General features: G+C 65.8%; 110 protein-coding genes and 1 pseudogene (1 of these 111 only partly in view). 46 read left to right on the forward strand and 65 right to left on the reverse strand.

What is annotated here, in order from left to right; genetic code table 11:
• The first annotated feature begins 19 nt into the window (after positions 1-19).
• Positions 20-1,324, forward strand: coding sequence for an NAD(P)/FAD-dependent oxidoreductase (locus NYR58_RS03930; protein ID WP_261519177.1), 1,305 nt, complete (start codon positions 20-22; stop codon positions 1,322-1,324).
• Between the two features lie 181 nt (positions 1,325-1,505).
• On the opposite strand, the gene NYR58_RS03935 is transcribed toward NYR58_RS03930, so the two are convergent.
• The 3 genes from NYR58_RS03935 to NYR58_RS03945 are packed head-to-tail and all read right to left on the reverse strand — an operon-like array spanning position 1,506 to position 3,046.
• A complete protein-coding gene (locus NYR58_RS03935) occupies positions 1,506-1,964 on the reverse strand; it encodes a GNAT family N-acetyltransferase (RefSeq protein ID WP_261519178.1) in 459 nt (152 codons plus the stop codon).
• Between the two features lie 11 nt (positions 1,965-1,975).
• Positions 1,976-2,446, reverse strand: coding sequence for a hypothetical protein (locus NYR58_RS03940; protein WP_261519179.1), 471 nt, complete (start codon positions 2,444-2,446; stop codon positions 1,976-1,978).
• A gap of 18 nt (positions 2,447-2,464) precedes the next feature.
• Positions 2,465-3,046, reverse strand: coding sequence for a TetR/AcrR family transcriptional regulator (locus NYR58_RS03945; RefSeq protein ID WP_261519180.1), 582 nt, complete (start codon positions 3,044-3,046; stop codon positions 2,465-2,467).
• A 150-nt stretch (positions 3,047-3,196) separates the two neighbouring features.
• Here NYR58_RS03945 and NYR58_RS03950 point away from each other — a divergent pair, with 150 nt between their 5' ends.
• Both NYR58_RS03950 and NYR58_RS03955 read left to right on the forward strand, forming a co-directional pair.
• A complete protein-coding gene (locus tag NYR58_RS03950; RefSeq protein WP_261519181.1) occupies positions 3,197-4,153 on the forward strand; it encodes an alpha/beta fold hydrolase in 957 nt (318 codons plus the stop codon).
• A 135-nt stretch (positions 4,154-4,288) separates the two neighbouring features.
• On the forward strand, positions 4,289-5,059 hold the full coding sequence (locus NYR58_RS03955) for an SDR family oxidoreductase (protein WP_261519182.1): 771 nt from the start codon (positions 4,289-4,291) through the stop codon (positions 5,057-5,059).
• A gap of 259 nt (positions 5,060-5,318) precedes the next feature.
• On the opposite strand, the gene ccoS is transcribed toward NYR58_RS03955, so the two are convergent.
• The 9 genes from ccoS to NYR58_RS04000 all read right to left on the reverse strand — a co-directional run bounded on the left by ccoS (position 5,319) and on the right by NYR58_RS04000 (position 13,165).
• Positions 5,319-5,492: a cbb3-type cytochrome oxidase assembly protein CcoS gene (gene ccoS / locus NYR58_RS03960; RefSeq protein WP_261519183.1), complete on the reverse strand. Its 174-nt coding sequence runs from the start codon at positions 5,490-5,492 to the stop codon at positions 5,319-5,321.
• On the reverse strand, positions 5,489-7,735 hold the full coding sequence (locus NYR58_RS03965; protein ID WP_261519184.1) for a heavy metal translocating P-type ATPase: 2,247 nt from the start codon (positions 7,733-7,735) through the stop codon (positions 5,489-5,491). The genes ccoS and NYR58_RS03965 overlap by 4 nt, the downstream gene beginning before the upstream one ends.
• Positions 7,732-8,520 carry a DUF2189 domain-containing protein gene (locus tag NYR58_RS03970; protein ID WP_378074564.1) on the reverse strand — a complete coding sequence of 263 codons (789 nt, stop codon included), beginning with the start codon at positions 8,518-8,520 and terminating at the stop codon, positions 7,732-7,734. The genes NYR58_RS03965 and NYR58_RS03970 overlap by 4 nt, the downstream gene beginning before the upstream one ends.
• 214 nt (positions 8,521-8,734) lie before the next feature.
• A complete protein-coding gene (gene ccoP / locus NYR58_RS03975; RefSeq protein WP_261519185.1) occupies positions 8,735-9,631 on the reverse strand; it encodes a cytochrome-c oxidase, cbb3-type subunit III in 897 nt (298 codons plus the stop codon).
• Complete coding sequence (locus NYR58_RS03980; protein ID WP_378074562.1) at positions 9,622-9,798, reverse strand: cbb3-type cytochrome c oxidase subunit 3; 177 nt, start codon at positions 9,796-9,798, stop codon at positions 9,622-9,624. The genes ccoP and NYR58_RS03980 overlap by 10 nt, the downstream gene beginning before the upstream one ends.
• A complete protein-coding gene (ccoO, locus tag NYR58_RS03985) occupies positions 9,795-10,538 on the reverse strand; it encodes a cytochrome-c oxidase, cbb3-type subunit II (RefSeq protein ID WP_261519186.1) in 744 nt (247 codons plus the stop codon). Before ccoO ends, NYR58_RS03980 begins: the two co-directional genes overlap by 4 nt.
• 4 nt (positions 10,539-10,542) lie before the next feature.
• Entirely contained in the window at positions 10,543-12,177 is a 1,635-nt protein-coding gene (gene ccoN / locus NYR58_RS03990) for a cytochrome-c oxidase, cbb3-type subunit I (RefSeq protein ID WP_378074561.1), read from the reverse strand.
• 4 nt (positions 12,178-12,181) lie between these two features.
• A complete protein-coding gene (locus NYR58_RS03995; protein WP_261519187.1) occupies positions 12,182-12,664 on the reverse strand; it encodes an RrF2 family transcriptional regulator in 483 nt (160 codons plus the stop codon).
• A gap of 45 nt (positions 12,665-12,709) precedes the next feature.
• Positions 12,710-13,165, reverse strand: coding sequence for a group III truncated hemoglobin (locus NYR58_RS04000; protein ID WP_261519188.1), 456 nt, complete (start codon positions 13,163-13,165; stop codon positions 12,710-12,712).
• A 152-nt stretch (positions 13,166-13,317) separates the two neighbouring features.
• Between NYR58_RS04000 and NYR58_RS04005 the strand changes: the two genes are divergently transcribed.
• The gene (locus tag NYR58_RS04005; protein WP_261519189.1) at positions 13,318-13,548 is read left to right on the forward strand and encodes a DUF1858 domain-containing protein; all 231 of its coding nucleotides are present in this window, start codon (positions 13,318-13,320) and stop codon (positions 13,546-13,548) included.
• A 7-nt stretch (positions 13,549-13,555) separates the two neighbouring features.
• Here NYR58_RS04005 and NYR58_RS04010 read toward each other — a convergent pair whose 3' ends face one another.
• Entirely contained in the window at positions 13,556-14,257 is a 702-nt protein-coding gene (locus NYR58_RS04010) for a Crp/Fnr family transcriptional regulator (protein WP_261519190.1), read from the reverse strand.
• A 114-nt stretch (positions 14,258-14,371) separates the two neighbouring features.
• On the opposite strand from NYR58_RS04010, the gene NYR58_RS04015 reads away from it, so the two are divergent.
• Both NYR58_RS04015 and NYR58_RS04020 read left to right on the forward strand, forming a co-directional pair.
• Positions 14,372-14,812, forward strand: coding sequence for a pseudoazurin (locus tag NYR58_RS04015; protein ID WP_261519191.1), 441 nt, complete (start codon positions 14,372-14,374; stop codon positions 14,810-14,812).
• A 104-nt stretch (positions 14,813-14,916) separates the two neighbouring features.
• Positions 14,917-16,098 carry an NnrS family protein gene (locus NYR58_RS04020; protein WP_261519192.1) on the forward strand — a complete coding sequence of 394 codons (1,182 nt, stop codon included), beginning with the start codon at positions 14,917-14,919 and terminating at the stop codon, positions 16,096-16,098.
• A gap of 50 nt (positions 16,099-16,148) precedes the next feature.
• Here NYR58_RS04020 and nirK read toward each other — a convergent pair whose 3' ends face one another.
• The 4 genes and pseudogenes from nirK to NYR58_RS04040 form a co-directional block, all read right to left on the reverse strand.
• The gene (nirK, locus tag NYR58_RS04025; protein WP_261519193.1) at positions 16,149-17,252 is read right to left on the reverse strand and encodes a copper-containing nitrite reductase; all 1,104 of its coding nucleotides are present in this window, start codon (positions 17,250-17,252) and stop codon (positions 16,149-16,151) included.
• 40 nt (positions 17,253-17,292) lie between these two features.
• Positions 17,293-17,628 (reverse strand): amidohydrolase family protein, encoded by a 336-nt coding sequence (locus tag NYR58_RS04030; protein WP_261519194.1) that lies wholly within the window; start codon positions 17,626-17,628, stop codon positions 17,293-17,295.
• 57 nt (positions 17,629-17,685) lie between these two features.
• On the reverse strand, positions 17,686-18,051 hold the full coding sequence (locus tag NYR58_RS04035) for a RidA family protein (RefSeq protein ID WP_261519195.1): 366 nt from the start codon (positions 18,049-18,051) through the stop codon (positions 17,686-17,688).
• A 185-nt stretch (positions 18,052-18,236) separates the two neighbouring features.
• Positions 18,237-18,380 (reverse strand): annotated as a pseudogene (locus NYR58_RS04040) (carbohydrate ABC transporter permease); the annotation flags it as partial.
• Positions 18,381-18,616: 236 nt separating this feature from the next.
• On the opposite strand from NYR58_RS04040, the gene NYR58_RS04045 reads away from it, so the two are divergent.
• The 4 genes from NYR58_RS04045 to NYR58_RS04060 all read left to right on the forward strand — a co-directional run bounded on the left by NYR58_RS04045 (position 18,617) and on the right by NYR58_RS04060 (position 21,974).
• Positions 18,617-19,375, forward strand: coding sequence for an SDR family oxidoreductase (locus NYR58_RS04045; RefSeq protein ID WP_261519440.1), 759 nt, complete (start codon positions 18,617-18,619; stop codon positions 19,373-19,375).
• A gap of 15 nt (positions 19,376-19,390) precedes the next feature.
• Positions 19,391-19,579: a hypothetical protein gene (locus NYR58_RS04050; RefSeq protein ID WP_261519196.1), complete on the forward strand. Its 189-nt coding sequence runs from the start codon at positions 19,391-19,393 to the stop codon at positions 19,577-19,579.
• A complete protein-coding gene (locus NYR58_RS04055; protein ID WP_261519197.1) occupies positions 19,576-20,502 on the forward strand; it encodes a MurR/RpiR family transcriptional regulator in 927 nt (308 codons plus the stop codon). The genes NYR58_RS04050 and NYR58_RS04055 overlap by 4 nt, the downstream gene beginning before the upstream one ends.
• Positions 20,503-20,654: 152 nt before the next feature.
• Complete coding sequence (locus NYR58_RS04060) at positions 20,655-21,974, forward strand: NAD(P)H-dependent oxidoreductase (RefSeq protein WP_261519198.1); 1,320 nt, start codon at positions 20,655-20,657, stop codon at positions 21,972-21,974.
• A gap of 4 nt (positions 21,975-21,978) precedes the next feature.
• Here the strand turns inward: NYR58_RS04060 and proC are convergent, their stop codons facing one another.
• The 3 genes from proC to NYR58_RS04075 are packed head-to-tail and all read right to left on the reverse strand — an operon-like array spanning position 21,979 to position 25,119.
• The gene (proC, locus tag NYR58_RS04065) at positions 21,979-22,788 is read right to left on the reverse strand and encodes a pyrroline-5-carboxylate reductase (RefSeq protein ID WP_261519199.1); all 810 of its coding nucleotides are present in this window, start codon (positions 22,786-22,788) and stop codon (positions 21,979-21,981) included.
• Between the two features lie 59 nt (positions 22,789-22,847).
• On the reverse strand, positions 22,848-24,152 hold the full coding sequence (locus NYR58_RS04070) for an O-antigen ligase family protein (protein WP_261519200.1): 1,305 nt from the start codon (positions 24,150-24,152) through the stop codon (positions 22,848-22,850).
• Positions 24,121-25,119 (reverse strand): glycosyltransferase family 2 protein, encoded by a 999-nt coding sequence (locus tag NYR58_RS04075; protein WP_261519201.1) that lies wholly within the window; start codon positions 25,117-25,119, stop codon positions 24,121-24,123. The genes NYR58_RS04070 and NYR58_RS04075 overlap by 32 nt, the downstream gene beginning before the upstream one ends.
• A 156-nt stretch (positions 25,120-25,275) precedes the next feature.
• On the opposite strand from NYR58_RS04075, the gene NYR58_RS04080 reads away from it, so the two are divergent.
• Genes NYR58_RS04080 through NYR58_RS04090 form a run of 3 tightly spaced genes read left to right on the forward strand, consistent with a single transcriptional unit; the run spans position 25,276 to position 28,090 of the window.
• Positions 25,276-26,442 carry a glycosyltransferase gene (locus NYR58_RS04080; protein WP_261519202.1) on the forward strand — a complete coding sequence of 389 codons (1,167 nt, stop codon included), beginning with the start codon at positions 25,276-25,278 and terminating at the stop codon, positions 26,440-26,442.
• Positions 26,442-27,221, forward strand: a complete 780-nt coding sequence (locus tag NYR58_RS04085; RefSeq protein WP_261519203.1) for a WecB/TagA/CpsF family glycosyltransferase — start codon at positions 26,442-26,444, stop codon at positions 27,219-27,221. The genes NYR58_RS04080 and NYR58_RS04085 overlap by 1 nt, the downstream gene beginning before the upstream one ends.
• Positions 27,218-28,090: a DUF6492 family protein gene (locus NYR58_RS04090; RefSeq protein ID WP_261519204.1), complete on the forward strand. Its 873-nt coding sequence runs from the start codon at positions 27,218-27,220 to the stop codon at positions 28,088-28,090. Before NYR58_RS04085 ends, NYR58_RS04090 begins: the two co-directional genes overlap by 4 nt.
• Here NYR58_RS04090 and NYR58_RS04095 read toward each other — a convergent pair whose 3' ends face one another.
• Positions 28,091-29,386, reverse strand: coding sequence for a lipopolysaccharide biosynthesis protein (locus NYR58_RS04095; protein WP_378074560.1), 1,296 nt, complete (start codon positions 29,384-29,386; stop codon positions 28,091-28,093).
• Between the two features lie 259 nt (positions 29,387-29,645).
• Here NYR58_RS04095 and NYR58_RS04100 point away from each other — a divergent pair, with 259 nt between their 5' ends.
• Both NYR58_RS04100 and folD read left to right on the forward strand, forming a co-directional pair.
• On the forward strand, positions 29,646-31,445 hold the full coding sequence (locus NYR58_RS04100; RefSeq protein WP_261519206.1) for a GumC family protein: 1,800 nt from the start codon (positions 29,646-29,648) through the stop codon (positions 31,443-31,445).
• A 123-nt stretch (positions 31,446-31,568) separates the two neighbouring features.
• Positions 31,569-32,465: a bifunctional methylenetetrahydrofolate dehydrogenase/methenyltetrahydrofolate cyclohydrolase FolD gene (gene folD, locus NYR58_RS04105; RefSeq protein ID WP_261519207.1), complete on the forward strand. Its 897-nt coding sequence runs from the start codon at positions 31,569-31,571 to the stop codon at positions 32,463-32,465.
• A gap of 162 nt (positions 32,466-32,627) precedes the next feature.
• Here the strand turns inward: folD and NYR58_RS04110 are convergent, their stop codons facing one another.
• Genes NYR58_RS04110 through NYR58_RS04120 form a run of 3 tightly spaced genes read right to left on the reverse strand, consistent with a single transcriptional unit; the run spans position 32,628 to position 34,064 of the window.
• The gene (locus tag NYR58_RS04110; RefSeq protein WP_261519208.1) at positions 32,628-33,134 is read right to left on the reverse strand and encodes an Hsp20/alpha crystallin family protein; all 507 of its coding nucleotides are present in this window, start codon (positions 33,132-33,134) and stop codon (positions 32,628-32,630) included.
• A 60-nt stretch (positions 33,135-33,194) separates the two neighbouring features.
• Positions 33,195-33,593, reverse strand: a complete 399-nt coding sequence (locus NYR58_RS04115) for an Hsp20/alpha crystallin family protein (protein WP_261519209.1) — start codon at positions 33,591-33,593, stop codon at positions 33,195-33,197.
• A 30-nt stretch (positions 33,594-33,623) separates the two neighbouring features.
• Positions 33,624-34,064, reverse strand: coding sequence for an Hsp20/alpha crystallin family protein (locus NYR58_RS04120; RefSeq protein ID WP_261519210.1), 441 nt, complete (start codon positions 34,062-34,064; stop codon positions 33,624-33,626).
• 458 nt (positions 34,065-34,522) lie between these two features.
• Here NYR58_RS04120 and ftsH point away from each other — a divergent pair, with 458 nt between their 5' ends.
• On the forward strand, positions 34,523-36,379 hold the full coding sequence (gene ftsH, locus NYR58_RS04125) for an ATP-dependent zinc metalloprotease FtsH (protein WP_261519211.1): 1,857 nt from the start codon (positions 34,523-34,525) through the stop codon (positions 36,377-36,379).
• Positions 36,380-36,426: 47 nt separating this feature from the next.
• On the opposite strand, the gene thiI is transcribed toward ftsH, so the two are convergent.
• Positions 36,427-37,905, reverse strand: coding sequence for a tRNA uracil 4-sulfurtransferase ThiI (thiI, locus tag NYR58_RS04130; RefSeq protein WP_261519212.1), 1,479 nt, complete (start codon positions 37,903-37,905; stop codon positions 36,427-36,429).
• A gap of 261 nt (positions 37,906-38,166) precedes the next feature.
• Between thiI and NYR58_RS04135 the strand changes: the two genes are divergently transcribed.
• Positions 38,167-38,982 (forward strand): IclR family transcriptional regulator, encoded by an 816-nt coding sequence (locus tag NYR58_RS04135; protein WP_261519213.1) that lies wholly within the window; start codon positions 38,167-38,169, stop codon positions 38,980-38,982.
• On the opposite strand, the gene NYR58_RS04140 is transcribed toward NYR58_RS04135, so the two are convergent.
• From NYR58_RS04140 to NYR58_RS04245, 22 genes are all read right to left on the reverse strand, one after another.
• Positions 38,973-39,572, reverse strand: coding sequence for a pentapeptide repeat-containing protein (locus tag NYR58_RS04140; protein WP_261519214.1), 600 nt, complete (start codon positions 39,570-39,572; stop codon positions 38,973-38,975). The genes NYR58_RS04135 and NYR58_RS04140 overlap by 10 nt on opposite strands.
• Complete coding sequence (locus NYR58_RS04145; RefSeq protein WP_261519215.1) at positions 39,572-40,039, reverse strand: flavodoxin domain-containing protein; 468 nt, start codon at positions 40,037-40,039, stop codon at positions 39,572-39,574. The genes NYR58_RS04140 and NYR58_RS04145 overlap by 1 nt, the downstream gene beginning before the upstream one ends.
• Positions 40,036-41,289, reverse strand: coding sequence for an FAD-dependent oxidoreductase (locus NYR58_RS04150; RefSeq protein WP_261519216.1), 1,254 nt, complete (start codon positions 41,287-41,289; stop codon positions 40,036-40,038). Before NYR58_RS04150 ends, NYR58_RS04145 begins: the two co-directional genes overlap by 4 nt.
• Positions 41,286-42,779 carry an aldehyde dehydrogenase gene (locus NYR58_RS04155; RefSeq protein ID WP_315903320.1) on the reverse strand — a complete coding sequence of 498 codons (1,494 nt, stop codon included), beginning with the start codon at positions 42,777-42,779 and terminating at the stop codon, positions 41,286-41,288. Before NYR58_RS04155 ends, NYR58_RS04150 begins: the two co-directional genes overlap by 4 nt.
• 12 nt (positions 42,780-42,791) lie before the next feature.
• Entirely contained in the window at positions 42,792-43,613 is an 822-nt protein-coding gene (locus NYR58_RS04160) for an aspartate dehydrogenase (protein ID WP_261519217.1), read from the reverse strand.
• Between the two features lie 9 nt (positions 43,614-43,622).
• Positions 43,623-45,290: a thiamine pyrophosphate-binding protein gene (locus NYR58_RS04165; protein ID WP_261519218.1), complete on the reverse strand. Its 1,668-nt coding sequence runs from the start codon at positions 45,288-45,290 to the stop codon at positions 43,623-43,625.
• Between the two features lie 9 nt (positions 45,291-45,299).
• Positions 45,300-46,088: an SDR family oxidoreductase gene (locus NYR58_RS04170; protein WP_261519219.1), complete on the reverse strand. Its 789-nt coding sequence runs from the start codon at positions 46,086-46,088 to the stop codon at positions 45,300-45,302.
• Positions 46,088-47,014, reverse strand: a complete 927-nt coding sequence (locus tag NYR58_RS04175; protein ID WP_261519220.1) for a VOC family protein — start codon at positions 47,012-47,014, stop codon at positions 46,088-46,090. Before NYR58_RS04175 ends, NYR58_RS04170 begins: the two co-directional genes overlap by 1 nt.
• A gap of 20 nt (positions 47,015-47,034) precedes the next feature.
• On the reverse strand, positions 47,035-47,847 hold the full coding sequence (locus NYR58_RS04180) for an alpha/beta fold hydrolase (RefSeq protein WP_261519221.1): 813 nt from the start codon (positions 47,845-47,847) through the stop codon (positions 47,035-47,037).
• Between the two features lie 7 nt (positions 47,848-47,854).
• Positions 47,855-48,592, reverse strand: a complete 738-nt coding sequence (locus NYR58_RS04185) for an SDR family oxidoreductase (RefSeq protein WP_261519222.1) — start codon at positions 48,590-48,592, stop codon at positions 47,855-47,857.
• Entirely contained in the window at positions 48,592-49,629 is a 1,038-nt protein-coding gene (locus NYR58_RS04190; protein WP_261519223.1) for an aromatic ring-hydroxylating oxygenase subunit alpha, read from the reverse strand. Before NYR58_RS04190 ends, NYR58_RS04185 begins: the two co-directional genes overlap by 1 nt.
• A 52-nt stretch (positions 49,630-49,681) precedes the next feature.
• Positions 49,682-50,449: an ABC transporter permease gene (locus tag NYR58_RS04195; protein ID WP_261519224.1), complete on the reverse strand. Its 768-nt coding sequence runs from the start codon at positions 50,447-50,449 to the stop codon at positions 49,682-49,684.
• A 68-nt stretch (positions 50,450-50,517) separates the two neighbouring features.
• On the reverse strand, positions 50,518-51,492 hold the full coding sequence (locus tag NYR58_RS04200; protein ID WP_261519225.1) for an ABC transporter substrate-binding protein: 975 nt from the start codon (positions 51,490-51,492) through the stop codon (positions 50,518-50,520).
• Between the two features lie 27 nt (positions 51,493-51,519).
• The gene (locus NYR58_RS04205) at positions 51,520-52,290 is read right to left on the reverse strand and encodes an ABC transporter ATP-binding protein (protein WP_261519226.1); all 771 of its coding nucleotides are present in this window, start codon (positions 52,288-52,290) and stop codon (positions 51,520-51,522) included.
• A complete protein-coding gene (locus tag NYR58_RS04210; RefSeq protein WP_261519227.1) occupies positions 52,280-52,582 on the reverse strand; it encodes a recombinase-like helix-turn-helix domain-containing protein in 303 nt (100 codons plus the stop codon). The genes NYR58_RS04205 and NYR58_RS04210 overlap by 11 nt, the downstream gene beginning before the upstream one ends.
• 238 nt (positions 52,583-52,820) lie before the next feature.
• Positions 52,821-53,966, reverse strand: a complete 1,146-nt coding sequence (locus NYR58_RS04215) for an iron-containing alcohol dehydrogenase (protein WP_261519228.1) — start codon at positions 53,964-53,966, stop codon at positions 52,821-52,823.
• Positions 53,963-55,351, reverse strand: a complete 1,389-nt coding sequence (locus NYR58_RS04220) for an aldehyde dehydrogenase family protein (protein WP_261519229.1) — start codon at positions 55,349-55,351, stop codon at positions 53,963-53,965. Before NYR58_RS04220 ends, NYR58_RS04215 begins: the two co-directional genes overlap by 4 nt.
• A 1-nt stretch (position 55,352) precedes the next feature.
• Positions 55,353-56,720, reverse strand: a complete 1,368-nt coding sequence (locus tag NYR58_RS04225; RefSeq protein ID WP_261519230.1) for a glutamine synthetase family protein — start codon at positions 56,718-56,720, stop codon at positions 55,353-55,355.
• Positions 56,721-56,800: 80 nt separating this feature from the next.
• Positions 56,801-57,850 carry a TRAP transporter substrate-binding protein gene (locus NYR58_RS04230; protein WP_261519231.1) on the reverse strand — a complete coding sequence of 350 codons (1,050 nt, stop codon included), beginning with the start codon at positions 57,848-57,850 and terminating at the stop codon, positions 56,801-56,803.
• Between the two features lie 71 nt (positions 57,851-57,921).
• A complete protein-coding gene (locus NYR58_RS04235) occupies positions 57,922-59,244 on the reverse strand; it encodes a TRAP transporter large permease (protein ID WP_261519232.1) in 1,323 nt (440 codons plus the stop codon).
• The gene (locus tag NYR58_RS04240; RefSeq protein ID WP_261519233.1) at positions 59,241-59,750 is read right to left on the reverse strand and encodes a TRAP transporter small permease subunit; all 510 of its coding nucleotides are present in this window, start codon (positions 59,748-59,750) and stop codon (positions 59,241-59,243) included. The genes NYR58_RS04235 and NYR58_RS04240 overlap by 4 nt, the downstream gene beginning before the upstream one ends.
• 54 nt (positions 59,751-59,804) lie before the next feature.
• Positions 59,805-60,599: an N-formylglutamate amidohydrolase gene (locus tag NYR58_RS04245; protein ID WP_261519234.1), complete on the reverse strand. Its 795-nt coding sequence runs from the start codon at positions 60,597-60,599 to the stop codon at positions 59,805-59,807.
• Positions 60,600-60,751: 152 nt separating this feature from the next.
• Here NYR58_RS04245 and NYR58_RS04250 point away from each other — a divergent pair, with 152 nt between their 5' ends.
• The 4 genes from NYR58_RS04250 to NYR58_RS04265 all read left to right on the forward strand — a co-directional run bounded on the left by NYR58_RS04250 (position 60,752) and on the right by NYR58_RS04265 (position 63,263).
• Complete coding sequence (locus NYR58_RS04250) at positions 60,752-61,627, forward strand: MurR/RpiR family transcriptional regulator (protein ID WP_261519235.1); 876 nt, start codon at positions 60,752-60,754, stop codon at positions 61,625-61,627.
• A gap of 68 nt (positions 61,628-61,695) precedes the next feature.
• Complete coding sequence (locus NYR58_RS04255; protein WP_261519236.1) at positions 61,696-62,103, forward strand: hypothetical protein; 408 nt, start codon at positions 61,696-61,698, stop codon at positions 62,101-62,103.
• Between the two features lie 60 nt (positions 62,104-62,163).
• On the forward strand, positions 62,164-62,649 hold the full coding sequence (locus tag NYR58_RS04260; RefSeq protein ID WP_261519237.1) for a copper chaperone PCu(A)C: 486 nt from the start codon (positions 62,164-62,166) through the stop codon (positions 62,647-62,649).
• Positions 62,649-63,263, forward strand: coding sequence for an SCO family protein (locus NYR58_RS04265; RefSeq protein WP_261519238.1), 615 nt, complete (start codon positions 62,649-62,651; stop codon positions 63,261-63,263). The genes NYR58_RS04260 and NYR58_RS04265 overlap by 1 nt, the downstream gene beginning before the upstream one ends.
• Before the next feature lie 23 nt (positions 63,264-63,286).
• Here the strand turns inward: NYR58_RS04265 and NYR58_RS04270 are convergent, their stop codons facing one another.
• Complete coding sequence (locus tag NYR58_RS04270; protein WP_261519239.1) at positions 63,287-64,177, reverse strand: NAD(P)-dependent oxidoreductase; 891 nt, start codon at positions 64,175-64,177, stop codon at positions 63,287-63,289.
• Between the two features lie 51 nt (positions 64,178-64,228).
• Complete coding sequence (locus tag NYR58_RS04275) at positions 64,229-64,903, reverse strand: GntR family transcriptional regulator (RefSeq protein WP_261519240.1); 675 nt, start codon at positions 64,901-64,903, stop codon at positions 64,229-64,231.
• A 178-nt stretch (positions 64,904-65,081) separates the two neighbouring features.
• Between NYR58_RS04275 and NYR58_RS04280 the strand changes: the two genes are divergently transcribed.
• The 6 genes from NYR58_RS04280 to NYR58_RS04305 all read left to right on the forward strand — a co-directional run bounded on the left by NYR58_RS04280 (position 65,082) and on the right by NYR58_RS04305 (position 71,925).
• Positions 65,082-66,101 carry a TRAP transporter substrate-binding protein gene (locus NYR58_RS04280; RefSeq protein WP_261519241.1) on the forward strand — a complete coding sequence of 340 codons (1,020 nt, stop codon included), beginning with the start codon at positions 65,082-65,084 and terminating at the stop codon, positions 66,099-66,101.
• Between the two features lie 65 nt (positions 66,102-66,166).
• Complete coding sequence (locus NYR58_RS04285) at positions 66,167-66,748, forward strand: TRAP transporter small permease subunit (protein WP_261519242.1); 582 nt, start codon at positions 66,167-66,169, stop codon at positions 66,746-66,748.
• Positions 66,749-66,781: 33 nt separating this feature from the next.
• The gene (locus tag NYR58_RS04290) at positions 66,782-68,377 is read left to right on the forward strand and encodes a TRAP transporter large permease (protein ID WP_261519243.1); all 1,596 of its coding nucleotides are present in this window, start codon (positions 66,782-66,784) and stop codon (positions 68,375-68,377) included.
• 113 nt (positions 68,378-68,490) lie between these two features.
• Entirely contained in the window at positions 68,491-70,002 is a 1,512-nt protein-coding gene (locus tag NYR58_RS04295) for a UxaA family hydrolase (protein ID WP_261519244.1), read from the forward strand.
• A 50-nt stretch (positions 70,003-70,052) separates the two neighbouring features.
• Positions 70,053-70,946 (forward strand): NAD(P)-dependent oxidoreductase, encoded by an 894-nt coding sequence (locus NYR58_RS04300; protein WP_261519245.1) that lies wholly within the window; start codon positions 70,053-70,055, stop codon positions 70,944-70,946.
• Between the two features lie 31 nt (positions 70,947-70,977).
• Entirely contained in the window at positions 70,978-71,925 is a 948-nt protein-coding gene (locus NYR58_RS04305; RefSeq protein WP_261519246.1) for a DMT family transporter, read from the forward strand.
• A gap of 112 nt (positions 71,926-72,037) precedes the next feature.
• Here NYR58_RS04305 and NYR58_RS04310 read toward each other — a convergent pair whose 3' ends face one another.
• The 4 genes from NYR58_RS04310 to NYR58_RS04325 form a co-directional block, all read right to left on the reverse strand.
• Positions 72,038-73,033 (reverse strand): sugar-binding protein, encoded by a 996-nt coding sequence (locus NYR58_RS04310; RefSeq protein ID WP_261519247.1) that lies wholly within the window; start codon positions 73,031-73,033, stop codon positions 72,038-72,040.
• A 41-nt stretch (positions 73,034-73,074) separates the two neighbouring features.
• Complete coding sequence (locus NYR58_RS04315; RefSeq protein WP_261519248.1) at positions 73,075-74,082, reverse strand: ABC transporter permease; 1,008 nt, start codon at positions 74,080-74,082, stop codon at positions 73,075-73,077.
• Positions 74,079-74,819 carry an ATP-binding cassette domain-containing protein gene (locus tag NYR58_RS04320; protein WP_261519249.1) on the reverse strand — a complete coding sequence of 247 codons (741 nt, stop codon included), beginning with the start codon at positions 74,817-74,819 and terminating at the stop codon, positions 74,079-74,081. Before NYR58_RS04320 ends, NYR58_RS04315 begins: the two co-directional genes overlap by 4 nt.
• A gap of 136 nt (positions 74,820-74,955) precedes the next feature.
• Positions 74,956-75,846, reverse strand: coding sequence for a LysR family transcriptional regulator (locus NYR58_RS04325; RefSeq protein ID WP_261519250.1), 891 nt, complete (start codon positions 75,844-75,846; stop codon positions 74,956-74,958).
• Positions 75,847-75,981: 135 nt separating this feature from the next.
• On the opposite strand from NYR58_RS04325, the gene NYR58_RS04330 reads away from it, so the two are divergent.
• A complete protein-coding gene (locus tag NYR58_RS04330) occupies positions 75,982-76,932 on the forward strand; it encodes a DMT family transporter (RefSeq protein ID WP_261519251.1) in 951 nt (316 codons plus the stop codon).
• Between the two features lie 40 nt (positions 76,933-76,972).
• Positions 76,973-77,611, forward strand: coding sequence for an NAD(P)-dependent oxidoreductase (locus NYR58_RS04335; protein WP_261519252.1), 639 nt, complete (start codon positions 76,973-76,975; stop codon positions 77,609-77,611).
• Positions 77,612-77,622: 11 nt separating this feature from the next.
• Here the strand turns inward: NYR58_RS04335 and NYR58_RS04340 are convergent, their stop codons facing one another.
• The 4 genes from NYR58_RS04340 to NYR58_RS04355 form a co-directional block, all read right to left on the reverse strand.
• A complete protein-coding gene (locus NYR58_RS04340; RefSeq protein WP_261519253.1) occupies positions 77,623-78,963 on the reverse strand; it encodes an HlyD family type I secretion periplasmic adaptor subunit in 1,341 nt (446 codons plus the stop codon).
• Between the two features lie 11 nt (positions 78,964-78,974).
• Positions 78,975-81,203, reverse strand: coding sequence for a type I secretion system permease/ATPase (locus NYR58_RS04345; RefSeq protein ID WP_261519254.1), 2,229 nt, complete (start codon positions 81,201-81,203; stop codon positions 78,975-78,977).
• A gap of 21 nt (positions 81,204-81,224) precedes the next feature.
• On the reverse strand, positions 81,225-83,213 hold the full coding sequence (locus NYR58_RS04350) for a hypothetical protein (RefSeq protein ID WP_261519255.1): 1,989 nt from the start codon (positions 83,211-83,213) through the stop codon (positions 81,225-81,227).
• A gap of 108 nt (positions 83,214-83,321) precedes the next feature.
• Positions 83,322-85,079, reverse strand: coding sequence for a hypothetical protein (locus NYR58_RS04355; protein WP_261519256.1), 1,758 nt, complete (start codon positions 85,077-85,079; stop codon positions 83,322-83,324).
• A 616-nt stretch (positions 85,080-85,695) separates the two neighbouring features.
• On the opposite strand from NYR58_RS04355, the gene NYR58_RS04360 reads away from it, so the two are divergent.
• Entirely contained in the window at positions 85,696-86,541 is an 846-nt protein-coding gene (locus NYR58_RS04360) for a response regulator transcription factor (protein ID WP_261519257.1), read from the forward strand.
• Between the two features lie 12 nt (positions 86,542-86,553).
• A complete protein-coding gene (locus NYR58_RS04365) occupies positions 86,554-87,039 on the forward strand; it encodes a hypothetical protein (protein ID WP_261519258.1) in 486 nt (161 codons plus the stop codon).
• Positions 87,040-87,079: 40 nt separating this feature from the next.
• On the opposite strand, the gene NYR58_RS04370 is transcribed toward NYR58_RS04365, so the two are convergent.
• The gene (locus NYR58_RS04370) at positions 87,080-87,697 is read right to left on the reverse strand and encodes a transglutaminase-like cysteine peptidase (protein WP_261519259.1); all 618 of its coding nucleotides are present in this window, start codon (positions 87,695-87,697) and stop codon (positions 87,080-87,082) included.
• A gap of 162 nt (positions 87,698-87,859) precedes the next feature.
• Between NYR58_RS04370 and NYR58_RS04375 the strand changes: the two genes are divergently transcribed.
• Positions 87,860-88,417, forward strand: coding sequence for a hypothetical protein (locus NYR58_RS04375; RefSeq protein ID WP_261519260.1), 558 nt, complete (start codon positions 87,860-87,862; stop codon positions 88,415-88,417).
• 38 nt (positions 88,418-88,455) lie between these two features.
• Here NYR58_RS04375 and NYR58_RS04380 read toward each other — a convergent pair whose 3' ends face one another.
• Entirely contained in the window at positions 88,456-88,893 is a 438-nt protein-coding gene (locus NYR58_RS04380) for an Lrp/AsnC family transcriptional regulator (protein WP_261519261.1), read from the reverse strand.
• Positions 88,894-89,026: 133 nt separating this feature from the next.
• Between NYR58_RS04380 and rocF the strand changes: the two genes are divergently transcribed.
• From rocF to panC, 6 genes are all read left to right on the forward strand, one after another.
• Complete coding sequence (gene rocF, locus NYR58_RS04385; protein WP_261519262.1) at positions 89,027-89,947, forward strand: arginase; 921 nt, start codon at positions 89,027-89,029, stop codon at positions 89,945-89,947.
• Positions 89,947-91,032 (forward strand): ornithine cyclodeaminase, encoded by a 1,086-nt coding sequence (locus tag NYR58_RS04390; protein ID WP_261519263.1) that lies wholly within the window; start codon positions 89,947-89,949, stop codon positions 91,030-91,032. The genes rocF and NYR58_RS04390 overlap by 1 nt, the downstream gene beginning before the upstream one ends.
• Before the next feature lie 120 nt (positions 91,033-91,152).
• Positions 91,153-92,106, forward strand: a complete 954-nt coding sequence (gene bhcB, locus NYR58_RS04395) for a beta-hydroxyaspartate dehydratase BhcB (protein ID WP_261519264.1) — start codon at positions 91,153-91,155, stop codon at positions 92,104-92,106.
• Positions 92,107-92,194: 88 nt separating this feature from the next.
• Positions 92,195-93,313 (forward strand): polysaccharide deacetylase family protein, encoded by a 1,119-nt coding sequence (locus tag NYR58_RS04400; RefSeq protein ID WP_261519265.1) that lies wholly within the window; start codon positions 92,195-92,197, stop codon positions 93,311-93,313.
• A gap of 176 nt (positions 93,314-93,489) precedes the next feature.
• Positions 93,490-94,323 (forward strand): 3-methyl-2-oxobutanoate hydroxymethyltransferase, encoded by an 834-nt coding sequence (gene panB / locus NYR58_RS04405; RefSeq protein WP_261519266.1) that lies wholly within the window; start codon positions 93,490-93,492, stop codon positions 94,321-94,323.
• The gene (panC, locus tag NYR58_RS04410) at positions 94,320-95,180 is read left to right on the forward strand and encodes a pantoate--beta-alanine ligase (protein WP_261519267.1); all 861 of its coding nucleotides are present in this window, start codon (positions 94,320-94,322) and stop codon (positions 95,178-95,180) included. The genes panB and panC overlap by 4 nt, the downstream gene beginning before the upstream one ends.
• Before the next feature lie 7 nt (positions 95,181-95,187).
• On the opposite strand, the gene recQ is transcribed toward panC, so the two are convergent.
• Positions 95,188-96,990 (reverse strand): DNA helicase RecQ, encoded by a 1,803-nt coding sequence (gene recQ / locus NYR58_RS04415; protein ID WP_261519442.1) that lies wholly within the window; start codon positions 96,988-96,990, stop codon positions 95,188-95,190.
• A 282-nt stretch (positions 96,991-97,272) separates the two neighbouring features.
• Here recQ and NYR58_RS04420 point away from each other — a divergent pair, with 282 nt between their 5' ends.
• From NYR58_RS04420 to NYR58_RS04430, 3 genes are read left to right on the forward strand one after another with little or no spacing between them, the layout of a single operon-like run.
• Entirely contained in the window at positions 97,273-97,845 is a 573-nt protein-coding gene (locus NYR58_RS04420; protein ID WP_261519268.1) for a hypothetical protein, read from the forward strand.
• 15 nt (positions 97,846-97,860) lie between these two features.
• Positions 97,861-98,400 carry a hypothetical protein gene (locus NYR58_RS04425; protein ID WP_261519269.1) on the forward strand — a complete coding sequence of 180 codons (540 nt, stop codon included), beginning with the start codon at positions 97,861-97,863 and terminating at the stop codon, positions 98,398-98,400.
• Positions 98,401-98,444: 44 nt separating this feature from the next.
• Positions 98,445-99,086 (forward strand): LysE family translocator, encoded by a 642-nt coding sequence (locus NYR58_RS04430; RefSeq protein WP_261519270.1) that lies wholly within the window; start codon positions 98,445-98,447, stop codon positions 99,084-99,086.
• A 63-nt stretch (positions 99,087-99,149) separates the two neighbouring features.
• Here NYR58_RS04430 and rlmN read toward each other — a convergent pair whose 3' ends face one another.
• The 5 genes from rlmN to NYR58_RS04455 form a co-directional block, all read right to left on the reverse strand.
• The gene (gene rlmN, locus NYR58_RS04435) at positions 99,150-100,379 is read right to left on the reverse strand and encodes a 23S rRNA (adenine(2503)-C(2))-methyltransferase RlmN (protein ID WP_261519271.1); all 1,230 of its coding nucleotides are present in this window, start codon (positions 100,377-100,379) and stop codon (positions 99,150-99,152) included.
• A 79-nt stretch (positions 100,380-100,458) separates the two neighbouring features.
• A complete protein-coding gene (locus NYR58_RS04440; protein ID WP_261519272.1) occupies positions 100,459-101,562 on the reverse strand; it encodes an ABC transporter ATP-binding protein in 1,104 nt (367 codons plus the stop codon).
• A 146-nt stretch (positions 101,563-101,708) separates the two neighbouring features.
• A complete protein-coding gene (locus NYR58_RS04445; RefSeq protein ID WP_261519273.1) occupies positions 101,709-102,845 on the reverse strand; it encodes a carbohydrate ABC transporter permease in 1,137 nt (378 codons plus the stop codon).
• Positions 102,842-103,804 (reverse strand): carbohydrate ABC transporter permease, encoded by a 963-nt coding sequence (locus tag NYR58_RS04450; RefSeq protein ID WP_261519443.1) that lies wholly within the window; start codon positions 103,802-103,804, stop codon positions 102,842-102,844. Before NYR58_RS04450 ends, NYR58_RS04445 begins: the two co-directional genes overlap by 4 nt.
• A 345-nt stretch (positions 103,805-104,149) precedes the next feature.
• Positions 104,150-105,505, reverse strand: coding sequence for an ABC transporter substrate-binding protein (locus NYR58_RS04455; RefSeq protein ID WP_261519274.1), 1,356 nt, complete (start codon positions 105,503-105,505; stop codon positions 104,150-104,152).
• A gap of 306 nt (positions 105,506-105,811) precedes the next feature.
• Between NYR58_RS04455 and NYR58_RS04460 the strand changes: the two genes are divergently transcribed.
• The 5 genes from NYR58_RS04460 to NYR58_RS04480 form a co-directional block, all read left to right on the forward strand.
• Entirely contained in the window at positions 105,812-106,900 is a 1,089-nt protein-coding gene (locus NYR58_RS04460) for a substrate-binding domain-containing protein (RefSeq protein ID WP_261519275.1), read from the forward strand.
• 47 nt (positions 106,901-106,947) lie between these two features.
• On the forward strand, positions 106,948-108,306 hold the full coding sequence (locus NYR58_RS04465) for a GH1 family beta-glucosidase (protein WP_261519276.1): 1,359 nt from the start codon (positions 106,948-106,950) through the stop codon (positions 108,304-108,306).
• Between the two features lie 148 nt (positions 108,307-108,454).
• Positions 108,455-109,114 carry a DUF599 domain-containing protein gene (locus tag NYR58_RS04470; protein ID WP_261519277.1) on the forward strand — a complete coding sequence of 220 codons (660 nt, stop codon included), beginning with the start codon at positions 108,455-108,457 and terminating at the stop codon, positions 109,112-109,114.
• A gap of 102 nt (positions 109,115-109,216) precedes the next feature.
• A complete protein-coding gene (locus NYR58_RS04475) occupies positions 109,217-110,644 on the forward strand; it encodes a mannose-1-phosphate guanylyltransferase/mannose-6-phosphate isomerase (protein WP_261519278.1) in 1,428 nt (475 codons plus the stop codon).
• A gap of 648 nt (positions 110,645-111,292) precedes the next feature.
• Positions 111,293-111,720 carry the beginning of a metal ABC transporter solute-binding protein, Zn/Mn family gene (locus NYR58_RS04480; protein ID WP_261519279.1) on the forward strand. Its footprint extends 547 nt past the window's final position, so the window shows 428 of its 975 coding nt (coding positions 1-428); the start codon lies at positions 111,293-111,295; its stop codon lies beyond the right edge, outside the window.

The following is a 111,720-nucleotide window of genomic DNA, read 5'->3' on the forward strand; positions in this document are numbered from 1 at the left end:
TCGGCGGCTGCCTGTTCAGTTGGGGCCGGCAGCCTGGAACGCCATCCTAGGGCCGCAAGGGGCGACCCGACGACTAGGCGCTGATCGAACCGCCGATTTCGTGGTCGTTGGGGCCGGCTTTGCCGGGCTGTCGGCGGCACGCAGGCTGACCCAATTGCAGCCCGGCGCGCGCATCGTGGTGCTTGAGGCCGGACGCTTGGCCGAGGGCGCTGCCGGGCGCAATTCGGGCTTCATGATCGACCTGCCGCACAATCTGAATTCGGACGACTATACCGGATCGGGTGACGACCAGGCGATGATCGGTCTCAACCGGCAGGCCATCGCCTTTGCCCGCACGGCGGTCGAGGAGTATAGGATCGACCGCAACTACTTCGATCCCATAGGCAAGGTGAACGGTGCCGCCAGTCCAGCGGCGCACGCCCGCAACAAGCGCCATGCACAATATCTCGCCTCACTCGGGGAGAAGAGCGAAATGCTCGATCCCCTGCAGATGTATGAATTGACGGGATCGCGCCACTACATCTCCGGCCTCTATACGCCTGGCACCGTGATGCTGCAGCCCGCTGGCTATATCCGGGGTCTCGGTGCTGGACTGGTCGCCCAGGGTGTCGAAATCTATGAAGGCAGCCCTGTGATTGGCTTCGAGCGCCAGGATGACGGGTGGCGCGTCAGAACGCCGGGCGGCAGCGTCGTCACGCCGCGTGTGATCCTGACAGTAAACGGCCATCTGGAGAGTTTTGGCATCGCTCGGGGACGGCTGATGCACCTGTTCCTTTATGCGGTGATGACGCCCGAATTGAATGGCGCAGCGCTGGCCAGACTGGGGGGAAGGCCCCGTTGGGGGATCACGCCATCCGACCCCATGGGCACCACCGTGCGCCGGATCGGCAGCGGCCAGGGGGGCAATCGTATCATCACGCGTACCTGCGCCACGCTGCGACCGAACGCGGTGCCGACCCGGAAAGACTTGAACAGGGCAGCGAAGGTGATGCAGCGCAAGTTCGATCAGCGTTTTCCGCAACTGGCGGGAATGCAGATGGAGTATGCATGGGCGGGCCTTCTATGCCTTACTCTCAATGGTGTCGCGGTGATGCGTGAGATCGAGAAAGGTGTCTACGCCGGCTGTGTCTGCAATGGATTGGGCACCACTCGCGGCACGTTGACGGGAATTGGTGCCGCCGAGCTTGCCTGCGGCGAGGAGAGCGCGATAACGCGACATTTCACTGCTGAGGCGCCGCCCAGGCGCCTTCCGCCGAAACCCTTCCAGAAGATCGGCGCAAATGCAATCCTGCGCTGGAAGGAATGGCGCGCGCGCGACGAGTAACCCGGGCAAGGGACAGCAGCCTTCTGATTTGCTGTCGCAGCGGCTGCGCTGCCGTTGGCACTGGCGCCCTTCGCCGGGGCCGCTCTACGGGAGCGTCGTCGGGAACGAACAGGCTGTTGGCAGGCTGGCCCCGCTGACGGTGTGTGTCCGCAGTGCACGGATCGGTTCGGGTGCCGAGCGGTCATGCCCTGTCGCCATTGGACGGGCCGTCCAGCACCATGTTCCAGACCAAGACCGGCCGACCGGCGAACATGATCTCCCGCTCACTCTCGACGGTGAACCCGTAGCGTTCGTAGAGCCGCCGCGCTCCTTCGTTGACCTTGAAGCAGGCGAGCGTGAGCGGGCGCCCGAACCTCGCCTCCACATGGCGCAGCAGCGCCGTTCCATGACCGCGCCCTTGATGTCGAGGATCGACGAACAGATTGGAGATGTGCCGCCCGTTAAGGTCGACAAACCCGACGATCGTGCCGCCGAGGCAGGCGACCAGACGCAGTTCGACATCCTCCAGCGGCGCATCCGGCTGAAAGAAATGCCGGGCGTGGGGAAGATGGGGTCCATACGAGGACATCGCGGCGCTGGAAGCGATCGCCTGGCAGGGCGGCCGATCTTCCTCCGTGAAGGGACGGAACCGCAGAGTCATCGTTCCGCCGTTCATGCCGACCGATCCGGGCTGGCTATCGGCATGGCGACGAGGATGCGTCGCTCACCGTCTTCTTGATGGTGAATTTCCCGCCCCGGACCGTCGGGCACGAGACCCTCTTCGGCGATGCGGTCCATGATGGCACCATAGACCGAAAGGATGGCCGGGAAATCGCAGGCTTCCCCGCGGGCCTGTGCAACCAGGGCCGTGATTGCCGGCAACTGCCTGATGCCAGCTACCGGCTTGGAGGGCACAGGCAGGCAGACCTCGACAGGGCCATCCCGCGCGTCGTCGACATCCCCATGGTAGAGGACGACCGGCGCAGCATCGGGCGCCATCCCGGCAGCCGCGGCCTCTCGCCCGAGCATGGCGATGCTCTCCTCGATGAATGCGTCAAGCCCGGCGACCGTCACGCGTCCGATCCGGCTCAATACCGTCTGCGCCGGGAAATGCCGCAGTTGCGTTGTCGCGATCGTTTCCATGAAGAGGTCTCCCGGGGTTCATCTCTGTTCTGCTTCAGCCGCAAGCAGACGCGCAAAGGCTGCTTCGGCCTTGCGGCGGGCATCGGGGTCATCGAGGAGGCGCAGAGCGTGGCTGTAGGAAAGGACGATCCCCTGCAGGCAGAACGCCCGCAATGCCGCTTCTTCCCGCTGCCAGCCGATGGCACGGAACTCGTCTTCGACGACGCGCATCCATGCAGCCTGGCCCGATCTCAGCCGGTCGCGGATGGGGCCTGGCTGGTCGTCGAATTCGATACAGGCCGCTGTGATCGGGCAGCCGCCGCTCACATGTTCTCCCTCTACCCAGGCAAGCCACCCCGAGAAGACGCATTCAAGGCGCTTCCGCCCCGCGGGCAGTGCCGCCGCCGGCTCCCAGACGATGCGGCGGAAGCGTGCAAGAAGATCGTCGACGAGTGCGCGCGTCAGCGCCTCCTTGTCCACGAAATGCCGAACGACCCCGCTCTTTGACAGGCCGGCAGCATCGGCCAGGTCTTGCAGGCTCACGGCGGCGAAGCCGCGGATGCTCGTGCGGTCCGCCGCGACATCAAGAATGTGCTTTCGCGTAGCTTCGCCCTTACGCATCTCCCGCTCCTCTTCTTGACATTAGAGAACGATCGTGCACTTTTCAATGGAAAAGAGACCAATCGTTCACTTCTTGCCCGGATGGGCGCGCGTGCGCAGATGCGGGTCGCGTGCCGGGCATCAGGTGGCGCAAAGCGGGAGAGCGGCGTGATGAAAGTCGTCGACACCTCGTCCGGCGCCTTCAGCATTCGCGACGAGGGGCAGGGACCTGCCGTGCTGTTGCTGCATGGCTGGCCGGAGACGGCCCATTCCTGGCGGCATCAGTTCGCGCCGCTCGTTGCGGCGGGCTTCCGTGTCGTCGCGCCCAACCAGCGGGGCTATGACGGCTCTTTCGCACCGGACGCGATCGAGGCCTATTCCATCTTCCATCTGGTCGGCGATGCGATCGCGATCCTTGATGCGCTGAAGATCGAAAAGGCTGTCGCAGTGGGCCACGACTGGGGGGCGCCGGTGGCCTGGACTTCAGCCTTGATGCGCCCGGATCGCATCGCGGCCGTTGTGGGCATGAGCGTGCCATATGCGTCACGCGGGCCGAAGCCGCCGCTTGAGGCCATGCGGGAGGCGGGCGCCGGGAACCATTACATGCTCCATTTCCAGGAGCCGGGCCGGACCGAGGCCGAGCTTGAGCGGAACGTGAGCCGAACGATGAGGAGGATCCTCTACAGCGTCTCGGGCTCGCTTCCGGACGGTGCGACCTGGAGACCTTTCGTGCCGGAGGGCGGCGGCTTTCTCGACACGACCTTCGAGCCCGATGCCCTTCCGCAATGGCTGTCCGACGAGGATCTGGATATCTACATTGCAGCGTTCGAGCGGAGCGGATTTCGCAGGCCACTCAACTGGTACCGCAACATCGATCGCAACTGGGAGCTTTCCGCCGCCCTTGCCGGACTTCGCATCCGGCAGCCGTCGCTCTTCGTCATCGGCGCCCGGGATCCGCTTCTTGCGACCATGGGGCCCGCGGTGGAGGCGCTGCCGAGAATCCTGCCTGATCTTCGCGGGCGGCACGTCATCGAACGTGCAGGCCATTGGGTGCAGCAGGAAGCGCCGGAGGCGGTCAACCGGCTGCTTCTGGAGTTTCTCGGTGGCCTGCCGGGGCATCGCGGTTGACCGACGGCGCTTCGTGGCTGCGCCATATCGGGCCGTCGGCGTTTGCTTGCGGCGGATTGATGCCGGTCAAGTCGTCTGCCGAACGGCCTTGCTAGGCTTCTTTCCGTCAGAAAAACCAAGCAAGGGAGCACGGCAATGGGCATGGTTTCCGGAAAGACTGCCATCGTGACCGGATCGGGTGCGGGCATCGGGCGCGCCGCGGCGCTGAGGTTTGCGGCCGAAGGCGCGAAAGTCGTCGTCTGCGACGTCGATGTCGAAGGCGGCAAAGAAACAGCCGCCGCAATCGAACGGCAGGGCGGCAAGGCGATCTTCATCGAGGCCGACGTCTCCCGCGTGCAGGATGTCGATGCGCTGATTACCAGGACCGTGGAGGCATTCGGCCGGCTCGACTGCGCGTGCAACAACGCCGGCATCGAGGGAAGGATCGCGCCCATCGTCGAACAGCCGATCGACAATTTCGACCGCATCATGGCCGTCAATCTGCGCGGCACCTTCCTTTGCTTGCAGGCCGAGATCAGACAGATGTTGAAGAATGGCGGCGGAGCGATCGTCAATCTCGCATCGGTCGCCGGCCTGATCGGCTTTCCCGGGCTCGCCCCCTATGTGGCCTCCAAGCATGGGGTCAACGGGCTCACCAAGAACGCCGCGCTGGAGTATGGCAAGCAGGGCATCCGCGTGAACGCCGTCTGCCCCGGCGGCGTCGATACCCGCATGCTGGACTCGCTGGCTCGGCAGTCGACCGGCGGCGAGAAGACGACCCGTGAGATGATGGAGCCGCTGCATCCCATCGGCCGCATCGGCACGCCCGAGGAAATCGCCGAGCTGATCGTGTGGCTGTGTTCCGACCACGCATCTTTCGTCACCGGTGCGAACATCCCCATCGACGGTGGCTTTGTCGCGCAATAGAACGCAATGTTTCAGGCGTCTGTTCTTCACGGAACGAGGCAAGCTAACCTCGGTGACTTGCCTCGCACATGCCTGGACGCCGTGGTGTGGTGTGCGATCACGCGGCCTTTACGGCGATCTTCTTCTGGTCTTCTTCGCCTCCGCGGACTTGGGAAGCGTTGCCGTGAGGATACCCTTTGCGAAGCTGCCCGTGGCGGACCGCCTGCAGGAGATGTTCCCCGCCGATGTGTGCGGCGCGGTTCACCGTGCTTCCTCGCGTCTATCCTTCATGTCTTTCGCGGAGGGGGCGGTCGTCTTCGGCATCGAGCAGGATGCGTTCGGCCGCACCGTCGAGGTCCTCGTACTGGCCGCGGCGCAACGACCATAGAAAGGCGAGAAGCGCGGTTATTCCCATCAGAAGCGCGATCGGGATCAGCCAGACCAGATAGCTCATGACATCGCCTCCGCCAGCTTGGGAGTGGAACCGGAGGGCGTACGCCAGTCCGCACCGTCCGCGGGCATTCTCAGGGCATTCGCCACCACGAGGATGGATGACAGCGACATGGCGACCGCCGCCAGGAGCGGCGTTACCTGACCGGCAAGGGCGAGCGGCACGACCAGCACATTGTAGACGATCGCCAGACCGAGATTCTGCCGGATGAGCCGGGCGGCGCGGTGCGCGATGCCGAGAGCTTTCGGCACAGCGCCGAGCGCTCCGTTCAAGAACACCAGATCGGCGGCGTTGCGGCCGACCTCGGCCGCCGTTCCCGGTGCCATCGACACATGCGCTGCGGCCAGGGCCGGGGCGTCGTTCAGCCCGTCGCCGACCATCAGCGCCTTGCGGCCAAGGCGGCGAAGCTCCTCCAGCCTGCGCACCTTGTCGGCCGGCAGGAGGGCCGAGGTGAAGTCGGTGATGCCAACCTGCTGCGCCACGGCGGTAACGGCCTGTTCGCCGTCGCCCGAAAGGATCTCCATGGAAACATTGCGCGACCTCAGGTGATCGACGGCGGCTTTCGCGTCGGCGCGCGGCGCATCGGCAAAGGCGAACATCCCGGCGGGAGCGCCCTGGCGGGACAGCGCGCTCATCGTCTTGCCGCCGGGGGCGGACCCGCCGCCCAAAGCCCAGGAGGGACGCCCGAGGCGATAGCGGATTCCGTACACCTCGCCCTCGATGCCGAGCCCCGCATGCTCGACGACGTTGCGCGCCGCGAGCGGTTGCGGCGCGCCCTTCAGGCTGGCAATGGCGCGCGCGGCCGGGTGGTGCGAACGCGCCGCCAGCGCAACGGCGGCCGCCAGGTCGCGGCCGGTCGCCGTATGGCCGGCAAGGCGCAGTTCGCCCCGTGTCAGCGTGCCGGTCTTGTCGAAGACCACGGTATCGACCTGCGCCAGGCGTTCGAGGGCGCTGCCTTCCTTGAGCGCGATGCCCTGTTCGAACAGGCGGCGGGCCGCCACCACCTGCACCATGGGAACGGCCAGCCCCAGCGCGCAGGGGCAGGTGATGATGAGAACCGACACCGCAACGGTGAGCGAACGGTGCCAGTCGCCCGTAGCCGCCATCCAGCTCGCAAAGGCGGCGAAGGCCAGCGTGTGAATGACCGGCGCATACAGGCCGGCTGCACGGTCTGCGATGCGGCGATAGCGGGAACGGCTGCCCTCTGCGGCCTCCATCATGCGCACCATCTCCGCCAGAAAGGAATCCTCGGCCTTGTGCGTCACCCGGATCGTCAGCGCGCCGCTCAGATTCAGCATCCCGGCACTCACCGCCTCGCCGGGACGCGCGGCCACGGGCTCTGCCTCTCCCGTCACGATCGCGGCATCGAGCTCGGCCGTTCCCTCCTGCACGATGCCGTCGAGCGGGATGCGCTCGCCGGCGGCAACGATGACGGTTTCTCCCGGCGCGATGTCGCGCAGCTCCCTGTAGCTCCGCTCCCCGGAAGGGGAGAGGACCGTCGCGCCGCGCGGCATGATGCGCGCAAGACCGACGATGGCAGTGCGCGCTCTGCGGCGCATCATGTGATCGAGCGTGCGCCCGATCAGCAGGAAGAAGGTGAGGGAGACCACGGCGTCGAAATAGGCGTGCGGCTCGTTGCGCAGCGTGTCGTGAAGGCTCAACCCCAGTGTCGCGAGAATGCCTATGGAGATCGGCACGTCCATGTTGGTCCGTCCGCGCCTGAGCGCCGACCACGCGGATCGGAAGAAGATGCGCCCCGAATAGCCGATGGCGGGCAGCGCCAGAAGGGCCGAGATCATGTGGAAGGCATGGCGCGTCCCGGCGTCCGCGCCCGACCACACGGACACCGACAGCAGCATGATGTTCATGGCGGCAAAACCCGCCACGGCCGTGGCACGCAGCAGCCGGGTGAACTCGGGATCCTCCTCCTTCTCCTGGAAGGAAAACAGCGTCGCTTCATATCCCGCATCGCGCAGCGCCTTGAAGAAGGGCGGCACGGGCCCATCCCTCCGCCACTGGACGGCAACGCGGCGTGTGGAAAGGTTGAGTCTCGCCGCGCTTACGCCCGGCAGGGCCAGAAGCGCCTTCTCGATTGCGGCGATGCAGGCGCCGCAATGGGCCGAGGGCACGGAAAGATGTGTCTGCAGCAGCGTCGGCGAGATGGCGTGGCTGGCAAGACGCACCTCCTCGTCGCCGGGTGCGCCTGCCGGCGGTGCGGCGTCCGCCGGGGGGCAGCAGCCCGTCATCCCACGCGATCCCGCGCCACGGCTTCATAGGCGTGCCAGGTCGCATGGCCCAGAAGCGGGAAGATGACGACAAGGCCGAGGAGGCCCGTTGCGAGGGAGACGAGGAACAGCGCCAGAACAATGGTCCCCCACATCAGCATCACGGGAAGGTTGTTCCACACCAGCGCCATGCTGAGGCCCATCGCCGTCAGGGCATCGGTTCGCTGATCGACCAGCATGGGAATGGAGAAGACACCGATTGCGAAGGAAAAGGCAGCGAAGAGACCGCCGACGACGGTGCCCGTGACGAGCATCGCCCAGCCGGTGGGCGTGGTGAAGAGCATGGGCATGATCTGGTCGAGGCCGGGAAACGGCCGCAGGCCGAAGAACAGCGCATAGATGAGCACCGCCGCGCGCATCCAGAAGACCATCAGAAGCGCCAGGATCAACCCGACGAAGAAGATCTGCCCGCCCGAGCGCACGGGAACGAAGAGAACGTGTCGGAGGCTCAGCGCCTCGCCGCTCGCCAGCCGGCGGCTCTTTTCGTAGGTGCCGATGGCGATCAGCGGCCCGACGATCATGAAGCCGGAAAGGGCGGGAAACAGGATGTGATCCCAACCGGCCGCGAACATGACGGCGATCACCAGTACCGAAAGCGCCAGGACACCCAGCCCGTAGACGAGGCTGAGCGCGGGCCTTCTTGCGAAATCGTGCCAGCCCGCCCTCAGCCATTCAAAGGCCGTGCCGACCGCCAGCCCGCGGTCGCGGACCACCATCATGCCGCCAGTCTGCGATTGGTTGGCCATAGTTCGTCTCTCCCGAAGGTTCAGCAGGCGGACTTCGCCGCGCGGTATTGTCCTTGCCGGGCGTCGTCCGGCAGTTTGAGATGATCGACGCATTCGCTCCTCGAGGCGAGGGCAACATAGAGCAGGTGGGCATTGGCCCCGAGGAAAAGGAGCAGACCGCCGGCCACCCCCGCAATCACCAGGAGCCTGCCCCTGCCTTTTCGCTCCGCCGGGCTCATTGCTGCCTGTTCTCCCGGCCTGCAAGGATCTCGGTCACATAGAGCGTCAGCATCTTGCGCTCGGTCTCGCCCAGCCGGCCCTCCCAATGGGGCATGTGCCCCTGGCGGCCGTTCCAGACGGTGCGGACAAGCGTCTGCCGGTCGCTGCCGACAAGCCATGCATCGTCCATCAGGTCGGGCGCGCCCACCGCCTGGTCGCCGCGCCCTTCCGCTCCGTGGCAGGCGGCGCAATTGTCGGCAAAGAGGCGGCGGCCCTCCTCGATGCCTTCCGCATCCTGCGGCCCCAGATCGGCGATCCCTTCGGCATTGCTGCGGATGTAGGAAACGATGGCGGAAATGGCTGCGGCGTCGAGGATGCCGTCGCGCCCGAAGGCGGGCATCTGTGCAAAGCGGGTCTCTGGGTGGGTGGAGTTGATGCCCACGCGCAGCGTCTCGGCCACGGTCTGCGGGTCTCCGCCCCACAGCCATGTACCATCGGCGAGGCTTGGAAAGCCTGGGCTCCCCGCGGCATCGAGGCCATGGCAGGCGGCGCAATTGTCACCGAACAGCGTCTTGCCCGCTTCCGCCACGATCTGCATCAGTTCGGGGCGCGCGCTGATCTCGTCGAAGTCAAGCTGCGCGATCTCCTGCGTCCAGGTCGCGCGTTGGGCGTTTGCCTCGCGCACCGATTCTTCGACCACCTGCCGCTGGTCGAGCCCCAAGAGCCCCCGCGTGTAGGTGCTGCCGAGCGGCCAGGCGGGCATCAGGATCCAATAGACGACGGAGAAGAGCGTCGTCACGACAAGGAAGAAGATGACCGCCCGCGGCACACGGTTGTCCAGCTCCTTGATGCCGTCCCACTCGTGTCCGGTGGTGTGTATGCCCGTGATCGGGTCGCGTTCTCCTACCGCCATGGCTTGTCATCCTTGTCGAGAAGTATGCTCTTCTTCGCACGGGCGAAGCGCGCCTTGTTTGCAGGCCAGAACGTATAGACGAGCACGCCCGCCGACAGCGCGATGAGATAGAAGAGCCCCCAGCTCTTGGCGAAGGCCACGAGGCTCTGGTGGTCGAGGTCTATCATTCGGCTTCTCCCGCTGCGGCGATGTCCGCATTTTCCTGTGCTGCGTCGGTGAGGCGGCCGAGAACCTGCAGATAGGCCACAAGCGCGTCCATCTCCGTCAGGCGGCCACGCTCGCCGTCGAAGGCGCGGATATTGGTTTCCGCTCCGTAGCGCTCGGCGACGCCATCGGCCATCTCGCTGTCGGGAAAGGCCTGGGCGAAGGCATCCCGCGCCGCGTTCTCCACCATCTCGTCGGTGTAGGGCACGCCGAGACGACGCAGCGCGGTCAGATGTTGCGGAAGATCATCCGTCCGCAGGTCATTGCGGGCCAGCCACGCATAGGCGGGCATCTTGGACTCGGGCACGACGGCACGCGGGTCGATCAAGTGCGCGACGTGCCACTCGTCCGAATATTTGCCGCCGATGCGGGCAAGGTCGGGACCGGTGCGTTTGGAGCCCCACAGCATCGGATGATCGTATTGCGACTCGACCGCCAGCGAGTAGGGGCCGTAGCGCTCCACCTCGTCGCGCAGGGTGCGGATCATCTGGCTATGGCAGGCGTAGCAGCCTTCGCGGATGTAGATGTTGCGGCCGGCAAGCTCGAGCGGCGTGTAGACGCGCATGTCCTCTACCTTCTCCACCGTTTCGTCGATGGTGAAGAGCGGGGCGATCTCCACGATGCCGCCGATGCTGGCGACCCCGACGATGGCCAGCACGAAACCAATGGCCGAGCGTTCCAGTTTCTTGTGTGTTTCCGACATGTTGCTACTCCCCCGGCACGAACGAACGGGCCGCACCAAGCCTGGCGCTGGCCGGCAGTGGCTCGTGGCGGATCGTCATGTAGATGTTGTAGGCGCCCACCGCCGCGCCGACGAAGAAGAAGAGGCCGCCGACGGTGCGTGCGATGTAGTAGGGGTGCATCGCGACCAGCGACTCGATGAAGGAGTAGGTCAGCGTGCCGCTGTCATTGTAGGTGCGCCACATCAGGCCCTGGACGATGCCCGAGTTCCACATCGCGAAGACGTAGATCAGCGTGCCGATCACCGCGCACCAGAAATGCACCTCCACGAGGGTGGCAGAATAGATTCGGTCGCGTTTCCACATGGCGGGCGCCAGTGTGTAGAGCGCGCCGAAGGTGATCATCGCCACCCAGCCGAGCGCGCCGGCATGGACATGGCCCACCGTCCAGTCCGTGTAGTGGGACAGCGAGTTGACGGCCCGGATCGCCAGGAAGGACCCCTCGAAGGTGGACAGGCCGTAGAAGACGGCGGCCACCATCATGAAGCGCAGCGTGGCATCGTCCCGCACCTTGTGCCAGGCGCCGTTGAGCGTGAGCAGCGCGTTGCCCGCCGAAGCCCAGGACGGCACCAGAAGCACCACGGAAAAGGTCATGCCCAGCGTCTGCACCCATTGGGGCAGAGCGGTGTAGTGCAGGTGATGGGAACCCGCCCACATGTAGATGAAGGTGATGCCCCAGAAGCTGATGATCGACAGCCGGTAGGAATAGATCGGCCGCTCCGCGCGCTTGGGCAGATAGTAATACATCATGCCGAGGAAGCCGGCCGTGAGGAAGAAGGCGACGGCATTGTGGCCATACCACCACTGTGTCATTGCATCCTGCACACCGGCGAAGACGGAATAGGCCTTCGCGCTGCCGAGGCTTACCGGCAGGGCAAGGTTGTTGACGATGTGCAGCATGGCCACCACGAGGATGAAGGCCATGTAGTACCAGTTGGCCACATAGATGTGCGGCTCCTTGCGGCGGGCCAGCGTGCGGATGTAGAGCAGGAAATAGGCGACCCACACGATCACCAGCCAGATGTCGGCATACCACTCCGGCTCGGCATATTCCTTCGACTGCGTGATGCCGAGGAAGTAGCCGGAAACGGCCAGCAGGCAGAACAGGTTGTAGCCGAGCAGAACGAACCAGGGACTCACCTGATCCGGCAGGCGGGCGCGCGAGGTGCGCTGCACGACATGCAGCGAGGTGGTGATGAGCGCGTTGCCGCCGAAGCCGAAGATGACGCCCGTGGTATGGGCCGGGCGCAGGCGCCCGAAACTCGCCCAGGCGGCATCGAAGGTAAGCTCCGGCCACGCCAGAAGGGCGGATACCCACACGCCGACGAACATGCCGAAGATGGCCCACACCATGGTCAGCACGATGCCGACCCGGATGGGATCGTCGTAATATTCGGAGAGCCTTTCCTCGCCCGGTTCGGGCCGGTCCATCTGCCGCAGGATGGCAATGGCGACGACGGCGCCGAAAGCCGCGATGAGCAGGCCATGATAGGCCAGCACGTCATGGCGCCCGGCAAGTCCGAGCGCCGCTCCGAGCAATGTCACGATGAGAGCGAGAACGAGGCCGATCTGTCGTTCCGTGGTGGTGAGCTGTGCAATCAATTTGTCATCCCCTGCCTGATTCTGCGTGCTGCAGCGCGTTGCCAGGTGCCGGCGGCTCCGTTTGAAGCAGCAGGCCGAGCTCGGCTTTGTTCTGGATCAAATCTGCCAGAGAATACCCATCGAAAACCGCGAGATATGCGTCGAGCGCCTGGCGCACGACGCCCCTCAGCCGGCATGCCGGCGAGAGAAGGCAGGCCCCTCCATCCTGCCTGAAACATTCGACCAGCGCGAAATCGTCCTCGCTGGCGCGGACGATGCTGCCGATGTTGATGGCGGCGGCGTCTCGGGCAAGCGCGATGCCGCCGGAACGTCCGCGCGTCGTGACGATCACACCCATCCGGCGCAGCTTCAGCGCCACCTTCAGAAGATGATTGCGCGAAAGCCCATACTGCTCGGCCACCTGCTGGACGGTGACCGGCTTGCCATCCTTGAGCGCCAGCATGATGAGCATGCGCAGGGCATAGTCGGTGTGGAGCGTCATGCGCATGGCTGTTTCCTCGGGCGCATGGCCGTTCGCAGACGGAGCTTGCCGCTAGGCATCGGGCTTTCCCCCTTCGGTCCCGGGCCGGGCGGGCAGGCGGAAGAACATCGCAAGCTGCAGGCTGTGGGCGATCCGCTCGGCGCGCTCTATGAAGATGGCAGCAATCCCGGGATTGCAGCGTTGCCTCACCGTCTCGCGGAACAGGCCGAGCCAGATGGCAAAGTCCGTCGGGCGCACCTCCTTCAGCTTCAGATGCGCCGGCACGGGCCGCCCATGGTAGGTGCCGGTCTTCAGGATGACCGAGCACCAGAAGTCCGTCATCTTCTCCAGATGCGGCTCCCAGTCGCCGGCGACGTGGCGGGCGAAGATCGGTCCCAGGCGCTCATCGGCGCGCACGCGGGAATAGAAGTCGCGGACGATCCCGCCGATGAACTCTCTGTCGACGCCTCCGGCTTCGATCGCTTTCTCGGGTTCCGGCCGGGCCGGCACAATGCGAAGATGGTTCATCGATCTTCATATAAGTGGCATAATTGATACCACTTATAATAGCCGCTTGGCGCGCCGCTCTCAACGGATGAGATGTCGCACCTGGCCGCTTGGGGCGGCATTCGCGCCTTCTTCTTTGTGATTGCACAACGATCCGGCCCGGCCAGCCGGCGATGATTGGCAGGAAGGAGGAGACGGTGAGAGAGCGGCGACCAGATCCCGAGATGACGCTGGAGGAAGTCATGACGGCCTGGCCGGCTTGCGTTTCCGTCATCCTTCGTCATCGCATGTTGTGCGTCGGCTGCCCGATCACCCCGTTCCACACCATTGCCGATGCCTGCCGCGCCCACGGGGTGGACGAGGCGGCCTTTCTGGAGGCCCTTCAGGCCGCGATCGCGGCCTGAAGGTCGCTCAGCCGTCTTCGCGGCTTTCCGCCTTCAGCACCAGGCGGTGGGGGTCTCGCACGATCACCCGCTTGCGTCCGCTTCTGACGATTTCCTGCTCTTCCCAGGCGCTCAAGAGGCGGCTGACAGTGTGCAGGGTCGCGCCCGTCATCTCCGCAATGTCCTGGCGCGTGATGGGAAAGTCGATCTCGATGCCTTCGTCCGTCTGGCGGCCGGTCTGGCGCACGAGGCGCAGCAGCGCGTGTGCCACGCGCTGCTCCACCTGTTCGGTGGACATCTCGACCACCCGTGTGTGCGCGTCCTGCAGCCGGTTGCCCACCGTCTTGTAGGTGTTGACGCCGATAAGGGGAAAGCGAGCCGACAGTTCGGGCCACAGCGCGCTCGGCCAGGCCAGAACCACGCAGTCGACAGCGGCAATCGCCGTTGCGGGATAGGTGGTGCGGCCAAGGGCGGCGGCGATGCCGAACACTTCGCCTTCGCTGATGTAGCGCACGATCACCTGCTCGCCCTCCGGCGTGGTGCGCACCACGCGCACATAGCCGTCGAGCAGGACGAAGAACGAATGCGCTTCCGCCTCCTGCTCGAAGATGGCTGCCTCCCGCGCAAACCGCAGGGAACGGGCCGATGAGAGCACCTGCGCGAGCTCTTCCCTTTGCAGACCTTCAAAGGGCGGCAGACCGGCAATCAGCGATGTATCGAGTTTCGGCACGTCCTATCCCGTCGTTTCGACAATCTCCCGCCACTTTGCGCGAGCGCAAGTTTCCGGCCCGCGGGCGGCGCTAGACAGGATGCACCACGCGGAACCGTTAGGAAAGGAATCGTAATGAAAAAGACACTTCTCGCCGCCGCCTGTGTCTTGCTCGTCACGGCCGGGGCTGCAAACGCCGAGGAGCACGTGATCGAGATGCTCAACAAGGGTGAAAAGGGAACCATGGTCTTCGTGCCGGATCGCATCCGCGCCGCACCGGGCGACACGCTGCGCTTCGTGGCTGCCGACAAGGGGCACAATGCCGAGACGATCAAAGGCATGGTTCCCGAAGGGGCCAGCGGCTTCAAGGGAAAGATCAACGAGGAGGTGACGGTGGTGCTGGAGAAGGAGGGCGTCTACGGCATCAAATGCGCGCCGCACTACGGCATGGGCATGGTGGCGCTCGTCATCGTCGGCGAGCCGGTCAACATGGGCGATGCCGCTCGGGTGAAGCATCCCGGCAAGGCGGGCAAGGTCTTCGCCTCCCTGTTCGAGCAGGCCGTCGCATCGAATTGAGGGGGGCCGCGAAAATCTTCGCGGCGATGTGATGGTCGAGGCCGGGCGGGCACGATGCCGTGCCGCCCGGCCATTCGTGTTTCTCATCCTTCGGAGTTCGTTTCATGGCTGTTCCCAGGCTTCGGGCGTTTCACGGCCCTGCCATCCTCTCCTATGGCTTTCGGCCCTTCTTCCTGCTGGGAGCCCTTCACGCGGGCTTTTCCATTCCCGCATGGGTGCTGGTTCATGGCGGTGTGCTGGATTTGCACACGGGCTTCCTGCCGGTGGATTGGCATGTTCACGAAATGCTGTTCGGGTATCTCGCGGCGGTGCTCGCCGGGTTTCTCCTGACCGCGGTGCCCAACTGGACGGGCCGCCTGCCCGTGCAGGGCGGCCCGCTTCTCGCGCTCGTCGTGCTGTGGCTTTCCGGGCGTGTCGCCATTCTCTTTTCCGGCATGCTGGGCTGGGTTCTGACGGCGCTTGTCGATTGCGCGTTCCTCGCCGCCCTCGGGCTTGCGGTGGGCCGGGAGATCGTGGCGGGCAGAAACTGGCGCAACCTGAAGGTTCTGTTGCCGGTGAGCGTTCTCTTCGTGGCGAACCTGGCCTTTCACCTGGAAGTGCAGTTCCATGGCGTCTCCGACATCAGCCGGCGTCTCGGGCTTGCCGCCGCCATCACCCTGATCATGCTGATCGGAGGCCGCATCATTCCCTCCTTCACGCGCAACTGGCTGGTGCGGGAAAACCCCGGCCGCCTGCCCGCGCCCTTCGGGCGGTACGATGGCCTGTCGATTGTCGTGTCCGTTCTGGCGCTGGCGGTGTGGTCAGCCGCACCTGAGCGTGTTCTTTCGGCCGTCCTTCTGGGATCTGCGGCCGTGCTGCAGGCGATCCGCCTTGCGCGCTGGGCCGGAGATCGCGCCGTGCGCGACGGGCTCGTTTTCGTTCTCCACCTTGCCTATGGCTTCGTTCCCCTCGGTCTTGCGCTTGCCGCGGCAAGCGCGGTGGCGCCGGGCGCGGTTCCCGTGGCCGCGGGGACGCACGCGCTGGGCAGCGGAGCGATCGGAGCGATGACGTTGGCGGTCATGGTGCGCGCCACGCTGGGCCATACCGGCCGCGCGCTCGTGGCGGGGCCGGCGGCAATCGTCCTTTTCGGTGCCGTCTTCGCTTCCGCCGTGTTGCGCATTCTGGCGGCGTTCGACGCGCAACCGATGTTGATCGATCTTGCAGGCGCCGCCTGGGCGCTGGCCTTTCTCGGCTTTGCCGCCGTCTTTGCGCGGGCCTTAACGAGGCCTCGCCTTGCAGCGCGGTAAAACGAAGGCGGCCCGGCGTGCTGCCGGGCCGCCTTCCGGCCGGTCCCCACTCAGTTGGTGACGATGGGACGCGGTGCGTCCACCTGCTTCATCAGGTCGTCGTTCCACTCTCCTTCGACCATGATGTGCGCCGCCGCCCCAAGCTCCACCGCCTCGATGAGATTGTGATTGACATAGGCGTAGAGGCCGGGCTGCAGGAAGGTGTACGTCGCGGCGCCGGCCGAGCCGCCGCGGATGAACCACGTCTCCAGATCCCTGGCTGGCGGATTGGCAAACTTGCCTTCTTCCCACACATAGTCGCCATGGCCGCCGATCAGATGGGGCCTGCTGTCGCGGTTTGCCTGCGCGTGGACGATCATGACCGTTTCACCCACTTTCGCGCGTAGCGCGTTGTCGCCCGTCAGCGCGCCCCTGGCGCCGTTGAACACCACATGGGTGGGGGTGAGGCCGCGCATCACCTCAACCGTGTCGGCATAGGCGTCTCCCGCCGAGTCGTAGCGCCTGAATTTGCCCTCGGCATCGCGGGGGACATAGAAGTCGTTCTCGCCGATGTAGAAAATGCGGTCGTAACGGACCGGCTCGCCCTTTTCGTTCTTCAGTCCATCGCGCGGCAGCACCATGATGGCGCCGCTCATGCCCGAAACCACGTGCCACGGGGTCATCGCGCCACCGGGTGCGCAGTGATAGACGAAGACGCCGGTGCGTGTCGCCTTGAAGCGCAGCGTCGTCTGCTCGCCGGGGTTGATGAGCGTCAGCTCGCCGCCGCCCATGCCGCCGGTGGCGGCGTGAAAGTCGATGTTGTGGGCAAGGCTGTTGGTCTCGGGATTGACCAGAGTGAGCTCCACATAGTCGCCCTCGTGCACCACCATCATGGGGCCCGGCACCGAACCGTCGAAGGTCATGGCGTGAAAGGTCGTGCCCTCCTCGTCGATGACGATCTCCTTCTCCTGAATGGTCATCGTGAAGGCGACGACCTTCGGGCCGCCGGTGGCCACCTGCTCGTGGGCGTGCACGAAGGGCGGCGCCACCAGGGCCACCTTCTCGCGGGGCAGGGCATCCGCCTCGTCCGCCCAACCGGGCGTGGCCGCGACAGGCAGTGCGCTCAGCATGGCGGCGGTGGCCGCACCCAACAGTGCTTGGCGTCGCGTAAACATCTCGTTCTCCTTGTGACTGTCGGTTGTCGATGGAGAAACGCTACAAACGCGACAAGGGAAGTTCTTTGCTCTTACGCAAGTTTTCCTGCGTCTTTCTTCCGGCGGCCGGTGCGTGTGGCGCGGTGCGAAGACACGGCCAGACGCTGTTCTTGCAATAGACGGGATCAGGCCTGGCGGCGACCTTGTGCCGCTTCGCCAGCGCCGAAGTGGCAGCGCACGAAATCGGCGTGGGTGGCGTGCCGGCCCAACGGACATGGATATGCAGATCGATGAGCCCCGGAGTGACGAGGCAACCCGACGCATCCACCAGACGGGCGGCACGGTCAGGCGGAATGTCGCCGTCGATGGCGGCAACCCGCCCGTCGGCGAACGCCACGCCGCCTCGCTTCTCGGGTCCCTGCCGTCAGTGGTTTCATGCCCCTTGTGCCCTTTTCTAAAGCGGCTTGTACGCGACGGCCTCGATCTCGACCTTGATGTCGATCATCAGCCGTGACTCGACCGTCGTGCGGGCCGGCGGGTTCTTGGGAAAATGCCTGGCGTAGACGGTGTTGAAGATACCGAAGTCGCGGGCGTCCTCAAGCCACACGGTGGTCTTGACCACATCGTCCATGGTGCAGCCGGCCAGCGCCAGCGCCGCCTTGACGTTGGCGAGCACCTGCTCGGTCTGCTCGGCGATGCCGCCCTTGACCACCTGGCCGTCGCTGTTAACCGGCACCTGGCCCGAAACATAGACGAAATCGCCTGCGCGCACGGCGGGCGACAACGGAACATGGGATGTGCCGAAGCATTGCTTGGGCATTTGCGGTACTCCTTTTCCTGATCGGGTTACTTGACGGCACCAATCGCCAGCCCGCGCACCAGACAGCGCTGCAGCCAGGCAAAGACGATGGCGAAATAGCTTTGCAGCATCAGGACCGTGAAGGTCGCGGCGAAGGCGCCATAGACGAACACCACGGAATTGACATTGTCGAGCAGGCCCAGCCGGCTCGGCCACCATGTGGGCCGTAGAACCTCCTGCGCGGGCTTCAGCGCGGTGATGACCGTCACGGCGAAGGGAAACAGGATGAGCACGACGAGCGGTGACAAGAACAGCCACGCGGCAAGCGTGCGCTTGAGCTTTCTGGTCATCGCCGCTCGCTCCTCATGGCATGGCGATTGCATTCTGACTGGCGATCACCGCGATGGGCCCGCGGTGCCCTGTCCGTAACTTTTTTACAGATTTTTGGAACAGGCAAGCGATTTCGCGGATTCATGTTGCTAGATTACGAAACTTCCGCAAGGTTGCAACGGCGGTGCGACCCTGCGGCGGGTTGCGGGAGGAAGGTTGTGGAGCCGACGAGGATGGAAAGGGAGAGGCGCGCGCGATGATGGGGCTGGAAGGGCGCAGGGTGGTCATCACCGGGGCAGCGGGCGGTATCGGCCGTGCGCTGGTGGCTGCCTTCGCCGGGTGCGGTGCATCCGTCGTCGCCTGCGATGTGGCGGGAGCGGCTCTCGACGACCCGGCAATCGCGGAAGTGCACCGTTTCGACCTGCTCGACGATGCCGCTGTGGCACACGCCGCCGAGGCAATTGCGGCGAACGGCGCGCCCGCCGTCGTCGTCTCCAATGCCGGCTGGACGCGCGCCGAAACGCTGGATCAGGTGACGGGCGAGGCGCTTTCGCACGAACTCGATCTCAATCTGCGCAGCGCCGCCCTGCTTTCGCGGCATCTGCTGCCCGCCCTGCGCAACCGACCGCAGGCAGCGGCCTTCGTGTTCATCGCCTCGATCAATGCGCTGGCGCATTTCGGCAATCCTGCCTATGCCGCCGCCAAGGCCGGACTTCTGGCCTGGATGCGCGCCATCGCCGTCGAGGAGGGGCGCAACAATATCCGCGCCAATGCCATCGCGCCCGGCTCGGTGCGCACGCCCGCCTGGGACCACCGGCTGAAACGCGATCCCGGTGTTGCGGATGCCGTCGCCCGCCTCTATCCCCTCGGCCGCATGGTGGACCCGCACGAGGTGGCACAGGCGGCCGTGTTCCTCGCATCGCCCCTTGCCAGCGGGGTTACCGGCGCCGTGCTGCCGGTCGATGGCGGCGTCACGGCGGGGAACCTGCCCTTTCTGGAACAGATCGCCGGCTGAAGGAGGGGGAATTTCATGGCCGATGTTCGGATGATCGCCGGGTTGGAGGAACTCTCGGGCGGCGGCCTGCTGATCGGCGGCGGCGCTCGCGTCGTCTGCCGCGATCGGATCCTGCCCAGGCCGGGCAAGGAGATGCGCCTGTCTGTGCCAGTGGAAGCGGTGCATCTCTTCGACCCGCAGAGTGGCGACAGGCTGGGCCCATGAGTGTCGCTGGCGAAAGCAGCCAGGAGCGCGCGCAGCGCACCGTCGACATCATCGCGCGCCTCAAGGACAGGCTCGAGCGCGGGCGCGAGGCCGAACGGCGGCTGGTGGAAAGCATCCTGTCCGATCTGCAGTTTGCCGCGCATGCCTCGATTGCCCAGATCGCCGATCGGGCGGGCGTGAGCCAGCCGACCATCACGCGCCTGGCGCGTGCCATGGGCTTTCCCGGCACGCGGGAGATGCGCTTTCATCTGGCGCAGGCGCTGGCCATCGGAGGGGCCTATCTGCGCACGCCCGCGAACGTGCCGGGCGACGAGGGGCTTGCGCTGTCGGGCCGCGTCATTGCCAAGGTCGCCGGCGGGGCGCACGCCGCACTGGAGCTGATGACCGCCGCCCTTGCCGATGTCGATCTGGAGCGCATGGCCCGCCAGATCGCCCGCGCCAGCCAGATCCTGGTCTATGGCACCGGCGGCGGCTCGTCCATGGCGGCGGTGGAGCTGCAGAACCGTCTGTTCCGCCTCGGCCTGCACGTCACCGCCCACACCGACCCGCAGCTTCAGCGCATGAGCGCCTCGGTGCTGTCGCCCGGCACACTCGTCATCGGCTTCTCCATTTCCGGTCAGGCCGGCTCGGTGATCGATGCGGTGAGGATCGCGCGCCAATACGGCGCCCGTGCCCTGGTGGTCACCATGGCCGGCTCCCCCCTCGCCAACGCGGCCGAGTGGGTGTTGCCCTTCACCTTCAAGGAGGATGGAAACCTTCTGAAACCGTCGTCCAGCCGCTATGCCCTGCTCGCCGCCGTCGACATCCTCGCCATGGCGACCGCCGAGACCATCGGCCCGCGCGTTCTGGAATCCCTGCGCCGCGTGCGCCACAGCCTGGCCAGCCAGAACATTCGCGATCCCAATCTTCCCATCGGAGACTGAAGCCCAAGAGATGTGGGGCCGCCCCGGGACCGGCCCTTGCGCAGCCGACACGCCATCTGCCTTCAAGTTTTCTGCGAAATCGGCTTGCTGGTTGACAAAGCCCCCCCTGCAAGCCTCTATCTCCGCCCGTCGCTAGTACCGGAAAGCCGCTCATGACCAACGTCGCCCCCACTGGCCTTGCCCGCGATCTCGCCCGCCGCGCCGAGGAGGGACGGCCGGTGCGCATCGGCATCATCGGCTGTGGCGAAATGGGCACCGACATCGTCACCCAGGTCGCGCTCATGCGCGGCATCGAGGTCGCGGCCATTGCCGACCGGCGCTTCGTGAACGCGGAGGCGGCGATCCGAATTGCCGGAAGGGCGCCGGAGAGCGCAATGCGTGCCCATTCCAGCGGCGCCATGGCCGACGCCATCCGCTCGGGCCGCACGGCCATTGTGGGCGATGCCATGCAGCTCATGGCGTGCGAGGATATAGACGTCATCGTCGATGCGACGGGAAAGCCCGCTGCCGGCGCCGAGTTCGGCATGGCCGCCATCGAGGCCGGAAAGCATCTCGTCATGATGAATGTGGAGGCGGACGTCACCATCGGCGCCTATCTGCGCCGCGAGGCCGACAGGCGGGGCGTGGTCTACTCGCTGGGGGCGGGCGACGAGCCCTCCTCCTGCATGGAGCTGATCGAGTTCGTCACCGCCATGGGCCACGACGTGGTGGCGGCGGGCAAGGGAAAGAACAATCCCTTCAATCCCGAGGCGACGCCGGATGACTACCGGGAGGAGGCGGCCCGCCGCAACATGAACCCGCGCATGCTGGTGGAGTTCGTCGACGGGTCGAAGACCATGGTGGAGATGGCGGCCATTGCCAATGCGACAGGCCTCGTGCCCGACAAGCCGGGCATGCATGGTCCGGCCGCCACGCTGGAGGATCTGCCGCGCGTGCTCTGCCCCGTGGAAGATGGTGGCGTGCTGTCGAAGAAGGGCTGCGTCGACTTCACGATCGGCAAGGGGGTTGCGCCCGGCGTCTTCGTCGTTGCCGACATGGCCCATCCGCGGCTGCATGAGCGCATGGCCGATCTCAAGCTGGGCGAGGGGCCCTACTTCACCTTCTACCGGCCGCACCATCTCACCAGTCTGGAGGTGCCGCTCACCTGTGCGCGTGTGGTGCTGTATGGCAAGGCCGACATGGTGCCGCTGGACAGGCCCGTGGCCGAGGTGTGCGCGGTGGCCAAACGCGACCTCTCGCCGGGCGAGAAGCTCGACGCCATCGGCGAATACACCTATCGTTCGTGGATCATGACGGTGGAGGACGCACGCGCCGCCAATGCCATACCCTGCGGTTTGCTGGAGGGCGGCACGGTGACGGCTGCGGTGAAGAAGGGCGCGCTTCTCACCTACGACAATGCGGCGCCGGTGCCCGGCACCCGGCTGATGGAGCTGAGGCGCCTGCAGGACGAGATGGTGCTGGAAGGCCGATAGCCGATCACTTGCCCAGCTCGACGGATCGCCGCCTGGCCGCCTCCACCGCGTCGACCAGCAGCGTCTTCAGGCGCTCCTCGCCCATCAATATGTCGAGCGCGGCGGCCGTGGTGCCTCCGGGGCTCGTCACCTGCTCGCGCAGCCTGCCTGGCGCCTCGCCGCTTTCCCGGGCCAGGCATGCCGCGCCGTAGACGGTCTGCATGGCAAGCAGGCGCGCTGTCTCGCCGGGCAGGCCGGCCTTCTCGCCGGCCGCCGTCAAGCACTCGATGAAGTGGAACACGTAGGCCGGGCCGGAGCCGGAGACGGCTGTCACGGCGTCCATCAGCGTTTCGTCGTCGATGCTCGTCACAGCGCCGCTTGCGGTCAGAAGCGTTTCCACGAAGGTTTTCGTCTCGCCGCGCACATTGCGGTTGGCAAACAGCACCATCATGCCCTTGCCGATGGCTGCGGGTGTGTTGGGCATGCAGCGGATGATGGCGGCATCGGCGCCCAGAAGCTCCTCGAAGGTGGCGACGGCGGTTCCTGCCGCCACGCTGACATAGGCGGCGCTGCCCGCCATGCCGCGATAGGCCGGCACGACGTTGCGGATCACCTGCGGCTTTACCGCAAATATCACGAGATCCGCCGTGACCTCGCCAAGCTCGCCGGCCTCCCCCGCCACCTTCACGCCATGCGTGGCGGCGCGGGCGCGCAGCTCGGGGTTCGGCTCCACAACCGTCACGTCTGCCGGTGCCAGCCTGCCGGCTGCCAGCCAGCCCTTCAACATGGCATAACCCATGTTGCCGCAGCCGACGAGTATCACCTTTCTGCCCATGATTGCCTCCTTGGTGTCCGTTTCCAGCAATGGCGCCACCGGCGCGCGGATGCAACCGCTCAAACGTGTCCCGTCACGGGGAAGCGCGCCGTGAGCCGCAGCCCGAGCAGCGAGAAGACCAGGAAAAGCCAGACCGGATCGACGCGGCGGAAAAAGAAGCTTTCAAAGAGGGCGTTGATGAGCGCGAAGGCGGCGATCATCAGGAAGAAGTCGGCCAGCAGGACGTTTTCTCTGAGCGGCGGGGTGCGCAGAAAGTCGCGCAATGGCGCCACGACGAAAGCGACGATGGCGATGGCAAGCGCGGGCAGGCCCATGGCGATGGCAAGGTCGAGATAGCTGTTGTGGCCGTGCACGATGCCGCGGATGTCCCAATCGCGGTCGAAGGGCTGGTCGGCCAGAAGGACGGTATCGCTGTTCCAGAAACCTTCGAGGCCGTAGCCCGCCCAGGGCCGTTGCGCCAGCATCTCGCCCATGAAGGCCCACAGCGTTGTGCGTCCCGTATAGGTGACATCCGGCAGGAAGGCGTCGTGAAGGTCGCCCAGCGGCCCGATGAAAACGACGCCGAGCGTGACCAGTCCCATCAGGCAGAGCGTGAGCGCAACAAGAAGCGGAGCCAGAAAGCGCATGCCGCAAATTCCGGGCAACAGCACCATGATCGCCACCAGCGGCATCACGGACATCGTCGCCTTCGAGCCGGCATTGACCATAAACACAAGCGCCAGCACGAAGATAAGGCCGCCGCCGAAGCGCCAGCCGCGCCGCCACAGATAGATGCCGGCGAAGCAAAGCGTGGCCATGACGGGAGAGGCGATGTTCTTGTGCGCGAAGCTGCCGCGCCACAGCCCCGCGTGCTGTGCTTCCGGTCCTTCCGCCCCGTGGATGGCCACCTCGGGCAGGGCCAACACCCCATAGTAGCAAAGGCCGAGCACGATCACCGCCATGGTGGCAAGCATGGTGGAGAAGCCCGCCGCGTCGCGCGGCAGGGTGAGCGCCGCCGCCATGATGAAGAGGCCGGTCATGGTGTAGATCCCAGCGCGCAGCGCGTCCGGCGGGGAGGGAGCCTGAAGGACCGAAAGGCCCATGAGCGCGAGAAGCGCCAGCCACCAGGGGCTGAGCAATGTCGTTGCCACGCGCCTGTCCACCAGCGTGAAGAGGCCGAACAGGGCTACGGCTCCAAGGAACCCGAAACCGAGCTGATTGACGAGGTCGCCGCCTTCATCGGGCTGCGGCCCGGCGGGCTCGAACGGATGGAAGGAGACGATGGTCACCGTCGCGAGCACGGTGGCAAGCAGCGTGCACAGGCGCACCACCGGCCAGCCGGCCCGCGCGCCTTCAGTTCTTGTCGGGTTCGCGATACTGCTCATTGGCATAGCCGAATTCCGCGAGCACGCGGCCGAGCCCGACATAGACCGGATACATGGCGGCGGAGAGGGAGCCGGTGGCGGCAAGCCTGCGCAGCCCGCGCAGCGGGGAAAGCGCCAGAAGCGCAAGGCTTTTTGCGACAACGCGCGCCCCACCCAGCCTCTCGCCGGCGCGCTTCTTCCTCTCCACCAGCGTGGAGATGACGCCGTTGCGCAGGCTGCGCGCGCGGATCCAGTCAGGCTCCAGCCGTCTGGGCGGCACGGTTTCGCGCACCGGCGCCTCGGCGCACCACGCCAGGCGAAAGCCCCTTGCCGCCGCCCGGCTCAGAAAGTCGGAGTCGCCGCCACCCATGAAGTTGAAGGCGAGGTCCAGAAAGGGGCGTTCCATGGCTTCGAGCACGTGGCGGCCGAGGAGCAGATTGCCGGAGGAATAGAGCGCCGGCACAGGGCCGGTGCGCGCATAGGGCGGGCGGAAGACCGGGTGGTTCTTCAGGCTGTTTCTGCCGCCATCGGCGAAGACCGGCTCCTGCGGCCCGCCGACGATGTCCGCTTCGAGCCGCCGTGCCGCCAGGCACATGGTCTCCAGCCAGGAGGGCGGCGCCACCTCGTCGTCGTCGATCACGAGGAGGTGGCGAAAATCGGGAAAGGTGCGCAGCGCCGTCTCCCATCCCGCGTTGTAGGCGGCGCAATTGCCGCGCTGATGGGCGAGGATGACGAGGCCGCAAGGTGCCCCCGCCTCGATCAGCGGTGCCGCCGCCTTCGCGCCTGCGCACTCCCGCGTCTCATTTTCGATGACGATTGCGGCGAAGCGGCGGCGGGTCTCCTGCGCGGCAAGGGAGCGCAGGGTTTCCAGAAGCTGGCCGGGGCGCTTGAAGGTGGGCACCGTCACGACGCATTCGACGGTCTCGGCGTCAAGCCCTGGCGTGCGGGTGAACAGGTGAACCGCTTCGCTGTCGAGATGTCGTGCCAAGAAAATGCCCCGCCGGCTGTCCGCTCCCACCCCTTATGCCCACCGGCGATTAAGCCTCCGTTAAACACCTTGGCGCCGCCCGTGGCGCACGGGCCCTGGCTCTTAATCAATGTTTCATTGCCTTTCGGGTAAGCCTGCCGCAACAGGAAGGTACCCATGCACCTGGTCTTTGCGACCTCCATCGTTCCCTGCGGCGCGCCGCAGACGGGCTATGAGATCGCCAACGCGGCGATACTGGACGCCTTGGCGCGCGCCGGCGTGCGCGTCACGGTGCTGGGTTTTGCCTGGCCGGGCGCGGCGCCTGCAAATCCGGAAAACACCGTGGTTCTCGGTCATGTGGATGTCACCACGGATGGCGCCCCGGCGATGCGGAAGCTGCGCTGGCTGGCCAGGGCGCTGTTGGGCGGGTTCACCTTTTCCTCCGCCAAGCTGCGCGTGATCGGGCACGGAGAGCTGCAGACGGCCTTGGCCGCACTGGAGCCCGTGGACGGCGTGATCTTCAATTCCGTGCAGTTTGCAGGGGCCTTTGCGTGGGCCTTTTCCGGCCTTCCCTTCCTCTATATCGCGCACAATGTCGAGCACCGCTCGGCAGAGGAGAACGCGGCCGCCAGCCCGCCGCTTCTGCGTCTGCTCTACCGGCGCGAGGCGCGTCTTCTCAAGGCGCTGGAGGCGCGGCTTTGCGCCGATGCGCGCTTCGTCTTCACCCTGGCGGAGGAGGATCGGGCGCTGCTCGGCGTTGCCGACGATGCACGCTCGGCGACACTGCCGCTGGTCGTCGGCGTGGCGGCGGCGCCGGATCGCGAACGCAAGCCCGTGTTCGATGCCGCCCTCATCGGCACCTGGACCTGGGCGCCGAACCGCATCGGCCTCGAATGGTTTCTCGACAAGGTGGTGCCGCGCCTGCCTGCCGGGTTCAGCATTGCCGTTGCCGGGCGCGTGCCCGCCGGGCTGGCGGAAGCCCATCCGCGCGTGCGCTTCGTGGGCCGGGTGCCGGAGGCGGCCGCCTTCATCCGCCAGGCGCGGGTGGTGCCGCTCGTCAGCCGCGCCGGCACGGGCGTACAGCTCAAGACGATCGAGACCTTCGAGCTCGGTCTGCCTTCGGTCGCCACCAGCCATTCGCTGCGCGGCATTGCCAGCATCCCGGAGAACTGCCGGCGTGCCGACGCGCCTGAAGCCTTTGCCGAAGCGCTTCAGGACATGGCGGCGGGCGGTGTGCCGGACCTTGACGGGCGCACCTTCCACCGCGCCCAGCGCGATGCGCTGGACCGTCAATTGCGGCGCGGCCTTGCCGTTTTCGGCAACGCGTGCGCGGAGGCTGCCTGATGGATGCGCAGGCCACCATGGCCGGCTTCGCGCCGACGGGACGGCGCATTCTGGGCACGCGCGTCGCCGCGCTCGGCTGGGAGGAGGCCATCGCGCTTCTGCGCCGGCTGATTGCCGAGAAGCGGTTCACGCCGATTGCCTTCCTCAACGCAAACAACGCGAACATTGCGGCGCGCGAACCCGCTTTTGCCGCCGCCCTTGAAGATTTCCTCGTCCTGCCGGACGGTATCGGCGTCGACATCGCGGCCAAGCTGCTCTACGGTGCCTCCTTCCCCGCCAACCTCAACGGCACAGACCTCGTGCCCGCCCTCTTCATGGCGGAGAAGAGACCGCTGCGGATCGGCCTGATCGGCACCAGGCGCGAGAATGCCGAGGCAGCCACGGCGCGGCTTGCCGCACTTGCTCCGCAGCACACCTTCATCTTCATCCATGACGGTTTCTTCACGCAGGAGGAGGAGCCGGCGATCCTTCAGGAGATCGAGAGCCAGGCGCTCGATGTGCTGCTGGTTGCCATGGGGGTGCCGCGCCAAGAGCTGTGGATTGCCCGCAACATCACCAGCCGCCACTGCGTCATGCCGATCGCGGTGGGCGCGCTGCTCGATTTCCTCAGCGGCGCCGTGCCGCGCGCGCCGCGCTGGATGCGCCGCCTGCGGATGGAGTGGGTGTTCCGCCTTGCGCTCGAGCCGCAGCGGCTTTGGCGGCGATATGTGCTGGGCAATCCGATTTTCCTGACCCGGGTGATGATGCAGCGGCTGAAGGAAGGGAGCGGTCGCGAATGAGCGGGCCGAGCGCTGCCCTCGTCACGCCGAGCTATGCCGGCGATTTCGAGCGTTGCCGCCTACTTTGCGAGACGGTCGATCGTTTCGTCTCCGGTGCACGCAGACACTATCTGCTGGTGGCCGGCCACGACGTCGCCCGCTTTCGGGCGCTGGAGGGCGGGCGGCGCGAGGTGATCGACGAGCGCGATCTTCTGCCCGGCTGGCTTCGCAGCCTGCCGGATCCGTCGAGCCTCTTTCGCCGGCGCATCTGGCTCAGCACGCGCACACCGCCGCTGCGCGGCTGGCACGTGCAGCAGCTTCGCCGCATCGCCATTGCACGCAAGGCGCCGGAAGATACGTTCGTCTATTGCGATTCCGACGTGGTTTTCCTGAAGCCCTTCGACCTGTCGGCCTTCTGGCGCGGCGACTGCCTGCGGCTGTATCGCCGCGACGGCGCGCTGCCGGCGGGCGAGGGGAGCGAGCACCGGCAGTGGGCGTTGAATGCAGCCCGCGCCTTGGGTCTGCCGGCAGATGTGGGCCCGGCCCACGACTACATCTCCACCGTCATCGCCTGGCGCCGCGATGCCGTTCTTTCCATGATCGACCATATCGAGCGGCTTCATGGCCGCCACTGGGTGGAGGTGCTTGCGGCCCCGCGCCGCTTTTCCGAATGCATCCTCTATGGCCGCTATGTGGACGAGGTGACGGGGGGGCGCGGGCATTTCCACGACGATGAACAGCTCTGCCGGGTCTACTGGTCGGGGCCGCGCATGGGAAAGGAGGAGCTTCGTGCCTTTGCCGCCTCCATGACACCCGGGCAGGTGGCCATCGGCGTTCAGTCCTTCACCGGTACCGATCTTGCGGCCCTGCGCAGCCTCGTGCGCGGATAGCTACACCCTCTTGGGCGGCATGGCGAGCGCCGTGTAAGTGAGCGCGAGCGATGCCAGGTAGAGTGCCGCAAAGACCCCGTTGAGCGCGATCATGACGTCGCCGGGCGCGGTGTAGGCGCCCAGGACATGGGCCAGCAGCACCGCCTTGGCTCCAGCCAGCAGCACCAGATTGACGGCGCGCACCGCCGTCTGCCCGCGGGCAAACAACAGCTCCGCCTGATATTCAACCAGATTGCGCAGCCCCGGAACGAGCAGGGCCAGGATCACCAGCGGGGCGGCTTCCGCGACATTGGAGCCCAGGATTGTCGGGAAGATGCGGAGAATGACGGCAAGTGCCAGAAGCGCCAGTGTCGAGACGGCGAAGATGGCCACCTCGATGCCGAGGCGGCGGCTCCATCGGGAGAGCAGATCCGGCGCCTGCATCATCTTCTGCACCAGTAGCATGGAGAAGGTTCGCACGGGAATGGCCGTGAGATCGACCAGCCGCATGACAATGGCGTAGAGACCGGCAAGGTGAGGGCCGCCGAGTGCCAGGACCAGAAGCTTGTCGAGCTCCATCTGCAGGTAGAAAAGCACCTCGGCACCCGCGACATAAACGGCATCGGCAAGCCGCTTCGCATACAGCGCCGGCGTGAATCTCAACCGCCGGTGGGGATAGAAGAAGGCGATGGCAAGCATCAGCGACAGGGCATTGGCGGCCAGATAGAACAGCGTCCAGCTCAGGAGGCCAGGCGGGGCGAACAATGCGAAGGCGACCGCCGCGAGCGCCCGGACCGCCGTGCCGAGGATGACGAGCAGCGCGCCGCGGCCGAAGCGGCCGAGCCCGTTGTTGACGACGATGACGGCCTCTGCCGGCCGCCATAAAAGCGCCTCCGCCGCCACCACAAGCAGGAAAGGGGCAAGCGGCATGTCGCTGCTGAAGAACAGCAGATAGATGCCGAAACTGGCTGCGCCCAGCACCGGCAGGGAGAGAGCGCTCATCACGAGAAAGCCCGCCGTATAGGCGCCGAGCAGGCGCGGCTTTACCGTCGCGATGCGATAGAGGGGGGCGAGGAAGCCGAAGGCAAGCAGTCGCGAAAGCATGACGCCCGCCGCCGAGGCGGTGGCAAACAGGCCGAACTCGGCGATGGAAAGCGCGTTGGCCAGAACGACGAAATAGGCGAGCGAGAAGACGAGCCGACCTGCCGAGCCGCTGATCGCCGCAAGATAGTCGCGCAGAACGCGCTGCCTGCCTTCGATGTAGGCACGAATGGAAATGGCCGTATCCCCGTCTACCGCTCCTTGCATCGGGCTCATACCACCGAAAGCTTAATCCGCCGTTCCTGCCTGGTGTTAACCTTTCCTTTTCCCTGTCTGTTTAGGCTGGCTTAAAGATGAGCGCGGGCCCTGGCGCCCGCGTCGCAAGCATAAGCGCGGCCAGCTATTGATGTTCAGTCCCGACGGGTTCTTGAAAAACCGGCATGTCCCGTCCGCCTCTTCCAACGGGGGGAGGGCACGGGCCAGCAATGCGCTGCTCTCCGACTGGCAGGCAAGGTCCCGGGCCGCGCCGGAAAGCGTGGGGGACGAGCCGCCGGGCTTCTGGCGGCGGGCGAAGGAGCGCCTGTTTGCGCGCGGACCCCGAAAGGAGACGGAGCGGCAGGCTCCCGCAGAGGCACCCCCGCCTGCCGCGCCCATGCGGGCCGGCGCGCGTGTCGCGCTGCCGCCCGGCGGGCCCGTCTGGCAACCCCTGATCGACCCGATGGCGATCCTTTCGGGCATCCTGCGGGCGAAACGCCTCATCGTGCTCACCACCGTGGCCGGGGCGATACTCGGCGTGCTTGTCGCGCTTGCGACCCCCAAGCAGTACTACGCCGCCACGGACCTGCTGTTCGACCCGCGCGACCTGCAGCTCATCGAGCGTGATCTGACGCGCGGCACCCTTCCCTCCGATGCAACCCTGGCGCTGATCGAGAACCAGGTTGCCATCATCAGGTCGCGCAATGTCCTCGACAAGGTCGTGGAACGGCTGAATCTGACGGAAGACCCGGAGTTCAATGGCGAAGGCGGCACGCTTTTGGGAACGTTGACCAATTGGCGCGCGCTCCTTCCCTTTGGCGGCGGCGAGGAGGGGCCGGCAAGCCGGCAGGCGCTGACGGTTCAGAACCTGGCCGAAAGCCTCCACGTGGAACGCCTGAGCCGCACCTTCGTCATCTCCATCGGCATCACCACGCAGGACCCCGGGAAATCGGCGCGCATCGCCAACACGACGGCGCAGGTGTTCCTGGACACCACGGCGGCGATGGCGGCCGGCCGCGCCGGCAAGGCCAACAGCGAGATCACGGCGCAGCTCGATACGCTGCGCGCCGAGGTGGAAAGGGCCGAGCAGGCGGTGGCCGATTTCAAGGCCCGCAACGATATCATCGACGCGCAGGGACGGCTGATCTCCGAAGACGAGATCGTGCGGCTCAACGACCAGCTTTCCACCGCGCGCGCCCGAACGGCAGAGCTCAGCGCCCGCGTTGCCTCGGCGCGCGCGCTGGATGTCAACCGGGTGCTGGGCGGTGCCCTGCCCGAGCAGGTCGACTCGCCGGTGATGACCGAGCTGCTTGCCCAGTATGCGCGCCTGAAGCAGCAGGCCGATCGCGCGGCGGCGCAACTTGGCCCCCGCCACCCGGACAATCAGGCCGTGCAGGCCGAGCTTGCGGGCCTGCGCGCGGCAATCGGCGAAGAGCTGCGACGCGTCGTCGCCTCTCTTCAGGTGGAACTGGAGCGGGCGGTCGAGCTGGAACAGGATCTGGCCGGCCGGCTGGCGCGGCTCAAGGTGCAGAAGGGCGAGCTGGAGAACGAGCGCGTCAGGCTGCGCGAGCTGCAGCGCGAGGCAGAGGCTCACCGCGCCGTCTACGAAGCCTTCCTCCTGCGGGCGCGCGAGACGGGCGAGCAGCGCGATCTCAACAGCACCAACATCAGCATCATCTCCACCGCCTATCCGCCGCTTCAGCCGACGGGCCTCAGCCGAGCCGCCATCGCAATCGCGGGCACGCTCCTGGGTTTTCTCGCCGGCGTCTTTCTGGGCGGCGGAACGGCCGCGTTGGGCAGCCTGCGCGAGAACCTTTCCGACAGGCGCGAAGCCGCGCAAGGGCGTGCGGCGCCGGTGGATGAGAACGGTCCCCAGCCGCCCGACAGCCCCAGCACCGGCATGGCGGCGCCTGCCGCACCGGCTGAGGCCGTGGTGCTGCACGGAGCGCGTGTTTCGCCACCCCCCGCGGATCGGTGGCAGTCGCGGGAGGAGGCCATCGAGCAGATCCGCCACCGCCTGCGGATCGTCCGCGAGGAGGTGGACATGCTGACCAGGGAGCGCGCGCGCCGCGCCGGATAGATCCTTCCCTTTTCACTCTCGTCTTCCACTTGCGTCAAATGGCGGCGCAACTGCGCGGTTGCGCCGCGCGCGCGTGCGGCATATGGCAGGGGCGGAAGAACCACCACGGGGAGAAGGCGTTTCATGGCGGAGATCATCGACGGCAAGGCGGTGGCAGCCGAGGTTGTGGAGGAGGTGACGCGGCATGCGCGGGAGCTGATCGCCGCAGGCACGACCCCCGGTCTTGCCGTCATCATCGTCGGCGAGGATCCGGCAAGCCAGGTCTATGTCGCCTCGAAGTCGAAGAAGGCGAAGGAGTGCGGTTTCCATTCCGTCCAGCACACGCTGCCGGCCGAGACCTCCGAGGAGGAGCTGGTAGCGCTCGTCGAAACGCTCAACCGCGACCCCGCCATCCACGGCATTCTCGTTCAGCTTCCGCTGCCCGGACATATCGATTCCGGCCGCATCATCCAGACCATCGCGCCGGAAAAGGATGTCGACGGCTTCCACTTCATCAATGTCGGCAAGCTGGGTACCGGCGAGGTGGAAACGGCCTTCGTTCCCTGCACCCCGGCGGGTTCCATGCTCCTTCTGGAGCGCGTGCGCGGAAAGGATCTTTCCGGTCTCAACGCCGTTGTCATCGGACGATCCAACATCGTCGGCAAGCCGATGGCCAATCTGCTGCTGGCGGCCAATGCCACCGTGACGATCGCCCACAGCCGCACGAAGGACCTGCCGGCGCTGGCGCGCACGGCCGACATTCTGGTGGCGGCGGTCGGCCGGCCCGAGATGGTGCGCGGGGACTGGATCAAGAAGGGCGCCACCGTCATCGACGTGGGCATCAACCGCATTGCGGCTCCCGAAAGGGGCGAGGGCAAGACGCGGCTCGTCGGCGATGTCGCCTTCGAGGAGGCCAGGGCGGTGGCCGGCGCCATCACGCCGGTGCCGGGCGGCGTGGGGCCCATGACCATCGCCATGCTGATGGCCAACACGCTGGTTTCGGCCTGCCGTGCCGCCGGGCGCACGCCGCCCGCCCTTTGAGTTTCACCCATGGCCGGGCTTCCGCTCTACCGCACGACGATGAAAAGCTCGGCACCGTCACGATAGAGATTGAGCGCGATCGCCGGCCCCGCGCTGGGCTTGCCGGTGGTGGTGTAGATGGAAAAACGCGGAGCCGGCAGCGCCGCTGCCGGCTCCGTCGCCTCACACCGTCTTGACCTCGATCCGGCGCACCTTCTGTTGCGCTTCCGGTGTCTTGGGCAGTGTGATCGTCAGAACACCGCTCTTGAATCGCGCATCGGCCTTTTCCGGGTCGACACCCGCCGGCAGGGGAATGCTGCGATAGAAGGAGCCATAGCTGCGCTCGGAGAGGTAGTAGCCCTTCTTCTTCTCCTCGCGCTCGTTCTTCTTCTCGCCGCGGATGGTGAGGACATCATCGGTCAGGCTTACCTCGATGTCCTTCTCGTCCATGCCCGGCAGTTCGACCGACACTTCCACCTCCTTCTCGGTCTCGGATATGTCGGTGCGCGGGTTGGCGGCTGTCAGAAAGCCGTTGGCGCCGGCATAGGAGCGCTCGAATCGGTTCCAGAAGTCCTCGAAAACGCGGTTGATGTCCCGCTGAAGGCTCAGGAGCGGATTGTCGGCCTCCGCCTGCCGCTGCGAAAGCGAACTCCGCTCCCGGCCCCAGGGGATGAGATCCCTGATCTGCATTGCAAGCCTCCTTTCCTTCCGTCTCTTCGTCTCTTGAACACGCTGCGGTGCCGGGCCGGCTCACGCCGCCTTGACACCGATCTTGTGGGTCTTCGCGGTCTCGGCCTTCGGCATTTTCAAGGTGAGGACGCCGTTCTTGTGGGTGGCTTCGATGTGCTCGCGGTCGATTTCCTCCGACAGCGTAAAGGAGCGCTCGAAGTCGCCTTGACCGTATTCGGCATAGACCTTTCGGTATCCCTCGTGGCTCTCCTCCGGCACGCGGCCGCGTATGGTCAGGACGCGCCGTTCCAGCGTCACGTCCACATCCTGCGGGGCAACGCCGGGCATGTCGGCGACGAGCACCACGTGGTCGGCGGTCTCAAAGATGTCGATGTCCGGCCGGTAGATCGCTGCAGGACGGGTCGTCTCGCCCGTCTGTGCAAGCTGCCGCCTGGCGGCGGTCGTCATTTCCTGAGCCATGACTGCACCTCCTTCCTTCCGGTGATCGGCTTACTGGCTGCTGATCGCGATTCTGCGCGGGCGGTCGGCCTCGGGGCGTTGCATCTCCACCTCCAGCACGCCGTTGCGGAATCTCGCCTGCACATGATCCGGATCGACGCGATAGGGCAGCGAGATCGTGCGGGAGAATGTGCCGTAGGCCCGTTCGCGCCGGTGCCAGCTTGCCTGCTCCGCCTCGGCCGCCGGTTTGCGCTCACCGCGGATGGTCAGCGTGTCCTCGCGGATTGTCAGATCCACGTCCTCGGGCGTCAGACCCGGCAGCTCCGCCGTGACGACCACGCTGTTGTCACCGATCCAGAGGTTGACCGGCGGCGAGAGCCGGCTGGCCGAAACTTCGGCCACGTCGTCGAACAGCCGGTTCATGTCTTCCCGTAACCGTCGCATCTCGGCGAAGGGGTCCCAGCCGAGACGGTCGAACTGTGTCATCAGCATTGCCTCTACCTCCTTCCTTCCTCGCCTTTGCGCAGGCGCATGAAGCTGCCTTCGCGCATGCACATGCATGCACGGCGCGCAAGCGTTGCGATCTGCGGGACATCGTGTCGTGCCGAAAGGGCTGCCGGGCCGCAGGCAAGGGCGGGGTGGACTCAAGCCCGGCTCGGGAAGGACGCAGAGCACGGCATCCGCCATGCGGTGCGACAATCAATGGCTAGGCGCACATCCTTGCGTCGCGAAGCGACGTGCGGCGCCCGCCCCGTCGGGCCGGACACGCCATTTCTTGCCTCGGGACCCGTCGCCGGCATCCCGCGCCATTGGATTTGGTGCCGGTCGTGGCGGCTTTCAAGTCCGGCGCATCGGCGCCGGCAACATTGAAACGGCCAGCATCGCCCCTATATCTGCTGCGGCTTTGCTGCAGCGTGTTCTTCGGCCGATCGTCAGGCGGAACGGCAGTCATGGACCGTAAGACCCAGATAAACATTTGGTATGTCGTGCTCGCCGTCTTCGGGGTGATCCTGCTGCGCGACCTGTGGGTGCAGGTGCAGACGGTCGAGCCGATCCCCTACAGCCAGTTCGAGCGGTATCTCGACGAAGGGCGCGTGCGCGACGTCGTTGTCGGCCGCGACTACATCAGGGGAACCTTCACCCAGCCGCAGAACGGCAAGACACAGTTCGTGACGACACCCGTCGATCCCGCGCTCGCGGACCGGCTCAGCGGCAAGGCGGTGGAGTTTACCGGCGCGGTCGAGAACACCTGGCTTGGCACGCTGCTTTCCTGGGTGGTTCCGGTTCTGCTCTTCTTTGCGCTCTGGATGTTCGTGATCCGCCGTTTCGCGGAGAAGCAGGGCTTTGGCGGCCTGATGCAGATCGGCAAGAGCAAGGCAAAGGTCTATGTCGAACGCGACACCGGCGTGACGTTCGACGATGTGGCGGGCGTCGACGAGGCCAAGGAAGAGCTGCGGGAGCTTGTCGCCTTCCTGAAGAATCCCGCCGACTATGGGCGGCTTGGCGGGCGGATGCCCAAGGGCATCCTGCTTGTCGGGCCGCCTGGCACGGGCAAGACGCTGCTTGCCAAGGCGGTGGCCGGCGAGGCGGGCGTCCCCTTCTTCTCGATCTCCGGTTCGGAGTTCGTGGAGATGTTCGTCGGTGTCGGCGCGGCCCGCGTGCGCGATCTTTTCGAGCAGGCGAGGGGCAAGGCCCCCGCCATCATCTTCATCGACGAGCTGGATGCGCTGGGCCGTGCCCGCGGCATCGGACCGTTGGGCGGAGGGCACGACGAGAAGGAGCAGACGTTGAACCAGCTTCTGGTCGAGCTGGACGGCTTCGATTCCTCCACCGGCCTCGTGCTGCTGGCGGCTACCAACCGGCCGGAAATCCTCGATCCGGCGCTGTTGCGCGCCGGGCGCTTCGACCGGCAGGTGCTCGTCGACCGCCCGGACAGGGCAGGACGTATCCAGATCCTCAAGGTGCATATGAAGAAGGCGAAGCTGGCCGCCGGCGTGGATGCGGAGAAGGTGGCGGCGCTGACGCCCGGCTTCACCGGCGCCGATCTTGCCAATCTCGTCAACGAGGCGGCTCTGCTCGCCACCCGCCGCGGCGCCCCGGCGGTGACGATGGAGGACTTCAACAACGCCGTCGAGCGCATCGTGGCGGGGCTGGAAAAGCGCAACCGGCTGCTCAACCCGCGCGAGCGCGAGATCGTCGCCTATCACGAAATGGGCCATGCGCTGGTGGCGCTGGCGCTGCCAGGGGTGGATCCCGTGCACAAGGTTTCGATCATTCCGCGCGGCATCGGCGCGCTCGGCTACACCATCCAGAGGCCCACCGAAGATCGCTTCCTGATGACGCGCGAGGAACTGGAGAACAAGATGGCGGTGCTGCTGGGCGGCCGCGCAGCGGAGTGGATCGTCTTCGGGCACCTGTCCACGGGCGCGGCCGACGATCTGGCCAAGGTCACGGATATCGCACGGGCCATGGTCACGCGTTACGGCATGTCGGAGAAGCTTGGCCATGTGGCGCTGGAGAAGGACCAGCGCTCCTTCCTCTCGCCCAACCCGATGAGCGAGGGGCCGCGCGAGCGGGCCTTCTCCGACGAGACGGCGGCAGCGGTGGACGAGGAGGTGCGCAGGATCGTCGATGACGCCTTCGAACGCACCGTGGCGCTGCTTGAGGAGCGGCGCGACCTTCTCGACAGGACGGCGCGCCGGCTTCTGGAGAAGGAGACGCTGGACGAGGCGGAGCTCCAGGCGTTGACACGCGAACCGCCCCTGGCAACGGAAGCGGCGCACAGGGCGGAGGCTCCCGGAAGTTGAAAAAGGCTCTCCCGTGGAGAAACAGGCGCGCGCGCCGCCAGCCTGCCTCAGGCGTGCAGCGCCGCCTCCATCTCGGCCTCCTGCCGCTTGCGGATGGCACCGATCCCGCCGCGCAGCGCATAGGCCTGGTAGCCATGTTGCTGCATGATCTCGGCCAGATACGCCGACTGGGTTCCAAACGGACAGTAGAGGACGTAGCAGCGCCGCTTGTCGAAACGGCGAAGGTTGCGCACGATGTCCTCCGGCGCCCGGTTGACGGCGCCTGGCAGGTGCCAGTGCCTGTAGTGGGCCGGCGGCTGGCAGTCGATCAGCTGGGCATCTTCGGGGATGTCATCCACGAAAAGATAGTCCGATCGCAGTTCGTCTCCCGTCACCTCCGCAAGGTCGATGCGGCGCATGCCGGCGAGCGTGCGTTCGAGAACGCCGGGATCCATCGCCGCCTCCTGCGCGCCCACCTTCCGGGCCGTGCTTTGGACGGCCGGAGATGGTCCCGACAGGGCGCAGTATTCGGGAATTTTCTCTGACAGCAGTGCCGTTCCGATCCTGTGAGCCTGGGCCATGATCTCGCTCTTGTCGAGGCCCAGAAGGGGCCGCAGGACGATCATCTCGGCGGCCGGCTCGATGGCCTTCAGGTTTGCCAGCGTCTGCGAGGAGACCTGGCTGATCGCCTCCCCCGTTATGATGGCTTCGGCCCTGCACCTGCCGGCGGCGCTTGCGGCGGCGCGGTACATCAGCCGCTTGAGCACCACCTGCCACAGGCGCGGCTCGACACGGGCCTTCAGCTCGTCGACCACGTCGGCGAAATCGACCACGAACAGCCATGGCCGCGTGCCGAAGGCCCAGAGGTCGGTCAAGACCTTCGCCACCTGAATGACCTGGCGCTCATAGGCGCCTCCGGCCAGATTGCAGAACAGGAAGTCGACGGCAATGCCGCGGCGCATCATCCGCCAGGCCGCAACAGCCGAATCGAAGCCGCCGGAAAGCAGCGCCAGCGCCCGCCCGCTGGTGCCGAGCGGCAGGCCGCCCGCCCCCTGGTCGCGCTCGGTGAAGAAATAGGCCCGCCCGTCGAGAATCTCGACATGCACCGTGATCTCGGGGTTCTCGAGATCGACCGTGGCGTTCGCATTGAGCACTGCGCCCAGGCAGCGTTCGACATCGACGGAGCTGAAGTCGTGGTTGCCCCGGCGGCGTGCGCGCACGGCATAGCGGCGCCCTTCCACGAGCGGCCTGAACCTTTCTACGGTGCGCGCCATTTCCGCCGGATCGGCACTGCACCGCGCCGCGATGCGCGAGAAGTTCGCAAGGCCGAACACGCGCGCAAGCGCGGCGCGCGCAGGTGTTTCCTCGGATGCGAAGACGAAAAGCCGGTCATGCGCCTGCACGGTGCGGGCACGCACCCCGGACCGGGCGAGCGCTGCACGGATGTTCTTCTGGAGGGTGCGCGAAAAATGCGTGCGGGTACCGCGCGACTTGGTGGCAAAATCCGCGGAGAACCGTGCGATGAAGGCGCAGTGCGACAAGTTCATCCTCCTGTTCCGGCGTGCGCCGGCGCCGCCGGTCTTCATGGCGGCCGCTACCAAGGGCGCCCATCGGCCTTTCCGGCTCAGGCGCGCGACCGCGGGCTCGAAAACACACTCTTCGCTTCCGCGCAAGAGCGCATCAGGGCCCAGCATATCCAAAACGGCGGCGCCCAGAAGAAGGGGATTGGCGCAATAGGGAACCGCCCGGTTTCCATATTGTTCAAAATATACTAGAGCGTTCAAATAAGCACGAGGCAGGAGGTGTTCATGCAGGTAGAGGAAGCGCGGGAGGCCGCGCCGAACTATGTTGTTCCCCCGGTCGTCCGGGCGATCGCCCTCCTGCGCCACGTGGCCGCCGGAAACCGCTGCCGCAACATCAGCCGCACCGCCAAGGCGCTCAACATCAACCGCACGACGCTTATCCGGCTGCTGGCGACGCTGGAGGCCGAGGGCATTCTGGAAGCGATCCCCGACGAGGGCGGCTATCGCCTGGGAACCGGGCTCATCGCCCTTGCCTCCGAGGCACTCAGCGAGCGCAGCATTCTGCAGGTTGCCCGTCCCTTCCTTAGACAGCTCGTCAAGGAACTCAACCTGTCTGCGCATCTGGGCGTGCTCGAAGGGCGGGAGATCGTGTATCTGGCCCGCGAGACGCCCAACTCGCACCTGGCCAGCACGGTGCGCGAGGGCACACGCCTTCCCGCCCATGCAACGACGATTGGTCGCATTCTTCTTGCCGAGCTGCCGCAGAAGACGCTGCGCCAGCTCTATGCCGGCCAGCCCATGGAGGCCTTCACCTCGAAGACGCGCACCACGCTTGCCGAGCTGGAGGCACAGCTCCAGGCGGACCGGGCACGCGGCGTTGCCTGGAGCGTCGCCAATTTCGAGCCGGACATTGGCTCGGCGGCGGTCGCTGTCTTCGACCATCAGGCGCGCGCCGTGGGCGCCATCAATGTCACGGGACACGCCAGCATCTTTGCCGAGGGCAGTCCGCAGGTCGATGCCATCGAAAGGGCGCTCAAATCCGCCGCACGGGCGATGTCGGAAGCGCTCGGCTATCGCGGCTGGGCCGCCGATCAGCTGTAGCAGTAGCCATAGTAGAGCTCGAACCTGTCGCGGCCGAGGGCGGCATTTCCGGCGCGCGCGCGGCGCAACCAAAGGCGGCCGTGAACCTGGGTGTCGGAGAAATCGGCCGTCTCGGGCAGCCTGGCGGCTTCGCACCACAGCCCGCCCATCCATTCGGCTCCGCGAAAAGAGGCGCGGCCCCTCATCTCCGCTTCCTGCAGCGAAAAATTGCCGTAGCACACGCAGTGGCTGAAATCGGCATCCGCGTGGAAGACGGCGCTGTCGAAACGGCCGATGCCGCGAAATTCCGCGCCCGCGAAGGAAGCCTCACTTCGAAAGCTAGTCTCCTCGAAGCGCGCATCGTTGGCGAAGACGGCCCCGGCAAAATGCGCCGATCCCCCGAATCGGACCCCGCGAAACCAACTCACGCCCAGAAAGCGGGCATTGGCCGCCTCCACCCCCTGGGGAAATTGTGCGCCGGTGAAGTCGACACCGGTAATGTCGAGCCCGGAAAGGTCGAGACGGTCTTCGCATTCCACGCCCGCCAGGTCGATGCAGTCGCCGTGACGCCACGGGACGGCAAGCCTGGCGCGGATGTCGTCGGCTTTCATCACGCGGTCTCCTGCATCTTCTCGGCAGCCAGCGCGATCACCTCCTCGGCCCACGGCAAGGCGATGTCCTCGGGCATGTCGCTGCCGGAGGCATCGTGCTTGGCCCGCTCGCCCACCTGCGTGGCTCCGCGCGCGGCGAGCAGCTCCGCCATGCGCTTGCCGCCGAAGTTGAAGGTTTCCTCATACTCGCTGTCGCCGAGGCCGAAGACGGCAAAATGAATGCCGCTCAGATCCGGCGCCGTCGTCTCCAGCGCTTCCGCGAAGGGTTGCGCGGAGGCTGGCAGCTCGCCGTCGCCATAGGTGGAGCAGACGATGAGATACAGATGGTCGCTCTTGAAGGCATCCGGCGGGAAATCGCAGAGATTGCAGCATTCCACCGTATGTTCGGACTGGAGCTCGGAGGCGATGTCCTCGGCGAGCATCTCGGCATTGCCCGTTTCGGTGCCGTAGAGAACGGTGATCTTCATTGACCGGACTCCCTTGTCTGGTGGGCCAGCGCCAGCATGGCGCTGCGGGTGGGGATCTTGATACGACAGCGATCTTGCGGAAGCTCGGACGTCTCGGCCGCGTCTATGCGCTTCCATCCTTCGTAGCAGACATGGCCGGCAAGCCGTCGGAAGAGCGCCTCGCGCTCCTGCGCGGGGCGGGGCGACGCCTCCTGGATGTCGGCCAGGATGCGCGTTGCCAGCTCCTGGGCGTCGGCCCGGTTTTCGGGAATGGTGCCGCGGGGGCCGCGGCGGAACCAGCCCGCGGCATACAGCCCCGGGGCAAGCGATCCCCCCTCGGGATCGGCCGCCGCGCCGATCAGCGCATCGCGTGGCAGGCTCCCCTCGGCCTGAAAGCCGATGGCCGTGATGAAGGCGGAGCAGGGCAGGGTGACGGTCTCGCCCCTTGCGTTGCGGAAGCGGGCCTGCTCGACGCGGCCGCCCCGGCCTTCCAGCGCCACCGGCACAAGGCCGAAGCGGAAGGTGATGCAGCGTGGGCCGCTTCCATGCCCGTCAATGGATTCCAGCGCCTCGATCTTCTTCCGGGCGTCCGCATCGTCGCTTTCGCCCGCGCCCTCCACACGGATCGTCACGCCGCCGAGCTTGGCAAGCTCCTTGACCATCACCGCATCGAACCTGGCCTGCGCTGCCGGCGAGCGGCCCACGATGTCGATCTCCGCAATGCCGGATTCGGCAAGCCACTTGCTGGGTGCAGGGCCGAGATCGGAGCCGGCGAGCTCCTCCGGCGTCTTGGCGAGCAGGCGCAGGATGTCGATGGCGACATTGCCGTTGCCCATGATGATGACGCGGGGGCCGAGCGGCGGCGGCAGAGGGTCGGCGTCGGGATGCTCGTAGAGCGCACGTGTCAGGCGCCCGGCGCCGATCACGCCGTCGAGCGCTTCGCCCTCGATGCCCAGCCGGCGATCGCCGGAAAGCCCGGCGGCGATCACCACGGCATCATAGGCGGCACGCAACGCCTCAAGCGTCACATCGCGGCCGACCGTGACATTGCCGGCGAAGCGCGCGCCCTGCCGCTCGAAAAGGCGTGCGAACTGGCGCGTGACAGCCTTCGTGCCCTGGTGATCCGCCGCCACGCCATAGCGCACGAGACCATAGGGCACCGGCAGCGCGTCGAACATGTCCACGGCGAGCTCGGGCGCTGCCTTCAGAAGCGCCTGGGCGAGATAGCAGCCCGAAGGGCCGGAGCCGACGATGGCGACCGCCCGCTTCATGACACACCTGCCGCGGCTCCGGCCCAGGGAAGGGGGCCCCCTGAAAGATCGGTATAGAAGGACTTCTGGGCCATATAGGCGCGGATGCCCTCGCGCCCCTTTTCACGGCCCATGCCGCTTTCCTTCTCGCCACCGAAGGGCGTGGAGATGGAAAACTGCTTGTAGGTGTTCACCCACACCGTGCCGGCGCGGATGGCGCGGCCCACCCGCCAGCTCTTCGGAAAATCGCGAGTCCAGATGCCGCAGGCAAGGCCATAGTCGTTGTCGTTGGCCTGGGCGATGACGTCGGCCTCGTCCTCGAAAGGCAGGACGACCAGCACCGGGCCGAACACCTCCTCGCGGCAGATGCGCGCCGTGTTGGGAACGCCTGCGAGGATTGTCGGCAGGTAGTAGGCACCCTTCTCGTACTCCTCCCCCTGGGGAATGCCACCGCCGCACAGCACCTGCGCTCCCTCCGCGCAGGCCATGCGCACATGGGCGGCAACGCTATCGCGATGGTCGAAATGCACCAGGGGTGCGACCTGCGTGTCCGCGTCGAAGGGATGGCCGATCTTGAGGCGGCGGGTTGCCGCCACCAGCCGCTCGACGAAGGCATCGTAGACCGGGCGCTCGACGAAGAGCCGCGATCCGGCGATGCAGCTCTGGCCGCTGGAGGAGAAGATGCCGAAGAGCACGCCGGCGATCGCCTGGTCCATGTCGGCATCGGCAAAGACGATGGTGGGAGACTTGCCGCCAAGCTCCAGCGACACCGGCATCAGCTTCTCCGCCGCCTTCAGGGCGATGGCGCGGCCCGTCTGCGTGCCGCCGGTGAAGCTGACCTTGGCGATGTCGGGATGCTCCACCAGCAGATTGCCGATTTCGCGGCCGGAGCCCGGTAGAACCGAAAGCAGGCCCTTCGGCAGGCCGGCCGCCTCCACGATGCGGGCCAGTTCGAGGGAGACCAGGGGCGACCACGAGGCGGGCTTGAGCAGGACGGCATTGCCGGCGGCGAGCGCCGGCGCCACCTTTTGCGCATCCGACGCGATGGGCGAGTTCCAGGGGGTGATGGCGGCGACAAGGCCGAGCGGCTCGTGAATGGACATCGTCAGCGCGTCGCCGCGCTGCGCGGTCAGGCGTTCGTCGGAAGTCTCCAGAACCGCGCCGAAATAGCGGAAGGTCCCGGCGGCAGAAGCGGCAAGCGCGCGGGTCTCGCGCAGGGTCTTGCCCGTGTCGCGGCTTTGAATGTGCGCGATACGCGCCGCATTTTCCTCGATGCCGTCGGCAATGGCATAGAGATAGCGTGCCCGTTCATGCGGCTTGAGGTTGCGCCAGGCGGGATCGGCCTGCGCCTTTCTGGCGCGGGCAATGGCGCGCTCGCCATCCTCCTTCGAGGCGCCGCGCAGGACGCGGTTGAGCGAGCCATCGGCGGGGAAGATGGAGGTGATGGGCTCCCCCGATCCTTCTTCCCACTCGCCGCCGATGAACAGCTTGCCCTGCGGCAGTTCGATCATTCTCTCCTCCTTCTAGATCACCAGCGGGCCGGCGCGATTCCTGATCTCCCGCAAGACGCTGTAAACGGTGGAGACCGATGTCTTGGCATTCCCGGCGGAGGGGCGGTTCTCGATGCGCACGGCGTAGCTGGCCAGCGGCGAGGCAACGGAATATTCGTGCACATTGCCGGGGGCGGAAGGATCGGCAACCAGCGTCACCTCGGTGGCGTCGAAGCCGGGGCCTGCAAGCGCCAGCGTGGCCGCCACATTGGCGTTTCTGGGATAGGCGGAAGCCGCCTCGCGCGCCGTGCCGGAGAAGAAGACATGTGCCGTGCGGATCCGTTCGAGGTCGACGGCGCGCTCCGCCGGCGTGCCGGCCCAGGCCGCCGGCGGCTTGATGCCGCGATAGGAGACCTTCACATCACCGGCCACCTTCAATGCCGAGAGCAGGTCGACGCCACCGATGGCGCCGGCAGGAAGGATCAGGCGCGCGTTGCCGGCCCTCGCCGCCTCCTTGAGCTCGGCCTCGATGCGCGGCTCCGCCAGGGCGCCCACCGAAACCACCACCACGTCGATGCCGGCGCGCAGCAGGCCAGGCACGTGCGACGAGACGGCACCGTGGCCGGCACACTCGACCACCAGATCGGGCCGCCCTTCCATCTGGTCGCTGGAACAGACCACCGAAAAAGCCCGTGCGACGGCGCTGAAATCCCGCGCAAGACGGCTGCGTACAGGTTCGGCGTCCGCTGGCATGGACACCACCGACAGGCGTTCGAGCGGCCTGCCGAGAGCCTCCGGCAGGAGCTCCAGAAGCGTCGTTGCGATGTTGCCGAAGCCGATCAGCCCCAGATGCATGGAACGCTCCTAGTTGCCTGCCGCGCCGGCCGGAGGGCCCGAAAATGCCTGCGCGAAGGGGCCGATGGCGCACATGTCGACCTCAAGAAGCTGCGGGCCTTCCGCGGCGAGCGCCGCATCGAGCGCGGCGGGAAAGCCTTCCAGATCGTCGACCAGCCGGTGCGGCATGCCGATCGACCGGCAGAAGGTCGCGAAATCGGGCGTCGCCAACGCCGAATAGTGACGGCGGCTTCCATACTGGGCGTCCTGGATGTTCTGGATCACCCCATAGGCCCGGTCGTTCATCAGCAGATAGACGAGGGGCACGCGCTCCTCCACGGCGGTGATCATCTCGGCAAGGCCCAGCATGGTGCCGCCATCGCCGAGCAGCGTGATCGCCTTCGGTCCGTCGGATGCAAGAGCGGCACCGATGCCCATGGCCACGCCCTGGCCGATGCCGCCGCCCAGCGCATGGACGCCGTGGCGCGCCTCCGCCAGCCTGACGTAGCGGTTTCCGAAGGTCGAGTTGGAGATTGTCACGTCGCGCACCCATGGGTGGCGCCCCGCGGCGACACGCTCGGTCAGCGCATCGGCCACCACCCGATAGGGGCCCAGAACGTCGCGCATGCATCCTTCCGCCTGCACGCGGGCCTGGGCGATGTCGAAGGACAGGTTGGGATCGGTGTCGAGCGTTGCGGGCAGCTTTTGCAGGAGCCGCGACAGCGTGCCCGCAGCGTCGCCATAGGCGAAGACGTCGACGGGATAGTTGCGCCCGCCCTGGGCTGCGTTGGCGTCGATCTGGATCAGCGGCCGCGGCAGGGGCATGCGGTTGTTGTGGGTCTCGTTGCCGCGCAGGCGCGAGCCGACGACGATCATCAGGTCGCAGCTTCTGTAAAGGTTCATGGCCTGCGGCGTCATGTTGAAGGCGCCCAGATTGGCGGGCTCATCCTCGGAGACGATGGCCCTGCCGTTGGTGGAGGAGACGATGCCGAAGCCGCGGCGCATGAGCTCGGTGGCCTGTTCGGCCGCGCCGCGCGCGCCGCCGCCCAGCCACAGAAGCGGGCGCCTGGCGCGCTGCACCAGCTCGGCAATCTCGTCGATCACCGTGTCGGGCGCCACCGGGCAGAGCGGCTGCGGCGGATGAATGCGGCGGATGGGTCTTGCCGGATGGCGCTGCACATCGACGGGAATCTCAAGGCTGACCGGGCCCGTGGGCGCCGACAGGGCGGCGGTGACGGCCGCCGTCAGCGTGCCGATGGCGCCGTTGGTGTCCCATAGGCGATAGACGGCCTTGGACAGGCCGCGCAGCATCTCCGGCTGGCGCGGCACGTCGTGAATGGCGGCACGGTCGCGGTCGACGAATTCAAGGTCCACCTGGGAGGTGATGTGCAGCACCGGCGAGCCGGCGGTCAGCGCCTCCGCCTGGGCGCCGGCGGCATTGCCGGCGGCGGTCCCTGTGGAGGTGATGCACACGCCGAGCCGGCCCGCGACGCGGGCATAGGCGTCGGCCATGTTCATGGCACCGGCCTCGCCACGCGCCGGCACGAAGCGGATGCGCCCCTGACGGGCGATGGCATCGAGGATCGGCATGTTGTGGATCGAGATGACCCCAAAGACCGTCGTGACGCCGATTTCGGCCAGATAGCGGGCGATGAAATCGCCAACGGTCTCGGCCTGCGGAATGGTTTCGAGTTTCATGCCGTTTCCCTAGATGAAGCGCGATAGTCCGCCCGAGACTTCAAGCTGGGCGCCGGTGATGTAGCTGGCTGCCTTCGAGCCGAGGAAGGCGATGGCCGCGGCCGCTTCGCGCGGGTCGCCCAGCCGGCCAAGCGGAATGCCCTTTTTCCTGGCCAGCGCCGCATACCACTCCGCCTTGCTCTGGGTCTGGTCCTCGCGTTCGGCAAAGCGGCGCAGCCACTGGCCGGATTCCACCATTCCCAGAAGAATGGAGTTGACCCGCACATCGGGCGCCAGCTCGACGCTCAGCGACTTGACGAGATTCTGCACGCCCGCGCGTGCCGAGGAGGTGCACACCATGTGCGCTTCCGGCTGCAGGGCAAGCAGCGAGTTGACCACGACGATGGCGCCGCGGGCCGCGCGCAGCATCGGCAGAAAGGCGCGCGTGGGATAGATCTGGCTGAACAGCTTGAGCTCGTATTCGGCGCGCCAGTCCTCGTCGCTGGTCTCGGCAAAGGTGGAGATGCGGCCCTGGCCGGCATTGTTGACCAGCAGGTCGCAGCGGCCGAAACGTTCCTCCACCCGCGCGGCGAAGGACTGCACCGCCTGCGGTTCCAGAACCGAGAGCGCACAGGCCAGAACATTCTCCTCGCCATGGTCGCGTTTCAGGACGGCCGCCACATCCTCCAGTCGACCGGGCGTGCGCGCGCACAACGCCACCCTGGCCCCCGATTCGAGAAGCGTTTCCACCGTGGCGAGCCCGATCCCCGACGAACCGCCGGTCACAACGGCCACCTTGCCCTCATATCCGTAATGCATCACACCTTCTCCCGCTGCGGCAGCAATTCGGGAAAGCCCGGGTCGGGGCGCCCCTGCATGACGGCGCGCTGCGCCGGGGTGGGGGGACCGGCGGTCATCCAGCGGTCCATCGCTTCCGGGTTGTCGCGCGGCCACACCTTCGCCTCATGGGTCGCCTCGTCGATCTGCTGCAGCTCGGAGGTGAACTCGATGACGAAGCCCGAGGGCGAGACGAAATAGGCGAAAGGGTTGTTTCCAGGGCCGTGTCGGCCCGGCCCCCATGTGGGCACATGGCCCTTCTGCTTCATGCGGCCGATGCCGCGCATGAACTCGTCGATCGACGGCATCTCGAAGGCGACGTGGTTGACGCTCGCATAGTTGCCGTTGACGAGGGCGATCGAATGGTGATCGGAGTTGCAGCGCAGGAACACCATCTGGTCGGCCGAGTAATCGGAGACGCGGAAGCCCAGAACCTGGCAGTAGAAGTCCTGCACGCCCTTCATGTCCGGCGTGTTGAGCACCACATGGCTCACCTTGCGCGGCTTTGCCCATTCGGGCTCCTCGTCGAGGACGAGCGCCCCGGCGCGGAAGCGCAGCCGCCGGTTGTCGGGGTCGAGGATCTCGAAGCCGTAGCCCCCGGCATAGTCGTCGAAGGTATCGGGAGCGGAAATGGCGCGCCCGCTGCGCGCCTGCACCTGGCGGTAGAGCGCATCGACGGATGCGTGGTCGGGCATGCCGAAATGCACATACTCGATGCCGTAGATCGGCCCGTCCTTGAGCCCGTAGAGGAACGGCTCGCCGCCGGTGCCGCGCAGCAGCGCGAGGCCCTCCTCCTTGTGCGCCAGGCGCAGGCCCCACATGTCCTCGTAGAAGGGCAGAGTGGTGGAAATGCCCGGACCGCGCATCATGATGCCGCGTAAATATCCGACCCGAACGGTGTCAGTCATCTTGCGCTCCTCCTCGGCCGTCAGGCGGCCATTTCTCCCAGTGCTCCCAAGGCGTCGGCAAAGGCGGCAGGCGCCTGCTGATAGAGCGCGTGCCCGGTTGCCGGCAGCAGCGTGAAGGTGCCGCGCCAGGGCGCGCGCAGCGCCTCGAAGGCCCGTCGCGCGGATTCGGGCGGGGTGACGACATCTTCCGCGCCCACCACCACATCCGTGGGCACCTGCAGCCGCTCCGCATCGTCGAGAAGGCGTCCCGAGGCGAGCATGTGCGCTGCCTGCCGATAGCCGGCGGCGTTGACGCGCGCCATCGACCGGCGAACACGCTCGACAAGGCCCGGGTTTTTCTCCGGCTGGAAAACCAGGCGAGCGGCCCGTGCCCTCGCGAAGGCTTCCGGCCCCAAGGATTCCAGATCGTCGATGCGGGCCTGGGCTGCGCGGCTCAGAACGCCGCCGCGGGGCACGCCATGGCCCAGAGCCGGCGAGCTCAGCAGCAGTCGTCGCACGCGGTTTCCGTGTGCCGCGGCGAAGGCCGCGCCCATGAGGCAGCCCAGAGAATGGCCGGCAAGCAGCACCTCGCCGATGGCCAGCCTGTCGAGAAGCCCTTTGAGCGCCTCGGCATAGTCGAGCGCCAGCGGCCAATCGGCGGCGAGCGGGAGGGAGCGGCCATAGCCCGGGGCATTCCACGCCACCACGCGCCAGCCTTCAGGAAGGTGCGGCAACAGCACCTCGAAGGTTTCGGCGTTTGAGCCGATGCCGTGGAGCAGCACCAGGGTCGGGCCGTTTCCGCCCGGCCGCTCCAGATATTCGATGCCGTCCGCCGTCTTGCGCTGAAATGTCATGTCGACCTCAATTGAAGACAAAGCCGTTGTTGAGCGGCAGGGTCTGGCCGGTCAGCGTCAGGGCGCCTTCCGTCAGCAGAAAGGCGATGGCCTCGGTGATCTCCTCGGGACCCTGCGGGCCGGGCACGGCGCGGCCCTCGGCATAGAGCCTGTGGCGGGCCTCCGGCACGTAGCCGGTCGATTCGGTGGTCAGGATGCCGGGGGCGACAGCGGTCACGCCGATGCGGTCCGGTCCCAGTTCGCGCGCCAGCGAGCGCGTCATGGCGATGACGGCCCCCTTGCTGGCTACATAGGACATCAGCCGCGGCGCCCCCCAAAGGGCGGTGTCGGAGGCGATGTTGACCACCCGTCCCGAGCCGGAAGCCTTGAGCAGGGGCGCGGCCGCCCGCGTCATCAGCCATGTGCCACGCACGTTGACGCGCATCACCGCGTCCCAGCTCTCGATCTCGATCTCGTCGAAGGCGATGCCGCCGATGCCGGTGGCGATGGCACCGTTGTTGACGAGGCCGTGCAGCCTGCCATCGGCGATCTGCCCGACCTCCCGGCCGAGCGCGGCGACGGACCGGGGGTCGCCCAGGTCGACGCGCAGGAAGTCCGCACCGAGCGTGCCGGCCGTCCGGCGGCCCGCCTCCTCGGCGATGTCGGCCAGGATGAGGCGCGCGCCGTGGCGGGCGAGCGTGTGCGCGATCTGCGCACCGAGCCCGCGCGCGGCACCCGTGACCAGTATGGTGCGTCCCTGCAGCATCACTCGGCGGCCTGCGCAAGCTCGGCTTCCACCTGGCTCTTCGCGGCGCGCGTGAGGATCTGGCGGATGCGCGACACGCCCAGGTCGTGCTGATAGAGCATCTCGCGCTTGCGCGCGTCGTCCGGCATGCCCTCCAGCATGACGCGATCCTGCTCCAGCACGTTCCAGTGGTTCTGCTCCAGCCGTGCGCGATACAGGAAGCGCCAGCTTTCGCGCGCCAGGCCCGTCACCTTGCGCATGCGCCAGAAGAACACCTTGCAGGTTTTCTCATCGACCGGCGTGACGAAGCCCAGGATGCGCATGAAGCCGCCCGGCCCGGCGGCCGGCGGATAGGGGATGTCCAGGAAGCAGAACATGGAGCCCGGATGGATCTCGAACTCCGTCCAGTCGAAGTTCTCGCCCACCTGGCCGACACGGCTGATGCGGAAACCCGCCTCCGTCTTGTCGAGCTTCATGAGATCCTGCTTGGAGCCGTAGGCGAGCGTGAAGCTCTCGGCATGCAGGTAGCAGCCGTGCATCGGATCGGCGAGGTTGTCGAGCGCATAGCGGTAGTTGGTTTCCCAAAGGCCGGTGCACAGAAAACCGGTCCACTCGTCGCTCGTCAGCTCCCTGGGAAGCGCGAGTTCGGGGGCCTGCGGCTGCTCGACGGACGGCACATAGACGAACACGGCGTCGTTGGATTCCGTCACCTGATAGGATTTCAGCGCCTTTCGGCCTTCCAGCGCACATTCGGGCATGGCCGGCACGCGCACCACCACGCCCTCGCCGTTGACGATCACCCCGTGATAGCGGCAGCCGATGTTGCCCTCATGGATCTCCCCATAGGAAAGGGGTGCGCCGCGGTGCGGGCAGAAATCCTCGATGCAGTTGATCTTGCCGGCGGCGTCGCGCCACAGCACGATCTTCTCGCCGAGAAGGCGTGTTCCATAGGGCCTGGACGCCTTCACCTCCACGGACTTTGCCACCGGGTACCACTGCCCGCGCAGGCCGCTGTTCACCCTTTCCTCGATGAGGGCTTTCTTGTCGATGGCTGTCATCGTTGTCTCCATCAGTTGAGCCGGGGCTGTTTTGCTTTCGTGGCGGCGCGTCTCACCCCTGCGCCTTGGGCAGGTAGTGAAGCACCCGTGCCTCGACGCGCGCGAGCGCGGAATAGAGGACGAAGCCGATCACGGTCAGAAGCACGATGGCGTTGAAGACCATCGCCGCATTGGCCTGGCCGCCGCCATAGGAGATGAGGAAGCCGAGGCCCGTATTGCCGCCCACCAGCTCGCCCACCGTCACGCCGATCACGGCGAGGGTGGAGGCGATACGCAGGCCGGCCATCAGGCTGGGCATGGTGGAGGGCATCTCGACCTTGCGGAAGATGCGCCAGCGCGAAAGGTTGTAGGCCCGGGCGAGATTGATGAGGTCGCGATCGACCGTCTTCATCGCCTGCAGAACGTTGACGAGAACCGGAAAGAAGACGATCAGCACCGTCACCAGCAGCTTGGGCATGGAGTTGTAGCCGAACCACATAATGAACAGCGGTGCGAAGGCGACCTTGGGCGCGATCTGCAGTGCCAGGATGTAGGGGGAGAGCACCTTCTCCCAGAACTCCGACATGCCGAGCACATAGCCGATCGCCGCGCCGAGGAGACTGCCGATGGCGAAACCCAGCACCGTGTAGAGGGCGGTGGAGAAGGTGTGCGCCAGAAGGCTTTCCTGCGTCCACATCCTCTGCAACTCGACGATGCAGTCGCTGACGGTGGGGATGATGAACTTCGGTACGCCGAGCGCGGGCGGCAGGAATTCCCAAGCCAGCAGAACCAGCACCAGAAGCGCGAGGCTGGCAAACAGCGTGCTGTGGGTCGCCGCCATGGCCGCCTTTCCCTGTCGTTCCTTGCGAGCCGGGGCCTGCGCCCCGGCCGGCACGGGCGTTGCCTGTGTCATTGGACGAACTCGTTCGTGTAGAGATCTTCGACGGGCACCGCCTTCTGCACGATGCCGCTTTCGAGATAGAAGGTCTGCACCTCGGCGATGCGTTGGGGATCGAAGGCACCGAGCGGCTGGTTCTCGCCCTCGGGATAGACAAGCTCAGCATAGGCGCGCAGGATGGCTTCGATCTCAGCCTCCTTGCCGGCGTGCTGCTGCATGAAGGAGGTGTACTCGACTGCCGCCTTTGCCGGGTCGTCGGAAATCTCGCGAATGGCCTTCAGAACGGCGGCAACGAATCCTTCGATCACCTCGGGACGCTCGGCAATGGTCTTGTCGGAGGCGATGATGGCCTGTGCCATGGCGGGGAAGACCCTGTCGACCGGCATCTGCTCCATCTCTACACCGGCAGCCTCGACGGCGGCGATCCACTCGGGAACGCCCGAGAACGCCTGAAGATTGCCGGCGATGGTGAGCTGGATGATGCCGCCGGGGCCGACGGCCTGAATGTCGGCGTCGGCCTTCGAGAGACCGGCAGAGGCGAGCACCCCGAGCAGGTTGTAATAGGTGGTGTCCTGGAAGGAGAGAACACCGATGGTCTTGCCCTTCAGGTCCGCAGGCCCGGAAATGCCGCTGTCGGCGCGCCAGGCGAGCTGGGTCAGGCCGCGCCCGCCCAGCAGCGCTACACCGCGGATGTCGAGCCCGTTGGCGCGCACGATAATGGGGGTGTCCCCAATGCCGCCGCCGAGGTCGGCATTGCCGACGGCCACCTGGACGGCGACATCCGCACCCCCCTTGCCGACCTGAAAATCGACGTCGAGGCCGGCTTCCTCGAAATATCCCTTGTGCTTTGCAAGCTGGAATGGCGCGAAGGCCGGCAGGAAATCCGGCGCCGGAAAGAGATAGGTCACTTTCTCGGCTGCCATGCTCACCGGCGTCGCGAGGGCAAGGGCGGCCGCCGCGGCGGCCATGGCAATCAAGCGTTTCATCGGGTTCCCCTTCGTTTCGTCATTCTGTCAGATCGCTTTTTCTTCGAGCTTCAGGTGCCGGAAGATCTGACCGGCATAGTCGCTCACCTCCGGCATGGTGCGCCGCCTGAGCGGCTCATCGCGGTGCGGAAGGTCCACCACGATCTCCGCCACCACCCTTCCCGGCCGCTCCGAGAGCACCAGAATGCGATCCGACATCAGGACGGCCTCGGCGAGGTCGTGAGTGATGAGCAGCGTCGTCTTGCGGGACTCGGCAATCGTGCCGGCGAAGCTGTTTTGCAGGAGAAGCTTGGTCTGCGCATCGAGGGCAGAGAACGGCTCGTCGAGCAGCACGATTTCCGGTTCGATGGCCAGTGTGCGCGCCAGGGCGGCGCGCTGGCGCATGCCGCCGGAGAGCTGATAGGGAAAGTGGTTCTCGAAGCCGGCGAGGTGGCAACGCTCAAGCTCCGCCATGGCACGCCGGCGCCTGTCCGCCGCCGGCACGCCGCGCGCCTCCAGACCGAACTCGACATTGGAAACGATGTTGCGCCAGGGCAGAAGCAGGTCCTTCTGCAGCATGAAGCCGACATGCCCGTTGGGCCCGCGCACCACCTCGCCGCTGACCAGAACCTCGCCTTGGGTGGGCTGGTAGAGGCCGGCGGTCATGCTCAGAAGGGTGCTCTTGCCACAACCCGACGGACCGACAACGGAAACGAACTCGCCTTCGTTCACCACGAAGCTGACGTCGCTCACCGCGGTGAGCACCTCGCCGCTGCGGGTCAGGAACTCCTTGGTGACGGAGCGGAACTCAAGCGCCATAGCCGTTGGCCTCGTAGGCCGCATCGAGCGCCCTGTTGGTCGTCTCCAGCTCTTCGGCCAGCAGTGCCTCGCTCCAGTCCGTGCGGCCCGAACGGGGCGCGACGACGCCCTTCTCGGAAAGGCGGCGCGCGACGGCGGCAAAGTCGTGCACGCCCTCGCCGTAGATCTCCATCAGCGCGTCGGCGAGGGCCTCTTCGCGCTCGTCGAGCGCGCGGCCGCGGCACTGATGAGCGAGCGCCGGGCGGCTGGTGTCACGAGCGTGCTGGGAAAGCCGATCCTTGAAAGCATCCATTGCTGCTCCTCCCGATATTCCTCCGACTATGTTCATATTAGAACATAGTGTTCATAAAAGGATCATGCTGCAGGAGCGCGCCGGAGTCAAGAACCCATCGTCAAATTGCGTTCCGCTTGCCTCCCGGCGGGCGCGGTGCGGCCCGCGCCCCGTGCGATGCCCCGTGCAAAACGGCGAACGCCCGGCACGTCGTGCCGGGCGTTCGTGTCCTCGTCGTCGGTGCGGCGTCGCCGGCCGCTCAGATGGTCTCTTCGTAGAGCCGGCGGGTGGTCGCCCTGTCGAGGGGCACGGGATTGCCGGCGGCGGTGGGATCGACCAGGGCCATCTCCACCATCTCGTCGATGCGCTCGGCGCCCACCCCGAGAGCCGACAGCCTGTCTGGCACGCCCAGGTCGGCGCGCAGGGCCAGCACCATGTCGAGAAAGCCATCGAAGCCGCCAGCAATGCCCATATAGGCGGCCGCCGCGGCAATCTTCTGCTCGATGGCCGGGCGGTTGAAGCGCAGGACGGCCGGCATGACGACAGCGTTCGTCGTGCCATGATGGGTGTCGTAGAGCGCGCCCACGGGGTGGGAAAGCGCGTGGATGGCGCCGAGGCCCTTCTGGAAGGCGACGGCGCCCATCGCGGCGGCCGCCATCATGTGGCCGCGTGCCTCGATGTCCTGCGGATCGGCGAAGACCCTGGGCAGGTTTTCCTTCACCAGCCGCATGCCTTCCAGCGCGATGCCCTGGCTCATGGGGTGGTAGGAGGGCGAAGAATAGGCCTCCAGGCAATGGGCGAGGGCGTCCATGCCTGTGCCGACGGTGATCGCCCTGGGCATGCCGACGGTGAGCTCGGGATCGCAGATGGTGGCGGCGGGCAGCATCTTCGGATGGAAGATCACCTTCTTCACGTGGCTTTCGGAATTGGTCAGCACGCCGGCACGGCCGACCTCGGAGCCGGTGCCCGCCGTTGTCGGCACGGCAACAATGGGCGCGATCCTGTCGGCATCCGCCCGCGTCCACCAGTCGCCAACGTCCTCGAAGTCCCAGACGGGGCGCGACTGGCCGGCCATGAAGGCGATCAGCTTCCCGAGATCGAGACCCGAGCCGCCGCCGAAGGCGACGACGCCGTCATGTCCGCCCTGCCTGAAGGCGGCAATGCCGGCGGCAAGGTTCTTCTCGTTCGGGTTCGGGTCGACCTCGCTGAACATTGCGCGACCAAGACCGGCCGCCTCCAGAATGTCCAGCGCCCTCCCGGCGATCGGCAGGGGCGCAAGCCCGCGATCGGTCACCAGCAGCGGCCGCTTCATGCCGGCGGCCTTGCATGCCTCTGCCAGTTCGGCAAGGCGCCCCGCGCCGAAGCGAACCGAGGTGGGATAGGACCAGTTGACGGAAACACTCATGCCTGACGCTTTCTCAGATAGAAGGATTTGGGACGGGTAAGGTTGTGATAGCCGATCTCCGAGAGGGCACCGCCGCGGCCGGTCGCCTTGCATCCGGTCCAGCACAGTGCCGGGTCGAGATAGTCGGCGCGGTTCATGAACACGGTGCCGGTCTCGATCCCGGCGCCCAGCCGCTCCGCACGGGCGGGATCCGCCGTCCACAGCGAGGCCGTCAGCCCATAGGGACTGTCGTTCATCAGGGCGAGCGCCTCGGCATCGTCCTTGACGGGCATGATGCCGACGACCGGGCCAAAGCTTTCCTCGCGCATCACCCGCATCCGGTGGTTCACGTCCACGAGGATCTGCGGGGCGAGATAGGTGCCGCCATCATCCTCGGGAAACAGCTTCGGGTCGATCAGGGTGCGCGCGCCCTCGGCCAGCGCCTCGCTGATCTGCGCGCGCACCGTCTCCGCAAAACGCCGGCTGGCCATCGGCCCCAGGGTGGTTTCCTCCTCCAGCGGATTGCCGAGCTTGAGCCCTTTCACCCAGGCGACGGCCTTCTCCACGAAAGGCTCGAACAGGCTTTCGGCCACATAGATGCGTTCGATGCCGCAACAGCACTGGCCGGCGTTGAACATGGCGCCGTCCATCAGCCCGTCGACGGCCCAGTCGAGGTCGGCATCCTCCATCACATAGCCGGGGTCCTTGCCGCCGAGCTCCAGCCCAAGGCCGGTGAAGGTGCCGGCGGCGGCACGCTCGATCGCCTTGCCGCCGCCCACCGAGCCGGTGAAGTTCACGAAGCCGAAAAGGCCGGCGGCAATCAGCGCCTCGGTACCGGCATGGTCGAGAAAGAGGTTGACGAACACGTCTTCCGGCACGCCCGCCTCGCGGAAGGCGCGCACCATGCGCTCACCCACCAGGAGGGTCTGCGTGGCGTGCTTGATCGCCACGGCGTTGCCGGCGATGAGGGCCGGAACCACCGTGTTGATTGCCGTCAGATAGGGATAGTTCCACGGTGCGATGACGAGCACGACGCCGTGCGGCTCGCGCCGGATGAAACGCCGGTGTGTCTGCGAATCCTCGATCTCGATGGGAGAGAGTGCCTTCTGCGCGATCGAGGCCATGTAGTCGGCGCGCTCGTTGACGCCGCCGAACTCGCCGCCATAGCGCACGGGCCGGCCCATCTGCCAGGCAAGCTCGGGCACCACCTCGTCCTTCATCGCGTTGAGGCGGGCGATGCCGGCCCTGACTAGGTCGACCCGTTCCTTGAGCGGGCGGGCGGCCCACGCCTTCTGGGCGCGGGCTGCCTGCTCGATGAGCTTTGCCGCCTCTTCGACGGCCATCACGGGTCGCTCGGCATAGACCGAGCCGTCGACGGGCGAGATGCATTGCAGTGTTTTCGGCATGTCAGGCTCTTTCAAATCCGCGTTTGACCTCCCAGTCGGTGACGTGGCGGTCATATTCCTGTTGCTCCCAGCGCGCTGCGTGGACATAGTGGTCGATCACCGCGTCACCGAAGGCTTCGCGCAGCATCTTCGAGCCGTCGAGTGCCGCCGTCGCGTCGCGCAGCGTGCGCGGTATCTCGCGCACATCCGTGCCGTGATAGGCATCGCCCACGAAGGCCGGTTCGAGGGGCAGCCCGTTCTCGATGCCGGCAATGCCGGCGGCGATCAGCGCGGCGAAGGCCAGATGCGGCGTCAGGTCGGCACCGCCCACCCGGCATTCCACGCGCACGGCCTTGGTGTCGGCGCCGCACACGCGGTAGCCGGCGGTCCGGTTGTCCATCGACCAGATGGCCTTGGTGGGGGCGAAGGTGCCAGCGGCGAAGCGCTTGTAAGAATTGATGTGGGGGGCGAGGAAATAGGTGATTTCCGCGGCATGGGCCAGAAGACCGGCCATGTAGTGCCGCATCGTCTGCGACATGCCGTGCTCGGCCTGCGGGTCGTGGAAAAGCGGCTTGCCGTCCAGCGACCACAACGACTGATGGATATGCGAGGAACTGCCGGCGGCGCGATCGTCCCACTTGGCCATGAAGCTGACGGCATGGCCGTTCTGCCAGGCAATCTCCTTGCAGGCATTCTTGATGATGGCATGGCGGTCGGCCATGGTCAGCGCATCAGCATAGCGCACGTTGATCTCTTCCTGGCCGGCATCCGCCTCGCCCTTGGAATTTTCCACCGGGATGTCGGCGCCGTTCAGCCCGTTGCGGATCGCCCGCATCACCGCCTCTTCCTTCGTCGTCTGGAAGATGTGGTAGTCCTCGTTGTAGGCGCTGATGCGCTCCAGGCCGCGCCAGCCCTTGGCCTGTGCCTGCTCGAAGGAATCGCGGAAGAGGAAGAACTCCAGCTCGGAGGCCATCATGGCCCGCATGCCCATCGCCTCCAGCCGTGCGATCTGCTTCTTCAGGAGGGCGCGGGGCGAATGCGCCACCTCCCCATGGGTATGGTGGTCCAGCACGTCGGCAATCACCAGCGCGGTGCCTTCCAGCCACGGAACGCGGCGCAGGGTCGAAAGGTCTGGCCTCATCGTGTAGTCGCCATAGCCGGCCGCCCAGCTCGTCGCGCGGTAACCCTCCACCGTGTACATCTCCATGTCGGTGGCCAGCAGATAGTTGCAGCTGTGGGTTTCCTCGAAGGCGCTGTCGAGGAAGAAATCGACATGGAAGCGCTTGCCCATGAGGCGGCCCTGCATGTCGACCTGCGCGACGATGACCGTGTCGATCTCCCCCGCCGCGGCGGCGGCCTTCAGCGCGTCCATTGTCAGTTTTCCCGCCATGTGCGTCTTCCCGTCGTTCGGTTGGTCGGAGTTTCGGACCCGGAGGGCCCTCCGGGTCCGAAGGATGGCTGACGGCGCGATCAGCCGTAGCGGTAGGGCGGCCCTGCCTTGCGCATGACCTCACGATACTGGCGCAGGATTTCCACCACGCGCTGCCGGCGGCCGCCCTCGGCAGCGATCTCGTCCCAGAACTTCTCGGCCTCCGCCTCGACCTGCTCCCACTCCTCGTCGGGAATGGTCGTCAGCTCCATCTTGGCGCCGTTGACGCGCAGATCCGCCTCGCCGGCCCAGTACCAGTGCAGTCGGTAGTAGTGCGAGGAGTCCATGGCCAGGCGCAGGAGAGTTTTCAGGTGCTCGGGCACCTCGTTCCAGCGCTCGGTGTTGGCGAAGAAGTGGCCGATCCAGGCACCGCAGATGTTGTTGGTGAGGAAATAGGGCGTCACGTCCGCCCAGCCCACCGTGTAGTCCTCGGTGATGCCCGACCAGGCAATGCCGTCAAGCTCGCCCGTCTGCACCGCCACCTCGACATCCTCCCACGGCAACGTCACCGGCACGACGCCGAAGCGCGACAGGAAGCGGCCGGCCGTGGGGAAGGTGAACACGCGCTTGCCCTTCAGGTCCTCCAGGCTGCGGATCGGCTCCTTGGTGTTGAAGTGACAGGGATCCCACGAGCCGGCCGACAGCCAGGTGACGTTCTCCACCTCGCCATAGGCTTCCTGCCAGATCTCGGCCAGGCCATATTTGTAGAAGAGCGCCTGCACGTCCAGCGAATAGCGGGTGGCAAAGGGGAAGTAGCCGCCGAAGACCGAGACGTCGACGGGAGCGGCCATGGAATCGTCGTCCGACTGCACCGCGTCGATGGTGCCGTTCTGCATGGCGCGGAAAAGCTCGCCGGTGGGCACGAGCTGATCGGCGAAGTAGAGCTCGATCTCCATCTCGCCATTGGCCGCCTTGTTGAAGGCGTCGATGGCGGGCTTGACCACATGCTCGGCAAGCGCCGGGCCGGCATAGGTCTGCATACGCCAGCGAATGGGCGACTGGGCCTTCACATAGGGGGCGGCCAGCGTCGCGCTGCCGGCGGCAGCGGTGGCGAGGCCGGCCTTGGTGAGAAATTGTCTTCGGTTCTGCATGTCTCGTTCTCCTCTGGTTGGTTTTCGGGTTCGTGCCGCTTCTTCTGCCTCCTCGATGCCGTCACCTCCCTTCATCGGATGTAGTAGTGCTGGGGCAGCCACAGGGCGATCTGCGGGAAGGCCATCACCAGCACGAGCGCCAGAACCATCACCGCCACGAAGGGGATGATGGAGCGGTATATGTCGCCCAGGCTCACCTCCGGGGGAGCCATGGCGCGCATCAGGAAGAGGTTGTAGCCGAAGGGCGGGGTCATGTAGGCGATCTGGCAGGTGATGGTGTAAAGCACGCCGTACCAGATGAGATCGAAGCCCAGCGCCTTGACCAGGGGGATGTAGAGCGGTGCGACGATGACGAGCATCGCCGTGTCGTCGAGAAACATCCCCATGACGAGATAGGAGAGCTGCATCAGGATCAGCACCTCCCAGGGCGAAAGCCCCAGCTTGTCGAGAAAGAAGTTCTCGATGGCGCGCACCGCGCCCAGGCCGTCGAAGACGGCGCCGAAGCAGAGCGCTGCGAGGATGATCCACATGAACATGCAGGAGATGGAGAGCGTCTTCTTCACCGTGGTATGAAAGACGGCCCAGGAAAGGCGCCCGCGGATGGCGGCGGCGAGCGTGGCGGAAACGGCACCGATGGCCGAACTCTCCACGAGGCTGGTATAGCCCATGACGAAAAGGCCCGTCATCGCCATGAAGATGAAGAAGGGCAGGATGCCGGCCGAAAGCAGCTTCAGTTTCTCGCCCCACGGCACCTGCCGCTCCGCCGCCGGCAGAACCGGGCCGAGGCGTGGCTGCAGCCAGCAGCGGATGGCGATGTAGAGTATGAAGAGGCCGGCCATCATGAGCCCCGGGAAGACGCCGGCCAGCCAGAGCTGGCCCACCGGCTGGCGGGCGATCATGGCATAGAGCACCAGCACCACGCTCGGCGGCACCAGGATGCCCAGCGATGAGCCGGCCTGGATGACGCCCGTCACCATCACCTTGTCGTAGCCGCGGCGCAGAAGCTCCGGCAGTGCTATCGTCGCGCCGATGGCCATGCCGGCCACCGAGAGCCCGTTCATGGCCGAGATCACCACCATCAGCGCGATGGTTCCGATGGCAAGGCCGCCGCGCACCGGACCGAACCAGACGTGAAACATCTTGTACAGGTCGTCGGCGATCCCCGACTCGGAGAGCATGTAGCCCATGTAGATGAAGAGTGGCAGCGTGAGCAGCGCGTACCACTTCATCAGCTTCATGGCGGCCGAGAAGGCAATCTCGGAGCCGCCCGTGCCCCAAAGCATGAGCGCGAAGACGACGGCGATGAAGCCGATGGCCCCGAACACGCGCTGGCCTGTCAGAAGCAGGCCCATCATGCCGGAGAACATGAGGATGGCGGTCATCTCGTAGCTCACGACAGCTCCTCCCCGCGCGCCAGGGCCAGATCGCGGAAGAACTGGGCGATTGCCTGAAGCAGCATCAGCGCCACGCCGATGCACATGACGATCTTGATCGGCGCCATGTAGGGCGACCAGGCCGAGTAGCTGGTCTCGCCATAGCGCAGCGCATAGGCGGTGGAGGAGAAGCCGCCATACAGCAGGATGCAGAGATAGAAGATCAGGAACAGGATGGTGACGCTGTCGACCATGGCGCGCGTGCGCGGCCCCCAGTTGGCATAGATGAGATCCATGCGCACGTGGGAATCGTGCTGCAGAGACCAGCCGCCGCCCAGCATGTAATAGGCCGCCATCACGAACTGGGCCATCTCCAGCGTCCACAGCGGCGGGATGGCCACCGCCTTCATCACCGAGGAGTAGAGAAGAATCCCGATCATCGCCACGACGAGATACATGGCGAACAGGCCGACAACCCGGTTGACGCGGTCGATCAGTCTCACATAGCGGCGCACAATCTCAGGCATGGCGTTCCGCCTCGCCGGGGCGCGCACGGTGCTGCGTTCGCTCCATTGTTCTCCTCATTTGGCGAGTGTTTCCCCTTTCAGCGCCGCAAGCGCCATTTTCAGGTGCCGCGCCAGCAGGTCCGCCATTGCCTTCTGCTCTGCGGCGCCGGCAATCAGATCGTTGCGGATTTCGATCATCACGTTGTCGAGCCCCCTGCCGAGCGCCTGGTCGGCGAGCGTGTGCGTCACGCCGTCCTGCGGTCCGTAGGGCTCGTTGCGGCGCACGATCCATCCGCCCTCCTGCGCAAGAGAGGCTATCAGCGCATCGGCAAGGCGACGGTCGCGATCGTGCAGGATGCCGATCTCCACGGCGCGCCGGCGGCCGAGATAGACCGGCGTGAAGGAATGCACGGTGACGAGGGCTGGCGCCTTCCCCGCCTGCATGCGGGAATCGAGGCAGGCCGAAAGCGCGGCACGGAAGGGAAAATAGAACCGCTCGGCGCGGCGCATCCGCGCGGCCCGGGTGAGCCCGGCATTGCCGGGGATCGTATAGGCCTCGCTGCGCGCCGGCGTGGCATCCGGGGCATGCGGCGGGCGGTTGCAGTCGTAGACGAGACGGGAGATGCGGCTTGCCACCAGCGGCGCATCGAGAAGGGCCGAAAGGTGCAGCGCCACCGCATGGGCGCCGGGGTCCCAGGCGACGTGACTCGCCAGCGCCTCTGCATCGAGGCCGAGATCGGAAAATTCCGCGGGAATGGCATTGGAGGCGTGTTCGCAGGCCAGCACGAACGGTCCGGCGCCATCGGGGTTGAGCGTCTCCACCACCCCCGGTTCCGCGGCGCCTTCTCCTCCTTGGTGCCTGTCTGTCACCAGCCCCTCCTGCCAGAACAGAAAATATCTTTTCACATTTGTCGTAGCGGTCAAGATTAATTCTGAAAATTTTGCTACAGACCAATCGGAAGAGTCTCGATCCTTTGGAGATGTTCGTCGGGCGGCGCGGAGCGGGGGAGGTTTTTGGGGACATGGATGCATCGAACGGGAAGACGGTGGCAGAGCGTCTGCGGGGCGCCTTCGAGACTCTCACGCGCGCCGAGCGGCAGCTCGCCAACGCGCTTCTCGACAACTATCCCCTGCTCGGGCTGGAGAGTATTACGGCGGTGGCGGACTCGGCCGGCGTATCCACCCCCACCGTGGTGCGCATGGCCAAGAAGCTGGGCTTCGGCGGCTTTCCCGAAATGCAGGCGGCCCTCCGGGCAGAGCTGCAGGCCACCATCTCCAATCCCATAGCCAAGCACGACCAGTGGGCCGAAAGCCCGCTTGAGGGCCATCTGCTCAGCCGCTTCGCCGACGCGGTGACGGAGAACATCCGCCAGACTCTCAACCAGCTCGACAAGCGCACCTTCGATGCCGTGGCGGACCTGCTGGCCGATGAAGGGCGCAACGTCCACGTGGTGGGCGGGCGCATCACCCGCTCCATGGCCGATCACTTCTTCACCCACATGCAGGTGATCCGCCCGGGCGTGACGCAGATCGCCTCGAACTCCAATTCCTGGCCGCACTACGTGCTCAACATGCGCGCCGGCGACATTCTGGTGGCCTTCGACATTCGCCGCTACGAGCACGACATATTGCGGCTGGCCGAGATGGCGCGGGCGCGCGACGTCACCGTCGTCCTGTTCACCGACCAGTGGGGCTCGCCCGCCGCCCGCCATGCCGCCCACCGTTTCCACGCCCGCATCCAGGTGCCCTCGGCCTGGGATTCGACGGCGGTCATCCTGTTCATCGCCGAGGCGCTGATCGCCGCCATCGAGACGCGCACCTGGGAGACGACGCGGGCGCGCATGAACGAGCTCGAAGAGCTGTTCGACAAGACACGGCTGTTCCGCAAGTTCGTGTGACGGCAGCCACGGCGCCGTGCTCCGATCGGTCGCAGTGACTTCGCGTCCGGCACGTGCGAAGGGGAGGCATGAGCACCATGCGGCGCATTCTGGGCGATCGGCTGAGCGGCGGGATTTTCGCCGCTCTCGTGGCCTATGTGCTCGCCGTCCAGGGGCTTTTGTCCGCCTTCGCACAGGGGGCGCTCGCAGCGCCGCGCCCGGATACGGGCTTTGTCATCTGCTCGCTGGCGGGGGGTGTGTCGGCCAGGCCGGACCGCTCGCACCTGCCGCTGGAGCGCGCGGCCCATCACTGCTGTGCGGCGTTGTGCCATGCCGCCGCCGCCCACAGCCCCGCGCTGCCCGCCGCCGATGCCGCGCCTGCCTTCCTTTCGCGCGAGGGCGGGAAGCCGCAAGCCTTCTCCCCGCATGTGCCTCTACTTCCCGCCGCTCTCGGGCTGGCGGCCGAGGCCCGCGCCCCGCCTTTCCTCTCCGCGTGACCTGGACCGCGAGGGGGTGCACCGCGCATCCCCCGTTTCGGCATATCTGGAGAGACGACAATGCGATTTTTCCCAATTCTTCTTGCAGCATCGCTGCTGCTTGCCGCTCCCGCTTCGGCACATGACTATCAGGCGGGCGAACTTCACATCATCCACCCCTGGGCGCGTGCCACGCCGCCCGGCGCGCCAGCGGGTGGCGGCTTCGTCACCATCGTCAACAATGGCGGCGCTGACGACCGGCTCCTCGGCGTGGCCTCGCCGATCGCCGGGCGTGCCGAGCTGCACAGCATGGAAGTGACCGACGGCATCATGAAGATGCGGCCGGTACCGGACGGCATTTCCATTCCCGCCGGCCAGACGGTGGCGCTCGAACCCGGTGGCTATCACATCATGTTTCTCGATCTCACCGGCCCCATCGAGGAGGGCGCGCGCGTGCCGCTCACCCTGACCTTCGAGAAGGCGGGGGCCGTGGAGGTGGAGATGGCCGTCGCCCCGCCAGGCGCGCCGGCCTCCGCCGCCGGTCACGACCATGGGGAGGCCCGGTGATGCGCCCGCGCATTGTCGCCCTGGTCGCCGGCGGGGCGTTCGCACTTGCTGCCACGCTCACCGCCTTCACCATGCTGGTGGGCTCCTGGGCGCCGCAGAACGGCGTTCGCACAACGGGGGTCGCCGCCGTTGGCGGCCCCTTCACCCTGACCGACGAGACGGGCCGGCAGGTCACCGAGGCGGAGCTTCTTGGCCGGCCGAGCGTCATCTTCTTCGGCTTCACCTATTGCCCCGACGTCTGTCCGACCACGCTCTACGAAATGTCGAACCTCATGGAGCGGTTGGGGCCGAAGGCCGACCGGATGAACTGGGTGTTCGTTTCCGTGGATTGGGAGCGCGACGGGCCCGAAGAGATGCGGGCCTATCTGCAGGCATTCGACGAGCGCATCCGGGGCTTCACCGGCACGAAGGAGCAGATCGACGCGATCACCAGCGCCTACAAGGTGTTCTATGAGCGTGTTCCCACCGGCGAGGGCGAAGGCGATTACACCATCAACCACACCGCCTCGGTGTTTCTGATGGATGGAAAGGGTGGCTTCGTCGGCACGCTCGGCTATGGCGAGGATGCCGACACGATGCTCGCCAAGCTGGAGCGCCTTGCCGCGGGCGGCTGAACCGTGCCCGGTGCCGTGGGCGCCTACGGCGCCGGGTTGCGCTTGTTGAGGTCCAGAAGCTCCAGATAGATGCCGGAGTGATCCTTCTCGGCGCCGCCCAGTTCCTCGACGAAGCGGCGGAAGCGGGCGCGCATCTGCTCGCTGAGCGGCAGGGTGAGGCCGGCGCGCGCCGCCTCCTCCAGCGCGTTGTCGAGGTCCTTGAGCTGCAGCCGCGAGGGGCCGCCGGGCGCGAAGTTGCCCGTGGTCATGCGCTCGCCGTGCTGCTGCAGGATGACCGAATCGGCAAAGCCGCCCTTCAGCGCATGGCGCACGGCAGCAGGGTCGGCGCCGCCCGCTTCCAGAAGCAGCATGGCCTCGGCCACCGCGCCTATGGTGACGGCGACGATGGCCTGATTGGCGAGCTTGGCAAGCTGGCCTGTCCCCGCCGGACCCACGCGCGCCGGCCGCCCCATGGCCTCCAGCACCGGACGGGCCGTCTCGAAGACGGCCTCCTCGCCGCCGGCCATGATGGCCAGGGTGGCGGCCTCCGCCCCTTTCGTGCCCCCGGAGACCGGCGCGTCCAGATGGCCGATCCCCAGTGCCTTGAGGCGGGTGGCATGGTCGCGGGCCTCGGCGGGGCGGATGGAGCTCATGTCGATGAGCGTCGCCTGCCTGCCCATCGCCTCGGCGACGCCGCCTTCGAAAAGCACGGCGCCCACGGCGGCGCCGTCCGAAAGCATGGTGATGACGAACGCCGCTTCGCCCACCGCCTGCGGCGCGCTGGCGGCAATCCGCGCGCCGAGCGGCGCAAGGGCCGCGGCCTTCTGCGGCGTACGGTTCCACACGGTGACGGGAAAGCCCGCCTTGAGAAGATTGGCGGCCATGGGCGCGCCCATGAGGCCCGTTCCCAGGAATGCGATGGCGGGTTTGGTCATGGGCTGTCCTCCTGCATGGGGATGAATGGTTCCGCCCGCACGGGCGGGTCTTCAGGCGCTCTTCAGCCGCTCCCCCGCTTCGTCGCGGCTTACCTGGAGATGGGCGTGGATCGCTGCCTGGCAAGCCGGCACGTCTCGCTCGATGGCGGCCTTCAGGATCGCGGCATGCTCCGGGATCGTTTCCTCGCGAAAGCCGGCATGTTCCAGACCGGCCACCACCTGCTGGCGAAACTGTTCATAGATGTTGCGGTGGGTGGCGCGCAGCACCTCGGATGGGCAGGCCGACAGCAGGGTGTCGTGAAACTCCCAGTCGATGCGTGTCCACAGGGGAACGAAGGGAGCGATGTCGGGCGCGCTCCTCATCTTCCGTTCAATGTGGACCAGCTTGTGATGGGCCGCCGCCAGCCTGGCCTCCCATTCCAGATCGCCCTCCCGGATGGCTTGTCTCACGCCTTCGCATTCCAGGAGGATGCGCAGGTTCATCAGCTCCGCAAGCCGCCTCCGGCTGGCCGCCGGCACGCGAAAACCGCGCTGTTCTTCCTGGACGAGCAGGCTTTCGTGGGCAAGCCGCAGGAAGACCTCGCGCATGGCGCTGGCGCTGATGCCGTAGGCATCCTTCAGCATGTCGGGGCGCAGCTTCTCTCCCGCCCTGAACTCGCCGGCCATGAGCCGCGTCTTGAGAGAGCGATAGGCGGCGGAGGGCCGCATGGCTTTGCCGGCGTTCATCGAAATCTTTCCCCTGGAAGTTTCGTGATTTTCAAAAATTATGAAATTTCGATAATTTTTGAAAGCCTGCTTGTCTGGCAAAATTCACGTTGCTAGGTTTCGTGTCGCCGCCGAAGGCTGGCGGCATCGTGCGCGGGCGAGGAGGAACGCCCGCAACGCAACAATGGGAGGAGAAGAGATGAAAGCTTGCAGGACGCTCTACGCAGCGACGGCCGCCCTTGCGCTCTTTGCCACGGGCGCGGCAGCCCAAACGACCACCCTGCGCATCCAGACCCACTATGCGCCGGAAACGCCGTCGGGCCAGCTTGCCACGCAGTTCGTCGAGGATGTGGAAGTCATGTCCAACGGCGAGATCGACATCGAGATGTTCTATTCGTCGGCCGTGGTCAAGACGGTGGAGACGTTCGACGCCGCGGCAACCGGCATCCTCGACTGCGACATGACGGGCGGCGCCTACCAGACGGGCAAGAACCCCGCCTTCCAGTTCGTGGGCGACATCATGGGCGGTTACGACACGCCCTATCAGCAGCTTTCCTGGCTCTACTATGGCGGCGGCCTGGAGGCGGCCCAGGAGCTCTACAACAAACACGACATGCAGCTCGTCGGCTGGTGGATCTACGGCCAGGAATCGCTTGCCTCGACCACACCGATCGCGGGGCCGGAGGATCTGAAGAACTGGAAGTTCCGTTCCCCGCCGGGGCTGGAGACGGAGATCTTCGCGACATTGGGCGCCAGCCCGGTCGTGATGGACTTTACCGAGGTCTTCACCGCGCTTGAGACCGGCATCATCGACGGGGCGGATGCCTCCGGGCTTGCCAACAACAAGGGTCTCGGCCTCTACGACATCGCCAAGCATGCCACCTATCCGGGCTTCCACTCCATGCCGTCCGATCACCTTGCCTGCAACAAGGCCAAGTGGGACGCCATGCCGGAACATCATCGCCGCATCATGGAAACGGCCATGGAGAAGCTGGCGCTGCGCACGGCGCTGACCTTCGAGAAGCAGAATGCGGAGGCGGCGGCGGAATTGCGCGAGGCCGGCGTGACCATTCACGACTGGTCGCCGGAAGATCGTGCCGCGTTCCGCAAGGCGGCCCAGCAGGCATGGGAAGGCTGGGCGGAGAAGACGCCGGAGGCGCGCGCGCTCGTCGACAGCCACAAGGCCTACCTCAGGCAGCTCGGCCTGCTGGCGGAATAGGCCAGGGTCAGGGGAGGCGCTTGCCGCCTCCCTTCTCCGTTTGAGCCGCTTGCGGGGAGGGTTTCATGGTCGAGCACGAGAAAACCGGCCTCGTCGACAGGATCACCTGGACCATCAGCCGCATTGCGATGATCCTGCCTGCTGTCATCGTGGCCGTGATGTTCTGCGAGGTCGTGCTGCGTTACGTCTTCGCGCGGCCCACCCTGTGGGCCAACGAGCTGTCGCTGTGGCTCGCCGGCGCGGCCTATCTGCTGGCCGGGCTCTACGCGATGCAGCAGCGCAGCCACATTCGCATCACCCTGCTGTACGACGTCATGCCGCGTTGGTTGCGCAAGACATGCGATGTGCTGTCCGTGCTTTTCCTTCTCGTTTTCGTGTTCGCCGTCATCTGGGGCGGGTTCGGCGAAGCATGGGTCAAGCTCAACCGTTGGGAGACCTTCGGCACGGCCTGGGATCCGCCGATTCCCGCCACGCTGAAGCCGTTGATCCTGATCGTCCTGCTGCTGACGGCGGTGCAGGCGGTCTCGAACCTGATCTGCGACTGGAACCGCGAACCGGAGGAGCATGGCTTGCCCGAAGACGTCGATCTCGACATCGTCGCGCTGCAGGCCGGAAGGGAGCGAGAACGCCGTGCCGCCCGGGACTGACACCTCCGCAGGGCCCTTCGCAAAGGGGACGTCATGGACATAGGCATCATCTCCCTGACCGTGCTTGTCGGCATGCTGGCGCTGCTCGCCATCGGCATGCCGCTCGGCTTTGCATCGGCCTTTCTGGCCGTCGTCGTGATGGTCATGAAGTTCGGCCCGGATCTGCTGTTTTCCAGTTTCGGCACCGGGCCGCTCAACATTCTGGCTCAGCGCATGTATGGGCTGTGCACGGACTACGTGCTGATCTCCGTGCCCCTGTTCATCCTGATGGCGACGCTTCTGGAGCGCTCCGGCATCGCGCGCGACATGTATGACAGCCTGACGCTGTGGCTCAATCGCACGCGCGGCGGCATCGCCATCGTCACGTCGCTCATGGCTGTCGTGATGGCGGCGATGTCCGGCATCATCGGCGGCGAGGTGGTGCTGTTGGGGCTGATCGCGCTGCCGCAGATGCTGCGGCTCGGCTATGACCAGAACCTCGCCATCGGCACGATCTGCGCCTCGGGCTCGCTGGGCACCATGATCCCGCCCTCCATCGTGCTCATCATGTATGGCCTCATCACCGAGACGTCGATCCAGGCGTTGTTCACGGGCGCTTTCGTTCCCGGCTTCATCCTGGCGGCGTGCTACATCGTCTACATCTTCGTCCGCACGCGGATGAACCCGTCGCTCGCCCCGTTGCCGGAGCCCAGCGAAAGGGATCTGCCGTCGGCGGAGAAATATCGCTCCCTTGTCATTCTCCTCGGCTGGTTCCTGGGCGTGTGGGGCGGTGGGGCGCTCGTTCATGCCGGGCTCATCGAGGCGCAGAACGCGCTCGGCCTGTTGAGGGCGGGCGATTATGCCCCCTACAGCGGCGGGCAGGTCCTTTCCCATGGCGCGCTTGCGCTTGCCGGGCTGCTTCTGCCGACCCTGGTCTTCGGCGTCCACCGGGCGCGCCGGACATGGGCCATGTCGAAGGGGCTGGTGGCACCGCTGTGCGTCGTCTTCGTCGTGCTGGGCTCCATCTATGGCGGTGTTACCGGCATCACGGAGGCGGCCGGCATGGGCGCGGTGGCGGTTCTGGTGCTCATCATCATCCGCGGGGAGTTTTCCTTCGCCCTGGTGCGCGATGCGCTGATGCGCACCTTCCGCTCCACCGGCACCATCATCTGGGTCACCTTCGGTGCCACGGCGCTTGCCGGCGCCTACACCATTGCCGGCGGCCCCACCTATGTGGCCAACCTGATCGTCGGGGCGGAGTTGCCGACGCTCGGCATTCTCATCGTCATGATGATCATTTTCCTGTTCCTGGGGGCCTTCATGGACTGGGTGGGCATCGTGCTGCTCGTCATGCCCGTCTTTCTGCCCATCGTGTTGAGGTTGCCGGTGGAGGAGATCGGCCTGTTCGGCCCGTTTGCCGATGCCCGCTCCTTCGTGCCGGTGTGGTTCGGAATCCTGTTCTGTGTGAACATGCAGGTCTCCTTCCTGTCGCCGCCCTTCGGCCCCGCCGCCTTCTATCTCAAGTCCGTGGCGCCGCCGCACATCACCTTGCCGGCCATTTTCCGGGGGTTCATGCCCTTCATCGCGATCCAGATTCTGGTATTGATGCTGGTGCTCTTCTTCCCGGAACTGACAATGCTCTTTCGATAGCGGCGCCACACAGAAAGAGCCGCCGGCGCCCACCAGGAGGGGGCCGGCCCTGAAACCCGAAGGCGGGCCGCGGCGTTTTTCTACCCGCGGGCCGAACGACTGCTGGAGCGACCATGAAAGACTTCATTCGCCTCGACGACACGGACAATGTGGTAACCGTGACACGCGCGCTGGAAGCGGGGGTGGAGATCGAAGGCGCGCGCACCGCAAGCCTCGTGCCGCGCGGGCACAAGGTAGCGGTGCGGGCCATCGCCCGTGGCGAGCCGGTGCGCAAATATGCGCAGATCATCGGCTATGCCGCCTGCGACATCGCGCCCGGAGAGCATGTCCACACGCACAATCTGGAGTTCCGCAACGTTGCGGCAGAGTATGATTTCGCCACCGACCTGCGGCCCGTGGCGATGGTGCCGGAAGAGCGCCGCGACACCTTCATGGGCTTCCGCCGCGCCGGCGGCCGCGTGGGAACGCGCAACTACATCGCCATCCTGACATCGGTGAACTGTTCGGCGACCGCGGCGCGCATGATCGCCTCGGCCTTCGGGCCGGAGGAACTGGCCCGATACCCCAATGTCGATGGCGTCGTCGCCTTCGTGCATGGCACGGGCTGCGGCATGGCTGGCGATGGCGACGGCTTCGAGGCGCTGCAGCGGGTGATGTGGGGCTATGCCCGCCATCCCAATCACGCCGGCGTTCTGATGGTGGGGCTCGGCTGCGAGATGAACCAGATCGACTGGCTGCTCGAAGCCTATGGCCTCGAAAGAGGACCGCTGTTCCAGACGATGAACATCCAGGACGTTGCGGGCCTTCGCAGGACGGTGGAGATGGGCGTGGAGAAGGTGCGTGCCATGCTGCCGCTTGCCAACGAAGCGCGCCGGCAGCCCTGTCCCGCGTCGGAGCTGACGGTGGCGCTGCAGTGCGGCGGCTCGGATGCCTGGTCCGGCATCACCGCCAACCCGGCGCTCGGCCATGCTTGCGACCTCCTGGTGGCGCAGGGGGGAACGGGCGTGCTCGCCGAGACGCCCGAGATCTACGGCGCCGAACACCTGCTGACGCGCCGCGCGGTCGATCGTGCGGTGGGCGAGAAGCTCGTCTCGCTGATCCGCTGGTGGGAGGATTACACGCGGCGCAACAATGGCTCGATGGACAACAACCCGAGCCCCGGCAACAAGAAGGGCGGTCTGACCACCATTCTGGAGAAATCCCTGGGCGCTGCCGCCAAGGGCGGCACGACGCCGCTTATCGGGGTCTATAAATATGGCGAGCCGGTGACGGCCCGTGGCTTCGTCTTCATGGATTCGCCGGGCTACGATCCGGTGTCGGTGACGGGCCAGATCGCCTCCGGCTGCAATCTGGTCGTCTTCACCACGGGCCGTGGCTCGGCCTTCGGCTCCAAGCCGGCGCCCTGCATCAAGGTGGCGACGAACACCGAGATGTACCAGCGCATGACGGAGGATATGGACATCAACGCCGGAGCGATGCTGACCGAGGGGGTGAGCCTCGAGGAGAAGGGTCGCGAGATCTACGAGATGATCCTGCGCGTGGCCTCCGGGGAGCGCTCGAAATCCGAGGCGCAGGGCCTCGGCGACTATGAGTTCGTGCCCTGGCAGATCGGCGCGACCATGTGATCGCGCGACAGGGTGTGCAGGCAGCGGCAAGGCAGGAAGGGAGACAGGCTGTGAGCAAACCACATATCGGCTTCATCGGGCTGGGGTTGATGGGGTCCGCCATGGTGCAGCGCCTTCTGGACTGCGGCTATCGGCTGAGCGTGCTCGGCCGGCGCAGTCGCGCAGGCGTGGAAGCGGCGGTGGCGCGCGGGGCGCAGGAAGCCGCGAATGGCCGCGAGCTGGCGGCGGCAAGCGACATCGTGATGCTGTGCATGGACACGTCCGCTTCGGTGGAGGCGCGGATGTTCGGCGAGGATGGGGTGATCGCCGGTCTGCGGCCGGGTGCTGTGGCCATCGACTTCGGCACCTCGCTGCCATCCTCGACGCGGCGCATCGGCGAGGCGGTGGCCGCCGCCGGCGCCGTCTACTTGGATGCCCCGCTCGGCCGCACGCCGGCGCACGGCCGTGAAGGCAAGCTCAACATCATGTGCGCGGGCGAGGAGGTCGCCTTCCGGCGCGTCCGGCCGGTGCTGGACGATCTCGGCGAGAACGTCTTTCACCTGGGCCCCCTGGGCAGCGGCCACACCATCAAGCTCATCAACAATTTCTATGCCATGACGACGGTATGCGCGATGGCGGAGGCCTTCGCCATGGCCGACCGCGCCGGGGTGAGCCGCCAGGCGCTCTACGACGTGATGGCCGCCGGACCCAACAGGTCCGGCATGATGGACTTCATGAAGGCCTATGCCGTGGACGGGGATCCCGAACAGCTCGCCTTCGCCGTGCGCAACGCGCGCAAGGATGTCGCCTACTACGCGGCGATGGCGGAGGAGGGTGGCGGCGTCTCCATCATGTCGGGCTCCACCAAGCTGGCGCTCAGCCTGGCCGACAGCGGTGCGTTCGCAGAGCGGAAGGTGCCCGAACTCGTCGACTTCTTCTCCTCGCTCGCCCGCCGCGAAGGCTGACGCGCGGAACCCCTTTCAAGGACTCCCGCGCATGGCCGGTACAGCCGCACGCCCCGTCGAAGACCGGCCGATGCTGGGCATCGGCCTGATGCTGTTCACCTACTTCCTGTTTTCCTGCGTGGATACCTCTGCGAAATGGCTGGCATATGCCGGCCTGCCGGCCGCGCAGCTCGCCTTCATGCGCTATTTCGTGCACCTGTTCATTTCCATCGGGCTGATTGCGCGGCAGGGCGTCTCGCCTTCCCGTTTCGGCACCGATCAGGTGGGGCTCGTTCTGCTGCGCTCGGGGCTTCTGGTGGCCTGCACCATCCTCAACTTCATCGCCGTGCGCCATCTGCCGCTGACGCTCACCTCCACCATCATGTTCTCCTCGCCGATCATCATCTGCGCGCTCTCGGGGCCCGTTCTGGGCGAAAGGGTGGGCGTGTGGCGCTGGTCGGCGATCCTTGTCGGCTTCTGCGGCATCCTCATTGCCATCCGCCCCTTCGATGCCGGTTTCCATTGGGCCGTGTTCCTGTCGCTCGGCAACGCCCTTGCCTTTGCCGCCTATGCGCTCATCACGCGCAAGCTTTCGGGCACGATCTCCACCGATACCATGCAGCTCTATACGGGCCTGGTGGGGGCGGCCGTGCTGGCGCCCTTCGCGCTCGCGGCATGGCAGATGCCGGCCACACCGCTCGGCTGGTCGCTGATGATCGGCCTCGGCTTGCTCGGCTGGCTGGGACACGAGACGCTGACGCGCGCCCACGGCTATGCCACAGCCAGCGCGCTGACACCCTTCTCCTATGTCTTCATCATCTATCTGGGCGTGTGGAGCTATGCGGTGTTCGGCGAGCTGCCGGACGGCTGGACCGTTCTCGGCGCGCTGGTGGTCACCGCGGCGGGCATGACCATCTGGCTGCGCGAGCGCTGGCTGGCAAGACGCGACCCCGGGCGGCTGGTGCCGCGTCGGGCTGCCGAAACGGGACGCCCCGCTTGAAACCGGTCACGAGCCTGCATCGCCGGGTATCCCGGACACCGGGCGATGCAGCTTTGCCGATCAGCGCTTCATGCCATCGCGCAACCACCTGCGCGGATGGCCGCGCCGGCCATCACTGCGCAAGGCAGGTATCCGCGTTCTCCGGCGTGCAGACGTCGAGGCCCGTATAGATCGGGTCTTCCACATCCTTGCCTTCGACCAGGGCCTTGAGCACTTCCATGGACTTGTAGCCCATCTCGAAGGGCCGCTGGCCAACCTGGCCGTTGGACAGCCCGTCCTTCAACTGCTCCATCTGCATGGGCAGCGTGTCGGCAACGAAGATGCTCATCTCGCCCGAGGTCAGCTTGTCCTTGTAGGGCTCCACTGCCTGGCGATAGGCATTGTCGTACCACTGGGTGAAGGCGCCGGTGGAGATGAAGGCAGTCAGGTCCTGCTCCTTGGCCAGAATGTCGGTCAGGCCCTGAACGGCCTTGTTGCCGTCGTCATCGGTGATCAGAGGGCAGCCGGAGACCTCCGTCCAGCCGTTCTGGCCGGTCAGCGGTTCGCCGGGAGGATCGCCCAGCTTCTCGCCGGACAGCGTCTCGCGGATGCCGAGCAGCCGCTCATTGTGGTTTGCCGCTGCCGCGCCGCCCGTCTGCAGACAGATCTTGCCGCCGTCCGGATGGCGCGCCTGGGCGAGCTTGGCGAGGTTGACGCCGATGTCGTAGTTCTTCGTGCCGACGAAGGTGGCACGGATGTCCTTGTCCTCCTCGAGCAGGTCCGCATCCCAGGTCATGACCGGGATGCCGGCCTCCTTCGCCACTTCCAGCGCCTTGGCCATGGCCGGCGCGTTCGACGGCGAGACGGCAATGCCGTCGACACCCTGGCTGATGAGGTCCTGCACGATCTGAATCTGTTCGAGCTCGGTATGCTCACCGGGGCCGATATAGACGCACTCGATGCCCTCGATCTCCTCCTGCGCCTTGTAGCAGCCGTCTCGCGCCAGGTCGAAGAACGGATTGTTCATCGCCTTGGGCACCAGCGCCAGGCGGAGCTTGTCCTGTGCCGCGGCACTGCCGGCCATGGCCAGCACGCCCAGAAGGGCTGTTGCCACTATTCGCTTCCTCATGTCATTCCTCCCTTGGTTGGTGTGCCCGGACCCCTTGCCGTTCAGGTCCGTCCACGATTGCGGATCTGTTCCAGAAGAACCGCAAGAATCAGGAACAGACCCACGAAGAACTGCTGCCAGAGCGCATCGATGCCGGCCAGAAGCAGGGAGTTGCGGATGAGCTCCATGAGAGCCGCGCCGATGGGTGCGCCAAGAGCATAGGCGACCCCGCCCATCAGGTTGGCGCCGCCGATGACGGTGGCAGCGATGACGTTGAGCTCATAGGTCAGGCCCAGCGCGTTCGTCACCGATCCGAACCAGCCGACCATCAGGAAGGCGGCAAGGCCCGCACACAGGGAGCAGACCACATAGACGGAGACGATGACGCGTTCGACGGGAATGCCGGCCAGCTTCGCGGCCTGCTTGTTGCCGCCGATGGCGAAGACCCAGCGCCCCCAGGTGGAATAGCGGTATACCCACCAGAACACCGCGGTCAGCACGGCCAGCACCCAAACGGGGTTGGGAATGCCCATCATGCTTTCTCCGCCGATCCACTCGAACAGGTCCTGATCGGGGCCGAAGGCGTAGATCATCTTGTTGTTGGACAGCACCATGGCGATGGAGCGCGCCATCGCCAACATGCCCAGCGTCACCACGAAGGGCGCCATGCGCAGATAGGCAATCAGCACGCCGTTGACGAGACCGACGAGCGCGGCGGTGCCCATGCAGGCCAGAAATCCCAGGCCGATGCCATAGCCCGCCTGCATGACGAGCCCGGTAACGATGCCGGTCAACCCCATCAGCGAGCCCACGGAAAGGTCGATGCCGGCCGTGCAGATGACGGCCGTCATGCCGAGCGCCATGATGCCGAAGAAGGCGAAGTTGCGCGTCACGTTGAACATGTTGCGCTCGGTCAGGAAGACATCGGAGACCATCGTCATGACGATGCCGAGCACCATGATCGCAACGAACACCCAGAAGGGCTGTGTCTGGACGATGGATTGCAGGCCGGTCAGCTCGCGCTTTCCGGCAATCTCGCTGTCGATCTTGGCGTGGTTGACTTCGGTCATGCTGCTTCAATCGCCCCCGTGATCAGCCCCGTCACTTCCTCCGGGCTCGTCTTGTCCACCGGCTTGTCGGCCACCTTGCGGCCTCGCCGCAGAACGGCCACGCGATCGCAGACGCTGAAGACATCCGGCATGCGGTGGGAGACGAGGATGACCGCGTGGTTGGTCTCCTTCAGCCGGCGGATGAGGTCCAGCACCTCGGCCACCTGGCGCACGGAAATGGCGGCCGTCGGTTCGTCCATCAGCACGATCTTGGGGTCGCTCAGCCGGGTGCGCGCGATGGCCACGGCCTGGCGCTGGCCGCCCGACATCTGCCTGACCAGATCGCGCGGCCGCGTTTCGGACTTGAGCTCGGCGAACAGCTCGGCTGCCCGGTCGAACATCGCCTGATGGTCGAGGTAACGGATGGGACCGAAGCGCCGTTTCAACTCCCGCCCCAGGAAGACGTTGGCGGCGGCGGAGAGATTGTCGCACAGGGCGAGGTCCTGGTAGACGATCTCGATGCCGTGCCGGCGGGCGTCCGCAGGCTGGGAGAAATGCACGGCCTGGTCTTCGAGAAAGATGCGGCCGGCCGTCGGCGGAAAATTGCCGGCGACAATGCGCATCAGCGTCGATTTGCCGGCGCCGTTGTCACCCATCAGGCCGAGGGCCTCGCCGCGCTCCAGCGTCAGATCCACGTCGCTCAGCGCCTGGATGGCGCCAAACGTCTTGGTGATGCCCTTGAGGCTCAATACCGGCATCCGTCTCCTCCCCGTGCCGAGTTCCGCCTGTTCTTTCCTGCAGCTTGAAACCCGCACACCCTCAATTGTTAGCGGTCATGGGCGCCCATCTCAACGACTTTTGCGTCATCGCCGGCTCTCCGCATCCATGCCGGCTTCATGTCGTTTCAAGCTCGGCGACCAGGAAATCGAGAAACGCCCGCACCTTGGGAACGACGTGGCGCCGCGAAGGATAGACGGCATAGACCGACAGATCGACCGTCGACCACTCTTCGAGCACCCTTTCGAGCCGCCCCGCTTCAAGGTCGTCGCGCACATAGGCCAACGGAATGAGGCTGAGCCCGAAGCCGGCGCGCAGCGCATCGCGCACCGCCAGGCTCGATGTCACCCGGTAACGGCCCTCGATGGGCACGCGGACCGTCTGTCCCCTTCTGCTGAAGGTCCAATCGTCCACATGTCCCGAAAGGGTGAACTGGATGCAGCTGTGCTGGCGCAGATCTTCCGGGCTTCGTGGCCGTCCGTGGCGTTCGAGATAGGCGGGTGCGGCGCACACGACATGCGCGGTGGTGGTGAGCTTGCGCGCAACCAGGCTCGAATCCTCAAGCCGGTCGCTGGCGCGAATGGCGATGTCGAAGCCTTCCTCGACGATGTTGACGCGCCGGTCGTCGAGACGCAGATCGAGGGTGAGATCGGGATGCCGGGAGAGAAACCCCGGAAGGGCCGGGGAGAGACAGACGAGCGTCAGCGTCAACGGCGCGCTCACCCGCAGCAGGCCGCGCGGGCTTTCCTGCAGGGGGCCGAGCGAGCTGTCGGCCTCCTCCAGCTCGTCGAGCACGCGGGCGATCTGCCGATAGTAGAGCGTGCCGGCTTCCGTCAGGCTCATGCGCCGGGTGGTGCGATTGATGAGCCGCACGGCAAGATGCGCTTCCAGCTCGCCGATATTCTTGCTGACGGCCGCCGGAGACAGGTTCAGATGGCGGGCGGCGGCGGCAAAGCTTCCGAGCTCGACCACATGGCGAAAGACGGTAAGGGCGGTCAGTCGGTCCATTTTTCTTCACCAATGGTGAATAGTCATTCGACGCAAATCGACATTATCCCAAGCTCCATGATTGATTAAGGTTGAATCCTGCACGGACGGCGCGGAGCGTGAGACTGTCCGGCGCGGAAGCCTGGGAGATGCGAGATGACGATGCCGGAGGCGCAGACGGGGCCGCGCGGTGCCCATACGGGAATGCTGCTGTGGGCGCTGATCGTGGGCTTGTCCTTCCCCGCGGTGGGGCTCCTGAACGAGGGGCTGCCGCCGCTTCTTCTCACGGCGGTGCGCTTTGCCATTGCCGCATTGGCCATGGCTGTGTTCGTGCGGCGCGCGCCCGACCGATGGCCGGGTCTGCCGGGGCTGGCGCTCTACGCCGTCATGGGACTGTGCCTTGCAGGCTTCTTCGGCGCCATGTTCTGGGCCGCGCACCGGGCAACGGCGCTTTCGATGGCCACGCTCTATGTCAGCGTGCCGTTGCTGGCCTATGGGCTTGGCCGCGGCCTCGGGGTGGAACATCCCGGGGGGCGTCTCTTCGCCATCCTGGCGCTCGGTGCTGCCGGCGCGCTGGCACTGGCGCTGGCCCAAGGCGGCACTGCATCGGGCGGGTTTCGCTTCGGGTCGGGCGAGGCGGTCTTCTTCCTGGGCTGCGTGGCGACCGCCCTCTATCCCGTGCTCAGCAAATGGGGGCTGGCGCGCGGCTGGCTTTCCGGGGATGCGGCGCTGCGCACCTTCTGGAGTCTCGTCGCCGGCTGCATTGCCATCGCGCTTCTGGGTCTTCTCCTGGAGCGGCCGCAGGATCTCGTCCGCATGAGCCTTTCGGACCTCCTGCTGGTGGCCTATCTGGGCGTCTTCTCGAGCGGCGTCACCTTCTGGCTCATGCAGCGGGCCACCGCAGTGCTCACGCCCGGTACCGTCACCGCCTACACCTATCTCGTGCCCTTCGTCTCGATGGTCATCCTGTTTGCCCAAGCGCCGGCGCATATCGGCTGGCAGTGGCTGCCGGGCAGCGCGATGGTGGTCCTGGCCATCACGCTTCTGTTGCGCCGCAACGGCAGCACCTCCGCCCCGGCGCAGGCGGTCAGGGCCGTGCGCGGCTGACCACATCCGGTTCATGTCAATTGCGAGGAGTTTGACACCCATGCGAATCGTCGTCTTTGGAGCTGCGGGGAATGTCGGCCGCCGCGTGGTGGCGGAGGCCCTCGGGCGCGGCCACGCGGTCACTGCCGTGGTGCGTGATGTGGCGCGCGCCGCAGATGTGCCCTCCGGGGCGGTGCTGCGGGCCGGCGATGCTTCGGATGCGCAGCAGGTGGCCGCGCTCAGTGCCGGCCAGGAACTGGCCATCAGCGCCACGCGCCCGGCACCCGGCAGCGAGGGGGATCTGGTGCTCACGGCCCGGGCGCTGTTTGCCGGGCTTTCGCGGACCGGGGTTCGGCTCCTGCTCGTCGGCGGTGCGGCGAGCCTCGTTGTGCCCGACACCGGCGGCCTGGTGGTGGACGACCCGCGCTACGTGCCGCCGGCATGGCGGGACATCGCCCTGGCCTGCTGCGAGCAGCTCGCCGTGTGCCGCACGCAAGGCGATGTCGATTGGGCCTATCTCAGCCCGCCGGCGCTGCTCGAACCGGGCGAGCGCACGGGGCGCTACCGGCTCGGCCGAGACGAACTCCTCATCGGCGCGGATGGGCGTTCGCGGATTTCCATGGAGGACTTCGCGGTCGCGCTCATCGACGAGGCGGAGCGGTGCAGCCACCGGCAGGCCCGTTTCACCGTCGGCTACTGATCGCTGCGCCTTCAGCGCTCGGTAAAGGCCCGCGACATGCTGTCGGTGATGGGCTTGATGATATAGCTGAAGAATGTCCGCTCGGCGGTCTGTATGAGGATTTCCACCGGCATGCCCGGCGTCGGCGTGAAGCCTCTCACCCGTGCAAGCTCGCTGGGCGGCAGGTGAACGCGCACGAGATAGACCTCCTGGTCCTGCGGGGTCTTGTCGGCCGGCAGCGCGTCGGCGGAGACATAGAACACCTCGCCTTCCAGCACGGGTGTGGTGCGCTGATTGAGCGCGATGAGGCGCACCGTCGCCTTCTGGCCGGTCTTCACACTGTCGATTTCCGTCCTGCGGACCTGAGCCTCGATGATCAGCGGAACACCGGCGGGCAGGATTTCCATGATGCCCTTGCCGCTTTCGATGACGCCGCCGGGCGTGTGATAATACAGCCGCAAGATCGTGCCCGAGACTGGCGCGTTGATCGTTATTCGCTGCAGCACGTTCTGAGCCTCGCGGAACTGTTCGCGCACGGTGTCGAGCTCTCCCTGAATCTGCTGCAGCTCTTCGAGTGCGGTCTCGCGATAGGCATTGCTGATCTGCAGGATCTCCTGCTCCTGCTTGTTGATTTGCGCGTGGGTTTCGGAAATTTCCGCCGACAGGCGGCCGATCTGTCCCGTCGCTTCGGCGATGGCGCGGTGGATGGCGGCGATCTCGGTCCGGCGCATCAGGCCCTTCTGGAGCAGCGTCTCCTTGCCTTCCGCTTCCTCTTGCAGCAGCCTCAACTGCACCTGTGTGGCATCGCGTTGTTCGGCATAGCCCTGTGCACGGAAGCGCAGGGCCTCGATGTTGCGGTCCAGAAGGGCGATCTCGCTGTTCAGCTTCATCTGCCAGGCCTCGAAGTTGAGCTGCTGGCCTTCGAGGATGGGGCGCACATCGGCGTCCCACCGGTGCTGCCGGACGAAATCCGGCAGCACGATGGCGCCGGCCCCTTCGATCTGGGACTGCAGGCGCGCGGCGATGGCCTCCAGCCTGATGCGCCGCAGGAAGAGCTGCCGCTCCCGCGCTTCGGCCGCGGTCTCGTCAAGCCGGATCAATGGCTGGTCCTGCTGCACGTGATCGCCCTCGCTGACCAGAATTTCCTTGATGATGCCGCCTTCGAAATGCTGCACGATCTTGTTCTGGCCGGTGGCCACAAAGCTGCCCTGGGCGATGACGGCAGCCGCCAGCGGCGCGGTGACCGCCCACCCGCCGAAGCCGCCGAACGTCACGAGGAGAAGGATCATTCCCACCGTCGTCTGCTTCCAGATCGAGCGGGGGACATCCGCGTACCACTCCAGGTCATGAACCTTTGCGATATCTTCGGACATGGTGCTCTTTCCTATTGTATCTGGTGGCCGAACGAGCCGGTGTCGAAGCGCACGCCGCGTGCCGCCAATGCCTGCAGAACGTCCTTGCGCATGCCGAACAGGGCCACCGTGCCGTTCACCAGAAGCAGAATCTTGTCCACATGGTTGAGCAGCGCCGGGCGCTGGGTGATGGTGATCACGGTGATCTTGTTCTGCTTGGCATGCTTGAGCGCGCGCAGGAGAGCGGCCTCGCCGGCGCTGTCCAGATTCGAGTTCGGCTCATCCAGCACGACCATGCGCGGATTGCCGAAAAAGGCACGGGCCAGCGCGACGCGCTGCTTCTGCCCGCCGGAGAGGGGCGAGCCGTCGGCGGCCACCATCGTCTCGTATCCATGGGGCAGGGTGGCAATCATCTCATGCACGTCGGCCAGGATCGCCGCTTCGTATATCTGGGCATCGGTGGCGTCCTCGCGCATCCGCGCGATGTTGGCCTTGATGGTTCCGGGGAAAAGCTGCACGTCCTGCGGCAGATAGCCGATGTTCTCGCCGAACTGTCGCTGGTCCCAGTTGCGCAGGTCCATGAGATCGAGCCTGACATTGCCGGATGTGGGCAGGATGGAGCCGACCAGCATCTTGCCGAGCGTCGTCTTGCCGGCGCCGGAGTTGCCGATGACGGCGAGAGAGTCGCCCGGCGAGAGGGCGAAGGAAATGCCGTTGAGGACCACGCGCTTGGTTCCCTGGGGCACGTAGAGAAGCCGCTCCACGTCCAGCCGCCCCTCCGGGCGGGGCAGGTTGAGGCGCTCGAAATTGAGGGGCGACGCCTTCAGGAGGCCGGCAATGCGGCCGTAGGAGGCGCGCGACTGGGTGTACTGGTTCCAGCCCTCGATGGCACCTTCGATGGGGGTCAGTGCCCGCCCGGCGATGATGGAGGCAGCGATCACCATTCCGCCGGTCAGCTCACCCTCGATCGCCAGATAGGCGCCCCAGCCCAGCATGGCCACCTGGGTCAGCAGGCGCGAACCCTTGGACATGGCGGCAAAGACGATGTTGCGGTCCTGCGCGACCACCTGCGCCTTCAGCGAACTGGCCGTGTCCCGCCCCCAGATCTGAACCGCCTCGGGGATCATGGCGAGCGCGTTGATGATCTGCGAATTGCGGGACATGGAGTCGACGTGAAGATTGGCCTTGACCTGGGCGTTGTTGGCTTCGCCGAAGGGGGCAGCGGTGGCGCGCTGGTTGATGAGGGTGAGAGTGAGAAGCACCAGCGCGGTGAAGATGACGATGGAGCCCAGATGCGGGTGAATGAGGAACACCGCCAGGATGAAGAACGGCGCAATGGGTGCATCGAGGAACGAAAGCAGCGTGCGTGAGACCAGGAAGGAGCGCACCTGCTGAAGATCGCCCAGGGTCTGGTACTCCTTGCCGTTTCCATTCAGGGAGGCGCGTGCGGCGGCGCTGAGCACGGGGGAGCCGAGTTGCGTGGCAAATTCCACGGCCGTGCGCATGAGGATGAAGCGCCGGATGGCGTCGAACATGGATTGCAGGACCACGGCGCCGACGATGACGATCGTCAACATGATCAGCGTGTCGATCGACCGGCTGGTGAGAATCCGGTCCGAGATCTGAAAGAGATAGATGGGGATGGCCAGCACCAGCACGTTGCTGGCGATGGTGAAGATCATCACCACCACCAGATTCCTGCGCACCGCCGTCAGGCCGGCTTTCAGGCTGGCCGTGAAGTCGACCGGCCCCAGGCGCTTGTGGAACACGCCGGGATCCTTTCCGCCCGGCCCCTTGCCGCCGCCGGAATGGGGCACCTTGTCCTGCGGGCGCTGGCGTGCCGTGATCGGCCCGCGGTCTCCCTCGATCGTCACCATCCCTTCCGCACGCGGCGTTTCCCGCACCTGCGGCCGCGGCGTCTCCTGCTTGCGCTCGGCGTGGGCATCCCGCGGCCGCGCCCCTTCCGCAGGGCCGGCCGCATGATCGGCCTCCGGCGGCCTCTGCGGGCGCTCCGGCTCCGTGGGGCGTGGCGACCGGCGTTCCCCGCCGGCCTTGTCCTCTTCGCTGCCTGCCATCCTCACGAGCGCATCCACCGCGCGATGGATCTCCGCGAAGGTTTCCTCAACCGCGCTTTCATGGGGGCGGAGAAGACTCGAAAGGCTTTCGCGCTTTCGGGTTTCCTGCCCACCCTGGGCAGGTTGGGATTTCGGCGTGACTTCTTCGCCGGTCGACCTGGCAGTGCGGTCTGCATATTCGGCCATGAAGCCCCCCGAAATGATCCACTATCCGATCATGGTCTGCAGACCGTCGGCCTGTCCGTGATCGGGATCGAAGTTTCCTGCGTAGCCATAGTCCGCCTCTTCGGCGTCCTGCAGGTCGTCATCCAGAAAGACGACCGCCTCGCTCACCAGGGCATCCGGGTCCTGAAAGCCGACCTCCGGATCGGTGGAGATGATGTTGGCCTGAATGAGTATTTCGTTGGAGTAATGCCCCTCACCGACATAGGTCTTGCCCAGCGAGTCGAGATCCATGATGGCCGCATTGTTCAACAGCGCGTTGCCGCCGGTGCTGACCGACCAGTCCGCCTCCGGGTGGGGATCCGTCGCGTGCATTGCGAGCGCCACCTGGTCGCTGTCGCCCAGCATCGTCGTCTGCTTGACATATTGCACGTTGATGAGGTCGCCGGTGATGTGCAGCACGCGCAGCGGGCCAAATCCCGCAAAGGCGGGGTCGGAAAGGACACCGTCGCTCAGCTCCTGGTCGCCGCCCGCCAGCTTCTCGCCCGTCTCCCTGTAGTGGGAGGGCAGGGGGTCGAAGCGGTCGGCACCGCCCACATTGTAGATGTAGGCTTCGTTCCACAGGAGATTCCCCGAGGTGGAGATGGAACCCTGGCCGGTGGTGTCGAAGCCGGACACGGTGCCCACAAGGTCATCGTCGATCAGCACGTTGAGCTGGTGGATGATGTTCGCGTCGTAGACGTTTCCGCCCACGATGATGAGATCGTAGGCGAAGCCGAGCTCGTAGATCGACACTTCGTTGAAGGCGAAGTTGTCGCCCGAGGAGACGCGCGTGGTGACACCCGAGGAAGAGAGAATGCCGACATCGTTGTCGGTCATGTAGGTGAACTGCTGCAACCAGTTCACGATCATCAGGTCGCCGCTGACCTCCTTGATCACCCAATGCTGCGGGAAAGCGCCGGCAGGCTGGCCCGACTGGCTGCCGTCCGAGGTGTCGAAGCGGTCGAAGGTGGCGATGTTGAATGCCTGCGACGGCGCGGTGTCGTGCCACCATCCGCCGAGGGTGGGGGAGAGCTGGTCGTTGTCGCTCCAGGCGTTGATCTGGATTGCGGCATTGAGCTCGATGTGCTGGCCCATGACCGCCGTCACCGTGGAGCCTGTCCACAGATTCTGGAGAACGGCGTTGTTGACGATGGTGTTGCCGCCGGTGTCTACCTTCACCGAGACGTCGATGTCCGCGCTGCTTTCGGAAAGCGTGGTGCTGGTGGGAAGGCTCTCTTGCGTCTCTTCCTCTTCTTCCTCCTCGAGGGTGAAGTGGTCTTCGAGCTTCGGCGCTTCCTCGACCTTCGCGCCGTCGAGGAAGGTGCCTTCGAGCGTCGTCGATTTCTCGACGGTCAGCTCCGTCCCGGCAGCCATCTCCTCAGGGGGCGCTTCCGGCGTGTCCTGGAGGAGCTGGGAGGCCGTGATGACGAATGTTGCAAGCTCCTGCGCCGTGCCGGCAATCTCAAGCTCGCCGATCGGAGAGAGGCGCCCCGCAAGGCCGGCCAGCGCGATTAGCTGCGCGTCGCTGATGGGCGAGGCCGCGAAAAACAGGCCATGCCCGCCGACGCCGAAATAGTCGTTGTCCGAAAGGCTGATGCCCTGGTGAAGGTAGTTGGCGACGGAGCCGAGCGTCTCGATCTCCGGCAGGATCCGGTGAGAGACGCCGCTGGCGGCGAACTCGGGGAGATAGCCGGTGTTGACAATCCGGCTAAGCTCGCCTTCCGGGATCCGCGGCGGCTCGAAGCCGGCAAAGGTCCAGGGGTGGAAGGATACCCAATCCGGCAACGGGGCCTTGTAGACGAGCGCCGGATCGTAGCCCAGGAATTCGTAGGAGGTGAAGAAGTCCGGCGATAGAACCGGCAGATCGGGCGCCTCCGGGTTGTCGGAGGGTGCCGCCGTGAACGCGTCGTAGGATTCTCTTTGCCGCGCTTCTTCGACAATGGTCGCAAACAGGCCGATGAAGTGAGCGATGGCTTCCGTGATTCTGTCCATCTGCGCGGCACCTTCTCCTTTGGGGAGCATCGGGCTTCAGCCCGCTCCCGGGCGTTGAGGACTGCGCGGGGGGTCCCGCGCAGTCCATTCGCTTGGTGCGGCTTGCGCTCAGGCGTCGTCGTCCTCACCCACAACCGTGTTGGTGAGGCTGCCTCCGACCACGGTCATGTCGATCGCGTTCTGCTGGAGGTTGGCCCCCATCACGATCTCCTGGTTGAAGGCGCTCGTGTTGACGATTGCGTCAGCGGTGGCCGTGCTGGTGCCGGTGACGATGCCGTCGTCACCATTGTTGGAGCCCCAGATGCCGCCATTGCCGCCATTGCCGCCGTCGCCATTGGTGGCGAAGCCGCCATTGCCGCCGTCGCCGCCATCACCGGAGAGCGCCCAGCCGCCGTAGCCGTCGCCGCCATAGCCGTCGGCCCAGGCTCCGCTCAACGCGGCACCGCCATCGCCACCGCCGGCCCAGGCATGACCGCCATCGCCGTCACCGCCGGCGGCCCAGCCGCTCATGGCGTCTCCGCCAAGGCCGCTGCCGCCGTTGCCGCCGTCGCCGCCTACGCCGAACCCGGCACCGCCGCCGGCACCTGCGCCAAGCCCTGCTCCGGCAGCATGGCCGCCATCGCCACCGTCGCCGGCGTTCTTGGCGTCGCCGCCGGCGCCGCCGTCGCCGGCATCGCCGCTGTCGCCGCCTTCGGAGTCGCCGCTGTCACCGGCATCGTCGGCATCGCCGCCGAAGTTCAGGATCGGAATGCCGGCGAAGAAGGCATCGACACCGTCGCCGCCTTCGGAATCGCCGCCGTCACCCGTGTTCCCGGCATCGCCAGCTTCGGAGTCGCCGCCGTCTTCGCCGTCACCGGCCGTGTTGTCGCCGCCGTCGTCGCCGTCGCCGGCCAGAGCCGCACCGACGCCAAGGCCGAGACCGAGGCCGAGACCGACACCGGCACCCAGGCCGCCGTCGCCGCCCTTGCCGCCGTCGCCCTTGCCGCCTTCAGCCTTGCCGCTGTCGCCCTTGCCGCCTTCGCCCTTGCCGCCGTCGGCCTTGCCGCCGTCGCCTTCGCCGCCGGCCGCGATGCTGACCGCGAGGCCGCCATCGCCCTTGCCGCCGTCGCCGAAGCCGCCGAAGGCATCACCGCCATCGTCGCCGTCGCCGCCATTGGCCTTGGCCTTGGAGCCGCCGTCACCACCCGAGCCACCGGCATCGATCCCGTCGTCGGCATGGGCAAAGCCGCCATCGGCATCGATTTCCTGCTTGAAGTAGTCGTCGTTCTCGACTTCGGCGTTGTAGAGCTTGTCGTCGTCGGAGATGTTGGCGTTCTGGCTGATCACGTTGCCGACATCATTGCCGGCGCCGTTGAGCGAGCCCGAAAGAACATTCTCGAAGTTCACGTTGAACATGCCTTCGATGGTGTTCTTGAAGCCCTTCATGTCGATGTCCGCGAAGTCGTCATCGGTGGGCATGTAGCCTGAAAGGTCCACACCAACGCTGACGTCGACATCCACGTCGGTCTTGTTCTCGTTGATGCTCTTGTTCAGGTTGAAGTTGGCGTTGCCATTATGGTTGCCGTTGTGATTGCCATTATGGTTGCCATTCAGGTTGGCATTGAGGCCGATGCTCTTTGACGTCGCATCGGCTTCGCCCGCACCGACACCCACACCAAGCCCGGCACCCACGCCGATCCCGGCGGAGGCGTTCGTGTTGCTGTTGGTATTGGTGCTATCCTGGGACTGATGCTGGCCTTGACCCTGACCTTGCGCCTGTCCCTGAGCCTGACCTTGGCCCTGGCCCTGTGTCTGATCCTGCTCCTGAGAGCGTCTCCTATGCATTGTCGTGACCTTTCGTCGAGGCCGCGACAGCTTGACCTTCATTCATCTCCTTGAGGGCCTTCGCTGCGCGCGGATTTCATCTTTTCGTCGTTCGGTTTGGCGCTCGGACGCGCATCGACGCGGACGCAACGCCTCAGTCTCCATGTTCAATTTTCTGTGATCGCGGCCCTCCCTTCTGTGGGACGGTGGCGGGACGTGAACCCTCATCGCTACGCGTGACTGGATGCGGCGCGGGTCGTCCGGATCGCTTTCCGTTCCCTGTTTTGAAGGGAGCAGTGTGTCGCCAGCAGAGAGCCGGCAGAAGACGCCACTTCGAGCTAGTCCGTGCGTTTAGGCGGGAAACCTTTCCCCGCACGGACCGTTAGTAATGTTCATATGGGCGTTACTTCTCGCTGTACTGAAATGAAATTGACAGCAAATTCCTTCCAGTACCGATCAGTACGCCATCCAATACCAAGAGTTAATTTCGAGGCCGGCGCTCATTAATAATTTGTGATTGCTTGTCAGCTTTCATGGCAACCCTTGGGGACGCCACAAAATTGATAGACCGTTCGGCCTATTTCGGGTTCTGCTGGTTTGGTCTATATTTAGTTAAGGACGGAACGAAAGGGACAATCCCGAACATGGTGTTCGGTTCAGGGGCGGGAGGCGTTTCCCCATGATGCAGCGTGAGAGTAGTGCGTCCGCAGGCAATCATACTAGACTGACCATTCAAGGTCCTATCGAATCCACTTACAGGCGAACTTTGCTTTTCATCGCTCCGCCAGGCAGCGTTTCCGATTCAATGATGGCGGCGGTGGAACGGGAGTTCGGCTGGATTTCTGCTCACAACGTGCCGGAGGCGCGGCTGGCCTGCACCCGTTTCGGCGCGGAGGTGCAGCTCATCCTCGTGGATGCCAGGCTGCTTGGCGATTTCAACGCCCATGCGGGCGCGCTGGCGGCGGTGCATCCCTATGCGGCGACCGCCGTCATGGCGCCAGCGCCGGACGATTTTGGCGCTGGGCTGATGCGCAGCCTCAATCTCCACACGGCGCGCGGCGTCCTGCCGATGGATGTGAATATCGACATCTGGCTCTCCATCATAAGGATCATGCTGAAAGGGGGGAAATATTTCCCGCCTGCCATGTACTCGCGGCTGCGGTACCTGGAGACGGGGGGTCATGATGTGCCGATTGAAGATCGTCCTGGTGGCCACTCCGAGCAATGGAGCAGAACGATGGACGAGCTGACCGTGCGCGAATTGGAAGTACTCGCGATGGTGGCCCGCGGACATCAGAACAAGATCATCGCGGCGGATCTTGGTCTGTCGGAGCATACCGTCAAGATTCACATCCACAACATCATAAGAAAGCTGGGCGTTCACAACAGGACCGAAGCGGCGGCGATCTATTTCGAATATGTCAACCGCCGTCAGCCCGATGGTGGACAGGATCAGGAAGGAGAGGAGAGCAGCGAAGCCGGCCAATCTCTGGATGCCACCGGCAAGAGAGCCGCTGGCCTGTGAAACCTTCATCCCATGCCCAAGCTTCAGGAAATCCTGCTGCTGGTCGGGCAGCTCAACTATACGTGGACGAACACCGAAAGCCTGCTCATCTATCTGATAGCCGGCTTGGCGCGTGTGGATAAGGAGACGGCGATCGTCATCTTCCTGACGCTGAACACGCCGCGCGCCAGAATCGATCTCGTCGAGAGGCTGGCGAAAATGCGCTCCACGCCGGTTTCCTGCCGGCAGGAAATCCTCGCCATCACCAGGAAGCTCTCAAAGGAAGCCGGGCTGCGCAACAAGTTCAATCATTGCATCTATTCGTTCGATCCCGAGAGCGGGCGCGGCATCACGCAGCTCATGCGCATTTTTGAAAGCAAGGACGAGATCAAATACGGAAAGGTGGAGAGCCTGGACGAGACGGAGATCGAGCGAATAAGGAAAAGCATCTCCGCCCTGGTTGAAATCAACAAGGCCATCTGGGCGGTCTCGGGAAAATACGGCTTTCCGACAGGCTGACCGCCCGCCCGCGCCGCGGCGGCTGGACGGGAGCGCCGTCTCAGGATGCGCCGCTGGCCGCGGCGATCCTGTCCCATTTGCCGGGCGCCGTCTGCGACTGGCGGGCGAAGAAACGATAGGGCGCGCGCGTCCACTCCTTGATCGCATCGGTGCGGTTGTCGAGGATGAGGTCGCCCCGGTCGGTGCGCACCGTCAGCACCACATGGCCTTCTCCGCCGCTGGTCACGACCGTCAGCAGCAGCACGGAGGCCGGCCAGCCCCGCTTCATCAGCTCGTGCTTCTTCAGAATGGCGAAGTCCTCGCAATCGCCCACCTTGCCGGGCAGCCGCCAGTCGTCCTCCCTGCCCACCGACTGCAGGTCGCTTTGCTCCACGATCCGCCTGTTGACGGCGCGGTTTACGGCATGAAGCTCGGCCATATGCGCGTCGGTCAGCTCCAGCGTCTTCACGTCGCCGCGCGTGCTGCACAGGCGCGGCTCGGCCGCACAGAAGGCATTGAAGGCCGGTGGCGGAAAGGCGTGGCCGCGCAGCTCCATCTTCCCGCCATGGCTGGAAAGGTCTGCGCTGGAGGTGATGCCCGCCGTCGTCGCCACCGATCCGGTCTGACTGCAGCCAGCGAAAATGACGATCGAGAGAAGTAGTACAAAGGGCCTATTCATACGGATTCCTCGATGAATAGGTACATCTATATAGACTAAATTGGTATTGCAAATGTCACCAAAAAGATTCTCTGAAAATATCGTTACTGTATAATGAATTTTCGTTAATACCGGTCAGGGGACTTGATCGGGTTGGGGTAACTGTTTGGACGGGAGGTAGTCATGTATGGTAGTCGCCTCACCAGTCCACTGTTGTTGGCATCAACGGTGGCCTTCACTCTGGGAACAGTCTTGCCGTCGGAGGCGCAGCAAAGTCCTCGTCCGCGCCTGACGCTCGACCAATGCCAGCCGCTTACGGCGGAAAACTACGAGCTGTGCTGCATCGCGAGAAATCGGCACGCCATTCTCACCGCGGAGCAACTCGAGCAGTGCCCGCCATTGGTCACATCTCTCATCCAGAACGTGATCAACAACAGGGGGTTCGGCTTCTCGACATCCGAGGATGACGACAGGCGCAACCTCAGCCGCAGCAGTCCACGCGTCGGCGGCCCTTCAGGCGGCAATGACAGCGATGGCGGCAATGACAGCAATCACGGCAATGACAGCAATGGCGACAACGGCGGCAGCCATGGCGGTGGTGGCTGGAGCTCCGGCGCCAGTGCCAGCGCGAGCGCCAATGCCAGCGCGCATGCCGGGGGCGGTGCGAGTGCCAGCGCCAGTGCCGCGGCAGGGGCGTCGGCGGGCGGTGTAAGCGTCAGCGTGGGTGTGGGGCAGCCCTGACCCGCGAAGGCAGGCGGGGGTGACCGGCGGCGCCGGTGCTACAGCCGCGCCCTGGTGCTGTGGGGTGTGGCCAGCAGCAGGCTCGTCTCGCTTGCCATGATGCCGGGAATGAGACGGATGCGCCGCAGGACGGCATCCAGATCGGCAAGTGTTGCCGTTCCCAGCTCCACGACAATGTCCCATCGTCCATTGGTCGTGTGGATGGCGGAGACCTCGGCAAAGCCGCTCAATGCGTGGATCACGCGGTCGGCCGTCCGCCCCTCGATCTCGACCATCATGATGCCGCGCACCGGCGAGTCCACCGCGTCGGCGCGCAGGATGACCGTATAGCCCAGAATGTGGCCAGCCTGCTCCAGACGCGCCATGCGCGCGCGCACCGTGGCGCGGGAAACACCCAGATCGAGCGCCAGATCGGAGATGCTGCGCCGCGCATCGTGGCGCAGAAGGGTGATGAGGCGTTCGTCGAGCTGGTCCAAGGAGTGTGCAATACGAAGGGAACTCTTGCCATCTCGATAAGCCAATGGGGCAATTCTGTCAAATTGCATTGTTCAATCTGTCACCAAAACACGGTCGAATGTCGGCCGTTGCGAACCTTGTGCGGAGTTGGCAATGCATTGCAGAATCGTCGGCGTTCCCGTTCAGGATGGTGCGGGGCGCATGGGCTGCGAGATGGGGCCGAGCGCGCTGCGCACGGCTGGCCTTGTCGCGGCGTTGACCGAGCTTGGCCATACGGTGAGCGATCTGGGTACGGTCGTGCCGGCCCCGGCGCGCCGGCTCGTTCACGGCAATCCGGCGCTCAAAGCCCTGCCGGAGGTGGCGGCCTGGACATCGGCCATCGCCGAGGCTGCCTATGTGGCAAGCGCCGACGGCATGCCGATTTTTCTGGGGGGCGATCACAGCCTGTCGGCAGGCTCCGTCTCCGGGCTGGCGCGGCGCGCGGCGGAGGCGGGTCGGCCGCTTTTCGTTCTGTGGCTCGACGCCCATCCCGATTTTCACACGCTGGAGACCAGCACCAGCGGCAATCTGCATGGCGTGCCGCTTGCCTATGTGTGCGGCAGGGAGGGGTTCAGGGGATATTTCCCGGCGCTTCATGCCCCTGTCGACCCTGCCCATGTGTGCGTCTTTGGCCTGCGCAGCGTCGACCCCGCCGAGCGGCAGGCATTGCAGGCGGCCGGGGTGCGCGCGCACGACATGCGTGCCATCGACGAGCATGGCGTGGCGCCGCTTCTGCGGGCGTTCCTGGAAAAGGTTGCTGCTGCCAACGGCCTCCTCCACGTCAGCCTCGACGTGGACTTTCTCGATCCCTCCATCGCGCCTGCGGTGGGCACCACGGTGCCGGGCGGCGCCACCTTCCGCGAGGCGCATCTGACCATGGAGATGCTGAGCGACAGCGGTCTCGTCAGCAGCCTCGACCTGGTGGAACTCAACCCCTTTCTTGACGAGAGGGGCCGCACGGCAACCCTTCTCGTGGATCTGACGGCGAGCCTGATGGGGCGCCGTATCATGGACCGCCCGACAAGGAGCCTGTGATGACCGCTGCCCAATCCCTCAATCTGGTTCCCTTCGTCAGTGTGCATCATATGATGCAAATCATCCTCGAGACCGGGGTGGAGCGCTTCCTGGGCGAGCTTTCCGCCTATATCGAGGAGGATTTCCGCCGCTGGGAGGCGTTCGACAAGACGCCGCGGGTGGCCTCGCACAGCCGCGAGGGCGTCATCGAGCTGATGCCCACCAGCGACGGACGGCACTACGGGTTCAAATATGTGAACGGCCATCCCAAGAACACCCGCGAGGGACGGCAGACGGTAACGGCCTTCGGGGTGCTTGCCGACGTTTCGAACGGTTATCCGTTGCTGATTTCCGAGATGACGCTGCTGACCGCCCTGCGCACGGCCGCCACCTCGGCGCTGGCGGCGAGATATCTGGCGCCTGAAGGGGCGGATTGCATGGCGCTCGTCGGCAACGGCGCGCAGGCCGAGTTCCAGGCCCTGGCCTTCAGGGAAACGCTCGGTATCCGCAAGCTGCGGCTCTACGACATCGACCCCGGCGCGACGCGGAAATGCCTGCGCAACCTTGCCGGCCTCGGCTTCGAGATGACGGCCTGCAGCAGCGCCGAAGAGGCGGTGGAAGGCGCGCACATCATCACCACCGCCACCGCCGACAAGCAGTTCGCCACCATCCTGACCGACAACATGGTGGGTGCCGGAACGCACATCAACGCCGTCGGCGGCGACTGCCCGGGCAAGACCGAACTGCACCGGGACATCCTGCTGCGCGCCGACATCTTCGTGGAATATCCGCCGCAGACGCGCATCGAAGGCGAGATCCAGCAGCTTGCCCCCGATCATCCGGTGGAAGAGCTGTGGCGCGTCATCACCGGTCAGGCCGCCGGGCGGCGCGACCGGCAGCAGGTCACGCTGTTCGATTCGGTGGGCTTTGCCACGGAGGATTTTTCGGCGCTGCGCTATGTGCGCGACCGCATCCGCGAGACGGGCCATTTCATCGAGCTCGACCTGTTGGCCGACCCGGATGAACCGCGTGATCTCTTCGGAATGCTGCTGCGCTTTCCGGGCTCCTCGCTTCTCGCCGAGAAGGAGAGGGGCCTGGCGTCCTGATGCGCGGCGGCGCTGCGAGCCTCCCTCGTGGGGCGTGCATTGTAAGCTCTCCCGCTTGCTCGTATGAGGGGCGGGGGGCAGCCTTGCCTCGTTTGCACAGCCTGGAGGGAACCGCTTCAGATGGACCTGCCCGCTTATGACGACGTGCGGCGCGCCCATGCGCGCATTGCTGGCCACATCCACCGCACGCCCATTCTTACAAGCAGCTTCTTCGACGGTCTTGCCGGCGCCAGCCTGTTCTTCAAATGCGAGAACTTCCAGAAGGCTGGCGCCTTCAAGGCGCGTGGCGCGGCGAACGCCGTGTTTGGCCTGAATGAGGCGCAGGCGCGGGCCGGCGTGGCCACACACTCATCGGGCAACCATGCCCAGGCGCTGTGCTATGCCGCGGCGAAGCGCGGCATCGCGGTGACGGTGGTCATGCCGGAGACGGCGCTGGAGGCCAAGAAGGCGGCCGTGCGCGGCTATGGCGGGACCGTGGTGGAGTGCGCGCCCGGCATGGCGGCGCGCGAGGCCGCGCTTGCCAGGGTCGTAGCGGAAACCGGGGCGGAGGTCGTGCATCCCTATAACGATGCGCGGGTGATCGCCGGTCAGGGAACCTGCGCCAAGGAGATCATCGAGGATCTGGGGGCGCTGGACGCCATCGTCGCGCCCATCGGAGGCGGCGGTCTCATCTCCGGCTGCTGTCTTGCCGCGTCGGGCCTTGCGCCGGACATCAAGGTCTATGCCGCCGAGCCGTCGAACGCCGACGATGCCTGTCGCTCCAGAAAGGCGGGCCGGCTCATCGTGGAGGATGCGCCACAGACGGTGGCCGACGGGCTGCGGGCCTCGCTCAAGGCGCTCACCTGGCATTTCGTCTCCACCGGCGTGGAGGACGTGCTTCTGGCGGAGGAAGATGAGATCGTTGCGGCCATGCGCCTCATCTGGGAGCGCATGAAGATCGTGGTGGAGCCCTCCAGCGCCGTGGCGCTGGCCGCCATACTGGCCAATCGCCCTCTCTTTTCCGGCCGGCGCGTGGGCGTCATCCTGACCGGCGGCAATGTCGATCTGCACAGCCTGCCATGGATGGCGGGCTGAGGCCGGCAGCGAAACCGGCTCGAAAGGTTTTTGTCCTATCGCTCGGATCATGGGAACCGGGAGGCGGTCGGACACGGGGGAACAGCACATGCCGGAAAGCCATGTCGCGGCCGGGTCCGCCAGTCTGCCGTCGGCGCGGCGTGCGGCGTCGGGGCTGCCCGCTCCGTCCTTCCTGCGCGAGCGGCTCAAATACGCAATCATCCGCGCCGGGCTCGAAGCGTCGGCTCTCTTTCGCACCCATGCCCTGCTGCCCGGCCTCGGCGGACGCGGTGTGATCTTCACCCTGCACCACGTGGCGCCGGCGGAAAGGAGGCGCTTTCGGCCCAATGCCGGTCTCACCGTCACGCCCGGCTTTCTGGAGCAGGCCGTTCTTGCGGCACGCGAATGCGGTCTCGTTCCGGTCCATCTGCACGAGCTGCCGGCCCTTCTGGCCGATCCCGCGGACAGGCGCCGCTTCGTGGTCTTCACGCTCGACGATGGGTACCGCGACAATGCTGCATTTGCCGCGCCCGTCTTCCGCAGGCATGCCGTGCCCTATACCATCTTCCTCACCGGCGGCTTCGTCGAGCGACAGCGCACCATCTGGTGGGAGACGGCCGCCGCCCTGCTGGAAAGGGCGAGCGCGATAATTCTCGATTTCGGCGCGGGCCCGGAACGGGTGGAGACCGCCACCCTGGCGCAGAAACGGGCAGCCTTCGCGCGGCTGGAGGCGCTGGTCGGCGCCATCGACGAGGACGAGGCGGTGGCGCGCATCGACCAGGCGGCGCGCAGGGCGGGGGTCGATCCCATGGCCATCGTCGATCAGCTCGTCATGGGCGAGTCGGAAATCCGGGCGCTGGCGGAGGACCCGCTCGCCCATTTCGGTGCGCACACGCTGAGCCATGTCAATCTGCGCCGTGTCGGTGCCGAGCGGCTGCGCTGCGAGGTGGAAGGCTCGGCACGCGCGGTGGCGCGCTATGCCGGGCGCAGGGCACGATCCTTCGCCTATCCCTATGGCTGGGCGAGGGCAGCGGGCGCGCGCGAGGCGCAGGCTGTGCGCGAGGCGGGCTTTCCCGTCGCGGTCACGACCCGGCCCGGTGTCCTCTCGGCCGACTGCCTGAGGCAGCCCGCCCTCTTGCCGCGCGTTTCGCTGAACGGCCACTTCCAGGCAAAGCGCCATGTCAAGGCATTGATTTCCGGCCTGCCTCTGGCGCTGGCGCGCGGCTGAAACGGCGCGGGGCAGGGCGCCCGGTTTTCGGCATGGCGCCGCGCCATGCGGGATCCCCGAGCCGCGGATGGATTGCGAAACCGGCTTCCTGGCGCAGGCTTCGCAACTTCTTCGCATCTGCACAAAAATGTGTCATATGCGACCGCGAGGTGGTTGACGGGAAGGAGGAAAGGGCCATGAGCGCGGCGGCAAGGAAAGCGGGGCTCGCCCCGCCGCAGGTGGCAGCGCGGAAGTCGGGCGCGCCGCTGGTCTGCCTGACGGCCTATACCACGCCCATGGCGAGGCTTGCCGACGCCCATTGCGACATCGTGCTGGTGGGGGACAGTCTCGGCATGGTGCTGCATGGCCTGCCCACCACGCTGGGTGTCACGCTGGAGATGATGATCCTGCATGGCAAGGCGGTGCGCCGTGGGCTGGAGCGGGCGCTGATGGTGGTCGACATGCCTTTCGGCACCTATGAGGAGGGGCCCGAGCAGGCCTTCCGCAACGCCGCGCGGCTGATGGCGGAAACGGGCTGTGCAGCGGTGAAGCTGGAGGGCGGGGAGGCGATGGCGCCCACCATCCGCTTCCTTTGTGCGCGTGGTATTCCGGTGATGGCGCATGTCGGGCTCACCCCGCAGGCGGTGAACAGTCTGGGAGGCTATCACGTGCAGGGCCGGGGCGCGGATGGTGAAAGAGTGCGCCGCGACGCGGCGGCGGTGGCGGAAGCGGGGGCCTTTTCGGTGGTGCTCGAGAAAGTGCCGGAGCCGCTTGCCCGCCGCATCACCGGCGAGATTGCCGTACCCACCATCGGCATCGGCGCTTCCAGCGCCTGCGACGGGCAGATTCTGGTGATTGACGACATGCTTGGCATGTTCACCGCGTTCCGGCCGAAATTCGTCAAGCGCTATGCCGAGCTCGGCGCGGCGGCGGAAGCGGCGATCGCGGCCTATGCGGACGATGTTCGCGCACGGCGTTTTCCCGCTGGCGAGCACGTCTTCTCGCAGGCGGGCGATGGGGGTGCGGCATGAGCGTTCCCATCCTGCGCACCGTCGCAGCCTTGCGGGCGCGCGTGGCAAGCTGGCGGCAGGGGGGCGCGCGCGTCGCCGTGGTGCCCACCATGGGCGCGCTGCACGAGGGGCATTTAAGCCTGGTGCGTGCCGCGCTCGAACAGGCGGACCGGGTGATCGTGACGCTCTTCGTCAATCCGCGGCAGTTCAACAATCCGGCCGATCTCGCCGCCTATCCACGCACGGAAAGGGAGGATGCGGCGAAGCTGGCGCCGCTTGGAGCCCACCTCCTCTACGCGCCCGATGTGGGGGAAATGTATCCGCCGGGCTTTGCCACCACGGTCTCCGTGGCGGGTGTCAGCGAAGGTCTGTGCGGGGCCCACAGGCCGGGCCATTTCGACGGCGTGGCGACCGTTGTCGCCAAACTCTTCCTGCAGACGGGTGCGGATCTCGCCTTCTTTGGCGAGAAGGATTTTCAGCAGCTCCATGTCGTGCGCCGCCTCGCCCGCGATCTCGACATTCCCATCGAGATCATCGCCTGCCCGACGGTGCGCGAGGCCGACGGCCTGGCGCTTTCCTCGCGCAACGTCCGCCTGACGGCGCAGGAACGGCAGATGGCGCCGAAGCTGGCGGAAAGCCTCTTCCGCGCCGCCGGGCAACTTGGCGCCGGTGCCGCCTTCTCGCAGGCGCTGGCCGAGGCGGAGGAGGCCATCCTGGCCGCGGGCTTTGCGCGGGTGGAGTATCTGGAGGTGCGCTCGGAGGCAGATCTTGCGCCGATGGAAAGGCTCGACCGGCCGGCCCGGCTGCTGGCCGCTGCCTGGCTCGGCGAGACGCGGCTGATCGACAATGTCCGGGTGAGGCCTGCTTCCGCTGCGTGAGGAACCGTCAGGGAGAATGGCGGGCGATCACATCCAGAAAGGCAGCGCCATAGCGCTCCAGCTTCGAATGGCCGACGCCGGAAATCGCCTCAAGCGCCCTGCGGTCTCTGGGGCGGACCACGGCCATCTCGACCAGCGTCTTGTCGTGGAAGATCACATAGGGAGGCAGATTCTGGGCGCGGGCGATCGACAATCGCTTCTCGCGCAGCGCCTCGAAGAGCGCGCGGTCGGCGGGCGCGATGCCGCGCGCCACCTCGTGGGGGGCGGCCTTTGCGGGGCGCCCGCCCGTGCGCGCGGGTATGCGCAGCATCAAGGCGGGCTTTTCGCGCAGGAAGTCGCGGCCGCGTTCGGAGATCGACAGCCCGCCATGGCCGGCCAGGTCCACATTCACCAGCCCATGGGCGACAAGCTGGCGCAGGATGGAGCGCCAGGTGCGCGCATCGTGCTCCTTGCCGATGCCGTAGGTGGAAAGGCGGTCGTGGCCGAAGCGGGAAATGCGCTCGTCCTCGGCGCCCAGAAGAACCGAAACGATATAGGCTTGGCCGAAACGTTCGCCCGTGCGGTAGATGCACGACAGCGCCTTCTGCGCGGCGATGGAGCCATCGAACATTTCGGGCGGCGTGGCGCAGTTGTCGCAATTGCCGCAGGGCGCATGCGACTCGCCGAAATAATTGAGCAGCACCTGGCGACGGCACTGGCCGGTCTCCGTCAGGCCCAGAAGTGCGTCAAGTTTCTGCCGCTCCATGCGCTTGCGCTGCTCGGGGGCGTCCGACTCGTCGATAAAGCGCTGGCGAAGGGCGATGTCTTCGTAGCCATAAAGCATCAGGGCATCCGCCGGCAGCCCGTCGCGGCCGGCCCGTCCCGTCTCCTGATAATAGGCTTCGATGCTGCCCGGCAGGTCGAGATGCAGAACAAAGCGTACGTCCGGCTTGTCGATGCCCATGCCGAAGGCGATGGTGGCCACCATCACAAGGCCGTCCTCGCGCTGAAAGCGCGTCTGGTTGGCATCGCGCACGGCCTTGTCGAGCCCGGCGTGATAGGCAAGCGCGGTGTAGCCCCGTTCGTTCAGGAAGGCGGCGGTCTCCTCGGTCTTGCGCTTGGACAGGCAGTAGATGATGCCGCTGTCGCCCTTGTGTGCCTCCAGAAAGGCGAGCATCTGCCGTCGTGGCGCATCCTTTTCCGCGATGGCATAGCGGATGTTGGGACGGTCGAAGCCGGCAATGAAGCTGTTCTCGACGCCGATCTTGAGGTGGCTGACGATCTCGGCGCGGGTGGGCGCGTCGGCCGTTGCCGTCAGCGCCATGCGCGGCGTGTCGGGGAAGAGGTCCGCCAGACAGTCGAGCCGGCGATATTCCGGTCGGAAGTCGTGGCCCCACTGGGAGAGGCAGTGCGCCTCGTCAATGGCGATGAGCGACAGCCGCATGGCGCGCAGCCGCTCCAGAAAGGCCGGCCGCAACAGCGTTTCCGGTGCCACGTACAGGAGGTCGAGCGCGCCCTTCTCCATGGCCTGCCAGATCGCGGTGCGTTCCTGCGGGGCAAGCGAGGAGTTGAGCGCCGCGGCCTTCACGCCGGCCTGGCGCAGGGCGGCCACCTGATCGGCCATCAGCGCGATGAGCGGCGAGACGACAAGCCCCATTCCCGGCCGGCAGAGGGCCGGAATCTGGTAACAAAGGGACTTGCCGCCACCAGTGGGCATGAGCACGAAGGCGTTGCCGCCGGCGATAGCATGGTCGATGATCTCCGCCTGCCGGCCGCGGAACGCATCATAGCCATAGACGGTCTTGAGCAGGTGCAGGGGTTCGCGCGCCATTCCAGCCCGATTCGTTTTCGACACGGTGCGCCGCCTCCATAACAGCCGCACTCCACCTTTGCACCCGTTCGCCAGGCAGCGGGGAGATCTGCGGGCCTTGGGCGGAGGGCGTCGCCTTGCCTTCGGTCGTTCGCGGGGGGCTTGGCCATGGCTGGCGGCGAGTACAGGCTCGATGGATGGGCTCAATAGGGCCACAAATCAGACGCAAGTGGACATGCTGCTCCAACTCCTGGAGCGCTTCTTCAACTTGGCGCGTTGCCCTGCTGGGCAGATGGAGAAACCATGATATTCTCGAAGTTTAAAGTTGCTGCCTTCGTTTTCTTCACGTTTGCATCGCTGGCCAATGCCGGCCCTGCCGATCCACAGGCAGCCGACGATCGCACGGCCAATGTCAGTCAGCAGCAACGAGCCTTTCTGACGAACTTCGCACGTGTCAGTCCCCGCAGCAGCGCGGCTTGGCCGGGTTTCGATATCCGGCAGATTCCAATCCTCATCGTCTTCCGCAATGCTGCTGGCGATCCAGTGAGGGCACTGGCCCTGAATCATCCGAATCCTCCCGCGTTGGGACAGTCGGTGAATGTGGGTCCGCTGACCGATGGCAGCCGCGCCAGCGAGATCACGAATTTGAAGTTTCAGGACGAGTTAAAGAAGATCGAAAACTTCGTGTTCAGCCTGGAGTTGGGCGGGGCCCCTACTTTTGTTTTGAGTTTGGATCAAGAAAGCGATTATATTTTTCTTCAGACAGATCGGCCGGAATTTATAGCGTATGTTTTTCATGAATCATTTCATCGCCATCAGCTTGATAATTTTGAAAATGCACATGATGATGATTCTCAAGAAACAGATGATTTTTGAGAAGAAAATATCTATTTGTCTCGGCTTGAAGATCTGATCCTTCTTGAAACGAAGGATGCTCGTTCCACATCAGAACTGGAAATTCTGGGTGCTGAGTTGGTGGCGCTTCGCGAAAAGCGGAGAGCGCGCGATGTGCAGGTGGCGATTGACGACCATCAGGAGCGGATCGAGGGGACAGCGCGCTATCTGGAAGCTTTTCTTGTCGGCGATATGGGGGCGACCTATAACCTGAACAATCTCCATCAGGATCTGGAAGTCGAGTTGGCCGAGATCGGCATCAAGGAATATTTCGGCTTCGGGCGTTTCTATTCCAGCGGTGCGATGGTGATACATCTGCTCGACAGGCTTGGTGCAAGGGGACACAAGGAAGCCATTGCGGCCGGCAAGTCTCCGATGGACGCCCTGAGAGACGAATTGCGGTCGCGCGGCATTTCGGCGAATGTGGAGACGGTTATCCGGCGGCTTGATCCACATGGCAGCCTGTATCGGCAGGCTGAAGAATGGGCGAGGGTGGCCGAGAACGAACCCGACATCTTCGCGGACGAGCGAACGTGATCGTCCGGCTTCCCGGCGCTGCCGTTCGGGTGTAAGGAAGCATCATGGTTTTCGTGCCCGATCTCGCCGTGATCCTGCAGTTTGCAGCCGCCACCTTCGTTCTGGCGATCACGCCCGGCCCGGACATGACGTTGTTCGTCGGCCGCGCGCTGAGCCAGGGGCGGGCGGCCGGCTTTGCCTGCATGTTCGGCGCCATGACGGGCATTCTGGTGCACACCTGTCTGGTGGCGCTGGGGCTTTCGGCGCTGATCGTCGCGTCGCCGGAGGCCTTCCTGGCCCTGAAGATCTTCGGCGCCGGCTATCTCGTGTGGTTGGCCTGGCAGGCCATCCGCCATGGTTCCGCCTTCTCGCCGGAGATGAAGGCAGGAGGCAGCCGCTCCCTGTTCCGCAACTGGGCGACCGGCCTCGGCATCAATCTCCTCAACCCGAAGATCATCCTGTTCTTCATGACGTTCCTGCCGCAGTTCGTCTCGGCCAGCGACCCGCATGCCTCGGCGAAGCTGCTTTTCCTCGGTCTTCTCTTCATCCCGCTCGCCCTGCCGGTCACCGCGCCCATGGTGCTGGCGGCCGACGGTTTCGCACGGCTTTTGAAGAAGAGCCCGCGGGTCACGCGCGTGGTGGACTATCTGTTCGCCGGCGTCTTTTCGGCCTTTGCGCTGAAAATCCTGACGGCCCAGGCACGGTAGGAGGAAAGGCGCCCACCGCGCGACGGGTCGGGCGGTCGGGCAAGCTGCCCGTCGGGCGAAGCCCTACTCGCCCCCGTGCCCGGCGATCATCATCGCTTCGAGCTTCAGCCGCTCGGCCTTCTTCAGCCGTTCGGAGGCCGACTTGAGCTGGCCGCAGGCAGCCAGGATGTCGCGCCCACGCGGAGTGCGGATGGGAGAGGCGTAGCCCGCGCGGTTGATCACTTCGGCAAAGCGCTCGATCTGCTCCCAGTCCGAACATTCATAGGCGCTGCCCGGCCAGGGATTGAAGGGGATGAGGTTGATCTTGGCCGGAATGCCGCGCAGCAGGCGGACGAGCGCGCGCGCATCCTCGAGCGAGTCGTTGATGCCCTTCAGCATCACATATTCGAAGGTGATGCGTCGCGCGTTTGAAAGACCCGGATAGGCCCGGCACGCCTCCAGAAGCTCCTTCAGCGGGTACTTCCTGTTGATGGGCACCAGCTCGTCGCGCAACTCGTCGCGCACGGCATGCAGCGAGATGGCGAGCATGACGCCGATCTCCTCGCCCGTGCGGTAGATCTCCGGTACCACGCCGGAGGTGGAAAGCGTAATGCGCCGCTTGGAAAGCGACAGGCCCTCGCCGTCGGAGGCAATCAGCAGCGCCTGCTTCACGTTCTCGAAATTGTAGAGCGGCTCCCCCATGCCCATCATGACGATGTTCGTCACCTTGCGGCCTTCCGCGGGCACGATTGCGCCGTCGGGCGTGTCGGCATCGGGAAAATCGCCCAGCCGGTCGCGGGCGACAAGAAGCTGGTCGAGAATCTCGCCGGCGGTCAGGTTGCGCACCATCTTCTGCGTGCCCGTGTGGCAGAAGGAGCAGGTGAGCGTGCAACCCACCTGGGAGGAGATGCACAGCGTGCCACGGCCCTCCTCGGGGATGTAGACCGTCTCCACCTCCACCGGCCGGCCGGCACCGCGCGGGGGAAAGCGCAGGAGCCACTTTCGCGTGCCGTCCTGGGAGATCTGCTCCTCGACGATTTCCGGGCGGGCGATGGTGAAACGCTCATCCAGGGCGGCGCGCAGCTCCCTGGAGATGTTGAACATCTTCGAGAAATCCGAGACGCCGCGCACATAAAGCCAGTGCCAGAGCTGGCGCACGCGCATGCGGATCTGCCGTTCCGGCACGCCGAGGGAGGCAAGGGCTTCGCCCAGCGCCTCGCGCGAAAGGCCGATCAGCGATGTCTTTTCCGCCGCAGTGCCGGGCCGCAGCCGGGCGCGGCTTTCGGGCGTGGATGTGTCTACTGTCAAGGTCATGATGCAGCAAATGCGTTTCGGGCGGCGCGGTGGCCGCCCGTTTCGGTCGGCGCTCTCATAGCACGCCCTGCGCGCTGCGTCACCCTTGCGCGCCGTCCAGATAAAGCAGCGACCGCCCGGACTCGTTGAACAGGTGCAGCTTGCCGGGATCGGCGGCCAGCGAAACCGTCTCGCCGCGGTTGAAGCGCTGCACGCCGGGCAGCTTCACGATGACCGGATCGGGCACGTTTTCGACGTCGAGATAGACATTCGTCACCTCGCCGAGGGACTCGACAATGTTCACCCGCCCATCGAACAGGCCGTTGCCGTTGGTGGCGATGGTGAGATCCTCCGGGCGAACGCCGAGCCGCACCTCCTTGCCCGCCATCTCGGCGGGGGAGGGAATGGGCAGGTCGGCGCGCGTCTTGCCCAGCCGGATGGTCGTCTTCTCGCCGGTCTTGTCGATCTTCGCCGGCTGGATGTTCATGGCCGGGGAGCCGATGAACTGGGCGACGAACAGGTTGGCAGGCTTCTCGTAGAGCTCGATGGGCGCGCCCACCTGCTCGATATGCCCGGCCGAAAGCACCACGATGCGGTCGGCCAGCGTCATCGCCTCCACCTGGTCGTGGGTGACGTAGATCATCGTCGATTCGGGCATCGACTCCTTGAGCTTGGCGATCTCGATACGCGTGGCGACGCGCAGTGCCGCGTCGAGGTTCGACAGGGGTTCGTCGAAGAGGAAGACCTTCGGGTCGCGCACGATGGCGCGGCCGATGGCCACGCGCTGGCGCTGGCCGCCCGACAGCGCTTTCGGCAGGCGGTCGAGATAGGGCGTCAGTTGCAGGATCTCCGCTGCCGCCTTCACCCGCTTCTCAATCTCGGCCTTGGGCGCCTTGGCGATCTTCATGCCGAAGGCCATGTTGTCGTACACGCTCATGTGCGGATAGAGCGCGTAGGACTGGAACACCATGGCGATGCCACGCTGGGAGGGCGGGATGTCGTTGACCCGCTCCTCGCCGATATACATGTCGCCGGAGGTGATGCTCTCGAGCCCGGCAATCATGCGCAGAAGCGTCGACTTGCCGCAGCCCGACGGCCCGACAAACACCACGAACTCGCCCGTCTTGATCTCCAGGTCGATGCCGTGGATGACCTCGGTCGCCCCATAGCTCTTCTTGATGTTCTTGATCAGAACGCCGGCCATCACTTTCCTCCGCGGTCATGTTTCGTGAGGATCCGCCGCCCGAAGTGGCGCGCGGTCTGCCTGTGTTTCTTCCACCTGCCGCCGCGGCCGTGTCCGGCCGGTGGGCGACAGGCAAGCTTGCCCCTCGCGGCTGTCACCATGCAGTCTCAGCCCCCCTTGACGGAGCCGGCGAGCAGGCCCCGCACCAGATAGCGCTGCAACGCAAAGAAGACGATGATCGGCACGACGATGGCCACGAAGGCCGACGCCGTGAGGATCTCCCAGTTGCCGCCCCGCGAGCCCAGAAGCTCGCGCAGCCTGCCGGTCATGACGAGCTGCTCCTCGTTGTTGCCCAGGAAGACGGTCGCCACCAGAAGGTCGTTCCACACCCACAGGAACTGGAAGATGGCGAAGGAGGCGAGCGCCGGGAATGACAGGGGCAGCACGATCTTCCTGAAGATCTCGAAATCCGAGGCACCGTCCACCCTGGCGCTCTCGATGATCTCGCGCGGCAGGCCGGCGATGTAGTTGCGCAGAAGATAGATGGCGAGCGGCAGGCCGAAGCCCGTGTGCGCCAGCCAGATGCCGATATAGGACTTGCCGATGCCGACGTCGTTGTAGAGCCGCAGGAGCGGGATGAGCGACATCTGCAGCGGCACGACCAGCAGGCCCACCACCGTCGCCAGCAAGAGAGCGCGGCCCGGAAACTGCATCCAGGAAAGCGCGTAGGCCGCATAGGCGGCAATGAGGATGGGGATCACCGTTGCCGGAATGGTCACCGTCAGCGTGTTGATGAAGCTCTGGCCGATGCCCTCGGAGAACAGCACCGTCCTGTAGTTGTCGAGCGTGAATTTCGGCGGCTCCAGCGAGGTGACGAAAATGCGCTCGCCGCGCCTGCCCTCGGGCTGCTCCTCGAAGGCGAGCACATAGTCGCCGTTCTTGTCCACGGTGAGCGTGCCGCCGCCGCGCATCTCGGCCTGGGTGCCGGGCTCGAACTCCGAGGGCCGCTGGATGGAGACCCCGAAGGCGCTGATGCGACCCGATCCCCCCTCGAAGACATTGCCGCGCAGCACCCACCGGCCGTCTTCTTCCACGGCATCGGCGGGTGGCGCGGTGCGCGCGACGATGTTCTGCTCGGAGGGGAAAAGGGCCGTCCACCAGCCGCTGACGGCGATCTGATCCTTGTCCCGCAAGGAAGAGATGAGAATGCCAAAGGTGGGCACCGTCCAGATCACCACAAGCAGAAGGACAGTGAGGTTGACGGCCCAGACCAGGGCAGGGCGCTTGCCGACGGCCGTGCTCATTTCATGTCCTTTCGTGCTTCGCGGATGTTCCAGATCATGATCGGCACGACCATGATCATGATGATGAGGGCGATGGTCGAGGCGCGGCCGAAATCGAGCCCGCGGAACATCCAGTCGAACATGTAGTTGGCCAGAACCTGGGTGCCCCACTGGCCGTTGGTCATCGTCAGAACGATGTCGAAGATCTTCAGCACGAGAATGGTGATGGTGGTCCACACCACGGCGATGGTGCCCCAGATCTGCGGCACCTTGATCTTGTAGAAGATCTGGAAGGGCGATGCCCCGTCGATGATCGCCGCCTCGATGGTCTCCTCGGGAATGCCGCGCAGCGCAGCCGAAAGGATGACCATGGCGAAGCCGGTCTGAATCCAGATGAGCACCACCATCAGGAAGAAATTGTTCCACAGGGGAATGGTGAGCCAGGCCTGCGGCTCGCCGCCCATGCTCGTGACGATGGCGTTGAGAACGCCGATCTGCTCGGTGCCCGGCGGGCGATAGTCGTAGATGAACTTCCAGATCACGCTGGCGCCGACGAAGGAAATCGCCATGGGCATGAAGATCAGGCTCTTGGCGATGTTGCCCCAGGCGATGCGGTCTGTCAGTGCCGCGGCGATCAGGCCGAAGAAGGTGGCGGCGGCCGGCACCACGATGAGCCAGAGAATGTTGTTGCGCATGCTCTCGCGGAAGCCGTCGTCAGCCGCCAGCCATTCGTAGTTCGACGTGCCCACCCAGGCCTGCCCGGTGGGGCCGTGAAAGCTCAGCCAGATGGAGTTGATGACGGGATAGACCAGGTACAGCGTCAGGATGACGATCGCCGGGCCCAGGAACAGCCAGGGGCGGATGGCGTTCGCCTTGGTCAGATTGGCCGCGATATTGGCGCCGGACGCCGGATAGATGGTGTCGAGAATACGGTTGGAGCCCCAGAAATAGCCGAAGCAGGCCGCAACGCCGAGCACCATGACCGCCACCGCACCGATCAGCTTGTAGGCGGGCAGGACAAGGCTGATGAGAAAGTAGGCGCCGGCAGCGAAGGCCACGCTGACCACGATGCCCGCAACCATGATGAAGAGGGTGAGGAGCGCGGTTGTGAAAAGCGATCCCAGTTCGGATGCGGATGCCGATGGCCCCGCCGTCGTCGATACTGCCACTGTTCAGCCCTCCGGCTGAGCGGACGCTTCGTCTTCGTGCCGCGAGGTCCGCTCTCGCTTGGTTGTAGGGAATGCGGTGCGGCGGGCCGCCTTTCCCGGTTTTTCTTCTGCCGGACGGGCGCCGCCTGGGCGCCTGTCCGGCCGCTGCCGGGGCAGCTACTTGATGGCGTCCCACTCCCTCTGGATGTCGCCAGTCACCTCCTCGGCGGACTTGCCGCTTACATAGTCGACCATGCCGGTCCAGAACGCACCGGCGCCGATGCGTCCGGGCATCAGATCGGATGCGTCGAAGCGGAAGGTGGTGGCATTGGTGAGGATTTCGCCCTGCTTCTTGAGCGCATCGTTGGCGTAGGCATCCGGGTTCACCTTGGTGAACGGGGTGAGGAAACCGGATTGCGCCATCCACAGTTCATGCGCGATCGGCGTCTTCAGGAACTCGATGAAGGCGCGCGCCGCCTCCGAATCCGCGGTGATGGCAAACAGCGTACCCGCACCCAGAACCGGATTGCCGAGATCCTTGTCCCCATAGGGCGGGAAGTAGAAGAAGTCGGCATCCACGCCAAGCTCGGTCCCCTCGGGGAAGAAGCTGGGAATGAAGGAGGCCTGGCGGTGCATGTAGCATCCGGGCGGGAAGGAGAAGAGCCCCGCCGGGCTGTCGCGGAAGTCGGTGGAGGCTACGGCCTTGGCGCCGCCGGCGACAAAGTCGTCGTTCCTGGCGAACCAGCCGAACTCCTCGATGGCGGCGACCACCCGCTCGTCGTTGAAGGGGATCTCGTTCGTCACCCACTGGTCATAGACTTCCGGCGGCTGCGTGCGCAGCATCAGGTCCTCCACCCAGTCGGTGGCCGGCCAGCCGGTGGCGCCGCCGGAGCCGAGGCCGATGCACCAGGGGGTGCCACCATCGGCGACGATCTGCTCGGTGAGCGCCTTCAGCTCTTCCATGGTCTGCGGCACTTCGTAGCCGGCATCCTCGAAATTCTCCGGCACGTACCAGACGAGCGACTTGACGTCGATCTTATAGGGGAAGGCGAAGAGCTGAGCATTGCCGTCCTTGTCGGGATAGGTGCTCAGATCGACCCAGGACTGGCCGGCCGCATAGTTCTCACGCAGCCAGTCCGCCGTTTCCCCGCCGAGCGGGGTCAGGTAGCCCTGGGCGGCCAGGTTGGCGGCCAGGCCGGGCTGCGGAAACACCGCCACGTTCGGGGCGCTGCCGGCTTGTGCATCGATGACGATCTGCTGCTCGAAGGAATCGGAGCCCGAATAGGCGACATCGGCACCCGTCGCCTCCTCGAAATAGGCGACGATCGACTCGATCAGCTCCTTGTCGGGGCCGAGCCAGGGGCCGAAAAGGGTCATCTCCTGGCCGGAGAGGTCGTACCGGGCAGCGAAGTCCTCGAAGCTTTGCCAGTTGAAGCGGCTGTCCTCGCCGGGTGCAAATTTCAGATTCTGCGCCATGGCGGTGCTGCAGAAAAGCACCAGCGCGCAGGCGCCGGCAACGGTCTGTTTCCTCATCATTTCCTCCACTCGCAGCCTTATGCCTTCGGCCAAGGCTCGACAAATTGATTTTCGAGCGGCGCCCCGCTCCCTGAAAGACATGGCCCAAAACTCAAAGCGCTTTGGGGTTTCTAGCATTGTGCCTTGAAAAACACGAGTCAAGATGCCCGTTGGGCGGGTGCACGATTTTGTCTTTTCCCATCATATGTTGTGCGATCCCGATGGCCCACGTGCAAGCCGGAGGGTCATATGCAGGCTTGATTTGCCGGCAGCGGTGCGAAATAGTTCAAAGCGCTTTGAAGGGAAGGGGATGGCGGTCCGGCGATGGCGCGCGATACGATCAATCTTCGCAGGCTCTCGGAGGTGCTGGGGCTTTCCCAGACCACGGTTTCGCGCGCGCTCAACGGGTTTCCCGAGGTCAACGAGAAGACGCGGGCGCGCGTTGTGGAGGCGGCGCGGCGGCTCAATTACCGGCCGAGCGCCAGCGCGGCCAGCCTTGCCACCGGCAGGGCCTGTGCCATCGGCCATGTGGTGCCGCTGGCCGAGCACATGATGATCAATCCGCATTTCTGCGACTTCCTGGCCGGGGCGGGCGAGGTCTATGCGCAGTTCGGCTACGAGATGCTGCTGCGCGTCGTGGCGCAGCCGCAGGAAACCGATGTCTACCGCGATTTCGCAAGCCGCGGGCGGGTCGACGGGGTTGTCGTGCACGGGCCGTTGACCGGGGATCCACGCATACCGCTGTTGAAGTCGCTGGGCCTGCCCTTCGTCGTTCATGGCCGCTGTGACGACGGCGGCGGCGACTACTCCTGGCTCGACGTCAACAATCGGCGGGCCTTCAGCCGCGCCACCGATTTCCTCGCCGATCTCGGGCATCGGCGCATCGCGCTCATCAACGGGCTGGAGGCGATGAACTTCGCCTATCGGCGGCGGCAGGGATACGAATCGGCGCTTGCCGCGCGGGGGCTGGAGCGGGACCCGGCGCTGGTCTTCAGCGAAGACATGGTCGAGCCGTATGGCTACCGCGTGGCGCGGCAGATGTTCACCGGCCCCAACCCGCCGACCGCCGTTCTCGTCTCCAGCGTGCTGCCGGCGATGGGCCTGGTGCGGGCGCTGGGCGAGCTCGGCCTGCGGCCGGGTGCGGATGTCTCCATCATCGCCTTCGACGACTGCCTCTCCTTCCTTCAGCCGGGCGGCGAGGCGAAGGCGCGGGAGGTGCCGTTTCTGACCGTCATGCGCTCTTCCATCCGCGAGGCCGGGCGTCGGGTGGCGGAGATGATCCTCGAGCAGATCGCGGCACCCGAGACGGGCCCGCGCCATGAGCTGTGGGAGGCCGAACTGGTGATCGGCCGGAGCACCGCACCGTGCCGAAGGCAGCGTGCGCCTCTTTCCGCGGCGGCAAAAAGCTGGTAACGCCCCGGAAAACCCGACAGCCAGGCCACGTTGCGAAGGACATGTCCATGAGCGAGCGCACAGCGAGCAGGGATGTAATCGATTACAAGCGCGCGGATTTCCCACCCGGCTTCAAGTTCGGCGTCGCGGCGTCGAGCTATCAGATCGAGGGGTCGAGCTTCGGCGGCTGCGGCACCTCGCATTGGGATACCTTCGCGGCGACACCGGGCAACACCGCGCGGGGCGAGGACGGCTCGGTGGCCTGCGATCACTATCACCGCTGGCCGCAGGACCTCGACCTGGTCAGCGATGCCGGCCTCGACTGCTATCGCTTCTCCGTCTCCTGGGCGCGCGTGCTGCCCGAGGGCAGGGGCAAGCCCAACCCGCAGGGGCTCGACTTCTACGACCGCCTGGTCGACGGCATGCTGGAACGCGGCATCGAGCCCTTCGCCACGCTCTACCACTGGGACCTGCCGGCACCGCTCGCCGATCTCGGCGGCTGGCGCAACCGCGACATCGCATCGTGGTTCGCCGAGTATACGGAGGTGGTCGGCCGGCGCCTCGGCGATCGGCTGGCAGCCACGGCACCCATCAACGAGCCCTGGTGCGTGGCCTGGCTCAGCCATTTCATGGGCCTTCACGCGCCGGGGCTGCGCGACATTCGCGCCGCGGCGCGCGCCATGCACCACGTGCTGCTCGCCCATGGCCGTTCGCTCCAGGCAATGCGTGCGCTGGGCATGAAGAATCTGGGCATCGTCACCAATTTCGAGTATGCCGCGCCGGCCGATGACAGCCCCGAGGCGCAGGCTGCGGCGCGGCTTTACGACGGCATCTACAATCGCTGGTTCCTCGACGGCGTGTTCAAGAGGGCCTATCCGGCGGAGGTGCTTGCGGGCCTCGGCCCGCACATGCCCGTGAACTACCAGGACGATTTCGAGGTTATCGCGACGCCCGTCGACTGGGTGGGCATCAACTACTACACGCGCAAGCTCATCGCGCCCGATGGCAGCAGGCAGTTTCCGGCGCTCAAGGAGGTGGAGGGGCCGCTGCCCAAGACGCTGATGGATTGGGAGATCTATCCCGAGGGCCTGTCCTTCTTCATCCGCCGCGTGCACGAGGACTACGCCCGGGGCCTGCCCATCTATGTCACGGAGAACGGCATGGCCTCGCCGGATCGCATCGAGGGGAGCAGGGTGGACGATCCCGACCGGATCGAGTTCCTCAACCGGCATCTGGGGGAGGTGCGCCGCGCCGTAGAGGACGGCATCCCGCTCAAGGGATATTTCGTCTGGTCGTTGATGGACAATTACGAATGGGCGCTTGGCTACGAGAAGCGTTTCGGCCTCGTGCATGTCGATTTCCAGACACTGGAGCGCACTCCCAAGGCCTCCTGGCATGCCCTGAAGGAGGCGCTTGCGCCGCGCTGAACGGGGCCGTTCCGAAACAGGCCGGGCCTTGGCAGAATGCCGCTTGCGGCCCGGCAGCATCGGTTGCGGAAAAAGCCTTGAGGATTTGCACCGCGTGCCGCGCGCGCATAGAAAGGGGCGATCTCAACCCGCCCTGGAGTGAAGCGACGTGACGCTTGCCGGCTCCCTGTTTCCGCTCATCTGCTGGTTCTTCTACACCGTGCTCGCCAGCCGCATCGAGGTGGTGCGGCCGTCGCTTTCCATCATCATGGGCGCCCAGCGCCGGCGCTGGGTGGCCAATGCCGTGCGCCGCGACACGCCGCTCGACGCGATTCTGTCCGGCAACCTGATGAGCGCCGTCTCCTTCTTCGCGTCCACCACGGTGCTCATCATTCTGGCGCTGTTCGCCGTCTTCGGGCAGATCGGCTCGGTGATGGAGGCGGTCGCCGCATTGCGGCCGGATCAGGCGCCCACCCAGCGCGAGGTCGAGGTGCACCTGGCCGTTCTCCTGGTCATGTTCGTGCTCGCCTTCCTCTCTTTCACCCTGTCGCTTCGGCAGTTCAACCACTTCTGCATCATGCTGGGGGCGGCCGACCATGCGGAGAAGAGCGACCCCGAAGAGGTGTTCGTGATGGCGGCGCTCAATACGCTGGGTGCGCGCAACTTCAACCAGGGCATCCGCGCCTACTATTTCACCCTCGGCATGTTCGCCTGGTTCGTCTCGCCCCTTGCCTGCATCGTCATTACGGTGCTCATCTTCGCCGTCATTCTCTATCGCGAGTTCTTCTCGGCGGCGCGCAATCTGGTGGCGCGGCTGAAGATGGACTGAGTACCGGTCGTTAAGCCGGCCGTAAGACCGGCGCCTTTAACTGGGACGCGATATGTCGTAAAGCCAGCGAAGCGAGATCTGCAAGCAAGGGTAGAGGGCTGAATGAGCGTGGTACCGGTCATCATCTGCGGCGGAGCGGGCTCCCGTCTTTGGCCATTGTCGCGGGAAAACCACCCCAAGCCGCTCATCCGGCTGGCCGACGGGCGGTCGCTCATCCAGCACGCCCTTCTGCGCGCCCTTGCCCTGCCGGGCGCGCGCGACGTCATTACCGTCACCAACCGCGAGCTCTTCTTCGCCATCGAAGACGAATACCGCCAGCTCGGTGTGGACTGTGGCCGCCGCCGCTTCCTGCTCGAACCGGAAGGCCGCAACACCGCGGCGGCGGTTGCCGCGGCCTGCCTCGAAGCCGCAGCGGCGCTGGGCGGCGAGACGGTGCTGTGCATCCTGCCCGCCGACCATGTCATCGCCGATGTGCCGGCCCTGGCGGAGGCGGTGGAGCGCGCCGAGAAACTGGCGCGAAAGGGGCGCATCGTCACCTTCGGCATCAAGCCCGACAGACCGGAAACGGGATATGGCTATATCGAGGCGGATGGCACGGATGTGCTGCGCTTCGTGGAAAAGCCCGATCTCGAGACGGCCCGCCAGTATCTGGAAAGTGGCCGCTTCTCCTGGAATTCCGGCATGTTCTGCTTCCAGGCACAGGCCATGATCCAGCTCATGGAGACGCTTTGCCCGGAGATCCTCGAAGGCTGCCGCAAGAGCCTCGATGCGGCGCACCGCATCGACGGGCCGCAGGATGTGGAGCGCATCGAGCTCGATGCGGAGCGTTTTTCCAAGGTGCCGTCGAATTCCATCGACTATGCAGTGATGGAGAAGGCGCCCAACGTCTCGGTGGTGCCCTGCGATGTCGGCTGGAACGACATCGGTTCCTGGGCGGCTCTCGGCGAGCAGTATGCGGATGACGGGCAGGGAAACCGTACGATCGGCCCCGTCATGGCCATCGGCGCCCGCGGCAATGTGATCCACAGCAGCGATCGGCTGATCGGTGTTGTCGGCGTGGAAGACCTGATCGTCGCCGACACGCCCGACGCCCTGCTGGTGACCACCAAGGAGCGGGCGCAGGAGGTGCGGCAGCTCTACGACCGGCTCAAGCGGGAGGGAAATCCGCTCCACCGCATCCATCGCACCGTTTACCGCCCCTGGGGTTCCTATACGGTGCTGGAGGAGGGGCCGCGCTTCAAGATCAAGCGCATCGAGGTGAAGCCCGGTGCCCGCCTCAGCCTCCAGATGCACCACCACAGGGCCGAGCACTGGGTCGTCGTCTCCGGCACCGCCCGCGTCGTCAACGGGGACAAGGAGATGATGCTGATCACCGATCAATCCACCTATATCCCCTGCGGCGCCAGGCACAGGCTGGAAAACCCGGGCATCATGCCGCTGGTGCTGATCGAGGTGCAGACGGGCGACTATCTGGGCGAGGACGACATCGTCCGCTTCGACGATGTCTATGGCCGCTCGGAGAAAGGCTAGGCCGGAGGCCGGGCCAGGAAGCGGAGCCGGCTCCCGAACCGCGCTCCGCCGGATTCATGGGTTGGCGACCCTGCGCCCATGGGATGCCACAGGTGCTGCGAGGCGAAGGCATCCGGCGGAAAGGGGTTGTGGCAAACAGCCTTGCAGCCACAACCCCCTCCCGGGAACCGGATAGCCGGGCAATCTGCTGGTTCTCAAAAGATTTTCCCGGGCCATCGTTATTCGTGGCACGGACGGAAAGCGCCGGGGGACCGTTGGCTCCGCCCGTTCAATGTTCGCCGGCGCCTTCAGCGGCCCGTCCGTCGGGTGGGAAAATGCGCCCGTGCGAACGTCCTCGGCAGCCGGGTCGGCTGAAAATGTATACGTAAACAGTATTCCGTAAACGTAAACGTCTTCGTAATGGACCAAATTGCCGGCCATGTCGATAGGTGCCGGGATCACGTTTTCTTTGACGCAGAAAGACGGGCGTTATGCAGGAACAAGCCGGGCGGGTATCGGTGGATGGCCGTGCTGCGTCAGCACCGGGAAAGCCCGCCCGATCCGTCATTTGAGAAGCTTCTACTTGCAAATCGTTTGCAATTGCATTACATGCGGTCGGACGACGGATGGATTTCAACATTGCTTTGCGCGTGCGCGGGAGGGACCTTCATGGTGAATCGACTGAGGCGGTTGACATTGGCGGTGCTGGCCGTGCTTCCAGCGGCGATGGCGCTCGTGCCGCCGCCGGCGCGCGCCGAAGGGCCGCTCAAGGTGGTGGCGACCACCGGCATGATCGCCGACGCCGCGCGGCAGGTGGGCGGCGATCTGGTCGAGGTGCGGGCGCTCATGGGGCCGGGCGTCGACCCGCATGCCTACCGACAGACACGCACCGACATTCTTGCCATGATGCAGGCCGATCTGGTGCTTTGGCACGGGCTCTATCTGGAAGCGCAGATGGAGGATTTCATGCATGCGCTGGCCGATCGCCGGCCGGTGGTCGCCGTTGCCGAGGCGCTGCCGCGCGAGGTGCTGCTCGCCCATGACACCTACAACAACAAGTTCGATCCCCATGTCTGGATGGACCCTGACCTTTGGTC

It is taken from the genome of Chelativorans intermedius, assembly GCF_025398255.1.
GTDB lineage: Bacteria > Pseudomonadota > Alphaproteobacteria > Rhizobiales > Rhizobiaceae > Chelativorans > Chelativorans intermedius.

Coding starts and splice junctions, on each gene's coding strand:
- NYR58_RS03935 (WP_261519178.1), bottom strand. CDS start 1,964: ATGACTCTGCGGTTCCGTCCCTTCACGGAGGAAGATCGGCCGCCCTGC.
- NYR58_RS03940 (WP_261519179.1), bottom strand. CDS start 2,446: ATGGAAACGATCGCGACAACGCAACTGCGGCATTTCCCGGCGCAGACG.
- NYR58_RS03945 (WP_261519180.1), bottom strand. CDS start 3,046: ATGCGTAAGGGCGAAGCTACGCGAAAGCACATTCTTGATGTCGCGGCG.
- NYR58_RS03950 (WP_261519181.1), top strand. CDS start 3,197: ATGAAAGTCGTCGACACCTCGTCCGGCGCCTTCAGCATTCGCGACGAG.
- NYR58_RS03955 (WP_261519182.1), top strand. CDS start 4,289: ATGGGCATGGTTTCCGGAAAGACTGCCATCGTGACCGGATCGGGTGCG.
- ccoS (WP_261519183.1), bottom strand. CDS start 5,492: ATGAGCTATCTGGTCTGGCTGATCCCGATCGCGCTTCTGATGGGAATA.
- NYR58_RS03965 (WP_261519184.1), bottom strand. CDS start 7,735: ATGACGGGCTGCTGCCCCCCGGCGGACGCCGCACCGCCGGCAGGCGCA.
- NYR58_RS03970 (WP_378074564.1), bottom strand. CDS start 8,520: ATGGCCAACCAATCGCAGACTGGCGGCATGATGGTGGTCCGCGACCGC.
- ccoP (WP_261519185.1), bottom strand. CDS start 9,631: ATGGCGGTAGGAGAACGCGACCCGATCACGGGCATACACACCACCGGA.
- NYR58_RS03980 (WP_378074562.1), bottom strand. CDS start 9,798: ATGATAGACCTCGACCACCAGAGCCTCGTGGCCTTCGCCAAGAGCTGG.
- ccoO (WP_261519186.1), bottom strand. CDS start 10,538: ATGTCGGAAACACACAAGAAACTGGAACGCTCGGCCATTGGTTTCGTG.
- NYR58_RS03995 (WP_261519187.1), bottom strand. CDS start 12,664: ATGCGCATGACGCTCCACACCGACTATGCCCTGCGCATGCTCATCATG.
- NYR58_RS04000 (WP_261519188.1), bottom strand. CDS start 13,165: ATGAACCATCTTCGCATTGTGCCGGCCCGGCCGGAACCCGAGAAAGCG.
- NYR58_RS04005 (WP_261519189.1), top strand. CDS start 13,318: ATGATTGGCAGGAAGGAGGAGACGGTGAGAGAGCGGCGACCAGATCCC.
- NYR58_RS04015 (WP_261519191.1), top strand. CDS start 14,372: ATGAAAAAGACACTTCTCGCCGCCGCCTGTGTCTTGCTCGTCACGGCC.
- NYR58_RS04020 (WP_261519192.1), top strand. CDS start 14,917: ATGGCTGTTCCCAGGCTTCGGGCGTTTCACGGCCCTGCCATCCTCTCC.
- nirK (WP_261519193.1), bottom strand. CDS start 17,252: ATGTTTACGCGACGCCAAGCACTGTTGGGTGCGGCCACCGCCGCCATG.
- NYR58_RS04035 (WP_261519195.1), bottom strand. CDS start 18,051: ATGCCCAAGCAATGCTTCGGCACATCCCATGTTCCGTTGTCGCCCGCC.
- NYR58_RS04045 (WP_261519440.1), top strand. CDS start 18,617: ATGATGGGGCTGGAAGGGCGCAGGGTGGTCATCACCGGGGCAGCGGGC.
- NYR58_RS04050 (WP_261519196.1), top strand. CDS start 19,391: ATGGCCGATGTTCGGATGATCGCCGGGTTGGAGGAACTCTCGGGCGGC.
- NYR58_RS04055 (WP_261519197.1), top strand. CDS start 19,576: ATGAGTGTCGCTGGCGAAAGCAGCCAGGAGCGCGCGCAGCGCACCGTC.
- NYR58_RS04060 (WP_261519198.1), top strand. CDS start 20,655: ATGACCAACGTCGCCCCCACTGGCCTTGCCCGCGATCTCGCCCGCCGC.
- proC (WP_261519199.1), bottom strand. CDS start 22,788: ATGGGCAGAAAGGTGATACTCGTCGGCTGCGGCAACATGGGTTATGCC.
- NYR58_RS04070 (WP_261519200.1), bottom strand. CDS start 24,152: ATGAGCAGTATCGCGAACCCGACAAGAACTGAAGGCGCGCGGGCCGGC.
- NYR58_RS04080 (WP_261519202.1), top strand. CDS start 25,276: ATGCACCTGGTCTTTGCGACCTCCATCGTTCCCTGCGGCGCGCCGCAG.
- NYR58_RS04085 (WP_261519203.1), top strand. CDS start 26,442: ATGGATGCGCAGGCCACCATGGCCGGCTTCGCGCCGACGGGACGGCGC.
- NYR58_RS04090 (WP_261519204.1), top strand. CDS start 27,218: ATGAGCGGGCCGAGCGCTGCCCTCGTCACGCCGAGCTATGCCGGCGAT.
- NYR58_RS04095 (WP_378074560.1), bottom strand. CDS start 29,386: ATGAGCCCGATGCAAGGAGCGGTAGACGGGGATACGGCCATTTCCATT.
- folD (WP_261519207.1), top strand. CDS start 31,569: ATGGCGGAGATCATCGACGGCAAGGCGGTGGCAGCCGAGGTTGTGGAG.
- NYR58_RS04110 (WP_261519208.1), bottom strand. CDS start 33,134: ATGCAGATCAGGGATCTCATCCCCTGGGGCCGGGAGCGGAGTTCGCTT.
- NYR58_RS04115 (WP_261519209.1), bottom strand. CDS start 33,593: ATGGCTCAGGAAATGACGACCGCCGCCAGGCGGCAGCTTGCACAGACG.
- NYR58_RS04120 (WP_261519210.1), bottom strand. CDS start 34,064: ATGCTGATGACACAGTTCGACCGTCTCGGCTGGGACCCCTTCGCCGAG.
- ftsH (WP_261519211.1), top strand. CDS start 34,523: ATGGACCGTAAGACCCAGATAAACATTTGGTATGTCGTGCTCGCCGTC.
- thiI (WP_261519212.1), bottom strand. CDS start 37,905: ATGAACTTGTCGCACTGCGCCTTCATCGCACGGTTCTCCGCGGATTTT.
- NYR58_RS04135 (WP_261519213.1), top strand. CDS start 38,167: ATGCAGGTAGAGGAAGCGCGGGAGGCCGCGCCGAACTATGTTGTTCCC.
- NYR58_RS04140 (WP_261519214.1), bottom strand. CDS start 39,572: ATGAAAGCCGACGACATCCGCGCCAGGCTTGCCGTCCCGTGGCGTCAC.
- NYR58_RS04145 (WP_261519215.1), bottom strand. CDS start 40,039: ATGAAGATCACCGTTCTCTACGGCACCGAAACGGGCAATGCCGAGATG.
- NYR58_RS04150 (WP_261519216.1), bottom strand. CDS start 41,289: ATGAAGCGGGCGGTCGCCATCGTCGGCTCCGGCCCTTCGGGCTGCTAT.
- NYR58_RS04155 (WP_315903320.1), bottom strand. CDS start 42,779: ATGATCGAACTGCCGCAGGGCAAGCTGTTCATCGGCGGCGAGTGGGAA.
- NYR58_RS04160 (WP_261519217.1), bottom strand. CDS start 43,613: ATGCATCTGGGGCTGATCGGCTTCGGCAACATCGCAACGACGCTTCTG.
- NYR58_RS04165 (WP_261519218.1), bottom strand. CDS start 45,290: ATGAAACTCGAAACCATTCCGCAGGCCGAGACCGTTGGCGATTTCATC.
- NYR58_RS04170 (WP_261519219.1), bottom strand. CDS start 46,088: ATGCATTACGGATATGAGGGCAAGGTGGCCGTTGTGACCGGCGGTTCG.
- NYR58_RS04175 (WP_261519220.1), bottom strand. CDS start 47,014: ATGACTGACACCGTTCGGGTCGGATATTTACGCGGCATCATGATGCGC.
- NYR58_RS04180 (WP_261519221.1), bottom strand. CDS start 47,847: ATGACATTTCAGCGCAAGACGGCGGACGGCATCGAATATCTGGAGCGG.
- NYR58_RS04185 (WP_261519222.1), bottom strand. CDS start 48,592: ATGCTGCAGGGACGCACCATACTGGTCACGGGTGCCGCGCGCGGGCTC.
- NYR58_RS04190 (WP_261519223.1), bottom strand. CDS start 49,629: ATGACAGCCATCGACAAGAAAGCCCTCATCGAGGAAAGGGTGAACAGC.
- NYR58_RS04195 (WP_261519224.1), bottom strand. CDS start 50,449: ATGGCGGCGACCCACAGCACGCTGTTTGCCAGCCTCGCGCTTCTGGTG.
- NYR58_RS04200 (WP_261519225.1), bottom strand. CDS start 51,492: ATGAAACGCTTGATTGCCATGGCCGCCGCGGCGGCCGCCCTTGCCCTC.
- NYR58_RS04205 (WP_261519226.1), bottom strand. CDS start 52,290: ATGGCGCTTGAGTTCCGCTCCGTCACCAAGGAGTTCCTGACCCGCAGC.
- NYR58_RS04210 (WP_261519227.1), bottom strand. CDS start 52,582: ATGGATGCTTTCAAGGATCGGCTTTCCCAGCACGCTCGTGACACCAGC.
- NYR58_RS04215 (WP_261519228.1), bottom strand. CDS start 53,966: ATGAGTGTTTCCGTCAACTGGTCCTATCCCACCTCGGTTCGCTTCGGC.
- NYR58_RS04220 (WP_261519229.1), bottom strand. CDS start 55,351: ATGCCGAAAACACTGCAATGCATCTCGCCCGTCGACGGCTCGGTCTAT.
- NYR58_RS04225 (WP_261519230.1), bottom strand. CDS start 56,720: ATGGCGGGAAAACTGACAATGGACGCGCTGAAGGCCGCCGCCGCGGCG.
- NYR58_RS04230 (WP_261519231.1), bottom strand. CDS start 57,850: ATGCAGAACCGAAGACAATTTCTCACCAAGGCCGGCCTCGCCACCGCT.
- NYR58_RS04240 (WP_261519233.1), bottom strand. CDS start 59,750: ATGCCTGAGATTGTGCGCCGCTATGTGAGACTGATCGACCGCGTCAAC.
- NYR58_RS04250 (WP_261519235.1), top strand. CDS start 60,752: ATGGATGCATCGAACGGGAAGACGGTGGCAGAGCGTCTGCGGGGCGCC.
- NYR58_RS04255 (WP_261519236.1), top strand. CDS start 61,696: ATGAGCACCATGCGGCGCATTCTGGGCGATCGGCTGAGCGGCGGGATT.
- NYR58_RS04260 (WP_261519237.1), top strand. CDS start 62,164: ATGCGATTTTTCCCAATTCTTCTTGCAGCATCGCTGCTGCTTGCCGCT.
- NYR58_RS04265 (WP_261519238.1), top strand. CDS start 62,649: ATGCGCCCGCGCATTGTCGCCCTGGTCGCCGGCGGGGCGTTCGCACTT.
- NYR58_RS04270 (WP_261519239.1), bottom strand. CDS start 64,177: ATGACCAAACCCGCCATCGCATTCCTGGGAACGGGCCTCATGGGCGCG.
- NYR58_RS04275 (WP_261519240.1), bottom strand. CDS start 64,903: ATGAACGCCGGCAAAGCCATGCGGCCCTCCGCCGCCTATCGCTCTCTC.
- NYR58_RS04280 (WP_261519241.1), top strand. CDS start 65,082: ATGAAAGCTTGCAGGACGCTCTACGCAGCGACGGCCGCCCTTGCGCTC.
- NYR58_RS04285 (WP_261519242.1), top strand. CDS start 66,167: ATGGTCGAGCACGAGAAAACCGGCCTCGTCGACAGGATCACCTGGACC.
- NYR58_RS04290 (WP_261519243.1), top strand. CDS start 66,782: ATGGACATAGGCATCATCTCCCTGACCGTGCTTGTCGGCATGCTGGCG.
- NYR58_RS04295 (WP_261519244.1), top strand. CDS start 68,491: ATGAAAGACTTCATTCGCCTCGACGACACGGACAATGTGGTAACCGTG.
- NYR58_RS04305 (WP_261519246.1), top strand. CDS start 70,978: ATGGCCGGTACAGCCGCACGCCCCGTCGAAGACCGGCCGATGCTGGGC.
- NYR58_RS04310 (WP_261519247.1), bottom strand. CDS start 73,033: ATGAGGAAGCGAATAGTGGCAACAGCCCTTCTGGGCGTGCTGGCCATG.
- NYR58_RS04315 (WP_261519248.1), bottom strand. CDS start 74,082: ATGACCGAAGTCAACCACGCCAAGATCGACAGCGAGATTGCCGGAAAG.
- NYR58_RS04320 (WP_261519249.1), bottom strand. CDS start 74,819: ATGCCGGTATTGAGCCTCAAGGGCATCACCAAGACGTTTGGCGCCATC.
- NYR58_RS04325 (WP_261519250.1), bottom strand. CDS start 75,846: ATGGACCGACTGACCGCCCTTACCGTCTTTCGCCATGTGGTCGAGCTC.
- NYR58_RS04330 (WP_261519251.1), top strand. CDS start 75,982: ATGACGATGCCGGAGGCGCAGACGGGGCCGCGCGGTGCCCATACGGGA.
- NYR58_RS04335 (WP_261519252.1), top strand. CDS start 76,973: ATGCGAATCGTCGTCTTTGGAGCTGCGGGGAATGTCGGCCGCCGCGTG.
- NYR58_RS04340 (WP_261519253.1), bottom strand. CDS start 78,963: ATGTCCGAAGATATCGCAAAGGTTCATGACCTGGAGTGGTACGCGGAT.
- NYR58_RS04345 (WP_261519254.1), bottom strand. CDS start 81,203: ATGGCCGAATATGCAGACCGCACTGCCAGGTCGACCGGCGAAGAAGTC.
- NYR58_RS04350 (WP_261519255.1), bottom strand. CDS start 83,213: ATGGACAGAATCACGGAAGCCATCGCTCACTTCATCGGCCTGTTTGCG.
- NYR58_RS04355 (WP_261519256.1), bottom strand. CDS start 85,079: ATGAAGGTCAAGCTGTCGCGGCCTCGACGAAAGGTCACGACAATGCAT.
- NYR58_RS04360 (WP_261519257.1), top strand. CDS start 85,696: ATGATGCAGCGTGAGAGTAGTGCGTCCGCAGGCAATCATACTAGACTG.
- NYR58_RS04365 (WP_261519258.1), top strand. CDS start 86,554: ATGCCCAAGCTTCAGGAAATCCTGCTGCTGGTCGGGCAGCTCAACTAT.
- NYR58_RS04370 (WP_261519259.1), bottom strand. CDS start 87,697: ATGAATAGGCCCTTTGTACTACTTCTCTCGATCGTCATTTTCGCTGGC.
- NYR58_RS04375 (WP_261519260.1), top strand. CDS start 87,860: ATGTATGGTAGTCGCCTCACCAGTCCACTGTTGTTGGCATCAACGGTG.
- rocF (WP_261519262.1), top strand. CDS start 89,027: ATGCATTGCAGAATCGTCGGCGTTCCCGTTCAGGATGGTGCGGGGCGC.
- NYR58_RS04390 (WP_261519263.1), top strand. CDS start 89,947: ATGACCGCTGCCCAATCCCTCAATCTGGTTCCCTTCGTCAGTGTGCAT.
- bhcB (WP_261519264.1), top strand. CDS start 91,153: ATGGACCTGCCCGCTTATGACGACGTGCGGCGCGCCCATGCGCGCATT.
- NYR58_RS04400 (WP_261519265.1), top strand. CDS start 92,195: ATGCCGGAAAGCCATGTCGCGGCCGGGTCCGCCAGTCTGCCGTCGGCG.
- panB (WP_261519266.1), top strand. CDS start 93,490: ATGAGCGCGGCGGCAAGGAAAGCGGGGCTCGCCCCGCCGCAGGTGGCA.
- panC (WP_261519267.1), top strand. CDS start 94,320: ATGAGCGTTCCCATCCTGCGCACCGTCGCAGCCTTGCGGGCGCGCGTG.
- recQ (WP_261519442.1), bottom strand. CDS start 96,990: ATGGCGCGCGAACCCCTGCACCTGCTCAAGACCGTCTATGGCTATGAT.
- NYR58_RS04420 (WP_261519268.1), top strand. CDS start 97,273: ATGATATTCTCGAAGTTTAAAGTTGCTGCCTTCGTTTTCTTCACGTTT.
- NYR58_RS04430 (WP_261519270.1), top strand. CDS start 98,445: ATGGTTTTCGTGCCCGATCTCGCCGTGATCCTGCAGTTTGCAGCCGCC.
- rlmN (WP_261519271.1), bottom strand. CDS start 100,379: ATGACCTTGACAGTAGACACATCCACGCCCGAAAGCCGCGCCCGGCTG.
- NYR58_RS04440 (WP_261519272.1), bottom strand. CDS start 101,562: ATGGCCGGCGTTCTGATCAAGAACATCAAGAAGAGCTATGGGGCGACC.
- NYR58_RS04445 (WP_261519273.1), bottom strand. CDS start 102,845: ATGAGCACGGCCGTCGGCAAGCGCCCTGCCCTGGTCTGGGCCGTCAAC.
- NYR58_RS04450 (WP_261519443.1), bottom strand. CDS start 103,804: ATGGTGCTCGGCGTTGCGGCCTGCTTCGGCTATTTCTGGGGCTCCAAC.
- NYR58_RS04455 (WP_261519274.1), bottom strand. CDS start 105,505: ATGAGGAAACAGACCGTTGCCGGCGCCTGCGCGCTGGTGCTTTTCTGC.
- NYR58_RS04460 (WP_261519275.1), top strand. CDS start 105,812: ATGGCGCGCGATACGATCAATCTTCGCAGGCTCTCGGAGGTGCTGGGG.
- NYR58_RS04465 (WP_261519276.1), top strand. CDS start 106,948: ATGAGCGAGCGCACAGCGAGCAGGGATGTAATCGATTACAAGCGCGCG.
- NYR58_RS04475 (WP_261519278.1), top strand. CDS start 109,217: ATGAGCGTGGTACCGGTCATCATCTGCGGCGGAGCGGGCTCCCGTCTT.